The organism is Microbacterium lacusdiani (genome assembly GCF_054779895.1).
The window spans coordinates 1-93039 of the sequence record NZ_BAAGXJ010000027.1; the positions used below are offsets into that span (position 1 = coordinate 1).

Sequence of the window (93039 nt, forward strand, 5' to 3'; positions counted from 1 at the left end):
AGCGGTGAGCGCACTGGCGCGAGATGCCCATCTCCTTCGCGACGTGCGCGACAGGACGGCCGGCGAGGACGCGGCGCACGAGAATCAGACGGCCCGCGACAGTGAGCCGCGCATTACGGTGGACCAAGAGAAGGCCTCCACTTCGGTGACGTTAGACACCACCAATCGTGGAGGCCTTCTCCCTACCCGAGTGTCACCAACGTGCCGACCGGGTACAGCTAGGCGAGGCGCGGTCAGCGACTGAGGAGAAGCAGGCGGACGAGCTCGTCGCCGAGCAGTTCGGCGCCGTCGGCCGCGACCACAGCGAATGTGTCGCGGGCGTCGACGCACAGCCCGAGCTCGAGGGGTCGCGTCTCGATCCCGCCGCCCTTGCGCTGGATCACGAGCGTCGCTCCGGCGACGTCGCCGAGGCTCGTGACGAAGTGCTGCTGGCCCGGCGGCACGTCATCGCACAGGCTCGGCGCCGGCGGCGCGGGGGCCAGGTGCCCGGCGACCGCTGACAGCGTCGTGCGGGCCTCGCCTTGCTGTGCCACGGGGGACGTGTACCGGATGCTCAACGTCGCGTCGGCGGCCCACTGCTGCGGAGCGGGGGTCAGTGCGGCGGACGCGAGGCCGGCGGAGTCGAAGCGCACGGTCTGGGCGGCGCCGTCGAAGACGAGCTGCGCCGAGACATCCGGCTCGCCGCTGAGCGGAACCACGATCTCGCCCGGCTGCGCGCCCCGGTTCGCCTGCGCGAACGCGAGCGCCGAGTCGATCAGGATGTCCTGCCCCGCCAGCAGGTCGCCGAGGCTGCGCGTGACGGTGTCACTCGTCTCGGGGTACGTCACGGCGACCGCCAAGTCGAGCGCGTAGCCGTGGACTTCCGGCCCGAGCGTCACGGAGGCGAGTCCCGTGGAATCGAAGCGCACGTCGGCGACGGGCGCGCCGCCGGCGGTCACCGCGGCGACCTCGTCGACCGCGCCGCGCAGGGCGATCCTCACCTCGCCGGACTCCTTCGAGGCTTCGACGCCCACGACCTCGATCGGTGCGAGGTCCGTCGGCGCAACCGGCTCGCTCGTCGTCGGGGGTGTTTCGGGCTCCTCCGGCGCGAGCGCAGCGAGCAGCGCGTCCCGGATCCCCAGGCCGCTCAGCGAGAGGGAGGCGGGTGCGCCCTCTCCGCTGGTGTAGGCGACCTCGAGCGTCACGTCGGCGAGCGCCTGCTCGTGCGTGAGCGACACCACGAGCGTGGCGGTGCCGTCCGGGCCGAGCGTGCCGACGACCGCCGGCTCGGTGCCGGCCATCGCGACGGCCAGCGGCATGCCGACCGACAGTCCGCCGCCGGCCGTGGTCGCGTCCGACAGCGCGTAGACGGCGACCTCGCGATCGGCGTCGCCGCGAACGTCGAGCTCGACCAGGCCGTCGTCGCGCACCCGGGCTCCGTCGAGCTCGAGGTCGAGCGCCTCGACCTCGTCGACGATCTCGTCCGCGACCTCGGTCGGCGCAGGCGCGACGATCTCGACGGCGGGAGCGGCCGAGCGCGTCACCGGTGCGGTGGCACGCGGGGGCACGGGCGCGAGCGTCGGCTTCGGCGCGGGAGCGGCACGGGGCGGCGCGGGCTCCGCGTCGTCCTCCATGGCGTTCGCCAGCACGTCGATGAGGGCGGGGTCGGCCTCGACAGCCGCCGCGGGCGGCGCGGCCTCGTCGGCCGCGGAGGGCGCGGTGGTCGGCGAGGCGCCGCCGGGGTTCAGGGCCGACGCGACCACGGCGCCCGCGACGGCGACGGCGGCCGCCGCGGCGGCGATCAGGCCGCCGACGGTCCACACCGTGCCCGAAGAGCCGGAAGACCCCGAGGAGCCACCCGAGCCGCCCACACCGGCGAGCACGCCGCCGCCGGCGACCACGGCGCCCTCGACGACGCCCGACGGCATCGCCGCCAAGGCGACCAGCGCCGCGTCGTCGCGCTGCAGCGACGCGAGATAGGTGGCGGTGGCGGACACGCCGATCGTGAGGGGGAGCAGCACCAGCGCGAGCCGGCTGCCGACCTCCTTGGCCTCGCTCGCCACGATCGCGCACCGGGCGCACGAGCCCAGGTGGGTGTCGAGGCGCTCGCGCTGCTTCGCGGTGAGGTTGCCGAGCGTGTGCGCGCCGAGGCGCTCGATCGCCCACTGGCACTCGGAGCCGTCCGCGACCGAGTTCAGGTGCGCCTGGATCCATGCCTCGCGCAGACCCTCGCGCGCGCGGAAGGCGAGCTGCGCGACCGCGACCGGCTTCATCCCGAGCAGGGGAGCGATCTCGGCGGGCTTGAGCTGCTCGATCTCGGTGTACCAGAGCACCTCCTGCCAGCGGGTGGGCAGGCTGCGGAAGGCGGTGTGGGTCAGGCTGCGGTCGAGCGCGGCCAGGGTCGCCTCGTCGGTCGACTCGGGGTCCTCGAGCGTCTCGAGCTCGTCGATCGTCTGCTCGCTCTGCGCGCGTCCCCACGCGGCGGCCGTGTTGCGGATCGATGTGAACAGGTACGCGCGGAACGAGCCCGTCGGGCCGCCGCCGCGCTGGATCGCCTGGAAGATGCGCGCGTACGCCTCCTGCACGAGGTCGTCCGGGTCGATCGAGGACGTCACGGAGCGCGCCACGACGACGCCCGAGCGGTAGTGCCGGCGCCACAGCTCGCCGAACGCCTCGCCGTCGCCTGAGCGCGAGCGCAGCACGAGATCCGCGTCGGGCGCGGTCTCGGTGGCGTCGGGAGTCTCGTGGGTGGTCATGATCCTGCTCAGGCGAGGTGAGGGGCGGGTCGGGTGATCATCCGCCACGGGCGCGTCGGGTGCGCGCACACGGATCCCATTGTGTCCCGGACAGGGGTGTCCGCGCCACCGGAGGGCCGGATTATCGGGCGATTCCGGGCTCCAAAGGGTCCTGGCTGGGAGTTCCGAAAAATCTTCCGGAACCCGCGTAATAGATCCGCCTCGACCGCATCTCTTGGGGTGAGAGCACCGATGTCCGCTCCGCGTTGCCGGGGGGCTCGCGGACGGCAAGCGCCCGGGGATGCCCATTCCCAGCGCAACGGGGCTCGAGAGGTTCTCGGGGGAGGGCTCTCGAGCCCCGTTTCTCACGATGGGCCGGTGCGGCACGACCGAGGTGCCGCGCACCGGCCGGGGCAGTGCGGGCGCGGAGGACCTGGGGAGGAACCTCCGCGCCCCGCCCCGAAGCCGCAGAGCCGGCGATCAGCCGATCGGCATCGGGAGGTCGCCGTCCACCTCGAGCTCGACGCCCGGCTGGACCGCGCCGTCCGATGCGCCCACCGTCGCGTCGAGCGAGGCGTCCACGCCCGCGCCGGTCGCACCCTCGACCGCGTCGAGCGCGTCGACGTCAAGCGAGGCGTCGAGGGAGGCGTCGAGCGACCCATCCGGGCTCGGGTCCACGCCGACGACCGCCCCGACCGAGGCCCCGACCGACGCGTCCACGGGCCCGGGCGCCGAGAGGTCTGCCGACGCATCCACAGCCGCCGAGGTGTCCGTGACCTCGACCCCGGCCTGGACCGAGTCGAGCGCATCGACCGCCGCCGAGACGCCGTCCGCGTCGGCCGCCACGTCGACATCGACGACCTCCGCGACCTCCGCCGCGGCGCCGACCTCGGCGGGCGGCGTGGGCGCCGGGCCGGGCGGCACGGGCGATGATGGCGCAGGACCGGACGGAGCGGCACGCGGCACCGAGGGCGAGGAAGCCGGGGGAGCGCTCGCCGCGGGAGCCGTGACCGCCGGCGCCGGCGTCGTCTCCGGCGCGGCCGAGCGCGTGTCGGTCACGCGCGGCGGAGCGGCGGGCTCCGGTGCGGGCGCCTCCTGCACGGCGGCGGTGCCGGACAGCGGTGCGGGCGAGGCCGGCGCAGCGGCGACGGCGCCGCCGACGAGCGCCCCGGCGAGCGTCAGGGTCGCGACCCCGGTGGACACCAGCGCGCCGACCGCGAGCGTTCCCGGTGCGGCGATGGCGAGGGCGCCGACCGGGGCCAGGGCGGCGGGAACCGGCGTGAGAGCCGAGGACATCGCCATGGCGCGGCCCGCCGGCGCGAGGTAGGCCGCAGCGGCGGCAGCGCCCACGAGCGCCGGCAGCAGCGCGGGCGCGAGCTGGATGCCGACCTGGCGCGCCTCCGCCGCGACGCCCGCGCACGGCGGGCATACGTCGAGGTGCGCCTCGACGCGCGCGCGTCGCGAGGCGGTGAGCCTGCCGCGCGCATGCGCTCCGAGCCGCGCGATGGTCCAGCGGCAGTCGGCGCCGTCGCCGAGCGCCGCCACGTGCGCCTGGATCCAGGCCTCGCGCAGCCCCTCGCGCGCGCGGAAGGCGAGCTGCTTGACGGCTCCGGCGGACATGCCGAGCAGGGGAGCGGCGTCGCTCGGGCCGAGCCCCTCGATCTCGCAGTACCAGAGCACCTCCTGCCAGCGCCTCGGCAGGGTGCGGAACGCACGCAGCACCAGGCCGTGGTCGTCGGCCGCGAGCCGTGCGTCCTCCGTCGTCGCCGGGTCGGGCAGCGCCTCGAGCTCGTCGATCGCGGCCGTGTCGTGTCGCGCCCGCGCCCACGAAACGGCCGTGTTCCGGATGGCCGTGAACAGGTAGGCGCGGAACGGTCCCGTGGGGCCGCCGCCGCGGCGCAGGATGCCGAACACGCGCGCGAAGGCCTCCTGCACGAGATCGTCGGCGTCCGTGCCGGCGCCGATCGACCGCGCGACCGTCAGGGCGGCGCCGTGGTGACGCGTCCACAGTGCCGCGAAGGCGGCCGCGTCGCCCGCGCGCGAGCGGCGCACCAGTTCGGCGTCGGAGGGCGACGGATCGGCGGGGCTGGCGTGCACGGCGGACCTGCTTCGGAATGGCCCGGCGGGTGCCGCCGGGTGCGGACCCCTCGATTGTCCCGCTCGCGCGTGGATCTCCCAACGGTGCCCAGGTAGCGCGCGGGCACCTGCGGAGGATTTCTCGGCGAATCGCGTGACCGATCCGGCATCCGTGCGTCTCTCCTCATGAAGACGTCGCCGGACGCGAATGCGAGGGGGATCCGCGTCCGGCTGCACAGCAGCGATTCGGGTTCGGCTGCCGTGCGGGGCCCGGACTGCTCGGGGGAGGAGCTCCGGGCCCCGACTCTTCCGACCGTCCCCTGGCGGGATCAGGTCGTCGCGGCCGGCCGCCCCGCAGCCGCTACACTGGGCGTGTCGCGACTGGCGTTGAGGTGGTGCACCACCGGGAAGCGACCGAGACGGCATTCGACCGCACGCCTGGGCCGATGCGAGCACTTTCTACCCGCACGTCGTCTGGAGATCGCCATGACCGATCCGCTGTTCAACGCCCCCCTCGCCGAGGTCGACCCCGAGATCGCGCAGGTCCTGCAGCGCGAGCTCGACCGGCAGCGCGGATTCCTCGAGATGATCGCGTCCGAGAACTTCGTGCCCGTGTCGGTGCTCGAGTCGCAGGGCTCGGTGCTCACGAACAAGTACGCCGAGGGCTACCCCGGCCGTCGCTACTACGGCGGCTGCGAGGAGGTCGACGTCGCCGAGGAGCTGGCCATCCAGCGCGCCAAGGACCTGTTCGGCGCCGAGTTCGCCAACGTCCAGCCCCACTCCGGCGCCTCGGCGAACGCCGCCGTGCTGCACGCGATCGCGCGCCCCGGCGACACCATCCTGGGCCTCTCGCTCGACCACGGTGGCCACCTCACGCACGGCATGAAGATCAACTTCTCGGGCCGCCTGTACGACATCGTGGCGTACGGCGTCGACCCCGAGACCTCGATGATCGACATGGACGAGGTGCGTCGCCTCGCCGTCGAGCACAAGCCGAAGGTGATCATCGCCGGCTGGTCGGCGTACCCCCGTCAGCTCGACTTCGCCGCGTTCCGCGCGATCGCCGACGAGGTCGGGGCGCTGCTCTGGGTCGACATGGCGCACTTCGCCGGCCTCGTCGCCGCGGGCCTGCACCCGAGCCCCGTGCCGCACGCGCACGTCGTCTCGTCGACCGTGCACAAGACCATCGGCGGTCCACGCTCGGGCTTCATCCTGTCGAACGACCCCGAGATCGCGAAGAAGATCAACTCCGCCGTGTTCCCGGGCCAGCAGGGCGGCCCGCTCATGCATGTGATCGCCGCGAAGGCGACCGCGTTCAAGCTCGCCGCCACCGACGCGTTCAAGGACCGCCAGGAGCGCACGCTGCGCGGTGCGAAGATCCTCGCCGAGCGCCTGTCGCAGCAGGATGTCGCGGACGCCGGCATCACGATCCGCTCGGGCGGCACCGACGTTCACCTGGTGCTCGTCGACCTGCGTAACGCCGCGATCGACGGCAAGCAGGCCGAGGACCTGCTGCACGAGATCCGCATCACGGTGAACCGCAACTCGGTGCCGAACGACCCGCGCCCGCCCATGACCACGTCGGGCCTGCGCATCGGCACGCCGGCGCTCGCGACCCGCGGGTTCGGCGACGCCGAGTTCACGGAGGTGGCCGACGTGATCGCCCTGGCCCTGCAGCCGGGCGCGGACATCCCGGCCCTGCGCGAGCGGGTGGCCCGCCTGGCGGAAGCCTTCCCGCTGTACCCCGGCCTCTGACGGATAGGCTCCGGATCATGCCCGCACAGAAGCTGGATGGAACCGCCACAGCCAAGGCGATCAAGGACGAGCTGACCGAGCGCGTTGCCGCGCTCAAGGAGAAGGGCGTCACGCCCGGCATCGCGACCGTGCTGGTCGGCGCCGACCCGGCGTCGCAGCTGTATGTCGGCATGAAGCACAAGCAGTCGGAGGCGGTCGGGATGAACTCGATCCAGCGCGAACTGCCCGCCGACGCGACGCAGGAGCAGGTCGAGGCGCTGATCGACGAGCTCAACGCCGACCCCGCGTGCCACGGCTACATCGTGCAGCTGCCGCTGCCCAAGCACCTCGACACCGACGCGATCCTCGAGCGCATCGACCCCGCCAAGGACGCCGACGGCCTGCACCCGACCAACCTCGGGCGGCTCGTGCTGAACGTGAACGAGCCGATCGCGACGCCGCTGCCGTGCACGCCGCGCGGTGTGATCGAGCTGCTCACGCGCAGCGGGTACGACCTGAAGGGCAAGCACGTCGTGGTGGTCGGCCGCGGCGTCACGATCGGTCGTCCCATGGGCCTGCTGCTGACGCGCCGCGACGTGAACGCGACCGTGACCCAGGTGCACACGGGCACGCCCGACATGGGGCCGTACCTGCGGCAGGCGGACGTGATCGTCGCCGGTGCGGGCGTCAAGCACCTGATCAAGGCCGAGGACGTCAAGCCCGGTGCGGCCGTGCTGGACGTCGGCGTGACGCGTGAGGCGGATCCCGAGACCGGCAAGCAGAAGGTGTACGGCGACGTGCATCCGGATGTCGCCGACGTCGCGGGGTACCTGTCGCCGAACCCGGGCGGCGTCGGCCCCATGACCGTCGCGCTGCTCATGACGAACGTGGTCGAGGCGGCCGAGCGCTCGATCGCCTAGGAGCCGCGCAGCGCGCCCTCGAGCCCGGTGATCCGGCCGAGCTGGACTCGGACCAACGGAGGCCGGAGGGGGCCGGTGCCCTGGAGCGGGGCACTCCGTCCGGAAACGTGGACCGTGAACAGCACGAGGAGCGTGCTATCAACGGAGCATGCTGAACCTCATCGGCGCTCGCCGCATCCTGGTCGACGCTCGCACCGAGCGGGACGGGCCCCTCGGGATCGGCGCCGACGGCCTGGTGGCCGACGGTGAGGTTCCGGGAGCGGAGACGCTGGATGTCACGGGCTGCGTGCTGACGCCCGGGCTCGTGAACGCCCACCATCACCTGCTGCAGTCGGGCTTCCGCACCCTCCCCGGCACCCGTGGCGTCCCCATGCGGGATTGGCTGCCGGCCATGGCAGCCGCCTACGGCGCAGCCGGAATCGACGCGTCCCTGGTGCATGCCACCGCGGCCGTCGGGATCGCGGAGTCACTGCTGTGCGGTGTCACGACGATCGCGGACCATCACCTGAACTGGCCCGCACCGGATGGTGCCGATCCCGTCGCTCGCACGGTCGCGATGGCCGAGGGCGTCGCCGCGGCGGCCGGGGAGCTGGGGGCTCGGCTGGTGTTCGTGCGGGGATCGGCGCGCGACGATGCGCACGCCGCCGCCGACAGCGCGGACGCCATCGCCGAGCGCCTGCTCGCCCAGGGGCACGAGGGCGGAGTCACGCGGGACGGCAGGCTGCAGGTGGGCGTCGGGCCGGCGGGGGTGCACTCCGACGGGGAGGAGACGTTCCGGCGCCTCGCCGAGGTGGCGCGGCGGCACGGGCTGCGGCGACGCACGCAGGCGAACGAGCAGGTCGACACCGAGGTCGCGCTGCAGCGTCACGGTCGTCGTCCTCTCGACCTGCTCGACGAATGGGGGTGGCTCGCGCCCGACGTCACGATCGCGCACCTGTGCGACGTCACGGACGACGAGATCGCCCTGCTCGCGGAACGGGGGATCACCGCGACGCACGCGCCCGGCTGCGATGTCCCCATGGGCTGGGGCATCGCGCCCGTGGCCCGCCTGCTCCAGGCCGGCATCCCGGTGGGGCTCGGCACCTCGGGTGGCGGCTCGAACGACGCAGGCCACCTGCTCGCCGACGCGCGGCTCGCGATGCAGATCTCGGGGCTGGTCGGCCCGCAGCTTCCGGCGCGCACGGTGCTCGGAATGGCGACGGAGGGCGGCGCGACGGGCCTCGGTCGTGCGGATCTCGGGCAGCTGCGCCCCGGAGCACGAGGCGACGTGTGCGTCTGGGACGTCTCCGGCGTCGCCGACGCAGGGGTGGCCGACCCGATCGCGGGGCTGCTGTGGGCGGCCCCGGGCCGGCGGCCGCGCCACGTGATCGTCGGCGGACGCGTCGTCGTGCGGGATCACCGACTCGTCGCGGCGGACGAGCGTGACCTCGTGCGTGCCCTGAGCGGACGCGTCGGCCGCTGACGCGGCGAGCGAGGACTCAGAGGTCCAGGACGATCCGCGGGCAGGCCGCCCGGGAGACACACACCATCATGACGGCGCCGTCCGCCTGCTCGACCGGCGTGAGCACGGAGTCGCGGTGCTCGATCTCGCCCTCGAGCACCGCCACCTCGCACGTGCCGCACGTGCCGCGGCGGCAGCTCGAGAGCACCATCGCGTCGGGAGCCTGCTCGCGGATCGCGTCGAGCACCGACTGATCCGGGTTCACCGTCACGACCTCGCCGCTGAGCGCCAGCTCCACCTCGAACGGGTCGGGCCATACCGGCTCGCCGAACTCCTTGGCCTCGAAGCGCTCGACGTGCAGGAGCGCGTCGATCCGTGGCGCTGCGAGACCGACGCTCGTCGCACGCTCCGTCACCGCGCCCTCAAGAGCCTCGAGCAGCCGCGCGGGTCCGCAGGCGTAGACGGCCGTGTCCGCGACGACGGCCTCCGCGAAGGCGCGGACGTCGAGGCGGTCTCCCTCGTCGGAGGCGTGGATCCGCACGTGCCCCGGATAGGCCGCACTGAGCTCTTCCGCGAACGCCATGGTGCGCCGGGAGCGCCCGGAGTAGTCGAGGGTCCACTCGGCGCCGGCTGCCTCCGCGATCGCGACCATGGCGCGCAGGGGCGTGATGCCGATGCCGCCCGCGACGAATCGGTAGCGGGTACCGGGGGACACCTCGAACGCGAAGTGGTTGCGCGGCCCGCGCACTCGCAGCCGCTGGCCGACCACGATGTCCTCGTGCAGGCGCACCGAGCCGCCGCGGCCGGCCTCCTCGCGCAGCACAGCGACGCGCCACGTGGACCGATCATCCGGATCGCCGCACAGCGAGTACTGCCGCTCGAGGGCCTCACCGTCCCGCGCGGGAAGGATCAGGTCGATGTGAGACCCGGGCGTCCAGGCCGGCAGGGCGCGCCCGTTCGGGGTGACGAGGTCCAACGCCACGACGCCATCGGCGAGATCCGTGCGCGCCGCGACCACGAGGTCACGCTCCACGTCGCTGAAATAGCTCACGTTCCTCCTCGCATCCCGCCGGAACAGAGGTCTGAGGCGGGGTCCCGGCACGACACGTTACGAGCCCGCAACACGCGCCGACGTGCCCGGTAACACGCCGCGCGTTGAATGCTCTCACACCCAGTGTTGGTCATGCCAACACTGCCAGACGACCCGATCGACGTGAGAAAGCGAGAGCCGTGCGACGCGTCCACCCCCAGGATCTCCGGCCGGGACAGGCGATCGCGACCCTGCGCGGCGTCACGCTGCCGGACGGTTCGAGCACCACGCTGAGCATCGCCGACGGGCGGATCATCGCCCCGCCGGATGCTCCGCTCGCCCCCGCCGTGGCGGCCATCGCGGAGCGGGAGGTGGAGGCGACCGGCTGGCTCCTGCTGCCGCCGGCGGCCGACCTGCATGCCCACATCGACAAGGCCTACACCTGGAGCGCGGCGGGCGAACCAGAAGGCTCACTGGAGGACGCCGTCGCGTGCTGGCGGGCCTTCGGGTCCGCCGTGACGGAAGAGCGGATCGCGCTGAACGCCCGGCGGCAGCTCGACGCGGCGCTACGCGCGGGAGTGACGGCCGTGCGCACGCACGTCAACTATCACGAGGGCGTCGATCCGCTGCGCGGGATCCGCGCGGTGCTCGAGGCGCGCGAGGACTACCGCGGGCTCGTGGACGTCCAGGTGGTCGCGATGCACGACCAATTCCGCGACACGGGCATGATCCGAGAGGCGATCGCCCTCGGGATCGACCTGATCGGCGCCGCGCCCCACCTGAGCACGGATCCGCACGGGGAGATCGACCGCGCCGTGGGGCTTGCGGAGGAGATGGGAATCGGCGTCGATCTCCACACCGACGAGACGCTCGACCCCGAGTCTCTGGACCTGCTCCACCTCGCCCGGCGCACCGCGGATTGGCCCGAAGAGATGACGCGCTCGGCGGGCCACTGTGTGAGCCTCGCCGTCCAGCCCCCCGATCGTCTAGCCGCGGTGCTCGACGCCGCCGCGGAGGCGCGCGTGAGCATCATCACCAACCCCCTCACGAACCTCTACCTGCAGGGGTGGGAGCATCCGGTCGCCACGCCGCGGGCCGTGCCCCCGCTCGCGGCCATCCTCGACGCGGGGGTCGTGCTCGCCGCCGGGGGCGACAACGTGCAGGATCCGTTCAATCCGCTGGGCAACGGCGACATGGTGCACGTCGCGGCCGCGCTCGTCCTGGCCGGCCATCTCGCACCCCGCCGGGCGTGGAACGTGGTGGCGAGGGGCCGGGAGCTGCTCGGACTGGGCTCGGCCGGCGGCGCCGTCGGCGACGACGCGGACATGATCCTCGTGCGCGCCGCGTCGGTGGCGGAGGCGCTCGCCGAGCGGGCCCCCGATCGGATCGTCGTGCGCCGGGGCCGCGTCGTCGCGACCCGACTGACCGCGTCCGACGTGGTCCCCGTCTCCACCAGGAAGGAGGTAGCGCTATGAGTGCCACCGCCACCATCCCGACGCTCCGTCTGGACGATGTGACCAAGGAGTTCGCGACCGGCACCCGCGCGCTCGCCGGTGTGAGTCTCTCCGTCTCGCGCGGCGAATTCGTGTCGGTCGTCGGGCCGTCCGGCTGCGGCAAGTCCACGCTCCTGCGGCTCGCGTCGGGCCTCGACGACGTCAGCCAGGGAACGCTCGAGGTCGACGCCGCCGTGACGAGCTTCGTGTTCCAGGATGCGACCCTGCTCGAATGGCGATCCGCCCAGAAGAACGTCGAACTCGTCGGCGAACTCGCGGGGGTGCCGGCCGCGGAGCGCGCCCGCCGCGCTCGTGAGGCGCTGGCGCTCGTCGGCCTGGACGGTTTCGAGAAGCAGCACCCGCGCCAGCTCTCCGGCGGCATGCGCATGCGCGTCTCCATCGCGAGGGCCCTCGTCGCCGAGCCGCAGCTCGCGCTCTTCGACGAGCCGTTCGGCGCGCTCGACGAGATCACGCGGCTCAAGATGCAGACCGAGCTGCAGCGGATCTTCCAGCTGAAGTCCTTCGCCGCGATGTTTATCACGCACTCCATCTCGGAGGCGGTGTACCTGTCGAGCCGCGTGCTCGTGATGAGCGGCCGCCCTGGCCGCATCGTGGACGACATCGAACTGCCCTGGTCGTACCCGCGGCCGCCCGAGCTGCGGTACGAGCCAGAGTTCGGCCGCATCGCCGGACACATCTCGAAGGCACTGGAGGAGCACTCGTGAGCGACGAGGCCATCATGACCCGCGAGCCGATGGCGATGGCCCCCGCTCGCGAGAACGCACCGCGCGAGGTCACATCCTTCGCCAAGGTCGCAGGTGCGACAGGATCCCGCGCGCTGCCCATCGCACTGGCCCTCGTCGGCATCGTCGCGATCTGGTACGCGGTCTCGTACGTGCTGCTCAGCGAGGACCGCCGATTCCTCCTCCCGCCGCCGCATCAGGTGTTCGCCGAGACGCTCGGAAACCCCCAGGTCATCGGTCCCATGCTCGAGGCGCTCGGCCAGACCACCGCGGTCGCACTGATCGGGCTCGCCCTCGCCGTGGTGATCGGGATGGGCTGGGCGATCCTGATGTCGCAGTCGACGCTGGCGGAGAAGATCCTCTATCCCTACGCGGTCATCCTGCAGACGATCCCGATCCTCGCGCTCACACCCCTGATCGGGATCTGGATGGGGTACGGGATCCCGGCGCGCATCGTCGTGTGCGTGATCATCGCGGTGTTCCCGATGATCTCGAACACGCTCTTCGGGCTGCATTCGGCCGAGGCGTCCGCGCACGATCTCTTCACGCTCAACAAGGCCACCCGATGGCAGCGGCTGACGAAGCTGCAGCTCCCCGCCGCGATCCCGTCGATCTTCACCGGTCTGCGCAACGCGGCCGGGCTGTCCGTCATCGGCGCGATCGTGGGCGACTTCTTCTTCCAGCAGGGCTCCCAGGGCATCGGCGGGCTGCTGCGCACGTACACGCTGCGGCTCAACATGGAGTCCCTCTTCCTGGCGATCATCTTCACCGCGCTCTTCGGCGTCGTCGTCTTCTCGATCTTCGCGGCCCTCGACCGCGCGGTCGTCGGTCGCCTGTTCGGCTGGAAGAAGCGATGAGCCGACGCCGAACCGCTCGCCGTCCGCGGCGCGCCTGATCCGTCCCACCCCGAGAACACAGCCAACCCCACAGGAGGAACCCGTGCCCACCACTTCCGTCGCCGCGCGGACGCGCCGCGCGCTCGCCGCAGGAGTCGTCCTCTCCACCGCCATAGGCCTCGCGTCGTGCGCGGGCGCCGCCCCCGCCGCCGCGCCCAGCGGCGGCTCCGCGAGCAGCGCCCCGGCCGCCGAGGCCGGAAGCGCGCTCGATCTGTCGGACGTCTGCCCCGCGACCGTCGTGATGCAGCAGGACTGGCAGCCCGAGGCCGAGCACGGCGCCATGTACAACCTCGTCGGCGACGACTACACGGTCGACACCGACACCAAGACCGTGACCGGCTCGCTCGTCGCGCAGGGAGTGGACACGGGCGTCGACATCGAAGTGCGCCCCGGCGGCCCGAACGTCAACTTCCAGCCCGTGCCGGCGCTGATGTACCTCGACCCCGACATCCTGCTGGGCGCGGTCACGACCGATGCCGCGATCGTCGCGGCGGCGGACCAGCCCACCGTCGCGGTCGCGTCGCAGCTCACCTGGAGCCCGCAGATCCTGATGTGGGACCCCGAGAGCCACGACGGCGCGCAGACCATCGAGGAGGCGACGGCCGACGGCGCGATCGTCGTCACGGCGGGCGACGTCATCCCGTCGCTGCTGCGCTCCCAGGGCATGATCGACGATTCGCAGATCGACACGAGCTATGAGGGCACGCCGCAGCGGTTCGTGTCCGACCCGACGATCCTCCAGCAGGGTTTCGCCACCGCCGAACCGTACATCTACGAGAACGAGATCCCGGAATGGGGCAAGCCGGTGGGCTACCAGCTGCTCTCGGAGATCGGCTGGTCGGTGTATCCGGAGCCGCTGGCCGTGCGCCCGGAGGCGATCGAGGAGCACGGCGACTGCCTCGAGAAGCTGATCCCGATCATGCAGCAGTCGCAGCTCGACTTCCTCGAGGAGCCCGACAAGGCCATCGCCCTGATCCTCGACCTGGTGGAGCAGTACGACACCGGATGGACCTACTCCGAGGGCGTCGCAGAGTACTCCGTGCAGCAGCAGCTCGATCTCGGCCTGGTGGAGGACGACCCCGCCTCCGGCGTCTTCGGCGCCTTCGACCCCGAGCGCATGCAGACGATCGTCGACGACTTCGTGCCGTTCCTGGTCGACGCGGGCAGCATCAGCCAGGCCGACGCCGATGCGATCGACGTCGAGTCGCTCTACACGAACGACTTCCTCGACACGTCCATCTCGATGGAGTGACGCGGCCGGTGGCGCGCCCCTCAGCGGCTGTGCTGCTGCTCCTTCACGACGAGGACACGGCAGCTTCCGCCCTCCGGGGTGCGCCACCGGTGGCGGATGCCGCTCTCGTAGTAGGTCGCATCGCCCGCGCGAAGAAGGACCTCGGTGTCGCCGAGCGACACGATGACCTCCCCTTCGAGCACGTAGAGGAACTCCTCCTCGTCGTGCTGCCACCAGGCGCCGTCATCGAACGCGCCCGAGAAGATCATCGGAAGGAAGCGTGCACGATGCTGCGCGAGAACGGCCAGGGGCCCGGTCCCCGCGTCAACCGGCGACCCCGACTCCTGCCGGTAGACGTAGTACGCCCCCTCGGGACGGTCCGGTGGATCCTCCGTGAGCAGATCCTGCTGGGTCGTCCCCAGGGCGCGCGCGATGCGGAACAGGGACGCCATGCTGAGCCGCTCGAGGCCGCGCTCCACCTGACTCAGGAACGAGTGCGACAGCTCCGCCTCCGCGGCCGCCTGCGTCAGCGTCATTCCCCGGCGCTGACGCAGCGCCCGGATCCGCGCGCCCAGCGCGCGCGCCGACTCGTCCACGTCCGTGGCCCGGCCCGGTGCAGCCGAGCCCTCGGTCGCGTCTGTCATGGCTGAAGATTACCGGCCGCCCCATCGCCCAGGAGGACACACATGACCCCGCCCGACTACTCGGCTCTCGAATCCGACCTCGCCCGGCTGCTCGGACCACGCGGCGTCAGCAGTGACCTGCGACAGCGGGAGAAGGCCTCCGTCGACGGCGCACGGATGTCGCCGATCATCGCCGAGCTGCTGCCCCTCGGCGTCGCCGATCTCGTGGCGTTCCCGACGTCGGCCCAGGAGATCGCCGCGGTCGTGAAGCTCGCGGTCGACCACGGAGCCCCGATCACTCCCCGCGGCAAGGGGACCGGGAACTACGGGCAGGGCATCCCGATGCCGGGCGGCCTGGTGATCGACACGTCGCGGGCTCGCGCCATCGTCGAGATCGGGGACAACACGATCACGGCGGAAGCGGGAGCGACCATGTCGGCGCTCGAGCAGGCCGCGCGGGCGGCCGGTCGCCAGCTGTGGATGTACCCCTCCACGGTGCATTCGACGATCGGCGGGTTCCTCGCAGGCGGCTCAGGCGGCACCGGGACGATCGCGCACGGCAGCAACCACATGGGTTTCGTCGTCGCGCTCGACGTCGTCACACCCGCCTCCGGAGGTCGGCTCATCCACGTGGAGGGGGACGAGGCCCTCGGTTACGTGCACAACTACGGGACGGCGGGGATCATCGCGCGCGCGACCGTCCGCATCGAGCCGCTGCAGGACTGGCGTGGACTGTACGCGTCCTTCGAGACGTTCGCGGGCGCGCTGTCGGTGCTGCGCGCGCTCGGGCGGCTCCGTCCGACTCCGCGGCTGGTCTCGGCGGACCCTCCACACATCACGGCGCAGCTGCCGCCGGACCCCGCCTTTCCCGAGGGACGCGCCTCGCTGCGCATGATCGCGGATGCCGAGACCGTCGCCGAGGCGACCGCCGTCATCGAGGGCGCGGGAGGTCGCGTCGAGGACGTGCGTGAGGGGCCCGGAGTGTCGGCCGCACTGTCGGTGCTGAGCTACAACCACCCGATCGAATGGCTGCAGAAGTCGGAGCCCGGCGTGTACTTCCATGTCGAGGTGTCGGGGGATGCGCTGGTCGAGCGCATCGACGAGGTGCAGGCCGTCTACCCCGGCGGCATGCTGCACATCGAGGCGGGGCACACCGTGCCGATCGGAATGCTCGCGGGCATCTACGAGAGCCCCGAGGCGGTCTATGCCGGCATCGACCGGCTGACGTCGCTCGGCGTCGGCGTCCACAGCCCCCACCAATGGAACGTCGATTTCCGCCTGGCGGAGACGGTGGCGCTCGCCGCGGAGACCGATCCCGCGCACCTGCTCAACCCCGGCAAGCTCAACCCCGACTATCGGGGGCCCGTCAAGGGAGCGATCCGATGACCGATGCACACCTTCCCCCGACCCGTCGGTGGGACGACCTCGCCGGCCCGTCGCTCGTCGCCGCGACCTCGGAGCGCTCGGTCGCGGTGGTGCCCATCGGCGCGATCGAGCACCACGGGCCGCACCTTCCCCTGCGCACGGACTCCCTCGTGGCCGAGGCGGTGGCCACCGCCGCGGTCGAGCGCGCCGTCGCGGCAGGGATCGACGCGTGGCTGCTTCCGACCATCACGTACGCGAAGTCGGACGAGCACCACTGGGCCCCCGGCACGCTGTGGATCGAGGGCACCACCCTGCTCGATCAGCTGATCGAGCTCGGCCGGGCGATCGCCATGACCCCCGTGAAGACCATCGCGTTCGTGAACGGCCATGGCGGCAACGTCATGCTGCTCGGCTGGGCGAACCGCGAGCTCCGCCGCCGCTTCGGGCTGCGCTCGTTCTCCATGCCGTCCGGGGCGGGAACCGCGGGCGACGGACGGGACGGCCGGCCCGACGAGCTCGGGCAGGGGATCCACGCGGGGTTCGGGGAGACGTCGCTCATGATGCACCTCGCTCCCCATCTGGTCGCTCCGGTCCTGCCGCCACGGAACGTGCCCGAGAGGATCGCGGCGATGACGCACATCGGCTTCAACCGCAAACCCGTGATGTTCGGCTGGACGAGCGACGACTTCGGCCCGACGGGCGTGATCGGCGATCCCACGGGCGCGAACGCCGCGCACGGAAAGGTGCTGTTCGAACAGGGCGTCGCATTCGTCAGCGAGGCGCTGGCTGAGATCGATCGTTTCGAATTCGCGTAGGGAGACGCATGGAGAGCACTCCGGATCCGACGGCCGGGTGGGAGCGGAACCCGGTGCATGCGGACGCCACGCCGCCGCATCCCGCGGGCCTCGTGCGGTCGTGGCTTCCGGGGGCGGGGGCGGATGCAATGCTCATGACCGTCTCGACCGTGGACGCCGAGGGGTGCCCACGCGCGCGCACGGTGCGCCTCACGGGCTACGACGGCGAACGGTTCCTCTTCCATACGGATGCACGAAGCAGCAAGGTCGCCGAGCTCGCAGCCGAGCCCAGGGTCGCGCTGACCCTCCTCTGGGCGGAGGACGCGCGGCAGCTCGTCGTCCAGGGCACAGTCCGCGCCACCACCGGCTCCGAGCGGGATCGCGCCTACGAGGCCCTGCCGCCGTACCTCAAGCAGCTCGCGTGGCTGAACTCCCCGGAGTACGCGACGCTCTCGCTCGCCGAGCGCGAGCGACGGTGGGCCGACTTCGCGCGGGAACACCCTGACCCGCCCCAGCCGCAGACCTGGACGGGCTTCGCGGTCACCCCGCACCGCCTGATGTTCTGGGCGTCGACCGGACGAGCCGCGAGTCGTCGCCTCGAGTACACGCGCGGCTCGGACGGCTGGGACGTGCGCCACCTGCCCGGCTGAACCCGGTCAGGCGCTCTGGTGGCGGTCGAGGAACTCGTAGACCGCGGTCTCGTCGACGCCGGGGAACTGGCCGCGGGGGAGCGGCGCGAAGATGTGCGTGTGCACGCGCGCGCTCGGCCACGCGCGGCCCTTCCAGCGGGCCGACTGGTCGGCCGGGGCGCGACGGCAGCAGCTCTCCTCGGGGCACGTCGAGATCTCGCGGTTCTGCGTCTCGCGGCCGCGCCACCACTTGGCGTCGTCGAAGCGCACGCCCACCGTGATGGAGAACCCGCCCCGGTCGCTCGTGCCGGTCTGCGTGGAGCACCAGAACGTGCCGGCCGGGGTGTCGGTGTACTGATAATGCTCGGTCGTGCGGTTCTGCTGATCGAACGCGTCGCGCGCCGCGAACTTGCGGCACACGATCTGGCCCTCGACCGATCCGGTCACGTCCTCGGGCAGCGGCAGGCCGTCGTTCTCGTACACGCGCTCGATCTGCCCGGCCTCGCCCACACGCAGGAAGTGCAGCGGCATGCCCAGGTGCTGCGTCATCAGGTTCGTCATGCGCATGGCGGCCGCCTCGTGCGTCACACCGAACGCGTCGCGGAAGTCCTCGACCGCGAGGTTGCGGTCCTTCTTCGCCTGCTGCAGGAACGCGACCGAGTTGGCCTCGGGCATGAGACAGCACGCGGCGTAGTAGTTGATCTCGAGGCGCTGCTGCAGGAAGTCGGCGTACGACGTGGGCGGCTTGTGGCCGAGCAGGCGATGCGCCATCGCCTGCAGCGCCATCGACCGCAGGCCGTGCCCGCCGGGGATCGACGCGGGCGGCAGGTAGATCCGGCCGTTCTCGAGATCCGTGATCGATCGGGTCGACGGCGGCAGGTCGTTCGCGTAGATCAGCTCGAACCCGAGCTGCTCGGCCATGATGCTGACGGTGCGGTGCGTCAGCGCGCCCTGGGTGTGGCCGGCGGCCTTGAGCTGCTTCTCGGCGAGCTGCTCGAGCTCGGGCAGGTAGTTGTTCAGGCCGCGCATGCGCAGCCGCAGCTCGGTGTTCGCGCGGCGGGCCTCCTCCGGCGTCGCGATCGCCTCGCTCTCGCGGCGCTGCAGCTCACGGTGCAGGCCGAGCACCGACTCGATGGTCTCGTCCGACAGCGTCTTCGTGACCTTGATCGGGGGGATGCCGAGACTGCGGAACAGCGAGCTCGACTGCGCCTTCTCGAGCTCGATCTCGAGCGCGGCACGGCGGTTCGGCGGCTCGCCCGAGATGAGGTCGGTCACCGCCGTGTGGGTCGCGGCGGCGATCGACTGCAGCAGCGACAGCTTGGGCTCCCGCTTGCCGTTCTCGATCAGGCTGAGCTGGCTGCCTGCCACGCCCACGGCCGCGCCGAGCTCGTCGAGCGTGAATCCCTGCTGCAGGCGGTAGTGCCGGATCCGGTGGCCGAGCGTCTTCAGCTCGATCCCGCTCTTGTGATCGTCACGAGGGGTCATTCCTTGATCCTATCTAAAGATTACGGATTCTTCTACTCCGATTGGTCGGAAAGGAGCGCCTGAGCGGGGTCATCCTGGAGAAGTCCCCCGCAACCCTCTTGGTTAGGAACTACGGATGGCCATCATCGAGAGCCCCACCGCCCGTGCGACGACGGAGTTCGCATCGTTCGGCGCCCAGCCCGACATCGACGGACCGGGCATGGCCGCCCTCGTTGCGTGGGTCGACGATGTCGCCGCGCTCACGCAGCCGGACCGCATCCATTGGGTCGACGGCTCGGCCGAGGAGAACGCCGCGCTGCTCGAGCAGATGGTGGCGGACGGCACGCTGATCAAGCTGAACGACGAGAAGCGCCCCGGCTCGTACCTGGCGCGCTCGGACGAGGGCGACGTCGCCCGCCTCGAGTCGCGCACCTTCATCTCGTCGGAGCGGGAGGAGGACGCCGGCCCGACCAACAACTGGGTCGCGCCCGCCGAGATGCGCGCCACGCTGCGCCCCCTGTTCGAGGGCTCCATGCGGGGCCGCACGATGTTCGTCGTGCCGTTCTCGATGGGCAAGATCGGCGGCCCGATCTCGCAGCTCGGCGTGCAGCTGACCGACAGCCCCTACGCGGTCGTCTCGATCGAGATCATGACCCGCGTGGGCGACGCCGTCACGGAGCTGATCGCCGAGGGCAAGCCGTGGGTGCGCACCGTGCACTCGGTCGGCGCCCCGCTGCGCGACGGCGAGGAGGACGTCGCCTGGCCCAGCAACGACGAGAAGTACATCGTGCACTTCCCGGACACGCTCGAGGTGTGGTCGTTCGGCTCGGGCTACGGCGGCAACGCCATCCTGGCCAAGAAGTGCTACGCGCTGCGCATCGCCTCGGTGCTCGGCCGCGACCAGGGCTGGATGGCCGAGCACATGCTCCTCATCCGCGTGCTCGACCCGCAGGGCCGCGCCTACCACGTGGCCGCCGCGTTCCCGTCGGCGTGCGGCAAGACCAACCTCGCGATGCTGCGCCCGACCATCCCGGGATGGAAGGTCGAGACGCTCGGCGACGACATCACCTGGATCCGCCCGGGTGAGGACGGCCGCCTGTACGCGATCAACCCCGAGGCCGGATTCTTCGGCGTCGCGCCCGGAACGGGCGAGTCGACCAACGTCACCGCGGTCGAGACGCTGTGGGGCAACGTCCTCTTCACGAACGTCGCGCTCACCGACGACGGCGACGTCTGGTGGGAGGGCCTGACCGACGAGGCGCCCGACCACCTGATCGACTGGCGCGGCGACGACTGGACGCCCGACTCGGGCCGTCCGGCCGCGCACCCGAACTCCCGCTTCACGGTCTCGGCCGCGCAGGCGCCCTCGATCGCGGACGACTGGGAGGAGGCGGTGCCGCTCGACGTCATCCTGTTCGGCGGACGTCGCGCCACCAACGTGCCGCTCGTCGTCGAGTCGTTCAACTGGGAGCACGGCGTGTTCCTCGGATCGACCATCTCGTCGGAGCGCACCGCCGCGGCCGAGGGCAAGCTCGGCGAGCTGCGCCGCGACCCGTTTGCCATGATGCCGTTCTGCGGCTACAACATGGGCGACTACATGGCGCACTGGCTCGAGATGGGCGGCAAGGCCGAGAAGCTCCCGAGGATCTACCAGGTCAACTGGTTCCGCCGCGGCGCGGACGGCCGGTTCCTGTGGCCCGGATTCGGCGACAACTCGCGCGTGATCGACTGGGTCATCCGCCGCCTGCAGGGCGAGGCGGAGGCGGTCGTGACCCCGATCGGCCTCATCCCCGCTCCGGGTTCACTGAACCTCGACGGCATCGAGGTGCCGCAGGAGGACCTGGACGAGCTGTTCTCCATCGACCCCGATGCCTGGCTCGAGGAGGCCGACCTCACCGAGGAGTTCTACTCGCTCTTCGGCGACAAGACCCCGGCGGCCCTGCGTGCGCAGCTCGACGCGCTCCGCACCCGCCTCAAGGCTGCGAAGGACTGACCGCACTCGGTCCTTCGCCGCGGGCTCGCCCGGTGCCGCACACACCGGAGCCCGCGACGTGGAACGGCCCGCCCCTCTTCCGATCCGGGGGCGGGCCGTTCATCGTCTCCGCGATCCATAGGCCCTCCATAACCGAGGCCGATGAGCCGGATGGGGGCGGTTCGTAGCGTCATCCCGACGGCCGGGTCGTCCGGTCGAGAGGAGACTCATGTACTGGACCTATCTGCGGCGCGAACTCGCGGGCCGCAAGAAGCAGACGATCATCGTCGCGGCAGGGCTCGCCATCGCGATCGCCCTCGTGATCGTCGTGAACTCGCTCGCGGCGGGCGTGCGTGACGCACAGGCCGCGGCGCTCGCGTCCGTGTACGGCGTGGGCACAGACCTCACGGTCAGCGGCGCCCAGGCTGAGCCGGGCGAGGGCGGCCGGCCGTCGTTCCAGTTCGGCGAGGACGAGGGCACCGAGAACGAGGACGGCTCGACCACGATCAGCCAGTCGCAGCTCATGACCGACATGCGGCGCGGCACGCTGGTCGCCTCGACGGTCGAGACGGTCGCCGGCGTCGACGGTGTCGCTCAGGCCACCGGTGCGCTGAGCCTGACCAACACCACCTTCGACGGCGAGCTCCCCGACATGTCCGAGGCGCCCGCAGCGGGTGAGGCCCCTGCCGAAGGCGAGGCGCCGGGTGGTGGCCAGGGTGGCGGGTTCCGGGGCGGACAGTTCGGCGTGGACTCGTTCTCCGTGCTGGGCATCGACCCCGCGGTCACGTCGGTCGGCCCGCTCTCGTCGGCCGAGCTCGTCGACGGTCGGCTTCTGGAGGCGGAGGACGCCGGTCATGACGTCGTGGTGCTTGATGAGACTTACGCGACGAGCAGCGATCTGGCGGTCGGCGACTCGATCGACGTCGGTGGCACGGACATGGAGATCGTGGGCGTCGTCGCGTCGGCATCCGCCGACGCCGACACGGCCGCGAACGCCTACCTGCCCCTCGACGTGGCGCAGACGCTGTCCGGCGCGGGTGAGGTCGTCTCGACCGTCTACGTGCAGGCGGCCTCGTCGGATGCGATCGCGGCCGTGCAGTCCGCGCTCGAGGAGGCTGTGCCGGAGGCGACCGTGAGCTCGCAGTCCGAGCTCGCCTCCACCGTCTCCGGATCCCTGTCGAGCGCGTCCTCGCTCATCACGAGCCTCGGCACGTGGCTGTCGGTCATCGTGCTCGCGGTCGCCGTGGCCCTCGCCGTGCTGTTCACGATCTCGGGGGTGTCGCGGCGCACGCGGGAGTTCGGCACGCTCAAGGCGATCGGATGGTCCGACCGTCGCGTGATCCGGCAGGTGGCGGGCGAGTCTGTCGTCCAGGGGCTGATCGGGGGTGCCGTCGGCCTCGCCATCGGGCTCGGCGGCGTGCTCGCGATCAACCTCATCCAGCCCACGATCTCGACCACGGCCGCGGACCAGGGCGCCGGCGGCATGCCTGCGGGCGGGCCGGGCGGCGGCGGTCCGTTCGGGCAGCTCGCGCAGGCGACGAGCGAGATCACCCTGACCGCGCCGGTGTCCCCGACTGTCATCCTCGCGGCCGTCGGGCTCGCGATCGCCGGCGGACTCGTCGCGGGAGCCTTCGGCGGCTGGCGTGCCGCGCGACTGAGCCCGGCCGAGGCACTGCGTTCGGTCGCATGACCGTCACCACACCATCCGACACCATCCGACAGGAGAGCAGGACATGACAATCGTGGCATCCGAGCAGGACGACGTCACCGAGAACGCGGGTGCCCCCGCGTACCGGATCGCCGGCGTCAGCAGGACCTACCAGCAGAAGGGGCGCGTGGTGAAGGCGCTCACGGGCGTCGACATCGAGATCGCCCGGGGTGACTTCGTCACCATCCAGGGCCCGACGGGTGGTGGCAAGTCCACGTTCCTGCAGATCCTCGGCGCGCTCGAGCGGCCCACCGCGGGCGAGGTCTTCCTTGCCGGGAAGAACATCGCCAGGGCGTCGGCGGCCGAGCTCGGTCGGCTCCGAGCGCACCAGATCGGCTTCGTGTTCCAGGGCTTCAATCTCATCCCGACCCTGACGGCGGCCGAGAACGTCGACATGGGTCTCGAACCGCTCGGGCTCGCCCGCGTGGAGCGCACCCGCCGCGTGGCGGACGCGCTGGCGCGGGTCGGGCTGGCCGACCGCGGCGACCACCGGCCGGGCGAGCTGTCGGGCGGTCAGCAGCAGCGGGTCGCGATCGCGCGCGCGATCGCCAAGCGGCCCACCGTGCTGCTCGCGGACGAGCCGACCGGAAATCTCGACGAGAGCATGCGCGACGAGATCCTGCAGGTGCTGGAGCAGCTCAATGCCGAGGGGCTGACGCTCGTCGTCGTGACCCACGACTCGGCGGTCGCGCGTCGCGCGGGCCGACGCCTGCGCCTGGAGAAGGGCGTCGTGCGCGAGCTCACCTGATCGCAGCGGGGCGGGGCCCCTCGGGGATGGGCCTCGCTCCGTCCTGCTGCTCGCCGCTTCGGTCTGACAGGGTGAGTGCGTGGCGAATTCGCGGTCCGGGGAGTCCGTCGCGCAGCGGATCGTGCGCGTGCTCGAGACGTTCGACGTCGACCGCACGGCGCAGACGCCCACGCAGGTCGGGCGGCGCGCCGGACTGCCCTCCTCGACGGCGCACCGGCTGATCACGGAGCTCGTCGACAACGGCATCCTCGATCGAGACGAGGGCGGGCAGGTCCGGCTGGGGATGCACCTGTGGGAGCTGGCCCAGCGCGGCTCGCGGGCCCTCCGCCTGCGGCAGGCCGCGCTGCCATTCATGGAGCGGGTGCAGTCCCGCCTGCGCGAGCACACGCAGCTCGCGGTCCTCGAGCAGGGTGAGACCCTGTTCCTCGAGCGGCTGTCCCATCCGGACGCGGTGTCGAACATCGCTCGGGTGGCCGGGCGCCTGCCCTTGCATGCGTCGTCGGCCGGACTGGTGCTGCTCGCCTTCGCGGATGAGGAACTCCGACGGCGGGTGCTGTCCGGGCCTCTGCCCGCGGTCTCGCCCGAGACGGTCACCGATCCCGGGGCGCTGGAGGCGATCCTTGCCCGGGTGGCCCGGGAGGGGGTGGTCGTCGCCCACGGGTACGTCGAGTCGGTGTCGACCGCGGTCGCCGTGCCCGTGCGCGAGCGCGGCCGCGTCGTCGCGGCCCTGTCGGCCGTGCTGCCGCGGGATGCCCCGACCGCCGGTGCCGCGGACGAGCTGCGACGCGCGTCCGCCGGCATCACGCGTGCGCTGGAGGAGCCGCCCGCCTGATTCCCGTTGAACGGGCAGGCGATCGCGACGGAGGGCGGCGGCATCCGACACTCGGAAGACGGACCCGGCGAGGATGCCGGCCGCTTCGAGGAGGAAGGGCACACCATGACCGAGCGCACCCAGGTGGCCATCGTGGGGGCGGGGCCCGCGGGCCTGCTGCTCTCGCACCTGCTGGACCGGGCGGGCATCGCGTCCATCGTGATCGACGCCCGCACGCGGGAGGAGATCGAGACGACCATCCGGGCCGGCATCCTCGAGCAGGGGACCGTCGAGGTCCTGTCCGGGAGCGGCGCCTCCGACCGCGTTCTGTCCGTCGGCCATCGCCACGAGGGCATCGAGCTGCGATTCGAGGGCGAGGGCCACCGCATCGACTTCGCCGCGACCGTAGGGCGCGCGGTCTGGCTCTACCCGCAGCACGAGGTGCTCAAGGACCTCGTCGCCGTGCGGCTTGCCGCGGGCCAGGACATCCGCTTCGGCGTGACCGCCGATGCCGTCGACGATGTCGAGACCGACCGGCCGCGCGTGCTCGCGACCGGCCCGGGCGGCGAGCGGATCGAGATCGAGGCGGACGTGGTGGTGGGTGCCGACGGGTCGCGCGGCGTGACGCGGCAGGCGGTCACCGGCGCCCACGGCGGCTACTTCCGCGAGTACCCGTTCGCGTGGTTCGGCATCCTGTGCGAGGCGCCGCCCTCGGCCGACGAGCTGATCTACAGCAACTCACCCGCGGGCTTCGCGCTCATCAGCCAGCGCAGCGCGACCGTGCAGCGGATGTACTTCCAGTGCGACCCGGACGAGGATCCGGAGCGGTTCTCGGAGCGCGAGCTGTGGGACATGCTGCAGGAGCGCGTTCCCGGCACGACGCTGCACGAGGGGCCGATCTTCCAGCGCGACGTGCTGCGCTTCCGCAGCTTCGTCGCGCACCGGCTGCTGCGCGGACGGGTCGTGCTGGTCGGCGACGCGGCCCACACGGTGCCGCCCACCGGGGCCAAGGGGATGAACCTCGCCGTCGCGGACGTCGTCATGCTCGTGGATGCGCTCCGAGCCCTCCTCCTCGAGGGCGACGACCGGCCGCTCGAGGCGTTCCCCGAGCGCGCCCTTGAGCGCATCTGGAAGGCCCAGCACTTCTCCTGGTGGATGACGAGCATGCTCCACGTGGCGCCGGACGCCAGCGACTTCGACCGCCGCCGGCAGGTGGGGGAGCTGCGCTCCGTGGTCGAGTCGGAGCACGGCCGCGCCTACCTCGCGGAGGCCTACACGGGGTGGCCGCTCGCGCGCTGAGCGGTCCGGCGCTCCCACGCCCGGCCGAGGGCCGCGGCACCGGCCGCGAGCGCGGTAGCCCCGGCCATGCCGGCGGCGGCGGGGAGGGCCGTGTGGTCGCCCCAGAGGCCGCCGAGCGGCGAGGCCGCGGCCCCGATCGAGAACTGGAACAGGCCCAGCGCGGCCGACCCGGAACCGGCGGCGAACGCGGCCCGGCCCAGCGTCAGCGCGGACGCGTCCGACATCCCCGCGGCGCAGCCCGCGGTGAAGAGGCAGACGAGCGGAACCCACGCCCAGAGCGTGAGCGACCCGAGCGCGGCGAGCGCGGCGAGCGCGGCGGCGGCCGCGAAGGACAGCGCGTGCCCGGCGCGCAGGGCGCCCTGCGCCCCCAGCCGCGGGAGCGCACGGGCATTGAGCCAGGCGCCCGCGACGAAGGCGACGGATCCGGCCGAGAAGGTCAAGGCGTACGCCAGCGCGGATGCCTCGAACACCCGCTGAACGACGAACGACGAGGCGCCGATGTAGACCATGAGCCCCGCGTAGGTGAGCGCATACGCGAGCGCGTGACCCAGGAACGAGCCGTCGCGCGCGAGGCGCGCGAGGTTGGCGAGCAGCGGCCCCAGCCGGGCCGGATGCCGCTGCTCGCGCGGCAGGCTCTCCGGGATCAGCAGCAGCGCGACCGCGAACATCGCGGTCGCGACGACCGAGAGCCCGAGCAGGGCAGCCCGCCATCCGCCCCAGCCCGTGAGCAGGGCGCCGAGCGGACTGCCGAAGACCGGCCCGAGGCCCATCATCGCGATCAGGATGCTCACGCCGCGAGCGGCCCGCTCGCCCGACGCGAGGTCGGCGACCACGGCACGCGCGAGCGCCGCGCCCGCCGATCCCGACAGCCCCTGCACGAACCGCAGGGCCACGATCCACGCGAGCGTGGGGGCGGCCGAGGCGGCGAAGCCCGCGGCCGCGAAGACCGCGAGGCCCACGAGCAGCGTGCGGCGCCGGCCGAGCGCGTCCGAGATCGTGCCGACCAGGAACTGGCCCAGCGCGGCCCCCACGAGGTACGACGTGAGCGTGAGCTGGACGGCCGCCGCGCCGACGCCGAAATGGGCCTGAAGGTCCGGGAACGCCGGCAGGTACAGGTCGGTCGACACCGCACCCGCCATGCCGACGAAGCCGAGCGCGCCGAGAAGCCCGGGGGTCAGCTCGGGGCGGGCCGCGGGGGCGCCGGGCGGGCGGCGCATCCGGTCAGCCGACCCGCGCCTCGTCGGGGTGGAAGCCGCGCTTCGCGAGCTGGATCTGCTCGTACACGTGGTGCCGCAGCTCCGTGAACCGGGGGAGCGCGCGGGTCTCGAGCTGATCGCGCTGATCCGGCAGGTCGATGACCAGGTCCTCCTGGATCACGGTCGGCGAGGACGACAGGATGATCACGCGCGAGCCGAGGTACACCGATTCGTCGATGTCGTGCGTGACGAACAGCACGGTCACGCCGAGTCTCTCCCTGATCGATCGCACCAGATCCTCGAGGTCGGCGCGCGTCTGCGCGTCGACGGCCGCGAAAGGCTCGTCCATCAGGAGCACCTCGGGCTGGTACGCGATCGCGCGGGCGATCGCCACGCGCTGCTGCATCCCGCCCGACAGCTGCCACGGGTAGGACCGCGGCACGTGCGAGAGCCCCACACTGTCGAGCGCCTCGGCGACCAGCTCCGCGCGCTTCGCCTTCGGCACACCCGCATTCTTCAGCGGCAGCTCGACGTTGTCGGCCACGCGCAGCCAGGGGAACAGCGACCGGCCGTACTCCTGGAAGACGACCGCCATCTTCTTGGGCGGGCCCGTGACGCGCCGGCCGTCGAGGACCACCTCGCCGGCGGTCGGCTCGAGCAGGCCGGCGATGCACTTCAGCAGCGTGGTCTTTCCCGATCCGGACGGGCCCACGAGGCAGGTCAGCTCGTTGCGGCCGAGGTCGAAGGTGAGGTCGCGGACGGCCTCGATGGGACCGCCGTCGGTCTCGTACACCTTCTTCAGCCCGCGGACGGACAGCAGGGTCTGCTCGGGCGGGAGGGTGCGGCCGTGTCCCGCGACGACGATGTTCTCAGGAGGCATTCTCGAGGTCCTTCAGTCCGTGGTACCAGCGCAGGATGCGGCGCTCGACGACCTGGAAGAGCATCGAGACCGCGAAGCCGATCAGTCCCAGCACGAGGATGCCCGACCACATCTCGGGCACCGCGAACCGGCGCTGGAACTGGATGATGGAGAACCCCAGACCCGATGACGAGAAGAACATCTCGCTGATGACCATCAGGATGATCCCGATCGGCAGGCTCTGCCGCACGCCCGCCAGGATCTGCGGGGCGGCGGCGGGCAGGATCTGGTAGCGCACCCGGTTGAAGCCGTGGATGCCGTAGGAGCGGCTGGTCTCGGTCTGGACCGAGTCCGTGGCGCGCACGCCCTCGATCGTGTTCAGCAGAACGGGCCAGATCGCCCCCAGTGCGATGACCGTGATCTTCATGCTGTCGTCCACGCCGATGAGCAGGCCCAGCACCGGGATGAGCACGGGCGGAGGCACCGCGCGGAAGAACTCGAACACCGGCTCCGTGAAGGCACGCACGCCGCGGCTCAGACCGACCAGCAGCCCCACCAGCACGCCGAGCGCGATCGCGAGACCTGTGCCGAGCGCGAACCGGCTGAGGCTCGGGACGACGTCGGTGAGGAGCCGGTCGCCGATCCACGTCTCGAAGAACTCGGTCACGAGCGGCACCGGCTTGGGGACGAAGATGCTCGTGGCGCCGAGCGTCGCGACGTACCAGATCGCGATCAGCGCGATCGGCAGCCCGAGCGTGAAGGCGATCGCCTTGAGGGTGCCCCTCATGCGCCCTCTCCTCTCACGGACTGGTGCCACGACAGCAGCCGACGCTCGGCCGCGCGCACGCCGAGGTTGATGACCACGCCCAGCGCGCCCGTCGCGAGCACCAGCGCGTAGGTCGAGGCGTAGAGGCCGGCGTCCCGCGACGCGGCGATCTGCTGTCCGAGGCCGGGCGTCCCGATCACGAGCTCGGCCGTGACCGCGAGGATGAGCGCGACCGCGGCTGCGAGGCGCACGCCGGTGACCAGGTAGGGGAGCATCGTGGGGAAGACCACGTCGCGCACCCGCTGCCACCAGGTGAAGCCGTAGCTGCGGGCGGTGCTCATCGCGACGGTGTCGACGTCGGCGACGCCGTAGAGCACCTGCATGAAGATCTGCCAGAACGCCCCGTAGGTGATGATCAGCAGGCTCTGCTGCAGCGGGACGCCGAGCATCAGCACCGCGAGCGGGATGAGTCCCACCGACGGGATCGGCCGCAGGAACTCGATGGTGGATCGGGTCAGCTTGCGCAGGAACGGCGAGAGCCCGATGACGATCCCCAGAGGCACGGCGAGCGCGAACGCGAGGAGCATGCCGAGGGCCCACGACGTCACCGTCTGCCCGATCGCGATCCAGAACCCGGTCAGCGTCGCGTTGACGCCGAAGCGGGCGAGCACCTCGGTCGCGGGCGGCAGGTACGTCGGGTCGACGGTGCCGGTGCGGGAGACCAGCTCCCAGATCGCGAGGAAGGTGATCACGCCGGCGAGGCCGAGCAGCAGACGTCGGGGGCGGAGCCTCCGACGCCTGCTGCGCTGCTCGGCGATCGCGACGACGCGCGTGATCGTGTCGGGCGGAGCGGTGGACGTCATGGAGCGGCGTTACGGGATGATGACCGTGTCGAGGTCCGGCTCGGTCGACACGAAGCCGTGCTTGGCGGCGAGAGCGCTGAGGTCCACCAGCAGCTGCGGGTCGAGCTCGCCTGACAGGCGCTCGAGGCGCAGGTCCATGGCCGCCGCCTCGGGCATGCCCGTGAGCGAGGCGATGGCCTCGCCGAAGCCCTCGCGATCGGCGTTCACCTGCTCGAGGACGTCGCTGATCGCGCCGCGCCAGGTCTCGACGAGCTCCGGGTCCTCCTCGGCCAGCTGGCCGGACGTGAAGGTCACCATGGTGGGCAGGCCCGGAAGGGCGTTCTGGTTCGGGTAGCCGACGACCGAGTACTTGTCCGGGGCTGCGAGCGCCGCGCCGAGGAACGGCTCGGGGATCCAGACGGCGTCGACGTTGCCGCTGTCGAGCTGGGCGAGCGCATCCGGGAACGCGATCTCGATGAACTCCACGGCGCCGGGATCGCCGCCCTCCATCTCGACGGACTCCTTGATCGTCAGGTCGCCCTGCGTGTTGACGGCGTTCACCGAGACCTTCTTGCCCTCGAGGTCGCTCCAGGACTCGATGCCCTCGCCGGCGCGCGTGACGACGGCGTTGATGTCCTCGCCCTCGGCGAGCGAGAACGAGTAGCCGCTGGCCACGCGCATGTCGACGCCCTGGCTCGCGGCGACGAGCACGGACAGCGGGTTGCCGACGCCGAAGTCGATCTGACCCGTGGAGACGGCCGGGAGCATGGCGGCGCCTCCCTGGGCTTCCTGCAGGGTGACGTCGAGGCCGTGCTCCTCGAAGATGCCGTGGTCGACGCCGTACTGCACGGCGGCCGACGGCGCGATGGTGAGGATGCCGACCGTGATGGGTGTCAGCTCGCCGTCGGCGGGAGCCGACGCGGCGGGGTCGGACTCGGCCGGGGCGCCGCTCGGGGAGCCCGAGCTGCACGCGGCGAGCGAGAGGAGGCCTGCGGCTGCGAAGGCCGTGGCGGAGAGGATTCGGGTGCGGGGGGACATGGTGCTCAGCGACTCCTTCGTGACTGAGTGCGCCGACCGGCGCGGGTTGGCCCCAGTGAACACGCAACCATTGAAGATGTCAATGGTTGTGGTTTTCACGAAGGATCGAGCGCGCCCTCTCGGGGGTCAGTCGGGGAAGGCGAGTCGGTACAGCAGGTCCCGCAGGCGGTCCTGGTCGTCCTGGTCGAGCACGCCCAGTACCTCGCGCTCCGCCGCGTTCGTGGCGCGCTCCGCCTTCGCGTGCAGCGCGCGGCCGGCCGCGGTGGCGACCACCACCTTGGCGCGGCGGTCGTTGGGGTCCGGCTCCCGCGCGACGGCGCCGCGCTGCTGCAGCTCGTCGACGAGGGCCACGACCTGGCTCGGGTCCAGTCGCAGATACTCGGCGATGTGCCGCTGCGACAGCCGCGCCTCCGCCACGGCGAGCGCGAGGACCGAGTAGGAGCGCACGCGCAGGTCGAACTCCGCGAGGGCGGCGTGGGCGACCGCGAGGGATCGGGCGTTCGCGCGCGCGAGCAGGAACGCCGTGTCGCTCGCCAGGGGCTGCTCGGTCACCGGCGCGTCCGCGCGCCCGCCGTCGCTCGTCATGGGGAGACTCTAGCAAAGTGGATCAGGTCAATCATTGACATCATCAAGAATCTGCGCTGGGATGATGCCGATCGAAGGAGATTCCGCATGACACTCACCGGCAAGGTCGCCATCGTCACCGGATCGGGCCGCGGGCTCGGTCTCGCCTACGCCCAGGAGCTCGCGCGCCAGGGCGCATCCGTCGTCGTGAACGACGTGGACCAGGCCACCGCCGACGAGGCCGTCGCCGCGATCGAGGCCCAGGGCGGCCGTGCGACTGCGGTCGCGGCGCCCGTCGGCCCGACCGAGACGGCGAAGCGGCTGGTCGACGCCGCGTTCGACGTCTACGGCCGCCTCGACATCGTGGTGACGAACGCCGGCGTGCTGCGCGACACCGTGCTGTGGAAGATGAGCGACGACGACTTCGACACCGTGATCGGCGTGCATCTGCGCGGAACCTTCACGGTCGTCCGCGAGGCCGTGATCCGGCTGCGGGAGCAGGGCGAGGGCGGCCGCATCATCGCGATCGGATCGCCCACCGGCCAGCGCGGCAACTTCGGACAGACCAACTACGCCGCGGCCAAGGCCGGCATCGTCGGCATGGTCCGCACGTGGGCGCTCGAGCTCAAGAAGGCGGGCATCACGGCGAACGCCGTCATCCCGGTCGCCGCGACGGCGATGACCGCCACGGTGCCCTACTTCGCCGCCGCGGTCGAGGCGGACGAGAAGGGCGAGCCCATGCCGCCGTTCTTCCGGCACGACCTCGGATTCGGCACGGCGGCCGACGTGGCCGGCCTGGTCGCCTACCTCGCGTCGGACGCGGCCGCCGGTGTGACGGGCCAGGCCATCGGCGTGGGCGGCGATCGCCTGCAGCTCTGGTCGCACCCCGAGCCGGTGGCCACGGCCTACCGTCAGGGCGGGTGGACGTACGACGCGCTCGCGGAGTCGTTCGCGACCGAGCTGGGCGAGCTGCAGTCGGTCGGCGAGACGTTCCCGCCGCTGCCCGAGGAACTCCAGCGCCCTCGGGCCTGACCCGGAGCATCATGACCCGCTACGAACCGGCGATCGACGTCGATGCGATCGAGGCCATCGACACGCACGTGCACATCGAGGTGGACGCCCACGGGCACTCGTCGCTGCCTGACGACCTGCAGGAGGCCGCCAGCCGGTACTTCCGCACCGACGGCCCCCGGCCGGACCTCGATGGGGTGGCGGAGTACTACCGCGAGCGCCGGATGGCCGCGGTCGTCTTCACGGTCGACGCGACGACGAACCTCGGGCAGCGGCCGATCTCGAGCGCCGACATCGCCGAGGGCGCCGCGCGCAACAACGACGTGCTGATCCCGTTCGCGTCCGTCGACCCGAATCGCGAGGACGCGCTCGACGAGATGCGCCGCCTGCTCGACGAGCACGGCGTGCGAGGCTTCAAGTTCCATCCCACGGTGCAGGGCTTCTCGCCGGACGATCCCCGATACTTCCCGGTCTACGAGCTCGTGCAGGAGGCGGGTGTGCCGGCGCTGTTCCACACGGGGCAGACCGGGATCGGCGCGGGGATGCCGGGCGGCCGCGGGCTGCGGCTCGCGCTGTCCAATCCGATGCTGCTCGACGCCGTGGCGGCGGAGTTCCCGGAGCTGCAGATCGTGATGGCCCACCCGTCCGTGCCGTGGCAGGACGAGGCTCTGTCGGTCGCGACACACAAGCACTCGACATGGATCGATCTGTCGGGATGGAGCCCGAAGTACTTCCCGGCCGAGCTGGTCCGCTACGCGAACTCGGTGCTGAAGGACCGCATCCTGTTCGGATCGGACTTCCCGCTCCTGACCCCGGACCGCTGGATGCGCGACGCCGAGGCGGCGGGCACGTTCAAGCCCGAGGTGCTGCCCGGGATCATGAAGCACAACGCCGTCCGACTGCTGGGGCTGTCATGACCGATCCCGTGCTGGATCGCTACGGCTTCGCGGAGCGGCACCTCGGCGTCGCCGCGCGCGCGGCGCTCGCCGGGCTGGCGGAGACGCTCGAGCGCGACATCAGACCCCTCATGGACGACGCGTGGGACCGCGCCGTGATGCCCGGCGAGGTGCTCGACGCGCTCATCCCGCTCCGGCTCATGGACCCGCCGGGGGTCGCCGCCGACGAGGCCGACACCAGCATGTTCTCGGGCTTCCGATGCTTCACCCTCGCGCGGTCGGACGTGTCGGTCGCCACCATGTACACGGCGCAGGCCGGCCTGTTCCGCACGGCCGTCCGGCACGGCGGCTCGCCCGAGCAGGCGGAGCGCTGGGACCCCGCGGTCCGCTCGTTCGAGATGCGCGGCGTGTTCTGCCTCACGGAGCCCGACCACGGATCCGACATCGCGGGCGGCCTCGCGACACGGGCCCGCCGCGAGGGCGACACCTGGGTCATCGACGGCGAGAAGCGCTGGATCGGCGGCGCCGACGTCGCCGACGTGCTCGCGGTGTTCGCGCGCGACGAGGCCGACGGACAGGTCAAGGCGTTCCTGGTCGACCGGCACGCCCCTGGCGTGGACATCCGGGTCATCACGGGCAAGGTCTCGCTGCGGCCGATGCAGAACGCGCACATCACCCTCCGCGGGGTCCGCGTCGAGGAGGAGCGCCGGCTGCACGGCGTGAACTCCTGGCGAGACGTCGCCGGGCTCCTGCGGCGGATGCGCTCGGACGTCGCCTGGATCGCGACGGGCCTGCAGGCGGGAGCGCTCGACGCGGCCGTGCGCTACACGACCTCCCGCGAGCAGTTCGGCCGGCAGCTGGGCGGCTTCCAGCTGGTCCAGGAGAAGCTCGCCCGGATGCTCGGCAACGTCACCGCGTCGCTCGCGCTCGTGACCGCCCTCTCCGCGAACCAGGACGCCGGCGTCTGGAGCGACGAGAACTCCGCCCTCGCCAAGATGGTCACGGCCGAGCGGGCCCGGGAGAGCGGGGCGCTGGCGCGGGAGCTGCTGGGAGGCAACGGCCTGCTGCTCGAGAACGACGCCGCACGCTTCTTCGCCGATGCCGAAGCCGTCTACTCGTACGAGGGGACGCACGACATCAACGCCCTCATCGTCGGACGCTCTCTCACGGGCGCGTCCGCTTTCGCCTGACCCCTTCCAGAAGGAGACCTCATGACGACCACCGCCACCTTCGACGAGCTGACCTCCCTGGCCGGCCGCGACCTCGGCTGGACCGAATGGGCCGAGATCGCGCAGGAGCGCGTCAACACGTTCGCCGACGCGGTCGACGACCACCAGTGGATCCACACCGAGCCCGAGCGCGCGAAGGACGGCCCCTTCGGCGGCGCCATCGCGCATGGCTTCCTCACCCTGTCGCTGGCGACCCGGTTCTGGAGCGAGCTGCTCGAGACCGAGGGCGTCAGCACCAAGGTCAACTACGGCCTGGACAAGGTGCGTTTCATCTCGCCGGTCCCCGTGGGATCCCGCATCCGCATGAACGCCGTGATCGCCGAGGTCGAGGAGGTCAAGGGCGGCGGCGTGCAGTTCACGGTGGACCAGACCTTCGAGATCGAGGGGGCCGAGCGCCCGGCCGTGGTCGCGCGCGGGCTCTATCGCTTCTACCGCTGACCCGCGACACCACCATTCCGCCTCGACGAAGAGGAGCGACGACGATGTCCTATCCCGGAATCGGATCCTGGCCGGCCGTGCGCCGCACCCGCACGCCCGACAAGCCCGCGCTGATCTTCGGCGATCGCACGTACACGTATCGCGAGTTCGCCGACGCCGCGGATCGGATCGCGGCGGTGCTCGCCATCAAGGGCATCGGCAAGGGCGACGCCGTGGCGTTCATCGGCGAGAACAGCCCCGCCTTCCTGCAGGCGCTGTTCGGCGCCGCGCAGCTGGGCGCGGTGTTCGTGCCCATCAACACGCGGCTGGCCCCGCCCGAGGTCGCGCACGTGCTGACCGACAGCGGCGCCCGCGCGGTCATCTACGACCCGGAGCTGTACGACAAGATCCTGCCGGGCGTCGAGGCCGGCGGCATCGCTCACGTCATCCCGACGGGAGAGGGAGACGAGGCCGACCCGGGGCTCGACCGGCTCATGCGGGTGCCCAAGGGCGGTCGCGTCGACGTGCCGGTCTCGCCGGACGAGCCGGCGGCCGTCATGTACACCTCGGGGACGACGGGCAAGGCGAAAGGCGCCGTGCTCACGCACGCCAACCTCACCTGGGTCTCGCTGAACTGCGCGCTGGACTATGACCTGCTCTCGTCCGAGGTCGCGCTGCTGATCTCGCCGCTCTTCCACGCGGCGGCGCTCGGCATGGGCGCCCTGCCGATCATCCTCAAGGGCGGCACCATCGTCCTCGAGAAGGGCTTCGATCCCGGGCGCGCGCTCTCCCTCATCCAACGGCACGGCATCACGATGCTCAGCGGCGTCCCGACGACCTACCAGCTCATGGCCGACCACCCCGACTGGGCTTCGACCGACCTGTCCAGCTTGCGCCGCCTGACCTGCGGCGGATCCGCCGTGCCCACCCGGATCCTCGACGTGTACGAGGAGCGGGGCCTGAAGTTCACGCAGGGCTACGGGATGACCGAGACCTCGCCGGGTCACACGGCGCTGCCCGCCGACAAGACCCGCCAGAAGCAGGGGAGCGTGGGACTGCCGCACTTCTTCTCGGCCGTGCGGATCACCGACGAGAACGGGGACGTCGTCCCCAGCGGGACCGTCGGCGAGATCGAGGTGCGCGGGCCGAACGTGTTCCCGGGGTACCTCAACCTGCCCGAGGAGAACGCCAAGGCGTTCACGGAGGACGGGTGGTTCCGCTCCGGCGACATAGGCTTTCTCGACGCCGACGGGTACCTGTTCATCGCCGACCGGCTGAAGGACATGATCATCTCCGGTGGGGAGAACATCTACCCGGCCGAGGTCGAGAACCACCTGTTCGACATCGAGGGCGTCACGGGCGCCGCCGTGATAGGGGTGCCCGACGAGAAGTGGGGCGAGGTGCCCTGGGCGATCCTGACCGTGCAGGGCGGGCGCGACGTCACCACGGAGGAGGTGCGTGCGCACCTGGACGGCCGGATCGCGCGCTTCAAGATCCCGAAGAACGTGATCGTGGTCGACGAGCTGCCGCGCACCGCCTCGGGGAAGGTCCGCAAGGCGGACCTGCGCGCGCGGTTCGGCGCGGGGGCCGAGACGCCGCGACCCACCGGCACCGCGATCCCGTGGCAGACCGAGACCGTGCGCACGGTGCCTCCGAAGAAGCGGCGCCCGCGGCTCGGCCGAATGAGCTAGGGCGCGCCGGGGGAGGAGCGCCGTCCGGACCCGTCCGCAACGATGCGGGCGTGAACCCTCGATGAGGAGGAACCCCCACATGAAGAGAACACCCCCGGCGGTGCTCGCGGCGGCCGCGGCGATCGCCCTGCTGATCGGCGCGCCGGCGCCCGCCACAGCCGCGCCGCCGCCCGACATCCCGCAGGTCGCCCCCGCGACCCCCGGCGAGCTGCTCGAGTGCGAGTCGCTCATCGGCTTCGAGTACGAGGCCACCCGCATCACGGCGGCCGCCTTCGCTCCCGCCGGGGCGCAGCCCGCCCACTGCCGCGTCACCGGACAGACGAACGAGCGGGTCGGCGAGGACGGTCAGCGCTACGCGATCGGCTGGGAGATGCGCCTGCCCGCCGACTGGGCCGGTCGCTACCTCTACCAGGGCAACGGCGGCATCGACGGCTCCGTCGCCCCGGCCCTCGGGAACTTCACGGGCGGCCAGGAGCGGTCGGGCCTGGCGATGGGCTTCGCCATCATCAGCTCCGACGCGGGGCACACGGGCGCGCAGAACGGTTCGTTCGGCAACGACGGCCAGGCACGCCTCGACTTCGGCTACAACACCGCGGTGACGCTGACGCCCCTGGCGAAGGCGCTCATCGAGGCGGCGTACGGCCGCGGGCCGGACACCTCGTACTTCGCGGGCGGATCGAACGGCGGCCGCCACACCATGGTCGCCGCCACGCGCCTGGCCGACGAGTACGACGGCTTCCTGCCGGTCGCACCGGGCTTCAACCTGCCGCAGGCCGCGGTGGCGCAGATCGCCGAGGCGCAGCTGTTCAACACCGTCGCGACGGTGCCGGGCAACCTGAACACCGCGATCACTCCCGCCGAGCGCGCGGTGATCAAGGCGGGCATCCTCGAGCGCTGCGACGGGATCGACCGGCTGCGCGACGGGCTCGTGCAGGACAGCGAGCGATGCGCGAAGTTCTTCGACATCCACCGCGACGTCCCCACGTGCGAGGGCGAGCGCGACGGCACCTGCCTGAGCGTCGCGCAGAAGGACGTGCTCGCCCAGGTCTACGCCGGCGTGACCACCAGCACCGGCGAGGAGATCTACGAGTCGTTCCCCGTCGATGCGGGCATCATGAACGGCGACTGGGCGACCTGGAACCTGTTCATCAGCGTCGCTCTCGATCCGCTGGCCGTGGGCACGGTGTTCATGCCGTATCCGGACTACTCGATCCTCGCGTCGCCGCTGACGGCGGACGTCGACGCCATGGAGGCGGGCATCTACGAGGCCGGCCTGTCTGGCCAGAGCGCGATGGAGTTCATGACGCCGCTCGGGGACGACACGGACTACGACACCCTGCGTGACACGGGGGCGAAGATGATCGTGATCCACGGCGCGTCCGACGCGGTGTTCAGCGCCGACGACACGGCCCGCTGGTTCACGGAGGTCGACAAGGCGTACGGCAACAAGGCGGAGGACTTCATCCGGTACTTCCAGGTGCCGGGCATGGCCCACGTCTCGGGCGGCGCCTCGACCGACAAGGTCGACGCCCTCGGCGCCCTCATCGACTGGGTCGAGAACGGCGTCGCGCCGGATCGACTGATCGCGGAGGCGCGCGCGAACAACGCCGAGGCGATGGCGGCGGGTCTCGCTCCGGGCGCCGAGCGTCCGCTGTGCGTGTACCCGCTGGTCGCGCGCTACGAGGGCGGCGACCCGGATTCCGCCGACAGCTTCGCCTGCAAGGCGAGCTCGGGCGACCCGGCCAGCGCGGACTAGGGGCTCAGACCAGCAGCTGGTGGCGGGCGAGGTCGCGATACAGCGGCACGCTCGCCACCAGCTCGCTGTGGGTGCCCTGGCCGATCACGCGGCCGTGGTCGAGCACGATGATCCGGTCGCTGTCGACGACCGTCGACAGGCGGTGGGCGATCACGAGCAGCGTGCGGCCCTCGGCCACCGCGTCGATCGCGTCGCGCATGAGCTGCTCGTTGAGGCCGTCGAGCGACGAGGTCGACTCGTCGAGCAGCAGGACAGGCGGCGCGGCGAGCAGAGCCCGCGCGATCGCGAGGCGCTGGCGCTCGCCGCCCGACAGCATGACGCCGTCCTCGCCGACGGGGGTGTCGATCCCCAGCGGGCCGCGGTCGATCACCGAGCCGAGGTTCACGGCCCGCAGCACGCGCTCGCAGTCCGCGTCGCTCGCGTCGGGGGAGGCGAGGCGCAGGTTGTCGGCGAGCGTGCCGGCCAGCGTCGGGGCGTCCTGCTCGACGTAGCCGAACCGGGAGCGCAGCTCGGTGCGCGACAGCTCGCGCACGTCCTGGCCGTCCAGCTCGATGCGGCCCGAGGTCGGGTCGTAGAACCGCTCGATCAGGGCGAGGATCGTGGACTTGCCTGCGCCGCTCGGGCCGACCAGCGCGACGCGCGCCCCGCGTGGCACCTCGAAGGTCACGCCCCGGAGCACGTCGCCGTGCCCGGCCTCGGCGCCCGCTTCCGCCTCGTCGACCGCGCTCTCGTCGAGCGGCAGGTGCGCCTCGAGGGCCTCCTTCGCGGCGCGCTCACGCGCCGCGACAGCGGCCTCCGGGTAGCGGAAGCGCACGTCGCGGAACGCCAGTGCCGGCGCGCCCTCGACCGGTGCGGCCGGACGCGGCTCGGGATCGGCCGCGGTCTCGTCGGGCAGGTCGAGGATCTCCTGGATGCGGCCCAGAGCGCCGAGGGCCTGGCCGACGCTCGTGATCGCGCCGAACGCGGAGGCGAGCGGCATCACGAGCAGGAACAGGAACATCACGAACGTCACGAGGCTGGACACCGACACGGCACCGGACGCCACGCGCATGCCGCCCACGCCCAGCACGACGAGCATCGACGCCTGCAGCGCGATCCCGGCGATCGGCACCACGAGCGCCGACGCGCGCGCGACCTCGACGCCCGCCTCGAACGCCTCCGTCGCCTTGGCCGCGACGGCGCGCTCTTCGCGGTCGGAGGCGCCCGCCGCGCGGATCGTCCGCACGGCGCCGATCGCCCGCTCGACGCCGCTGGTGAGCTCGCCGACGCGCGCCTGCTGCGCGGCCGTCGCGCGCCGCATCCGGCCGCTCAGCGACACGACCGCGAGCACGCTCAGCGCGAGCACGCCCACGATGCTGAGCAGCAGGATCGGGTCGATCACGAGCATCGCGATGAGCGCGCCGGCGAACAGCAGGATGCTGCCGACGCTGTCGGCGAGGCCCTGCGTGAGCACCGCGTAGAGCATCGTGGTGTCGGTGCCGACGCGCGAGACCAGGTCGCCCGTGCGGCGCGCGTCGAACTCGCCGATCGGCAGGTGGAGCAGGCGCGCGATCAATCGGCGCCGGCTCGACAGGACGACCGCCGTGCCGGTGCGCTGCAGCAGGTAGTGCTGGTACGCGCTGACCGCCGACGAGACGATCACGAAGGCGATCAGCGCCACGATCAGCAGCCCGAGGGGCTCGCTGTCCTGCACTCGCGCGATCACCTCGCCGATGAGGAGCGGCTGGATGAGGGTCGTCAGCGCCGCGATCACGCTCAGGATCGACACCCACACCAGGACGCGCTTGTGCTCGAACACGAACGGCAGCAGCTGGCGCACGGTGGCGCGGGGGCCGTCGTCCCTCGCGGGACGGGCGAACGGGCTGCGGCGCGGTGAATCGGACATCGTGTCCTATTCTCTCGCGACCGCAGCCCGCTCCGTTCCGCCTCTCAGTGCGCCATGGCCTTCAGCGCCTCCTCGTCGAGCACCGCGATCGAGCGGGTGTCCTGGAAGGCGCGGACACCCTCGATGCCCTGTTCGCGGCCGAAGCCCGACTGCTTCATGCCGCCGAACGGCGCGCGGAGGTCCAGGCGGGTGGCGCCGTGGTCGTTGACCCAGACGTAGCCGCACTGCAGCTGCGCGCCGATCCGCTGCGCGGTCCCCGGATCGGCCGTCCACACCGAGCCGCACAGGCCGCCCCAGGTGTCGTTGGCGGCGGCGATCGCCTCGTCCTCGGTGTCGAACGGGATGAGCGGGATCACGGGGCCGAACTGCTCCATGGTGACCACACGCAGCGACGGATCCGGATCGATCACGAGCGCCGGTCGCAGGAAGTTGCCGCCTGCGAGTTCGCCGCCGGGCAGCTCGCCGTACTCGCGCACCTCGGCCCCCGCGTCCTTCGCCTCCTGGATGATCTCCTCCACGAACGCCTTCTGCGCCGGCTGGTGCAGCGGGCCCATCGTGGTGCCCTCGTCGAGCCCGTAGCCGAGCTGCACCTTCTGCAGCCGCGCCTCGAGGCCGGCGACGAGCTCGTCCAGCCGCGAGCGGTGCACGTAGACGCGCTTGGCGTTCATGCAGATCTGGCCGGTCGTGTCGTAGATGGCCGCGAACAGCCGGTCGAGGTGCGTGTCGTCCAGGATGGCGTCCTCCGCCACGACCGCCGCGTCGTTGCCGCCCAGCTCGAGCGTCACGCGCGTGAGCGTCTTGGACGCCATCTCCATCATCCGCTTGCCGCCGTTGACGCTGCCGGTGAAGCACAGCTTCGCGACATCCGAGTTCTGGATGAGCCCCGCCATGTTCTCGTCCTTGCCGGTCACGATGTTGAGCACGCCCGGCGGCAGCTTCTCGGCCACGCGCTGCACGACGCGCGCCGTGGCGAGCGGGGCGGAGGGCGGCGGCTTCACGATCGCGGTGTTGCCCGCCAGGAGGGCGTGCGGCAGCGAGGCGCCGAGGATCGCGATCGGCCAGTTGAACGGCACGATGATCGTCGTCACGCCCAGCGGCTGGTAGCCGACCTGCGTCGTCACGGGGATGCCTGGTGCAGGCTCGAGCACCTTGCCCTGGTCGACCTCGTCCGCCAGGGCCAGCGCGAGGTTCCAGCGGATCTCGAACACGAGCGCGTCGATCCACGCCTCCATGCGGATCTTGCCGTTCTCCTGCGACAGGATGGCGGCGTCCTCGTCGCGGTCGTCCGCGATGCCGGCGATCGCGTCGGCCATGGCCTTGGCGCGCTCCTGCGCGGAGAGCGCGGACCACGCGGGGAACGCGGCCTTTGCGGCCGCCACCGCGTCGGCGACGTCCTGCGGCGACGCGGCCGCGGCCTCGCCGACCACCGCGCCCGGCTTGCCGGGGTCGGCGATCTTGAGCGTCTCTCCCGTGAACCGCTCCTCGCCGCCGATGTAGAGCCCGGTCCGTACGGCCGACTCGGTCGCCGTGCCGACGTCCGTGTCGTTCGCCGGGCCGGATGCCGCGTCCGTGCTGACCACGGCGTTCTCGGTGTCCGTCATGGGATCACTCACCTCTCTGTGGGATCGCGCTGGGGGGATCACGCCGGCCGTCGAGCGCCGCGGCGTGTATCGCCCAGTCTCATCGGGGTCGCGCGGTACGACAAGGGTTGTCGCCAATATGTGGGACGATCCTGGCGGTTGCGGCGAGAATGAGCGGGAGGGGCATCGTCGCGCCCCGGAGACCGCGCGAGGAGGAAGCGTGCCGACCACCACCGAGCCGCAGACCGCGGGCGTCGAGGGCGCCGCCCGCCCCGCCGCCGCCGAACTGACCGACCGCATCCGCGAGGCCCTGCTGAGCGGCGACTTCGCGCCGCATCAGCGCCTGATCGAGGCCGACCTCAGCGACCGCTTCGAGGCCAGCCGCGCGTCCGTGCGGACCGCCCTGATGAACCTCGCGGGGGAGGGGCTGGTCGAACGGCTGCCCAACCGCGGAGCCCGCGTGCGCGCGATCACGGTCGATGAGGCCATCGAGATCGTCGAGGTGCGCATCGGGCTGGAGGTGCTGTGCGCGCGGAAGGCCGCCGAGAACCTCACCGAGGAGGACGCGTCGGGCCTCGTCGACCTGCGCGAGCGCATCCAGGCCGCCGTCGAGGCGGGCGATCTGGTCGGCTACGCGTCGCTGAACCAGGAGATGGACCGGCGCATCCGCGAGATCAGCGGTCATGCCACCGCGACGCGGCTGCTCGAGCGGCTCCTCGCGCAGTCCGCGCGTCACCAGTTCCGGCTGGCCTATCACCCCGGCCGGATCAACCAGTCCGCGCCGGAGCACATCGCGATCATCGACGCCGTGCTGGCTCGCGACGCCGATGCCGCGGCCGAGGCCACCCGGCGCCACCTCGAGGGCATCATCGCGCTGCTGTCCGACATGCGCTGATTCCCGGCGGCGAGGGGCGCCCGGTGGGGGGTTCCCGCCGGGCGCCCTTCGTCATCCGATCAGTCCTCGAACGTCTCGGCCTCCGCGTAGCCCTGGCCGTTGTAGCGCTGGACCACCACGGTCGACACGGCCGGCTGCCCGTCCTGCGTCGTGTCGATCGACGTGCCCTCGAGCATCAGCGGCGCAGTGAAGCCCGAGATGCCCTGCAGCGCCTCCATGAAGCTCTCGCGCGTGGGCTCCTCCATCGCGGCGAACGCCTCCTGCAGCGTCGCGCCGACCATCCAGCTCCACATGCAGTGCGGGAAGTTGGGCGTCGTGGTGTAGTCGCCCGAGTGCTCCTCGAGCGCCGCGAGGAACGTCTTGACGTCCTCGTCCTCGGCGAACGCGGGGCTCTGGGGCGCCTTGGCGAACGACACCGAGTAGTAGCCGTGCTCGGGGTCGGCACCCGCCGGCCCGAGGATCGCCACGGGGCTCGACGTGTTCGACGGCAGGAACCAGCTCGGCGACCAGTCGAGCTCCCGCGCCTTCTCGATCGACGAGATCACCAGCGGGGTGATCGACATCGCGTTGAAGAACACGTCCGCGTCGGTCGCGGCCAGCTCGGTCAGCTGCGCGTCGACTGAGGTGTCGGTCGCCTCGTACGTGAGCTCCTTCACGATCTCGATGTTGTCGGCGCCCTCGACGGCGGTCTTGAAGCCCTCGACGTAGCCGGCGCCGTAGTCGTCGTTCTGCGACAGGATGGCGACCGTGAGGTCCTCTCCCGACGAGGCCAGCAGGTCACCGAACGCCTCGCCCTCGTTCTGGTAGATCGGCACGAAGCCGAGCTGCCACGGGCTCTCGGTGCGGTCGCTGAAGAGCGGGTCGCCCGTCATGACGAGCACTTGCGGCACCTCCTCCTCGATCGCGGCCTCGCGGTAGGCGCGGTTGGTGGGAGTGCCGAGGCCCGACGTGAACGCGAACACGTCCGCCTGGTTCTGCTGGAAGTTCGACAGCGCCTTCTGGGGGTCGTAGGCGTCGTCGAACGCCTCGATGACGACCTCGCGCGTCTTGCCGTCGCCGAACTCGACCGGCCCGGTCTCGCCGAAGTAGGCGACCAGTCCCGCGACCGTGCAGTTGCCCGGTCCGGCCGTCGCGCCGCTGAGCGGCGTCGTGACGCCCAGCGTGATGGTCTCGTCCGTGATGCCGGGGCTGGCGGCCGCGCCGCCGTCCCCGCCTCCGCCGTCGGCGCCTCGCGCACAGCCGCCGAGGGCGAGCGCGAGGATGGCTCCGCCGGCGACGATGCCGAGGGCTCTGCTGCGCATGTCCATGCTGACCTTCTCTCTTGTGGGGGTGGGGATTACGTGGGGGAGCCGGGTTCCTCCGGTGCCTGCGCGCCGTGCTCGCCGCCGCGCCGGCGCAGCAGCCGGCGGATCACGCGGGGCAGGCTCACCACGCCCCCGGGCAGGACGAACAGCACGACGAGCAGGATCACGCCCTGCAGCAGCGAGGTGAGGGTCGCGTCGATCTCGTTCGTGACGTTGGGCACGAGCACGTAGTAGGCGCCGCCGATGAGCGAGCCGACGATGCTGGCCGCGCCGCCGATCACCATCGACGCGAGCAGGCTGATCGAGTGGTGGAACGCGAGCGTCTCGGGGGACGTGTACTGCACGACCACCATGTAGAGGAATCCGCTGACCCCGCCGATCATGGCGGCGATCGTGAACGCCATCACCTTGTAGCGGTACGGCGAGATGCCCATCGACGACGCGACCGCCTCGTTCTCCTTGACGATCGCGAGCGCCCGCCCGAACTTGCCGCGCACGAGATTGCGGATCAGGAGGAACACGACGGCCGTGATGAGCAGCACGAGGTAGTACTGCCACTGGTCGTTGGCGAGGCCCGACCAGTCGGGCGCGGAGGAGAACCGCGCCGACGTGCCCTGCGATCCGCCGGTCCACTCGGCCAGGCGCTTGGCGAGCGGGACGCCGATGATCGGCAGGGCGATCGTGACCATCGCGATCGCGAGTCCCCCCAGCCGCGCCGCGGCCAGCGCGACGACGTAGCCGGCGAGGCCGGGGAGGAGGACCGCGAGCGCGAACACGAGCAGGATGTTCCAGTCCTGGTTGACCCCGTACGCGGTGACGTAGGCGCCGAGGCCCAGGAAGAAGATCTGGCCCAGGGACACCTGGCCGGTGTAGCCCATGATGACGTTCAGGCCGAGGACGGCGACGGCGAAGACCCCGACCCGGGCGAGGGCCTGGTTGGTGGCGACGTCGAAGTTGAGCGGCGCGAGGATCAGCGCGAGCGCGATCAGCGCGCCGACCGCGATCCGCACCCAGCCCTTGTTCCAGAGCATCCGGAGGCCCCCCATCAGACGCGCACCACGGTCCGGCGCCCGAACAGGCCCTGCGGCCTGATCAGCAGCACGACGAAGAGCAGGATGAACGGCACCGCGATCTTGAGATCGTGGCCGATGAACGGCACGTACACGGCCGCGAGGTTCTCGAGCACGCCGATCAGCCAGGCCGCGACCACGACGCCGATCGGGCTCGAGGCGCCCCCGAGGATGACCGCCGCGAGCGCGTAGACGAGCGCGCCGTCGAGCATGCCCGGCGTGAGGGACAGGCGGGGCGCCACGAGCGCGCCCGCCACGGCGCCGAGCGCCGCGGCCAGGCCCCATCCGATCATGAGCAGACGTCCCACGGGCAGTCCCGAGAAGGATGAGGACCGGGGGTTGTCCGCCACCGCGCGCAGCGCCAGCCCGACCTTGGTGCGCTGGAACAGCAGCTGGAGCAGCACCATGATCGCGGCGATGGTGAGGAACGTCCCCAGCGAGCGCCAGCTGATCGCGGCGCCCAGCAGCGGGAACGAGTCCGGCGGGAAAAGCGACGGGAACTGCAGGTTGTTGTACGACCAGATCCAGCCGCACACGCCCGTGATGAGGGTGAGCAGGCCGATCGTCGCCACGACGGCGGTGTCGGGGTCGCCGCCCTCGAACCGCCGGATCAGGAAGCGCTCGACGACGGCGCCGAGGGCGAACGAGATCGCGACCGCCGCGAGGATGGCCAGTGGCAGGGGGAGGCCCAGGCCGAGGAAGGCGTACGCGAGGTAGCCCGACAGCACGGCCATCCCGCCCTGCGCGAAGTTGATCATGCCCGTGGACTGGTTGACGATGACGATCGCGAGCGCCAGCGCCGCGTAGATCGACCCCATGGCGAGGCCGTCGACGACGAGTTGGATGAAGGTGCCCACGTCAGCCTCCCAGGTACGCCCGGCGGATCTCGTCACGGCCCCTCAGCTCGGCCGACGTGCCGGTGAGCACACTGCGGCCGGTCTCGAGCACCGTGGCGGTGTCGACGATCCCGAAGGCGAGGTTCGCGTTCTGCTCGACCACGAGCATCGCGATGCCCGACTCGAGGCGCAGGCGCCGGATCGCGTCGTACACGTTCTTGGCGGTGCTGGGCGCCAGTCCGAGCGACGGCTCGTCGAGCAGCAGCAGGCGCGGCCTCGCCATGAAGGCGCGGCCCACCGCGAGCATCTGCTGCTCGCCGCCCGACAGCGCCGACGCGTTCGACCCGATGCGCTCGTGAAGATTGGGGAACAGGTCGAGCAGGTAGTCGATGTCGCCCGCGATCGCACGGCGGTCCTTGCGCAGGTATGCGCCGACCAGGAGGTTCTCGCGGACCGTCAGGTTGGGCAGCGTGCCGCGGCCCTCGGGCACGTGCGCGATTCCCCGGGCGGCGACCTGGTCGGGGCGCAGGCCGCGGATGCTCTGTCCGTCGAACACGATGCCTCCGCCCGTGCGCACCACGCCGCTGATCGCTCGCAGGGTCGTGGTCTTCCCGGCGCCGTTCGCGCCCAGGATGCCCACGGCCCCGCCCTCCGGCACGCTCAGCGACACCCCCTCGAGCACCTGCACGGGCCCGTACGAGGCGGTCACGTCGGTCAGCTCAAGCAGCGTCATCCGCCGCCTCCTTGCCGATGTAGGCCTCGATCACGCGCGGATCCGCCTGCGCCTCGGCCGCCGTGCCCTCCATGAGCTTGCGGCCGTGGTCGAGCACGACCACGCGGTCGGTGAGCGCGGAGATCAGGCCCATGTGGTGCTCGACGATCACGATCGTGATGTCCTCGTTCGCGCGCAGGTCCCGGACCGTCTCGATGAAGCGCTGCACCTCGCCGTGCGACAGGCCGGCGGCCGGCTCGTCCAGCAGCAGGAGACTCGGCCGCATCAGCAGCGCCCGGCACAGCTCGACGCCCTTGTGCAGGCCGTGCGAGAGCTCGTCCGCGGTGAGATGCGCGGCCCAGCCGAGGCGGTGCTTCTCGAGGAGCGCGAGTGCCTCCTCGCGCAGCTCCCGCTCACGCCGACCGGTCGGAGGCACGCGCAGGGACCAGGCCAGCGGGCCGGCCGGCAGGCGGGTGTGGCCGCCGAGCAGGACGTTCTCGAGCACGGTGGCGTGCAGCTGCAGCGCCGGGTGCTGGAACGTGCGCGCGAGGCCGTGGCCGGCCAGGCGTGACGGGTGCGATCCGCTGACCTCGGCGCCGTCGATCGCGATCGACCCGGATGAGGGGCGGTAGTGACCGCTGATGCAGTTGAACAGCGAGGTCTTGCCGGCGCCGTTCGGGCCCACGAGACCGAGGATCTCGCCGGGCTCGACCGTGAAGCCCACGTCGTGCAGCACCGTCACGCCGCCGAAGCGGAGGTTCACGTCCTGCAGGGTGAGTCGAGCGGCCATCGCTCCTGTCTCCTGTGCGTCGGGTCAGTCGTCCGGAGCGATCCCGCGGTTGTGCCGCGTCGGGTGGGAGCGTCGGTGCTCCGGTATCGGAAGGCTATGGACATAGGTACCTGGTGTCAACAATCGTGGCGCGAATCGTTACCGGGTCGTACATTGACGCCATGACGCGCATCGCGGTGATGGGGCTGGGCGAGGCGGGAAGCCGATACGCGCGGGGCCTCGCGGCCGCCGGCGCCGAGGTCGCGGGGTACGACCCCCACGTCGTCGTGCCGGGGGCGGGGCAGCGCGATCGGCTGGCGGAGTGCGTCGACGGCGCCGAGATCGTGCTCAGCCTGGTCGGAGCGCGGGCCTCCGTCGAGGCCGCGCGCGACGCGGTCGCGTGGATGGCACCCGGGACCCTGCTCGCCGATCTCAACACGGCGGCGCTCGAGACCAAGCGCGCCGTGGCCGAGGTGGCCGCCGCGGCCAGCATGCGCGTGACCGACGTCGCCGTGCTGGCGCCTGTGCCGCGCGCGGACCACCGGACGCCGCTGCTCGCCAGCGGTGGCGCCGCGGAGGAGTTCGCGGAGCGGATGCGCCCGTTCGGCGTGCCGGTCGACGTCGTGCCGGGCGGCATCGGCGCCGCCGCCCGCCTGAAGCTGCTGCGGGCCACGTTCATGAAGGGCCTCGCCGCGCTCGTGCTCGAGAGCCTCGGCGCCGCGAGGGCCGCCGGCGCCGAGGGCTGGCTGCGCGCGCAGATCGCCGCCGAGCTGGGCCCCGACGGTGACGCCATCGTGGACAGGCTGGTCGCCGGCACCTACACGCACGCCGAGCGTCGCGAGCACGAGATGCGGGACGCCCTGGCGCTGCTCGACGAGGCCGGCGTGCCGGCGGACATGACGCGCTCGACGCATGCCTGGCTCCAGCGCATCCTCGCCGAGCGCGCCTGATCCGCCTCAGAGCGCGCCTGTCGAGCGCCAGCCGCCGTGGTACTCCGTGCGGGCGGTCTCCGCGTAGGGCACCGGGCTGACGACCGCACGCACCTCGATCTGGCGGTGCGGCTCGACCGTGGTCTTGCCGGAGCCGCCGTCCGGCTCTCCCCAGATCACGCGGACCTCGGCGCCCTCCGGCACGTCTCGGTCCACGGTGGCGAGCGACAGGCCCCGCTTCTCGTTCGCCGTGACGCCGGTGAACAGGGAGAGCCCGACGACCTTGCCGTCCGCGTCGATCACGGAGTCGAAGTTGCTGGAGCCGTAGTTGGCGTTCGGCAGGTCGAAGAACTGGTAGCCGTCGCCGTCCCGGTCGAGGACCGTCGTGAGGATCTTGGCGAGGTCCTCGTCGTTCCACGCGAGCGTGACCTTGCGTCGCTGCCGTTCGGGCTCGATCTTCTCGAGGGCGTCGCGGCCGATGAAGTCGTGGTCGAACTTGACGAACGAGCCGTAGCCCAGCTCCCAGGGATTGAGGTAGTAGTCCTCGATGTCGTCCGAGACGAAGGATCCGGCGACCGCGTTGATCGCCTCGTAGCTCGTGACGGGCAGCCACTCGCGGTAGCGGCGCTCGGCCTCGCTCGAGTAGATCGCCGGCAGCGGGGAGGGGATCCATCCGGACTCGAGCGTGTTCGACGAGTAGGCGCGCGATCCGCACGGCTCGATCCCGAACTCGGCGCCCGCCTCGAGGATCGCGTCGCGGATCAGCATGTGGTCCTCGTACGGGCCCCACAGCTCGAGCCCGGGCGCGCCCGCCATGCCGTGGCGCAGGGTGCGGACCTGCCGGCCCGCGATGGGCAGGTGGCCCATGTGGAAGAACTTCACCTGCTCGAGCGCGCCGCCGTTCAGCTTCTCGATGATGTCCCACGCGCGCGGGCCCTGGATCTGGAAGCGGTAGTACTCCCGGTGGACGGCCTGGCCGTACGGGCGCGAGGGGGAGCGGTCGTCGTAGCGGAACTCGACGTCGTACCCGCCCGTCTCGGCGTGGAACTGCAGCCAGTTCGCGACCGGTGCGCGGCCGACGTACACGTAGTCCAGCTCGGCCTCGTGGAACAGGATGCCGTCGCCGATGACGCCGCCGTTCGAGGCGACCGGCACGAACTGCTTGGCCGTGTCGACCGGGAAGTTCGCGAAGCTGTTGATGCCGGTGTCGCTGAGCAGCCTCAGAGCGTCGGGGCCCGACAGGAAGAAGTTCACCATGTGGTGCGTCTGGTCGTAGAGGACCGCGGTCTGACGCCAGGCCTTCTGCTCGCGCCGCCAGTTGCTGAACTCGCTGGGCACCACCGGGTAGATGTAGGTGCCGAGCCGGGAGTTCCGCAGCATCTCGACCGTGTCGCCGTGCTCGTCGAGCAGCTCCTGCAGGTTCTGCGCCATGAGGCTCCTTTGCCCGTCGCGTCTGATGTCACCAGGATTGTAGACATTATCTTGACCACCGCACCAGGGGATGGTTCACTGGGCACGCGGAATGCATAATCCCGGGCCCCGACACGAAACGGATCGCCGCATGGCAGAGACAGAGCCGTCGCTTCTCGTCGTGAGCGCGCACGCCGGAGACTTCGTCTGGCGCGCGGGCGGGGCGATCGCCGCGGCCGCGCTGCGGGGCGAGCGCGCCACGGTCGTCTGCCTGTCCTACGGCGAGCGCGGCGAGTCCGCCAGCCAGTGGCTCGCGGGCAGGGCCCTCGACGAGATCAAGTCGGTCCGCCGCGAGGAGGCCGAGGCGGCCGCCGCGGCGCTGGGCGCCGACATCGAGTTCCTCGACCTGGGCGACTACCCGCTGATCGAGAGCCCCGAGGCCGTGCAGCGGCTGGTGGACGTCATGCGCCGCGTGCAGCCCACCGTCGTCCTCACGCACCCGCTGTCGGACCCGTACAACGGCGACCATCCCGCCGCCGCGCGGATGGCCCTGCAGGCCCGCGTGCTGGCGCAGGCGATCGGCGTGGCGAACTCCGACGGGACGTACCCCGCGAAGGACGAGATCATCGGGGCGCCGCCGGTCTTCTTCTTCGAGCCGCACCAGCCCGAGCAGTCCGACTTCAAGCCGAACGTGCTCCTCGACATCACCGAGGCCTTCCCCCGGAAGAAGGCGGCAATGGAGTGCCTGCCCGCCCAGAAGCACATGTGGGAGTACTACACCGCGCTCGCCGTGCGCCGCGGCGTGCAGGTCAGGCGCAACGCCGGGCCGAACCTGGGTCTGCCCCACGACACCATGGGCGAGGCGTACATGCGGTACTACCCGCAGGTCACCTCGGTCCTCGACTGAGGATCCGCATGAGCGCCCTCGGAGTGGTCGTCACCGACATCGCACGCGCCGACGCGGCGGTCGTCGACGCGCTCGCCGCGCACGGCGTCGCGACCGTGCACGAGGCGATCGGCCGCGTGGGACTGGCGGGCCCGTCGATCCGGCCCATCCAGCAGGGGGCGCGGGTGGCGGGCACGGCCGTGACCGTGCTCAGCTGGCCGGGGGACAACCTCATGATCCACGCCGCGATCGAGCAGTGCCGGGCCGGCGACCTCCTCGTCGTCGCGACCACCTCGCCGTCCACCGATGGCGCGTTCGGCGACCTGTTCGCCACCGCGCTCAAGGCCCGCGGCGTGCGAGGCCTCGTCACCGCGACCGGGGTGCGGGACACGCAGGAGCTGCGCGACATGGGCTTCCCCGCGTGGTCGAACGGCGTGCACTCCCAGGGGACCGTCAAGGCCACGGCCGGGTCGGTGAACGTGCCCGTCGTGATCGACGGGATGCTGGTCCATCCTGGCGACGTGGTGATCGCGGACGACGACGGCGTCGTATGCGTGCCGCGTGCCGGCGCGGAGACGGCGCTCGCCGCGGCCGACGCCCGCGTCGCGAAGGAGGACGCGGACCGTGCGGCCTACGGCAGCGGCGCCGAGCTCAGCCTCGACCGCAAGGGGCTGCGGCCGCTGCTCGCCGACCTCGGGGTCACGTACGTCTCGCAGGCCGAGTACGAGGGCTCGGATGGCCGCTGAACCCGGCATCCGCTGCCTGCTGATGCGCGGCGGCACTTCGAAGGGCGCGTACTTCCTGGCGTCCGATCTGCCGGCCGACGTCGCCGGGCGCGACGACCTGCTGATGCGGATCATGGGCACGCCCGACCCGCGGCAGATCGACGGGCTGGGCGGCGCGCATCCGCTCACCTCGAAGGTCGCCGTGGTCTCGCCGTCGGAGAGCCCGGACGCCCACGTCGACTACCTCTTCCTCCAGGTCGGGGTCGACGATGCCTTCGTGACCGACCGGCAGAACTGCGGCAACATCCTGGCCGGCGTCGGCCCGTTCGCCGTCGAGCGCGGACTCGTGCCGGCGGGCGGCGAGCGGACGAGCGTGCGCATCCGGATGGTCAACACCGGCGGGGTCGCGACCGCGACGTTCGCCACGCCCGGCGGGGCCGTCGACTACGACGGCGACCTCGCGATCGACGGCGTGCCGGGAACCGCGGGCGCGATCGCGCTGGACTTCGAGGGCACAGCCGGGTCGTCGACCGGCGCCCTCTTCCCGACGGGCGCCGTCGCCGACGATGTCGACGGCGTTCGCATCACGTGCGTCGACAACGGCATGCCGACGGTGCTGCTGCGCGCATCCGACCTCGGGCTCGAGGGCGACGAGGAGCCCGCCGCGCTCGAGGCCGACACCGCCCTCAAGGACAGGCTCGAGCGCATCCGCGCGCTCGCGGCCGAGCGGATGGGACTCGGCGACGTCAGCGCGGCGACCGTGCCCAAGATGGTGCTGCTCAGCGCGCCGCGCCACGGTGGCGCGATCGCCACGCGCAGCTTCCTGCCGCACCGCGTGCACACATCGATCGGCGTGCTGGGCGCGCTCACCGTCGCGGCGGGTGTGCTGGCGGAGGGATCCATCGGCCATGCGCTCGGCCGGATCCCCGACCCCGGTCGCCCCTTCGTCGTGGAGCATCCCACGGGGCACTTCGACGTCGACGTGGCGCTGACCCGCGGCCCCGACGGCGCCGCCCACGTGATGCGCTCGGCGGCGCTGCGCACGGCCCGCCGCATCTTCGACGGAACCGTGTACCCCCGGCCCCGCACCTGAGCCCCGGCTGTCAGAGAGGACACCACATGACAGACTCCACCGTCTTCGACGTCGCGCACCTCGCCAACGTCGAGCTGTTCACGCCCGAGTTCGAGAAGAGCCGATGGTTCTTCGAGGAGCTGCTCGCGATGCGCGTAGTCGCCGAGCACGGCGACTCCGTGTACCTGCGCACGTGGGACGACTACGAGCTCTACACGATCAAGCTCACGGCACGGGACCAGGCCGGGGTCGGGCGCACGTCCTTCCGGGCGATCAGCCAGGAGGCGCTCGAGCGCCGGGTCGCGGCGATCGAGGAGATGGGGCTCGGAGACGGTTGGGTCGACGGCGAGGTGGGTACCGGCCCGACCTACCGGTTCCACGACCCCGACGGCCACGAGATGGCGATCTACTACGAGACCGAGCGCTACGTCGCAGGCGACGAGGACCGCCCCGCGCTCAAGAACCAGGCCTCGCGGTTCCCCGGGCGCGGCGTCAACGCCCGCCGCATCGACCACATCAACTACCTCGCCAAGGACGTCGAGGCCAACGGCGAGTTCCTCGCGAAGGCGCTCGGGATGCGGGAGTCCGAGCGCATCCGGCTCGACAACGGCCGCTTCGCGGCGTGGTGGTTCCACTTCTCGCTCAAGTCGTACGATGTCGTCTACAGCGACGACTGGACCAAGCACGGCAACCGCCTGCACCACATCGCGTTCGCGCCCGACACGCGCGAGGACATCCTGAAGGCGGCCGACATCTTCCTCGAGAACGGCATCCACATCGAGTCGGGCCCGCACAAGCACGCCATCAACCAGACGTTCTTCCTGTACGTGTGGGAGCCGGGCGGCAACCGGATCGAGTTCGCCAACGCCGGTGCGCGCCTGCTGCTGGACCCCGACCAGCCGGTCGTGGAATGGTCGGAGGCCGAGCGCCGCAAGGGCCAGGCCTGGGGCATGAAGACCATCGAGACGTTCCACACCCACGGCACGCCTCTTGTTTAGAAGCGGTCGCACGCGTGCGGGCGCCCCTTCGGGGGCCCTTCGCGAGCGAGGAACGTCGCTTCGCTCCGTTCGGCAGCGCTTCGCGCTGCGATTGGTCGCTTCGCTCCACGCTCGCTTCGCTCGCACGGCGGTAAGTGAGCAGGGTGTGTATTGGTCGTTGAGCGGAGGCGCGCCGGCGCCGGAGTCGAAACGGGCTGAGCGAGCGGAGCGAGTCGAAGCCGACGCTCCGGTTCCGTTGGTCGTTGAGCGGAGGCGCGCCGGCACCGGAGTCGAAACGGGCTGAGCGAGCGGAGCGAGTCGAAGCCCGACGACGAAGCGGCCGCCCCATCCGGGAGCGGCCGCTTCGTGCGTCGAGGCGTCACCAGATGACGGCGAGACCCGCGTTCAGCAGCGTGAGGGCGCCGATCAGCCAGAAGAACGCCGGCGGCACAGGGCTGCCCTTCTTGGCCCGGCTGGTGCTGATGCCGATCAGCGCGCCGATGATCACGAGCACGACCAGCTTGATGCCGATCTTCATGTAGTTCAGCTCGCCGTCGCCCAGGCCCCACGGCGCCGACAGCACGAGGCCGGCCAGGAATGCGAGGCCGAGGCCCGCGTTCATGAGGGGCGTCGCCTGGTACCGCTTCGCCGCGGCCTCCACGGCCCACGACCCGAACAGGATCGCGAAGCCGGCCAGGTGCACCAGAACGACGATGTCGCGCAGAGTCTCGAGGAAGTCCATGCCCTCACGCTATCGCGGTCGTCGTGGTCGGTCACCGGCCCATCCGCCCCCGCCCGGGCGTAGCGTCGGAGCATGACGGTGCGCGAGACGGATGTGGTGGTGATCGGGGCCGGGCCGGTCGGCGAGAACGTGGCCGACCGGGCCGTGCGAGGCGGGCTCGAGGCGGTGATCGTCGAACGGGAGCTGGTCGGCGGCGAGTGCTCGTACTGGGCGTGCATGCCCTCCAAGGCGCTGCTGCGCCCTGGCGCAGCCCTGCGGGCGGCGCGAGCGGTGCGGGGCCTCAGCGGCGGGGAGCTCGACCCGGCCGAGGTGCTGCGACGGCGCGACGCGTTCGCGGCCGAGTGGGACGACTCGGGTCAGGTGCGCTGGCTCACGGGCGCAGGCATCGACCTGATCCGCGGGCGGGGCCGCGTCGCGGGGGAGCGGCGGGTCGTGGTCGAGGGTGACGGCGGCGACGTCGAGCTGGTCGCGCGGCATGCCGTCGTGGTCGCGACCGGGAGCGAGCCGCACATCCCCGACATCCCGGGGCTGCGCGACGCGCGCCCGTGGGGCAGCCGCGAGGCGACGTCGGCCCGGGCCGTGCCCGCGCGCCTGGCGGTGATCGGCGGCGGGGTCGTCGCGGTCGAGGTGGCCACCGTGTTCGCGGATCTCGGCAGCGAGGTGACGCTCCTCTCGCGCAGCCCCCTGCTCCACGAGCTCGAGCCGTTCGCGGGGGAGGCCGTGCGCGACGCCCTGCGCGAGCGCGGCGTCCAGGTGCGGGAGGACGCGCAGCCGGCGGAGGTCGCCCGCACGGACGACGGCGCCGTGCGCATCCGGCTCGAGGACGGCGACCTGCTCGCCGACGAGGTCGTCGCCGCGACCGGCCGGCGACCGCGCCTGGACGGCATCGGCCTCGACGAGCTGCTCGACGACCGCGGTCGCCTCGGCGTCGACGACACGATGCGGGTGCGCGGATCCGACTGGCTCTACGCCGTGGGCGACGCGGCCGGGCGGGTCCTCCTCACCCACCAGGGCAAGTACGAGGCGCGCGCGGCTGGGGACGCGATCGCGGCCCGCGCCCGCGGCGAGCGGGTCGACGACGCGCCGTGGGGCCGGCACGTCGCGACGGCCGACCACGCGGCCGTGCCGCAGGTGGTCTTCACCGACCCGGAGGTCGCCTCGGCCGGTCTGACCGCGGCCCAGGCCGAGGAACGGGGCCTGCGCATCCGGGTGGTCGACTACGAGCTCGGCGACGTGGCCGGCGCGGGTCTGATCGCCGACGACTACGTCGGCCGGGCGCGCGCGGTCGTGGACGAGGACCGCGGCGTCCTGGTCGGCGTCACGCTCGTGGGGCCGGGGGTGGGGGAGCTCATCCACGCCGCGACGATCGCGATCACCGGGGAGGTGCCGCTCTCCCGGCTGTGGCACGCGGTGCCGGCGTACCCCACGCTCAGCGAGTTCTGGCTGCGGCTGCTCGAGGGCTACGGCCTCTGACGCCGGAGAAGAGGCGAGGCCCCACGGATGATCCGAGGGGCCTCGCCGATGCGCGGGCGATCAGGGAAGGATCTCGACGGCGTCGTAGTCGACGTCCTTGGTCTCGCGCGACAGGATCAGCGCCACGAGCGTGAGGACGCCCGCGCCCGAGAGGTACAGGCCCACGAGCCACGGGTTGCCGCCGCCGGCCGCCCACAGCACGACCGCGACCATCGGCGCCAGGGCGGCACCCAGGATCGAGGACACGTTGTACGCGACGGCCGAGCCGGTGTAGCGGACATGGGTCGGGAACAGCTCGGGCAGCAGCGCGCCCATGGGGCCGAACGTCGAGCCCATCAGCGCGAAGCCGAGGATCAGGAAGAAGATCACCAGCGGGCCGGTCGCGGCGCCCTGCGGCAGCAGGAACACCGGGAAGAGGGCACCGAACACGATGATCCCGATCGTGACCGCGATGAGCACCTTGCGGCGGCCGAGGCGGTCGGCCAGCGGGCCGGCCACGATCGTGAAGATGCCGAAGAACACGACGCCGACGATCTGCATCAGGACGAACTCGACGTAGGTGAAGCCGAGACCGGGCACCCACGGGCCGCTCGCGGCGGCGTCGTAGCCCTCGGGGGCGGCCTGCGCCTTGGTGCCGTACGACAGCATGAAGCTCGTCAGCAGGTAGAACAGCACGTAGGTCGCCAGCATGATGAACGTGCCGAGGATGAGCTGCTTCCAGTAGCGGCGGAACGTCTCGCCGAGCGGGAAGCGCTTGATCGCGCCCTGCTTCTGCGCCTTCTCGAAGCTGGCCGACTCGACGAGCTTCAGGCGGACCCAGAGGCCCACGATGACCATGACGGCCGAGAACAGGAACGGGATGCGCCAGCCCCACGCGAGGAACGCCTCCGAGGGGGCGCCGTTCTCGCCGGGCATCGAGAAGTTGATGATCAGGAACAGGCCGTTGGCGATGATGAAGCCGATGGGCGCGCCCAGCTGCGGGAACGTGCCGTACAGCGCGCGCTTGCCCGCCGGGGCGTTCTCGGTCGCGACGAGCGCGGCGCCCGACCACTCGCCGCCGAGCGCGAAGCCCTGCGCGAGGCGCATGATCAGCAGCAGGAACGCGGCGAACCAGCCGATGGTCTGGAAGGTCGGCAGCAGGCCGATCAGGAACGTCGCGATACCCATCGTGAGCAGCGACGCGACGAGCGTCGCCTTGCGGCCGAAGCGGTCGCCGAAGTGGCCGAACACGATCGCGCCGATCGGGCGGGCGACCATGGCGGCGCCGAACGTCGCGAACGAGGCGAGCAGCGCCGTCGTCGGGTTCCCGGTGGGGAAGAAGAGCGCGGGGAACACGAGCACGGCGGCCGTGGCGTACGCGTAGAAGTCGTAGAACTCGATCGTGGTGCCGACCAGGCTCGCGGTGATCACGCGCGAGCGCGAGTTCACCGGCTGGGAGGCGGGACCCGAGGGGGTCTGAACAGCGGTGGTCATGGACATGCCTGTCTGAGGTGACGGAACGGACGGGTATCGCGGCCCTCTCAGCCGCAATGCAAACCCAAAGTCTATGCGCGTAGGGATGTCACTTTCGCTCGGTTCAGCGGATCGTCATCCGCTCGCACTGAGCACTTCGCACAACGATGAGTGAAGGCCCCGCAGATCTGTGCGATCTGCGGGGCCTCACTTGCGTCTCGAGGTGTCAGGCGCGGAGCTCGCGCAGCGTGAGCGCCGTGCGCAGGGCCGCGTCCGCCGCCTCCGCGCCCTTGTCCTCCTTGGAGCCGGGCAGGCCCGAGCGCTCGATCCCCTGCTCCTCGTCGTCGAGCGTGAGCACGCCGAAGCCGACCGGCTTGCCCGTGTCGAGCGCGACGCGCGTGAGCCCGTCGGTCGCGGCCGAGGAGACGAACTCGAAGTGCGGCGTGCCGCCTCGGATGATCACGCCCAGCGCGACCACCGCGTCGGCGCCGGCCTCGAGCGCCGCCTTGGCGACGACCGGGAGCTCGAACGATCCCGCCACGCGGATCAGCCGGTGCGTGGCGCCCGCGGCCTCGAGCGTGCGCTGCGCCCCCGCGATGAGCGCCTCCGTGATGGTCTCGTGCCACGTGCCGGCGACGATCACGACCTCCAGGCCGGATCCGTCGAGTCCGGTGCGCTCCGGTGCTCCCTTGCCGCTCATCGTGCTCCCCCTTCGTGCATGCGCGCGATCGCGTCGGCCAGCTCGTCCTCGCCGATGATATGACCCATGCGGTCCCGCTTGGTCTCGAGGTACTGGTGGTTGTTCGGGCCGACGCCCACGATCAGCGGCACCTGCTCGACGACGTCGAGCCCGAAGCCGCGCAGCTGGGCGACCTTGTCGGTGTTGTTCGTGAGCAGCCGGATCCTCTCGATGCCGAGATCCGCGAGGATGCCGGCAGCCGCCGCGTAGTCGCGCGCGTCGGCGGGGAGGCCGAGCGCCGTGTTCGCGTCGACTGTGTCGAGGCCCCGCTCCTGCAGCGCGTAGGCGCGCAGCTTGTTGATGAGCCCGATGCCGCGTCCCTCGTGGCCGCGCATGTAGATCACCACGCCGCCGTCCTGCTCGATCGCGTCGAGCGCGGCCTCCAGCTGCGGACCGCACTCGCACTTGAGCGAGCCGAACGCCTCGCCCGTCAGGCACTCGGAGTGCACGCGCACGAGCGGCGCATCGGCCGAGAGATCGCCCGACACGACGGCGATGTGGTCGGTGCCGGTCTGGCGGTCCTTGTAGGCGAGGAAGCGGAAGGTGCCGTGCGCGGTGGGCACGGTGGCGTCGGCGCGCAGGCTCACCTGGCGACGGGTCGCGGGGCGCTCGGCGCCGCGGGGGTCGATCTCGTCGAGGTGGGCGATCAGCTGCTCGATCGTGATGACCGGGATGCCCTCGCGCCGGCCGAGCTCGATGAGCCCCGGCATCCGCATCATGCTGCCGTCCTCGGCGACGAGCTCGCCGATCACGGCGACCGGCTCCAGGCCGGCCAGGCGCATCAGCTCGACCGAGGCCTCCGTGTGGCCGGCGCGGTCGCGCACGCCGCCGGGGACCGCGCGCAGCGGCAGGATGTGGCCGGGGCGGATCAGGCTCTGCGCGGTCGAGGCCGGGTCCGCGAGCACGTTCAGGGTCCGGGCGCGGTCGGCCGCGCTGATCCCGGTCGTCACGCCCTCGGCGGCGTCCACGCTCACGGTGTAGGCGGTGCCGCGCGCATCCTCGTTGGTCTCCACCATGGGCGGCAGGTCGAGGCGGTCGGCGACCTCGTGCGGCATGGGCGCGCAGAGGAAGCCCGACGACCAGCGCACCGCCCATGCGATCCACTCGGGCGTGGCCAGCTGCGCGGAGAGGACGACGTCGCCCTCGTTCTCGCGGTCCTCGTCGTCGGCCACGATCACGGGGCGGCCCGCGCGGAGCGCGTCGAGCGCTTCCTCGATCGTGGCGAGGCTTCCGGGCGCCAGGCCCTCGGCGGTCTCGGCGGTCACTGGGCGCCTCCTTCACGGCGGGTGCCCGCGGCGGGAACCGGGGCGAGGGACGGGTCGAGCACGGAGTAGTCGGCGGCGGGCACCTCGGTGGTCGCGAAGGACCAGGGCGCCCGCTCGGGGGCCGGGGCCGCGGCGCCGAATGCGAGCAGACGCTGCACGTGGCGCGCCAGGATGTCGGTCTCGAGGTTCACGCGCTCGCCGGCGACGCGGTCGCCGAGGGTGGTGGCCGCGAGCGTCTCGGGGATGAGCGACACCTCGAACCACGCGTCGGCGACGCCGGCCGCGCTGACCGCGCTGACGGTGAGCGAGACGCCGTCGACCGCGATCGAGCCCTTGTCGACGACCAGCGGGGCCAGGTGGCCGGGCAGCGCGATCCGCACGACGCGCCACTGCGCGCCGTCGCGCACCTGGCGCACGATTCCGGTGCCGTCGATGTGGCCCTGCACGATGTGGCCGCCGAGGCGGCCGCCGGCCGCCGTCGCGCGCTCGATGTTGACCGGCGTGCCGGGGATGGCGGCGTCGAGCGTCGACATGTCGAGCGTCTGCCGCATCACGTCGGCCGTGAAGCCGTCCTCGGTCCAGCTGACCACGGTCAGGCACACGCCGCTCACGGCGATCGAGTCGCCGTGCGCCACATCGACCACGGCGCCCGGCGCGTGCACCGTGAGGCGCACGCCGTCGCCCGACGGCTCGACGGCCGTGATGCGGCCGATCTCCTCGACGATCCCGGTGAACATCAGCTCTCTCCTTCGGATGTCGCGGCCGGGTCATCCGGATCCGCGAGGTCTTCGCCCTCGGCGACGAACAGCGTGTCGGGGCCGAGCGGGATCCGCTCGATCACCCGCAGGCGGCGGGCGCGGTCGATGGACGGCACCCCGACGTCGGTCAGCGCGAGGCGCGGGCCGCCCAGCAGCACCGGGGCGACGTACGCGAGCACCCGGTCGGCGAAGCCGGCCGCCACGAAGGCGCTCGCCAGGGTGGGGCCGCCCTCGATGAACACGCGGTGCAGGCCCCGGTCCCACAGGTCGTCCAGCACGAAGGCAAGGTCGTGGGTGTCGTAGAACAGCGGCTCGTGCGGATGGCGCCGCAGCGCGGCGTCCGGGGGAGTCTCGCGGGCGCCGATCACGACCGGCACGGGCTGCTCGGGACGCAGCAGGTCGCCGTCGCGCGCGGTCAGCGCGGGGTCGTCGGCCAGCACGGTGCCGGTGCCGACCACGATCGCGTCCGCCTGCGCCCGGCGCACGTGCACGTCGGCGCGAGCCTCGGGACCGGTGATCCACTGGCTGGACCCGTCGGCGGCCGCGGCGCGGCCGTCCAGGCTCTGCGCCCACTTCACGGTGACGTGCGGGCGGCCCAGGCGGGTCGCGGTCAGCCACGGCTCGATGAGTGCGCGCGCCGCGTCGGCCAGTACGCCGGCCTGCACGTCCACGCCGGCGGCCCGCAGCCGCTCCGCGCCTCCGCCCGAGACCTCGCCCGGGTCGTCCAGCGCGTAGACGACGCGGGCGACGCCGGCGCGCAGAAGTGCCTCGGCGCACGGGCCGGTGCGGCCCGTGTGATTGCAGGGCTCCAGAGTGACCACGGCGGTCGCGCCGCGCGCGCCGCCCTCGGGCAGCCGCGAGAGGGCGTCGACCTCGGCGTGCGGGGTGCCGGCGCCGCGGTGCCAGCCCTCGGCGAGCACCTCGCCCGTGGGCGAGAGGATGACCGCGCCGACCTGCGGGTTGCGGCTGCGGGGTCCGCGCAGGGCGAGCTCGAGCGCCCGGGCCATCGCGCTCTGCTCGGCGTCCGAGACCGGCGCGGTCGGGGACTCGAGGGCAGAGCGGGGCTCGTCGGGGCTGTGCGCCATGCGACCCTCCTTCAGAACACCGGGGTCGCGAACGGCGCCGCGGCTCACCGCGATGCGCGTCGTGCTGCCTCCCATCCGGACTCGTGCGACTCTCGTCGCACATCACCGTCGGTCCCGGAATTCCACCGGATCAGCCTGGCGCGTCTGGCGCTTCGGCTCGCGGACTGTCACCGCCGGTTCGGATTCCCACCGACCCCGGAGCACGTGTGCTGCACTCAGATTAGCCGAACGCCTGTGCGCGGGTTTCATTCCCGTGTCGCGGGATGACGAGGTGATGCGTCAGCTCACTTGAGCAGTCGGGACAGGCGCCGGTCCGCGAGCACCTTGCCGCCCGTCTGGCAGGTGGGGCAGTACTCGAAGCTGCGGTCCGCCAGGAATACGCTGCGCACGGTGTCGCCGCACACGGGGCACGGCTCGCCCGCGCGCGCATGGACGCTCATGCCCCGGCGCTTGGCGTCCTTGAGCTCGGCCAGCGGGCGGCCCCGGGCGGCCTCGACCGCGGCGGTGAGCGTCTCGCGCAGCGCGGCGTAGAGCCGGTCGACGTCCTCGTCGCCCAGATTCGCCGCCAGCGCGTACGGAGACATCCGGGCCGCGTGCAGGATCTCGTCGGAATACGCGTTGCCGATGCCGGCGACGATCTGCTGGTCGCGCAGGACGCCCTTGATCTGGGTGCGACGGCCCGTCAGCAGCCCGGCGAGAGTGTCGCGTGTGAAGCCGTCGTCCAGCGGATCCGGCCCCAGCTTCGCGATGCCGGGCACCTCCGCGGGATCCCGCACGACGTAGACGGCCAGGGACTTCTTGGTGCCCGCCTCGGTCAGGTCGAAGCCGGAGCCGTCGCCGAAGCCGACGCGCAGCGCGATGGGGGAGCGCCCCGGCTTGATCACGGTGGCCGGCAGCGTCTCGTGCCAGCGCAGCCATCCGGCCTTCGCCAGGTGGAACACGAGGTGGAGGTCGCCGGCGGCGATCCGCACGAACTTGCCGTGCCGGCCCACCTCGGTGACCTCGCGCCCGACGAGCTCGTCCAGCCGCGGGTCGAACGTCTTCAGCGCGGCGATCTGCGTCAGCCGCGCCGAGCTCACCGCCAGCCCGGTCACCCTGCCCCGCAGGAACTCGACCAGTCCCTCGACCTCGGGCATCTCCGGCATGCGCCCATCCTGCCCCGGCCCCGCCGCCCGACACAACGCAGGACTCCAGCGGGATCCCGGGCGTGTCCACGCCGGGCGGGTGCCCGACACGCCGATGGTGGCCAGGAGGTCCTGCGTTGTGTCGGGATGGCTGCCTGCGCACCTCGTCCACAAGCCGTGCCTGGCGGCATCTGTCCCCATCGGCAGGGAGTCCGGCTGCCGGCTGCGGTGCGCCTGCGGAGGATCAGGTTCATGCTCAGGTCATCGGCAGCCTTCGCCGCACCGACGCCCACCGCGGCGGTCGGCTATCAGCAGCTCCGTGCGATGGGCTACAGCAGGAAGACGCTCAAGGCGGCCATCGACAGCGGGCACCTGTTTCACGCCCGCCGCGACGTGTATCTCTGGCGCGGTGCCACGCCGCGGCAGCGTTCCGCGGCACGGATCGGCGGCCGGGTCGACTGCATCTCGCGGCTCGCCGAGCTCGGGATCTTCGTCCTGGACGAGACCGAGCTCCATGTTCAGGTGGCGCCGAACGCATCGCGCCTGCGGAGCTCAGCGGATCGGCGGACGCCCCTCGTCCGAGCACCCTCCACCCACCGTGGACGCGTGCACTGGAGGTGCACCGGTGCCGCGCCGGATGACACGGTGACTCCCTTGGTGGAGGCGCTTGCGCAGGCGTTCGGATGTCAGGGGGTACGGGCGACGATCGCATCGATCGACAGCGCCCTGCACACGGGAAAGCTGTCTGAGCGCGATCTGGATCTGCTGTTCCAGCTGGCGCCGGAGCGGTATCGAGTCATCCGCGGTCTCATCGACGGCCGTGCCGAGTCCGGCCCGGAGACGTACGCTCGGCTGATCGCCCGCGAGTTCGGTCTGCCGATCGAGCTCCAGAAGCGGATCGACGGCGTCGGTCGGGTCGACCTCGTGGTGGACGGATGGCTGGTCATCGAGTGCGACAGTCGTGAGTTCCACAGCACGTGGGAGGCGCAGCAGGAGGACCATCGCCGCGACATGGCACTCGCCGCGCGGGGCTACGCCCGGATCCGCGTCACGGCGCACCAGCTGTTCACGGAACCGCACGTGCTTCGCGAGGCCATCCGCGGCCTGCTCGCCACCCGCCCCGTGGCGTGAGCCGCCCGCCCGCCGCACTGGGCCGCTGCCCGACACAACGCAGGAGCCCAGCGGGATCCCGGGCGTGTCCCGTCGGTTTCGCGCCCCGACACGCCGACGCGCGTGCGGAGGTCCTGCGTTGTGTCGGCGACGGGCCGCGACCGGGGCGGATGGACGCCGGTCAGACGGACCAGGCCTGCGGGATGCGGGGGTCGGTGGCGAGGAGGCCGGCGATCCAGCCGTCCATGCGGGCGCCGTGCCCGGCCAGGCCGCTGCGGCGGACGCCCTCGAGCTGGAAGCCCAGGGACTGCGCCACGCGCGCCGATCCCGTGTTGCCGACCACCGCGTGCCACTCGAGCCGCTCCAGGCGCATCGGCCCGAACGCGAAATCGACCACCGCGCGGGTCGCCTCGGCCATGTAGCCGCGGCCGCGCGCCTCGGGCGCCAGCCAGTAGCCCAGCTCGGCCGCGCCGTCCTTGATGCGGTGCAGGCCCACCATGCCCACGAGCCCCTCGGCGTCGCGCAGCGCCCAGACGCACTCCGACCCGGCGTCCCACCACTCCGCCACGAGGCGCACGAACGATTCGGCGTCCTCGCGTCGGTACGGCGACGGCACGGTCGTGTAGCGCTGGATCAGCTCGTCCTGGCAGATCCGGTGGATCGCGTCGACGTCGGCCTCGACGGGGGCGGACAGCCTCAGGCGGCCGGTGCGCAGCTCGACCGGCTCACCCACGACGCAGCAGGCCGACGCGCTCGTACACGGTCGCGAGCGTCGCATCCGCGATCTCCGCGGCGCGGTCGGCGTTCACGGCGAGCAGGCGGTCGAGCTCCGCAGGGTCGTCGAGCAGCTCCAGCGCGCGGGCGCGCACCGGCTCGAACTCCGCCACCACCACGTCGCGCAGGCCCTTCTTGAAGTCGCCGTAGCCGCGACCCGTGTACTCGTCCTCGATCTCGGCGATCGGACGTCCCGAGAGCGCCGAGTAGATCGTCAGCAGGTTCGAGACGCCGGGCTTCTCGGCGCGGTCGTAGCGCACCGACCCCTCGCTGTCGGTGACCGCGCGCATGATCTTCTTCGCGGTCACGCTCGGCTCGTCCAGCAGCCACAGCACGCCGGCGTGCGACTCGGCCGACTTCGACATCTTCGACGTCGGATCCTGCAGGTCGTAGATGCGCGCGGTCTCGGCCTGGATCACCGGCTTCGGCACCACGAACGTGTCGCCGAAGCGCGAGTTGAAGCGCTCGGCCAGGTCGCGCGTCAGCTCGACGTGCTGCTTCTGGTCGTCGCCGACGGGCACCACATCCGTCTGGTACAGCAGGATGTCCGCCGCCATCAGGATGGGGTACGTGAACAGGCCCACGCTGGTCGCGTCCGCGCCTTGCTTCTGCGACTTGTCCTTGAACTGCGTCATCCGGCCGGCCTCGCCGAAGCCCGTGATGGTCGACAGGATCCACGCCAGCTCGGCGTGCGCGCGCACGTGCGACTGCACGTACAGGGTCGAGCGCGACGGCTCGATCCCCGCCGCGATGTACTGCGCCGCCGTGCGACGGGTCTTCTCCCGCAGGTGCTCCGGGTCCTGCGCCACCGTGATGGCGTGCAGGTCGACGACCGAGAAGAATGCGTCGTACTCGTCCTGCATGCCGCGCCACTGCAGGAGAGCCCCGATGTAGTTGCCGATCTGGAGCGAATCGGCGGAGGGCTGCATTCCGGAGTAGAGGCGCTGCTTGGTCACCAGTCAATCCTAGGTCGCCGCGCTGGGGCATCCGCTTCGGCTGCGGGATCGCGATCCGTCGGAGCGTGGGGCCCGAAACCCTCGTCCGTCGAATCGCGATCCCTTCGCCTCCGCTGACCGCGGCGGGAGGGCAGGTGACGGAGGGTGGGCGGGGAGGGTCAGTTCCCGATGGTGTAGTCGGCGACGACGGGGGCGTGGTCGCTCCAGCGGGTGTCGTAGGAGGGGGCGCGGTCCACGCGGTAGTTCGACGCGCGCGAGGCGAGGGCGGGTGAGGCGAGGTGGTAGTCGATCCGCCAGCCCGAGTCGTTGTCGAACGCCTTGCCGCGCATCGACCACCACGTGTACGGCCCGTCGACCTCGCCGGCGGCCGCCCGGCCGACGTCGACCCAGCCGAGGCCCGTGGCGCCCTCGCTGAAGGACCGCGTGTCGCTCAGCTCGGCGACCATGCCGCGACCGAGGCCGGGCTGGCCCTCGACCGGCTCGCCCTCGGCGCCCAGGAAGCGGTCGAAGTAGGCGCGCTCCCGCGCGAGGAAGCCCGCCTTCTTGACGTTGCCCTTCCAGTTCCGGATGTCCAGCGGACGGTGCCCGACGTTCAGGTCCCCGGTCACGAGCGCGAGCGAGCCGTCGGCCGACAGCTCGGGCAGGCGGCGCTCCATGGCGTCGAGGAAGGCCCACTTGGCCTCCTGCTTCGGGGTGTCGGCCTCGCCCGTGAACACGTACGCGCTCACCACGGTCAGCGTCTCGCCGCCGAGCTCGAAGTCGGCCTCGATCCAGCGCCCGTTCGACTCGAGCGCGTCGTCGCCGAGCTCGATGCGCGATAGGGCGCACTCCTCACGGCTCGCGATCGCGACGCCCGCGCGCCCCTTCTGCAGGGACGCGTCGGCGACCACCCGCCATCCGGGGAGCGCGGCCTCGAGGTGCTCGCGCTCGCCGCGGACCTCCTGCAGCGTCACGATGTCCGCGCCGGAGGAATCCAGCCACGCGCCCATGCCGTTGCGGGCCGCCGCCCTGATCCCGTTGACGTTGACAGAGGCGATGCGGATGTTCCGGGGCATACCCATTAACGTAACCGGGGCCGCCGACATCGGATGTCGGCGGCCCCGGTCCACGGGTGCGTCGGCTCAGGCCGGGTGCAGGATCTTCAGCGCCTTCTTCTGCGCGTCCGTGCCGCGGACGAGCGCCTGCTTCACGTCGGCGATCGCCTTCGTGATCTCGATGCCGCGCGGGCACGCCTCGGTGCAGTTGAAGGTCGTGCGGCAGCGCCACACGCCCTCCTTGTCGTTCAGGATGTCCAGGCGCACGTCGCCCGCGTCGTCGCGCGAGTCGAAGATGAAGCGGTGCGCGTTGACGATCGCTGCGGGGCCGAAGTACTGGCCGTCCGTCCAGAACACGGGGCACGACGAGGTGCACGCGGCGCACAGGATGCACTTGGTGGTGTCGTCGAAGATCGCGCGGTCGGACACGGACTGCACGCGCTCCTTGCCCTTCTCGGGCACCGAGTTCGCCTGCAGGAAGGGCTGGACCTCGCGGTAGGCCGCGAAGAACGGGTCCATGTCGACGATGAGGTCCTTCTCGAGCGGCAGGCCCTTGATCGCCTCGACGTAGATCGGCTTCGAGATGTCGAGGTCCTTGATCAGCGTCTTGCAGGCGAGGCGGTTGCGGCCGTTGATGCGCATGGCGTCCGAGCCGCAGATGCCGTGGGCGCACGAGCGGCGGAACGCGAGCGAGCCGTCCTGGTCCCACTTGATGCGGTGCAGGGCGTCGAGCACGCGGTCGGTCGAGTACATCTCGACGTCGTAGTCGACCCAGCGCGGCTCGCTGTCGACCTCGGGGTCGAAGCGGCGGATGATGAACGTGACGAGGTACGACTGGATGCCGGAGTCGTTCGACTCGGCGGGCGCGGGAGCGGCGGTGTCCTCGGTCACGACGGCGGCGGCCATCAGTACTTCCTCTCCAGGGGCGGGTAGTTGAACTCGCCCTTCTCGTTCTTGGTGAATACGACCGGCTTCCAGTCCAGCTTGATGTGGTCCTCGGGGTTCGACGAGTGCGGGTCGCCCGTGAGGTACGCCATCGTGTGCTTCATGTACTGCTCGTCGTCGCGCGCCTGGTAGTCCTCGCGCATGTGGCCGCCGCGGCTCTCGCGGCGGTTGCGGGCCGCGTAGGCGACGATCTCGGCGATGTCGAGCAGGAAGCCCAGCTCCACGGCCTCGAGCAGGTCGGTGTTGTACCGCCTGCCCTTGTCGTCCACGTAGATGTTGCGGTAGCGGTCGCGCAGCTCCGCGATCGTGCCCAGGACGTCCGTCAGGCTCTCCTCGGTGCGGAACACCTGGGCCTTGTCGTCCATCTCCTCCTGCAGCTTCTTGCGGATGTCGGAGATGCGCTCGGTGCCCTTGGCGGAGCGGATGCCCTCGATCATGTCGCGGACGCCCGCGGCGGGGTCCGCGGGCAGCGGCACGAAGTCGGCGCTCTTCACGTACTCGACCGCATTGCGTCCGGCGCGCTTGCCGAACACGTTGATGTCGAGCAGCGAGTTGGTGCCGAGGCGGTTGGCGCCGTGCACCGACACGCAGGCGCACTCGCCGGCGGCGTACAGGCCGGGGACGACGGTCTCGTTGTCGGCCAGCACCTCGGCGTCGTTGTTGGTCGGGATGCCGCCCATCGCGTAGTGCGCGGTCGGCATCACGGGCACCGGCTCGACGACCGGGTCGATGCCGAGGTACGTGCGCGCGAACTCCGTGATGTCCGGGAGCTTGGTCTCGAGCACCTCGGCGCCCAGGTGCGTGCAGTCGAGCAGCACGTAGTCCTTGTTGGGGCCTGCGCCGCGGCCCTCGCGGACCTCCTGCACCATGCAGCGCGCGACGATGTCGCGGGGCGCGAGGTCCTTGATCGTGGGGGCGTAGCGCTCCATGAAGCGCTCACCGGAGGCGTTGCGCAGGATGGCGCCCTCGCCGCGGGCGCCCTCGGTGAGCAGGATGCCCAGGCCCGCCAGGCCGGTCGGGTGGAACTGGAAGAACTCGACGTCCTCGAGCGGCAGGCCCTTGCGCCACACGATGCCGACGCCGTCGCCCGTGAGGGTGTGCGCGTTCGACGTGGTCTTGAAGATCTTGCCGAAGCCGCCGGTCGCGAAGATGACGGCCTTCGAGTGGAAGACGTGCAGGTCGCCCGTGGCCAGCTCGTACGCGACGACGCCCGCGATCTGCGTCTTCCCGTCGGCGTCCTTCACCGTGATGAGGTCGAGCGCGTAGAACTCGTTGAAGAAGTTGATGCCGAGCTTGACGCAGTTCTGGAACAGCGTCTGCAGGATCATGTGCCCCGTGCGGTCGGCGGCGTAGCACGCGCGGCGCACCGGGCTCTTGCCGTGCTCGGCCGTGTGGCCGCCGAAGCGGCGCTGGTCGATCTTGCCGTCGGGCGTGCGGTTGAACGGCAGACCCATGTTCTCGAGGTCGATGACCGCGTCGATGGCCTCCTTGGCGAGGATCTCCGCCGCGTCCTGGTCGACGAGGTAGTCGCCGCCCTTGACCGTGTCGAAGGTGTGCCACTCCCACGAGTCCTCCTCGACGTTCGCGAGCGCCGCGGCCATGCCGCCCTGCGCCGCGCCCGTGTGCGAGCGGGTGGGGTAGAGCTTCGTGATCACGGCGGTCTTCGCGCCGGGGCCGGCCTCGATCGCCGCGCGCATGCCGGCGCCGCCGGCGCCCACGATGACGATGTCGAACTGGTGGTAGTGGACGCCGTCGCGCACGACGGACTCGCTGGTCTGCGTTGCCATATCCCTTATTCGTTCTTCCGTCAGGCCTGCGCCTGGCACATGTCCCACAGCGTGCTGTCCGGCGTGACGCCCAGGCACGGGTCGAACGTGAACACCACGAGCGTGCCGAGCACGATCATCACGGCGGCGGCGATCCAGATGACCCACACCAGCGCGGAGCGGACCTTCGCGTTGTGCACGTAGTCGTTCACGATCGTGCGCATGCCGTTGGCGCCGTGGATGAACGCCAGCCACAGCATCAGGACGTCCCACCACTGCCAGAACGGCGAGGCGAACTTGCCGGCGACGAACGCGAAGTTCAGCGCGTGCACGCCGCCCTCGGGCGCGACGAGGTTCACGAAGAGGTGTCCGAAGATCAGCACGACCAGCAGCACGCCGGAGACGCGCATGTAGATCCAGCCCCACTTCTCGAGGTTCACGCCCTTGTTGCGGGGGGCGCTGTGCGGCGCGCGGGGCGCGGCGAGGGTGTCGGCGGTCATCAGTGGCCCCCTCCGATGTGCGAGAACGTGTTGATCAGCTGGCGGGGTACGAAGCCGGCCATCACGACCACCCAGACGGCGATGACCCCCCAGAACAGCTGGCGCTGGTACTGCGCGCCGCGGGCCCAGAAGTCGACCAGGATGATCCGCAGGCCGTTGAACGCGTGGAACGCGATCGCGCCGACGAGCGCGATCTCGCCGAGGCCCATGATGGGGTGCTTGTAGGTGCCGATGACCGCGTCGTACGCCTCGGGGGAGACCCGGATGAGCGCGGTGTCGAGCACGTGCACGAGCAGGAAGAAGAAGATGGCCACACCGGTGATGCGGTGGAGCACCCAGGACCACATGCCCTCACGGCCGCGGTAGAGGGTGCCCCGGGGGACCCTCGAGGTAGTCTCCGCCACCGACAATGTCAGACGCGTAGGAGCGGACACGTCGTTCCTCCCTGATCGTTGCGAGGTCGTCGCCCGGATGGCGCGCGGGGCGGGCCGTAGGCACCCCAACTCTATTGCGGCGCGCGCGGTTCCGCGATGAAGGCGAACCTAACTCTCTCGACGTCGAGAGAAATGGGAACCGGTAGCGTGGAAGCCATGCCTGCCGAGATCGAGGACTTCTACGCCGTCATCCCCGCAGGGGGAGTCGGCTCGCGCCTGTGGCCCCTCTCGCGCGCCGAGGCGCCCAAGTTCCTGCATGACCTCACCGGGTCGGGAGTGTCGCTGCTGCGGAACACGTGGGACCGTCTGCTGCCGCTGACCGGACCGGACCGCATCGCGGTCGTCACGGGCAGCGCGCACGAGTCCCGCGTGGAGGAGGAGCTCCCGGAGATCCCGCTGGCGAACGTCTTCATCGAGGCGTCGCAGCGCGACTCGGCCGCCGCGATCGGCCTGGCCGCCGCGATCCTCGAGCACCGTGAGCCCGGCGTGATCATCGGCTCGTTCGCCGCCGATCACCACATCACCCGTCAGCGCGCGTTCGAGTTCTCGGTGCAGCAGGCCGTCGCGGCCGCGCGCGCGGGCTACATCTGCACGATCGGAATCGCGCCGAGCGAGGCCTCGGTCGGCTTCGGCTACATCAAGAAGGGCGACGAGATCGACGTCGACGGCGCCCCCATGGCGGCGATCGTCGAGAGCTTCGTCGAGAAGCCAGACCTCGAGACCGCGCGACGCTACTACGCGGACCGCAACTATCTGTGGAACGCGGGCATGTTCATCTCGCGGGCCGACGTGCTGCTCGAGGAGCTGGCGGCGAACGAGCCGGAGCTGCACGCGGGGCTGCTCGAGATCGCGCGGGCGTGGGACACCGATCGCCGCGCCGAGGTGTGCGACCGCGTCTGGCCCGGGCTGAAGAAGATCGCGATCGACTACGCGGTCGCGGAGCCGGCCGCGGCCAAGGGGCGCCTGGCGGTCATCCCCGGCCACTTCGACTGGGACGACGTGGGGGACTTCGCGAGCCTGGCGAAGCTCATCTCCGGCGGCCGGCCGGACACGATGTCGATCCTCGGTCAGAACGACAAGGTGCTGGTCGACGAGTCCACGGGGCTGGTCGTCTCGCAGACCAACCGCGTGATCGCGGTCGTCGGCGTCGAGGGGCTGATCGTGGTGGACACGGACGACGCACTGCTGGTCACGACGAGCGAGCACGCGCAGCGCGTGAAGAGCGTCGTGGGCCGCCTGCACGAGGACGGACGCGACAGCGTCCTCTGACCCGCGGACGCCGGCGTGAGCGCGCCGCGCGAGGCGGTTTTGTAACTATCGCGTTTCGGGGCCCTGGTCTGGGCGGAATGCTCGGTCGCCGTTATGTAGCGTGAGCGTATCGCCCCGCGCCCGTGCGGGGCCGCATGGCGCCCCCGCACATCCGGGGCCGACGTTCTTCATGGAGGACAGTGTGATCAGGACCACCCGGAAGGCCGCGCTCGCCGGCCTCGCGATCGCCGGCACGGCGATCCTGCTCGCCGGCTGCGGCGCGGCGCCCGAGGAGGAGACCCCCGGCGGCTCGGCCGCTCCGGAGCCCGCCGACGACTTCATCCCCTGCCTCATCTCGGACGAGGGTGGCTGGAACGACCGCTCCTTCAACCAGTCGGCCAAGGAGGGCATGGACCGCATCGCGGAGGAGCTCGGCGTCGAGGCCCAGGAGATGGAGTCGACCAGCGCGAACGACTACGCGCCGAACCTCGAGACGCTCGTCTCGAACGGCTGCTCGCTGATCATCTCCGTCGGCTTCAACCTGGCCGCCGCGACCGTGGAGTCGGCGAACGCCAACCCCGAGGTCGACTACGCGATCATCGACGACTACGCGGACACCGACTTCGACGGCACCACCGACGCGCCGAACATCAAGCCGCTCGTCTTCAACACGGCCGAGGCCGCGTACCTGGGCGGCTACGCCGCGGCGGCGTGGTCGGCCGAGAGCGGTGTGAACAAGGTCGGCACCTTCGGCGGCATGCAGATCCCGTCGGTCGCCGTGTTCATGGACGGCTTCCAGCTCGGCGTCGAGAAGTACAACGAGGACAAGGGCGCCGCGGTCGAGGTCGTGGGCTGGGACGCCGAGGCGCAGAGCGGCTCGTTCACGGGCGGCTTCGAGGCCAACGACGTCGCGCGCCAGACCGCGCAGGGCATCCTCGACCAGGGCGTCGACGTGATCCTGCCCGTCGGCGGCCCCATCTACACCAGCGCCGCGGCCGCCATCCGCGACGGCGGCCAGGACGTGCTGCTCATGGGTGTGGACAGCGACCTCGCGGTCAAGGACCCGGACCTCGCGGACATCACGCTCGTGTCGATCATGAAGGCGATCGACCAGGCCGTGTACGACGCCACCAAGGCGGCCGCCGCGGGCGAATTCGACCCGGCCCCCTACATCGGCACGCTGGAGAACGGCGGCGTCGCGCTGTCGAGCTTCCACGACTTCGAGGCCGAGCTGCCCGAGGGCACGCTCGACGAGATCGCCGCCCTGCAGGAGGCGATCATCGCCGGCGAGATCACGGTCGAGTCGGAGAACTCGCCGTAAGCCTCAGCACGCCGCACGCGGGGCGATCGGACCTGGACGGTCCGGTCGCCCCGCGTCATGCGGCCGCTCCTCCACCTCGACAGACGCGCGCGATAGGGTGCCACACATGAAGCTCGAGCTCCGCGGGATCACGAAACGATTCGGCAGTCTCGTCGCCAACGACCACATCGATCTCACGGTCGAGCCCGGCCAGATCCATGCCCTCCTCGGGGAGAACGGCGCGGGCAAGTCGACGCTGATGAACGTGCTCTACGGCCTCTACCAGGCCGACGAGGGCGAGATCCTGCTCGACGACGTGCCGCAGCGATTCCGCGGGCCGGGCGACGCGATGGCCGCCGGCATCGGCATGGTGCACCAGCACTTCATGCTGGTCCCGGTCTTCACCGTCGCCGAGAACGTCGCGCTCGGTCACGAGCGCACCGGCGCGCTCGGCCGCCTCGACCTGGACGCCGCGCGCGAGCAGGTGCGCACGGTCGCCGACCGGTTCGGATTCCACGTCGACCCGGACGCGCTCGTGGAGGACCTGCCCGTGGGCGTCCAGCAGCGGGTCGAGATCATCAAGGCGCTCTCGCGCGACGCGAAGGTGCTCGTGTTCGACGAGCCGACGGCCGTGCTCACGCCGCAGGAGACCGACGAGCTCATGGCCATGATGCGCCAGCTGCGCGACGAGGGCACGGGCATCGTCTTCATCACCCACAAGCTGCGCGAGGTGCGCGAGGTCGCCGACAAGATCACCGTCATCCGCCGCGGCAAGGTCGTGGGGGAGGCGTCGCCGCAGTCGACGAACGCCGAGCTCGCCTCGCTCATGGTGGGTCGCGCGGTCGAGCTGACCGTGCACAAGGAGCCGGCGGCCCCCGCCGCGACCGGCGGGCTCGAGGTCCGCGGCCTTCGCGTCGTCTCGCCCACGGGCGCGGTGCTCGTGGACGACGTCGACTTCGAGGTGCGGCCCGGCGAGATCCTCGCCATCGCGGGCGTGCAGGGCAACGGCCAGACCGAGCTCACCGAGGCGCTCGTGGGGCTGCAGGACCGGGTCGCCGGCTCGATCACGCTCGACGGCCGCGAGCTCGTGGGGCAGAGCGTGCGCTCGATCCTCGAGGCGGGCGTCGGCTTCGTGCCCGAGGACCGCAAGATCGACGGCCTGGTCGGCGGCATGTCGATCGCCGAGAACCTCATCCTCGACCGGTCGAGCGCTCCCGAGTTCGTCAAGGCCGGCACGCTTCAGCGCGGAGCGCTGGATCGCTTCGCGCGCGAGCGGATCGACGAGTTCGACATCCGCGCCCAGGGCCCCCTCACGCCGGCCGGCACCCTGTCCGGCGGCAACCAGCAGAAGGTCGTCGTCGCGCGCGAGATGAGCCGCGAGCTCAGCCTGCTGCTCGCGGCCCAGCCCACGCGCGGCGTGGACGTCGGGTCGATCGAGTTCATCCACGCCCGGATCGTCGCCGCGCGCGACGCGGGCGTGCCCGTGATCGTCGTGTCGACCGAGCTCGACGAGGTCGTCGCGCTCGCCGACCGGATCGCCGTGATGTACCGGGGCAGGATCGTCGGCATCGTCCCCGCCGACACCCCGCGCGACGTGCTGGGCCTCATGATGGCCGGCGCACAGGAGACCGCAGCATGACCGGGACCACGCCCGCGCCCCAGGCGCCGCAGCCGCACACGGCCCCGCCGGCCGGTCCGCCCCGGAGCGGGCAGCTCCTGCGCGAGATCCTGCGCGGGAGCATCGTCACCACCGTGCTCGCGCTCGTCGCCGCCTTCGTCGTCGGCGGCGTGCTCATCGCGCTCACGGACGAGGACGTCATGGCGGCGTCCGGCTACTTCTTCGCCCGCCCCGCCGACACGATCTCGGCCGCGTGGAACGCGGTCGTGGCCGGCTACGACGCGCTGTTCCGCGGCGCGATCTACAACACCCGCGCGGACGACTTCCTCACGGGCATCCGCTCGCTGACCAACACGCTCGGCGCCGCCGCGCCGCTCATCGCGGCCGGCCTCGGCGTCGCCGTGGCGTTCCGCGTCGGGCTGTTCAACATCGGCGCGCAGGGCCAGATCGTCTTCGGCGCCGCCTTCACGGCGCTGCTGACGTTTCAGCTCGACCTGCCGGCGGTCGTCCAGCTGCCGGTGACGCTCGCGGGCGGTCTGATCGGCGGCGCCATCTGGGCCGGCATCGCGGGTCTCCTCAAGGCGCGCACGGGTGCGCACGAGGTGATCCTCACGATCATGCTCAACTACGTCGGCGTGCTGCTGGTCGAGTGGATGGTCAGCACGCAGGGCGTGCTGCAGAAGGCCGGCACGACCCAGCCGATCACGGAGGCGACTCCGGCGGGCGCCGTGTTCCCCGACCTGCTCGGGCCGCGCTTCCCCAACCTCGACCTCGGCTTCCTGATCGTGGTGCTCGCGACGGTCTTCGTGTGGTGGCTGCTCGAGCACTCGGCGCTGGGGCTGCGCATGCGCGCCGTCGGCGAGAATCCGAGCGCCGCTCGCACCGCCGGCATCTCGGTGCCGCGCATCTACGTCTACGCGATGCTGTTCGCGGGCGCGCTCGCGGGCCTCGCCGGCATGAACCAGATCCAGGGCGCGGTCACGACCGGCTTCAACTCCCACATCGACGCCGGCTTCGGCTTCGACGCCATCACGGTGGCCCTCCTGGGCCGCAGCCGCGCGTGGGGCACGTTCGCGGCGGGCCTGCTGTTCGGCGCGCTGAAGGCCGGCGCGTACCAGATGCAGGCGGCGGGCATCCCGATCGACTTCGTGCTGGTCGTGCAGGCGCTCGTCGTGCTGTTCGTCGCGGCCCCGCCGCTCGTGCGCACGATCTTCTTCCTGCCCAAGAGCGAGGCCGAGAAGAGCGCCAGGGCCAGGGCCAAGGCGGCGCGGAAGGCGGTGGCCTGATGACCACGACGACGACCCTCGACCCGGAGGCCCCGGTCGTCCACCCCACGGTGCGGGTGCGTCACCCCAAGCCGGCGATCACGCTCGCGGTGGTGACCGTGCTGCTCGGCGCGCTGTTCCTGCTGGCGGGCCGAGACGGCGTCACGCGCTTCGGCCTGGGCGGGGGAGAGGCGCTCTCGCTCGGCGAGGTCTCGGTGCCCACGGCGCCGGCCGTGCTCACGAGCCTCGTGCTGCTCGCGGCCCTCACCGCGGTCGCGGTGTGGGACGTCTGGGCCTACCGGCGCACGCGCCTGTGGCTCACGCTCGCGTTCGGGCTGATCGCGCTGTTCGCGTTCCTGACCTGGTCCGGCGCCGGCGGCCTCGTGCCCGTCGTCAACCTGTTCGGCGGCGCGCTGTCCATCTCGGTGCCGATCGTGTTCGGCGCGCTGGGCGGCGTCATCGGCGAACGCGTGGGCGTGGTCAACGTGGCGATCGAGGGACAGCTGCTCCTCGGCGCGTTCTCCGCGGCCATCCTGGGCAGCGTCACCGGCAGCCCGTACGTCGGCCTGATCGGCGCCATGATCGGCGGCGTGCTGGTCTCGCTCGTGCTGGCGGCGTTCTCGATCAAGTACCTGGTCGATCAGGTGATCGTCGGCGTCGTGCTCAACGTGCTGGTCACGGGCCTCACGGGCTTCCTCTACGGCATCCTCCTCGTGCCCAACGAGCTCGTGCTCAACCGCCCCGCGACCTTCCCGCGCCTGCCGATCCCGGGCCTCGTGGAGATCCCGGTGCTCGGGCCCGTGCTGTTCAACCAGCCGTTCATCGTCTACCTGATGTACGCGACGGTCGCGCTCGTCGCCTGGGGTCTCTACCGCACCCGCTGGGGCCTGCGCCTGCGCGCGGTCGGCGAGCACCCGCAGGCCGCCGACACGGTCGGCATCAAGGTCAACCCCACGCGCTTCTGGAACGTGTGCCTCGCGGGCGTGATCGCGGGCGCGGGCGGCGCGTACTTCACGCTCGTGTCGGTGCCGCAGTTCGGCGAGGGCATGACGGCCGGCCTCGGCTTCATCGCGCTCGCGGCGGTCATCTTCGGTCGCTGGGACCCGATCCGCGCGGCCCTCGCGGCGCTGCTCTTCGGCTTCGCGACCAACCTCCAGAACCTGCTCACCGTGCTGGGATCGCCGATCCCCGGCCAGTTCATGCAGATGCTGCCCTACGTCGTCACGATCCTCGCGGTCGCGGGCTTCGTCGGGCAGTCGCGCGGGCCGGCCGCCGCGGGCAAGCCGTACATCAAGGGATGAGATGAGCGACGATCAGTTCCCCTCCGGGGACATCGACTGGGACGAGCTGCGCGCCGTCGCCACCGAGGCCATGGAGCACGCGTACGCGCCGTACTCGCGCTACAAGGTCGGGGCCGCGGCCCTCGTGTCGGACGGGCGCATCGTGTCGGGATGCAACGTCGAGAACGCCGCCTACGGCGTGGTGCTGTGCGCCGAGTGCGGTCTCGTGTCCGACCTGCACCGCACCGGCGGCGGCAAGCTCGTCGCGTTCGTGTGCGTGGACGCCCACGGCGCCACGATCATGCCGTGCGGCCGCTGCCGGCAGCTGCTCTCCGAGCATGCCGTCACCGGAATGCTTCTGGAGACGGTGTCCGGCATCCGCACGATCGACGAGGTGCTGCCCGACGCGTTCGGGCCCCGCGACCTCGAGGAGGCGAGCCGATGAGCGCGACCGAGAACGGCGCCGTCGAGCCCTTCGACGCGGTCGACGTCATCCGCGCGAAGCGCGACGGCGGGCGGGTCCCGGAGGACGCGCTGCGCTGGATGATCGACGCCTACACGCGCGACTACGTCGCCGACGCGCAGATGGCGGCCTTCGCGATGGCGGTGCTGCTCAACGGCATGGACCGCGACGAGATCCGCGTGATGACCGACGCGATGATCGCGTCGGGGGAGCGGATGAGCTTCGCGGGCCTCGGCAAGCCCACGGCCGACAAGCACTCGACCGGCGGCGTCGGGGACAAGATCACGCTGCCGCTCGCACCGCTGGTCGCCGCGTTCGGCGTCGCGGTGCCGCAGCTGTCCGGACGCGGCCTCGGTCACACGGGCGGCACGCTCGACAAGCTCGAGTCGATCCCCGGCTGGCGCGCGGCGCTGTCGAACGACGAGATGACCGCGCAGCTGCGCGACGTCGGCGCCGTGATCTGCGCGGCCGGGTCGGGGCTGGCGCCCGCCGACAAGCGCCTCTACGCGCTGCGCGACGTCACCGGCACGGTCGAGGCCATCCCGCTCATCGCCTCGAGCATCATGTCGAAGAAGATCGCCGAGGGCACGGATGCGCTCGTGCTCGACGTCAAGTTCGGCTCGGGCGCCTTCATGAAGGACTTCGACCGGGCGCGCGAGCTCGCGCGGACGATGGTCGAGCTGGGCACGGACTCCGGCGTGCGCACGACCGCGCTGCTCACGGACATGGACACTCCGCTCGGCCTCGCGATCGGCAACGCCAACGAGGTCCGCGAGTCGGTCGAGGTGCTCGCCGGCGGCGGTCCCGCGGACGTCGTGGAGCTCACGGTCGCGCTCGCCCGGGAGATGCTCGCGCTCGCGGGGCAACCCGACGCGGACGTCGAGGCCGCGCTGCGCGACGGCCGGGCCATGGACGCCTGGCGCCGGATGATCGAGGCCCAGGGCGGCGACCCGGACGCGCCCCTTCCCGTCCCGGCCGAGACGCACGTCGTCACGGCCCCGCGCGACGGCTATGTCACCCGCATGGACGCCTACGGCTTCGGCGTGGCCGCCTGGCGTCTCGGCGCCGGCCGCGCCCGCGCGGAGGACCCCGTGCTGCACGAGGCGGGCATCGACCTGCACGCCAAGCCCGGCGACCGCGTCGCCGCGGGCCAGCCGCTCTTCACGATCGGCGGACCCGACGACAGCCGCTTCGCCCGCGCGCTCGAGGTGCTCGAGGGGGCGTGGGAGATCGGCGACGCCGAGCCCGACAGGTCCCCGCTCGTGCGCGAGCGCATCACCGCGTCCTGACCCTCCGTCCGCCACCGGCATCACCGTCCTCGAGGAGCACCCCATGATCGATCCGTTCGGCGACGCCCGCGTGGAGGGTGTGTCGATCCGCAGTCTGCCCAAGGTGTCGCTGCACGACCACCTCGACGGCGGCCTGCGGCCCGACACGATCGTGGAGCTCGCGGACGCCGCCGGCGTCGACCTGCCCGAGACCGACCCGGCCCGCCTGGCATCGTGGTTCGCGCGGCAGAGCGATTCCGGGTCGCTCGAGAAGTACCTCGAGACCTTCGCGGTCACCACGGCCGTCATGCAGACCCGCGACGGCCTCACGCGCGTCGCCCGCGAGTTCGTCGAGGACCTCGCCGAGGACGGCGTGATCTACGGCGAGGTGCGCTGGGCGCCCGAGCAGCACCTCGCGGGCGGCCTCACGCTCGAGGAGGCGGTCGAGGCCGTGCAGGAGGGGATCGAGCAGGGCGAGGACGCCGCGGACGACGCCGGACGCAGCATCCGGGTCGGGCAGCTGCTCACCGCCATGCGGCAGAACGCCCGCTCGGCCGACATCGCCCGGCTCGCGGTGGACTTCCGCGACGAGGGCGTGGTCGGCTTCGACCTGGCCGGACCGGAGGACGGGTTCCCCGCCTCGGGGCACCGCGAGGCGATCGACATCGTCGCCCACGCGTTCCTGCCCACCACGATCCATGCGGGCGAGGGGGCGGGGCTCGACTCGATCCGTTCCGCGCTGATCGACGGGCGCGCGTTGCGGCTCGGGCACGGCGTGCGCCTGGCCGAGGATCTCGAGATCGTCAGCCGCGAGGGCGAGGAGGTGCGCGTGCGCTTCGGCGACCTCGCGCGGTGGGTGCGGGACCGCGAGATCCCCCTCGAGCTGTCTCCCTCGTCGAACCTCCAGACGGGCGCGGTCGCGGCCTGGGGCAAGACGCTCGAGGACCACCCGTTCGACCTGCTCTACCAGCTCGGGTTCGCGGTCACGGTCAACACCGACAACCGCCTGATGAGCCGCACCTCGCTGACCCGGGAGCTGGCCCAGCTCGTCGCCGTGTTCGGCTACGGGCTCGACGACCTCGAGACCTTCCAGCTGAACGCGGCGGCCGGCGCGTTCCTACCCGTCGAGGACCGCGAGGAGCTCATCGAGCTCATCGGCGAGGGCTTCGGGTCCTGATCCTCACGCACCTCCCGCGGGATCGCGTCAAGGGGCGGCTGTCGCCGCGGACTTACTGACCGATCGATCGGTCACATTATGCTGGCCCTCCAGGGCTGTCGTGGTGTAGCGTCGCATCCGGATCGCCCGATTCCGTATGTGAACGTAGCGTTCCATATCCGAACAAGCGTTCCCCCCCCCGACCTCGGCGCGACGATGCGCCGGAGAATCTCGACCGAAGGAGGTCCTGATGTCTGCCCCAGACGCGTCCGGTCCGCTCACGCCGACCGGCACCATCTCCAGCTCCACCGACCGCCGCCGCGTGGCGTTCGCCACGGTCGTCGGCACCACCGTCGAGTGGTACGACTTCTTCATCTACGCGTTCGCCGCCGGTGTCGTGTTCGAGACGCTGTTCTTCGCGCCGTGGAAGGAGCTGTTCCCCGGCAGCGCCGCGATCATCTCGTTCGCCACCGTGGGCATCAGCTTCCTGTTCCGCCCGCTGGGCGCCTTCCTCGCCGGGCACTACGGCGACAAGTTCGGACGCCGTCCGGTCCTGATCGCGACCCTCGTGCTGATGGGTGCCGCCACGACGTTGATCGGCGTGCTTCCGACGTATGCGATGGCGGGCGTCATCGCGCCGATCATCCTCATCCTGCTCCGCATCCTGCAGGGCATCTCGGCGGGAGGCGAGTGGGGCGGCGCTGTCCTGATGGCCGTCGAGCACGCGCCCAAGCACCGCCGCGGCCTGATGGGCGCGATGCCGCAGATCGGCGTGCCCATCGGCCTCCTGCTCGCGAGCGGCATGAACCAGCTGATGACGCTCTTCTTCCCGGGTGACTCGTTCTTCGACTGGGGCTGGCGCATCCCGTTCCTGTTCAGCTTCGTGCTGATCCTCGTGGGCCACTACGTGCGTCGCCGCGTCGAGGAGAGCCCGGTGTTCCAGGAGATCGCCGAGCGCAAGGAGCAGGCGCGCGCCCCGATCAGCCTGCTGTTCCGTCGCTTCGCACCCCTGGTGATCCTGTGCGCGTTCGTGTTCGCGGCGAACAACGCCGTCGGCTACATGACGACGGGCGGCTTCATCCAGCGCTACGCGTCGAACCCCGAGGGTCCCGTCGGGCTGCCGCTGGGCGAGGTGCTCGGCGCCGTGACGCTGTCGTCGGTGACCTGGCTTATCGCGACCTTCATCGGCGGCTGGCTGAGCGACAAGATCGGCCGCAAGGTCACCTACACGATGGGCTGGATCTGGCTTGGCGTCGCGGTGCTGCTGGTGTTCCCGCTCGTGAACTCGGGCAGCGTGGCCCTGCTCGCGCTCGGCCTGATCCTGCTGACGATCGGCCTCGGCTTCTCGTACGGCCCGCAGTCGGCGTGGTACTCAGAGCTGTTCCCGGCCTCTGTCCGCTTCTCGGGCGTGTCGATCTCGTACGCGATCGGCGCCATCATCGGCGGCGCGTTCGCCCCGACCATCGCGCAGGCGATCGTGGCGGGCACCGGCTCGACCGACGGCGTGACGCTGTACCTGTTCCTCATGGTGGCGGCGAGCCTGACCGCGACCCTGCTGCTGCGCGACCGGCGCGGTCTTCCGCTCGGTCCCGAGCACGAGGACGAGCAGGCGCACGGCATGTACGTCTGGCACAAGCGCTGACGCAGCCCCGCGTCGACGTGAAGAGGCCGCCCCGGATCCGTCCGGGGCGGCCTCTCCGTCTCTGTGCTGTCAGGAGTTCACGCGGATGACCTCGTGCTGGTACGGCGCGATCACGTCACCCGAGATGCGCAGGTCGAGCAGCAGGAACGGGCGGGTGGCGACCGGCTCCGCGGCCCAGGTCGCGAGACGCTCGAGGTCGGCGAGGCGCTCCACCACGACCCCCTCGGCGCCGGCCGCGCGGCCGAGCGCCGCGAAGTCGACCTGAGGGATGCGCATCGGGCCCTCGTGCAGGCCCTTCAGGCCATAGAGGTTCACCTCGGCGCTGTAGGCCGCGTCGTTCCAGACCACGGCGATGCCGCGGCCGCGCGCGGCCCGCACCGCGGTCTCGAGGTCGGCCAGCGCCATCAGGCCCCCGCCGTCACCCGTGGTGAGCACCACGGTCGCCTCGGGGTCGGCCTGCACCGCGCCGGCCACGCTGGGCCAGCCCAGGCCGATCGACTGGAACGCCGTGCCGACCATCACCATCCGGCCCGGCGAGGCGACGTCCCAGAACATGTTCGCCCACGCGATGAAGTGACCGCCGTCGCTCACCACGATCCGGTCGGCCGGGAGCAGCTCGCCGATGCGGGCCGCCGCCGCGCGGGGATCGAGCCGGCCGTCGGGTGCGAACTCGCCCTCGACGACCTGGCGCCGCAGCGGAGCGGCGTCGACGGAATCGCGCCACGATCCGCGGGCCGTGCGGAGCCGGGCGACGTCGTCCGCCAGGAGCTCTGCCACGGCCCGGGCGTCGCCCCGGATGTACTCGCCCACGCGCGGGTGCGTCGCGGTCGGCGCGATGTCGACCTGGATGAGCCGGGCCTCGGGCGTGAGCAGCTCGCCGAAGCGCATCGTGAACGGGCTCAGGCTGGCCCCGATCGCCACGACCACGTCGGCGCCGTGGATCAGATCCATCGCGCCAGGCGCGCCGAAGCCGCCGGTGACGCCGAGGTCGTGCTCGCCGTCCGGGAACACGCCGCGGCCAAGGGCGGTGGTCGCGGTCACGGCCCCGGCGGCGGCCGCGAGCCGACCGAGCGCGTCGGTGGCGCCCGCGAGCCAGGCGCCGCGTCCGGCGAGCAGCACCGGGCGCTCGGCGCCCGCGAGGGCCTCGGCGGCGCGGGTGATCGCGGCGCGCGCGTCCGCCGACGGCATCACGGGGCCGGGGAGGCGCGGCTCGGGCAGGGGCGGGATGGGGCCCGCGTCGAGCGTGGGGGTGTCGTAGGGGAGGGCGATCACGACCGGGGTGCGGTTGGCCAGCGCGTGCTCGATGGCGATCACCGTGGTCGCGGCCGCGTCGAGGCGGCCGACGGTATACGTGCGCACGCCGACGGCCGACGCGAGCGCGATCTGGTCGACGTCCCACAGGCGAGGGCCGTGCGTCGGCTGGTCTCCGACCACGAGCACGAGCGGGATGCGCGCCTGCGCCGACTCGGCGAGCGCGGTGAGCGTGTTGGTGAATCCCGCGCCGTACGTGGTCGTGGCGGCGGCGATCCGGCCCGAGACGCGGAAGTGCGCGTCGGCGGCGACGACCGCGCCGACCTCGTGACGCACGGCGGTGAAGGCGGCGCCGGTGTCGCGCAGCAGCGCGTCCAGCAGGTGGGCGTTGCCGTTGCCCATCAGGCCGAAGACCTGATCGAGGTGGCGCGAGAGCGCGGCGGCGACGTGTGCGGAGACGGTGGGCATGGCGAAGGCCTTTCGAGACGACGGTGTCTGAGAGAGACGGGTGGACTGCGGATTCCCGTATGTGTCTCGCCGTCGGCTTCGTGCCCCTTTTTCGAGCACCGGTCCTGGCGTGCGGCCAGTCCGGACGGTCACGATCCTAACCGGTTGCGCGGCACGCGTGTGCTCCGTAGAATCACCGTGATCGATAAGCGAACGCGCCGTTCGATTATCGAACGCCAAAGGCGGCGAGTCCGGCTCCACGACGACGCGGGGCCTCGAGAGGCAGGAGAGTCCGTGCAGTTCCACCACCATGGCTACGTGTCGGGAGACCCGCGGGTGCAGCCCGCCGAGGGCATCGGCCTGGATCGCGCTCCCGAGCTTCCCGACGAGATGGACGTGCTGATCGTCGGCGCCGGCCCGGCCGGCATGATCGCGGCCGCGCAGCTGGCCCAGTTCGGCGGCATCTCGACCCGCCTCATCGATCGCCGTCCAGGGCGGCTCGCGGTGGGTCAGGCCGACGGCATCCAGGCCCGCAGCGTCGAGACCTTCCAGGCGTTCGGCTTCGCCAACCGGATCACGGAGGAGGCCTATCGGATCACGGAGATGTGCTTCTGGAAGCCGGATCCCGAGAACCCGGAGAACATCGTGCGCGCGGCACGCACGCCCGACGACCCGCACGGCATGAGCGAGTTCCCGCACCTGATCGTCAACCAGGCGCGGGTCCTGGACTACTTCGCCGAGTATGCGCGCAATGCGCCGGGGCGCCTCGAGCCGGACTGGGGCTGGGAGTTCGTCGCGCTCCGCGTCGACGAGGACGGCGAGCACCCCGTCGAGGTGACCCTCCGCCGCGCCGAGGGCGCCGGCTCTTCGGCCGGCGTCGCCGAGGGCGAGGAGCGCACGGTGCGTGCGAAGTACGTGGTCGGCGCCGACGGCGCGCGCAGCCGCGTGCGCGAGTCGATCGGGCGCAAGCTGGTCGGCGACCAGGCGTTCCACGCCTGGGGCGTCATGGACGTGCTCGCCGAGACCGACTTCCCCGACATCCGCACCAAGTGCGCGATCCAGTCGCACGACGGCGGCAGCATTCTGCACATCCCGCGCGAGGGGAACCACCTGTTCCGGATGTACGTCGACCTCGGCGAGGTGCCCCACGACGACAACGGGCGCGTCCGCCAGACCTCCCAGGAGGAGGTCGAGGCCCGCGCCAACCGCATCCTGCACCCCTACACGCTCACCGTGAAGAACGTCGCGTGGCGCAGCGTGTACGAGGTCGGCCACCGCGTGACCGACAAGTTCGACGACGTGCCGGTCGGCGAGGACGGCGCCCGCACGCCGCGCGTCTTCATCGCCGGCGACGCGTGCCACACGCACTCCGCCAAGGCCGGCCAGGGCATGAACGTCTCGATGCAGGACGGGTGGAACATCGCCTGGAAGCTGGCGCACGTGCTCGAGGGCCGCGCGCCCGAGTCGCTGCTGGACACCTACTCGGCCGAGCGCCAGCAGGTCGCCGTGAACCTGATCGAGTTCGACAAGAAGTGGTCGACGCTCATGGCGGCCAAGCCCGAGGAGATGGAGGATCCGTCGGCGCTCGAGGACTTCTACATGAAGACCATCGAGTTCCCGGCCGGCTTCATGACCCAGTACGAGCCGTCGATGATCATCGACGGCGCGGCGCGCCAGGAGCTGGCGACCGGGTTCCCCGTCGGCAAGCGCTTCAAGTCGAACCCTGTCGTGCGCGTCTGCGACGCCAACCCCAAGCATCTCGGCCATCATCACCGCGCGGACGGCCGCTGGCGCATCTACGTGTTCGCCGACGCCGCCGCGGCCGGCGAGCCCTCGAAGACGACCGAGCTCGCGGAATGGCTGGCCTCGGCGCCGGATTCCCCCGTCGTCGCCTACACGCCGGAGGGCGCGGACGTCGACGCCTGGTTCGACGTCAAGGTGATCTACCAGCAGGACCACCCGCGGGTCGAGATGGACCGCGTCCCCGCGATCTTCCTGCCGAAGGTGGGGCCGTTCCAGGTCGTCGACTACGAGAAGGTCTACGCGGCCGATCCGGCCGACGACATCTTCGAGGCGCGCGGCATCAGCCGCGACGGCGCGATCGTGGTCGTCCGCCCGGACCACTACGTGGCCGACGTGCTTCCCCTCGACGCCACCGACGCGCTCGCGGCGTTCTTCGCGGGCGTGTTCGTGCCGCAGCGCGCGACCGTCTGATCGCGCCTCCCGGCGCCTCCGCTCCATCGAGGGGAGGCGCCGGGCTCAGGCGCCGAGGGCGCGCGCGATGCCTGCCGCGGCGGCGTGCAGACGTTCGGCGATCTCCGGCTCGGGCCGGGGCAGCGAGACGTGGATCGCCGCGACGGCCGCCAGCGGCTGGCCCGGCAGCACGAGCGGCACGGCGACCGACCACAGCGACGCCACGACCTCGTCGTGGCTGGTGCCGTAGCCGCGCTCGCGGCTGAGCTCGATCTCGGCGCGCAGCTGCGCCGGCGCGTCCGGCGGCCACGCGGTGTCCGCGAGCTCCATCAGCAGCGCCTTGCCTGGCGCCCCGCGCGTGATCGGATGCCGGTGGCCGGGCTGGTACGACACCGCCACCGTGCGGCGCGGGGGAGTGCTCACGACCGTGATGCCCTCGTCCGACTCGAGCAGCACCAGCAGGCAGGTCATGCCGAGGTCGTCGGCCGCCTCGGCGAGCTCGGGGAGCGCGGCCTGCTGCAGATCGCGCGACACGCTGGCGGCGAGCGCCGCGAGGCCGGCGCCCAGCGACACCAGCCCGGAGCCGCCGCGGGACACGAGGCCGTGGTCCTCGAGCGTGCGCAGCAGCCGGTAGGCGACCGATCGATGGACCCCGAGCGACGCCGCGAGCTCGTCGATCGACATGGCCCGATCCGCGGCCGCGAGTACCTCGAGCAGCCGGATGCCCCGGCTCAGGGTCTGGGAGCCGGCCTGCGCGCCCGCGCGCGCAGCGGGACGGGCTGTGTCGACGGCGACGGTCTCGGATGTCTCGCTCACGCGACCGATCCTAGCCGCCGCGTTCGATTATCGAACCCGGAGATTCGACTATTTTCTCGGACCCGCGGAGACGGACGGACCCCGCGGAATCCGGTGTCGCCACCGGTGCCCGCGGGGTCCTGCGCCCCTGATCAGCGCTGCGCCGACTGCGCCTCCGCGACCACGGCCGCGAACCGTGCGAACAGCGGGTGCTCGGGCTCGAGCCCCGTCACGTGCGCGGTGAATGCGTTCGGATCGAGCTCGGTCAGGAGGCGGCGGAGCTCGACCGACTGCTCGTCCTCGGGGTCGTCGAAGACGAGGGCGGCGCCCATGGCGGCCAGCAGGCCGTCCACCGGGAGCCCCCGCTCGACCGCCTCCGCCGCCGGGCCCACGAACCGCTCGTGGCGCGACAGCTTGCGCAGCGGCTGGCGGCCGACACGCCGCACCGTGTCGGGCAGGGCCGGGTTGCGGAAGCGGTCGAGGATCGTGGCGCGGTACTCGGCGAGCTCCGCGGGGTCGAAGCCGTGCTTGGCGACGAGGATCCCCGAGGTCTCCTCGAGCGCCCGGGCCACGCCCGCCGCCACGGTCTCGTCCGCGAGCGCGTCCGAGATCCTCTCGAGCCCCGCGCGCGCTCCCAGGTAGGCGGCGGTCGCGTGGCCCGTGTTGACCGTGAACAGCTTGCGCTCGATGTACGGCGCCAGGTCGTCGACGAAGTGCGCGCCCGGGATGGACGGGGGAGCGTCGCCGAACGGGTGACGCTCGATCGCCCACTCGTAGAACGGCTCGACGGTCACGTCGATGCCCTGTCCCTCGGGCTGGCCCGGGACGATCCGGTCGACGGCCGTGTTCGCGAACACGGCGCGGCCGGCGAGCGCGTCCCATGCCTCGCCCGCGGCCTCCTGCATGTGCGCGCGCAGCGTGTCGGTCGCGCCGATCGCGTTCTCGCACGCCATGACCTGCAGGGGTGCGGCGTCGGGCTCGCGCAGCGCGAGGCCCGCGACGATGTGCGGCGCGATGAAGCGCAGCACGGTCGGCCCGACGGCGGTGGTGACGACGTCCGCCGTCGCCACCTCCGCCGCCACGCCGTCGGGGTCCGCGGCGCTGTCGATCGCGCGGAACCCGGTGACCACGCGATCCCGGCCGCCCTCGCCGACCTCGTGCACGGTGTACTCGTCGGCGGCGTTGATCGCATCGACCAGCGCGGTCGCCACGTCCGAGAACACCACCTCGTACCCGCCCTCGTGGAGCAGGAGCCCCACGAATCCGCGTCCGATGTTGCCCGCGCCGAAGTGAACGGCCTTCGTCATGCGATCAGTCCTCGTTCACCGTCTTGAAGAGCTCGTAGAGCTCCTCGGGGGTCTTCGCCGCCTTGAGCCGGGCGACCTGCTCGTCGTCCGAGAACAGCATCGCGACGTTCTGCAGGAGGCCCAGGTGCTCGTCGCCCTTGCCGGCGATGCCGACCACGAAGCGCACCTCGTCGCCGTCCCAGTCCACGCCGCCGTCGTAGCGGATGACCGTCAGGGCCGAGGACAGGACCGCGTCCTTCGCGTCGTTGGTGCCGTGCGGGATCGCGAGCTCGTTGCCCATGTAGGTCGACACGGTCTGCTCGCGGGCGAGCATCGCGTCGTGGTACGCGCTCGTGACGGCGCCCGTCTGCTGCAGCAGGTCGGCGGCCTCGCGGATCGCCTCCTCACGCGAGACGGAGCCCTCGTGGATGCGCACGTTGCCGAGGCTCAGCACGCCCTCGTCGGGGCGGGCGGGGTCCTCGGGGAGCGGCTCCTCCTCGGCGGCCGCCGCGGCCGCACGGGCCTCGGCGCGCGTGGCGGGGGCGGGCGCGGTGCCGGCGACCCCGTCGGGCGCGGCCGGGACGGTCTCGGCCACCGGGTGCTCGGCCTTGACCTCGGCGGTGGCGCGCTGCGTCAGCAGCAGCTCCACGATCTCGTCGTAGCGCGGCGAGTTCATGAAGTTGTCCACCGAGACGTGCACGGCGCCAGGCTCCCGCTGCTTCGCGCGGTCGGTCAGCTGCGCCTGCGTGACGACGAGATCGGCGTTGCCGTCGAGCGCCGCGATCGCCTTGTTGGTGACGGTGACGTCGTCCAGGCCGGCCGCCTTGAACTTGCTGCGCAGCACGCTGGCGCCCATGGCGGACGAGCCCATGCCGGCGTCGCACGCGAACACGACGCGCTGAACCGCGTGGGCCGACGCGCTGAGTGCACCGGTCGAGGCGCCCGCCAGCCCGCTGAGCGCGGCCGACGACTTGCCCTTGTTGGCCTGCGTCTGCGCCACGGCCGCGGCGAACTTGTCGCCGCCCGCGGCCTCCGCCGCGAGGTCGCGACGGCGGCTGGCCAGCAGGAACGCCGCGGTCACGAGGAACGTGACGGCGGCCGAGAGCACCACGGCCAGGATGACGCCGAGGTGGCTGCCCGGCGCGGTCTGGATCAGGATCGCGAAGATCGAGCCGGGGGACGCCGGGGCGACGAGGCCCGAGCCGAACAGCACGTTCGTCAGCACGCCCGTGGCGCCGCCCGCGATGAGGCCCAGGATCAGGACCGGCTTGGCGAGCACGTAGGGGAAGTAAACCTCGTGGATGCCGCCCAGGAACTGGATGATCCACGCGCCGGGCGCGGTGGCGCGCGCGGCGCCCACGCCGAACACCGTGATCGCGAGCAGCAGGCCCGCACCGGGTCCGGGGTTGGCCTCGACCATGAAGAGCAGGCTGCGGCCGAACTCCTGCGACTGCTCGGTGCCGATCGGAGTGAACACACCGTGGTTGATCGCGTTGTTGAGGAACAGCACCTTGGCGGGCTCGACGATGATGCTCGCGAGGGGGATGAGCCCGGTGTCGACGAGCCATCCGACCGCGTTTCCGAGGATCTCCGTGAGCCACTTCATGACCGGCGCAAGCCAGAAGAACGAGGCGAGTGCGGCGAAGAAGCCGACGAAGCCGGCAGAGAAGTTGTTGACCAGCATCTCGAAGCCGGCCCGGATCTTGCCGTCCCACAGCTTCTCGATCTGCTTCAGGATCTCGGCCGTGAGCGGTCCCGCGATCATCGCGCCGAGGAACATGATCGTCCCCTGGGCCCCGATGATGACGCCCATCGCCGCCACGGCGCCGACCACGCCGCCGCGGTGGCCGTACACGACGTTGCCGCCCGTGAAGGCGATCAGCAGCGGCAGCAGGTAGGTGATGATCGGGCCGACGAGACCGAGGTACTCGGTGCCGTCGGACGCCGTGCCGCCGCCGAGGATGGCGGAGTCGGCCCAGCGCCAGGCCTCGACGGGTCCCTCGCTGCCCATCCATCCGCTCGGGATGAACAGGGCCGTGATGAGACCCCAGGCGATGAACGCGGCGATGTTCGGCATGATCATGCCGGAGAGGAACGTGCCGAACTTCTGCACGCCCACACGGAGTGCGCCCGGCGACGTCGCCGCGGCTGCTGTGTCGGTCATGGTGACTCGTCTTTCTTCGGGTGTGTGATGGGGGAAGGGGTCAGGATGCGGCGGGCTGCTCGGCCGCGGACCTCGCGGCCGCCCGGGCGCCCGCCGCGTCGTCGGCTTCGAGTGCCGCCTGCGCGATGCGGCGCGCGTCGTCGAGCGTGTACCTGCCGAGCGAGTAGCGCACGTCGGCCAGGGCGGCCGGCGCCATCGACAGCGTCGTGGCGCCGAGGCCCACGAGCACGACCGCGAGCAGCGGATCGGCCGCGGCCTCGCCGCAGATGCCGACGGGCTTGCCGTGCTTCGCGCCGGCGTCGCCGACCTGCGCGATGAGCCGCAGCACCGCGGGGTGCCACGGATCCTGCAGCGTCGCGACCGAGCCGAGCAGGCGGTCCGCCGCCATCGTGTACTGGGTCAGGTCGTTGGTGCCGATCGACGCGAAGTCGGTGTGGCCGAGGGCGCGGTCGGCCATGAGCGCGATCGAGGGCACCTCGACCATCACGCCGGCGGTCTTCAGCCCCAGCTCGCGTGCGAGCCCGGTGAAGTACACGGCCTCCTCGACCGTGCCCACCATGGGGGCCATGACCCACAGGTCGGCGTCGGTCTCGGCGTCGGCCTGCGCGAGCGCGGTGAGCTGATCGCGCAGGATCTGCTCGTTCGCGCGCAGGGCGCGGATGCCGCGCAGGCCCAGGGCCGGGTTGTCCTCCTCGGCGTCGTTGAGGAACGGCAGCGGCTTGTCCGCGCCGGCGTCCAGAACGCGCACGACGACCTTCCTGCCCGCGAACGCGGTCAGCAGCGCGGCGTACTCGGCGCGCTGCGCCTCGACGCTCGGCGCCTCCTTCGAGCTCAGGAACAGGAACTCCGTGCGGAACAGGCCCACGCCCTCCGCGCCGAGCTCGAGCGCCTCGGCCGCGCCCTTGGGCGATCCGAGGTTGGCGAGCAGCGGCACCGCGGTGCCGTCGGCCAGCGCGCCGGGCGTGCACGGAGCGGCCTCCACCGCGGCGCGCTCGTCGACCCGGCGCTGCGCGTCGGCCAGCTGCTCCGCGGTCGGCGACGTGACGACGGCGCCGGCGGCGGCGTCGACGATCACGGTGTCGCCGTCCGCGAGCGACGCGGCGCCGGCGGCGCCCACGACCGCGACGATGCCCTTCTCACGCGCGAGGATCGCGGTGTGCGAGGTGGGGCCGCCTTCGGTCGTGACGAGCGCGAGCACGCGGTTCGGCGAGGCGGGGTCGAGGTCGAGCAGCGCCGTGTCGGCGGGGGCGAGGTCCTGCGCCACCAGCACGAACGGGTGCCCGGGCGCGGGGACGCCGGGGGCCGGCTCGCCGCGCAGGTGGGCGATCGCGCGGGCCGCGACGTCGTCGAGGTCGGCCGCGCGCTCGCCGAGGTAACCGCCGACCGCCTCGAGCGTGGCGCGGAACTCCGCGAACGCGTCGTGCACGGCCCACTCCGCGGTCTTGCCGGCCGCGATGCGGGCGTCGACGGCCTCCTCCAGTGTGGGGTCCTCGGCCATCATCGCCTGCGCCTCGAGCACGTCGCGGGCGATGCCCTCCGTCGTCTCGGCGCGGCGTGACAGCTCGGCCGCGACGGCGGCGACGGCCTCGCGAACGCGGGCGGTCTCCTCCTCGGGAGTGCGGTCGCTCGCGGCGTCCTTCGGCGCGGGGGCGCGCTCGGCCATGCGGGCCACGGGGCCCTGCGCGACGCCGAGCCCGATGCCGACGCCGGTGATCGTCTCGGCCATGACGCTCACTGCGCGTCGTGGTCGGTGGTGAGCAGCTCGGCCAGGCTGTCCAGGACGCCCTCGTCGCCCTCGCCCTCGGCCGTCAGGGTGACCTCGTCGCCCTGCTCGACGCCGAGCGCGATCACGCCCAGGATGCTGGCGGCGTTGACCGGCTTGCCGTCGCCCTTGGCGATCGTGACCGGGATCCCGGCGTCCTTCGCCGCCTGCGCGAACAGCTTCGCGGGGCGAGCGTGAAGCCCGTGCGACGATCCGATGCGAACGGTGCGAGTGGCCATGGTGATCCCTTCGTCAGGCGGTCTCCGCGGATGCGGAGTCGTGTCGGGGACCCCGCGCCGCGGGGTCCTGTTCGGCGACGGCACGCGCCAGCGCGAGCGCGCGGCTGCCGTCGAGGTCGGAGAAGATGTCGTCGGGGAGCAGCGCGACCGCCACGCCCCGGGGCGCGGCCAGCGCGCGGATGTCGTCGAGGGAGCGCTCGAGGTGCGGGCCGACGAGCACGACGTCGGCCGAGTCCAGGTCGATCGCGAGGGAGGGCTCTGCGCCCGCCAGGGCGGTGACGGGCAGCCCGGCATCGGCCGCGGCCTTGCGCAGCCGGAGGGCGACGAAGGTGCTGGAGGCACCGGCACCGCACACCACGAGGATCCTCATCGATCTGTCACTTTCCCTTCCGATCGATCCTGGCCCGGCGCCGAGGGGGCGGCAAGGAGGGTTCTTTCCGCCCGGGCGGAAGAAAGGCTCCGCCCCGACGTCGTCTGATTGACTTGCCGTGTGACGAGACGGCGGCAGGATCGGGTGCTCGGCATCCTGATGCGCCGCGGCGACTGGGTGACCGCGGCGACGCTCGCGGACCAGCTGGGCGTCACGCCGCGCAGCGTGCGCACGTATGTGACGGCCCTGAACGCGCGCGTCCCGGGCGGGGATGCGATCGAGTCGGGGCCCGCGGGGTACCGCGCCACGGCCTCGGCGGCCGCCGCGCTGCGCGCGGCTTCGGAGCCGGACGCCGGGACGCCGCGCGAGCGCCTGCACGCCCTGGTGCGCGCCCTGCTCGACGCGGGCGACGGCATCGACGTCTACGAGACGGCCGAGCGGATGCACGTGAGCGCCGCGACGCTCGAGGCCGACCTGGGGCGCGTCCGGGCGATGCTCGGCGGCGGCGACGCGAGCGGGCTGTCGCTCGAGCGCTCGGGCCCGCGCGTGCGGCTCGCGGGCACCGAGCTCGCGCAGCGCCGCTTCGTGAGCAGACTGGCGCACGACGAGATGGAGGCCGGCGCGTTCGACCTCGACGCGCTGCGCCGCGCGGCCGACACCATGGCGATCCCGTCGGAGGCGCTCGGCGCGTTCAAGTCCGACCTCGTGGCGCGGCTGGGGGAGCAGGGCTTCTTCGTCAACGAGTTCTCGGCCGCCGACGTGGTGCTGCACGTCGCGATCGCGGCGGATCGCGTCGCGCAGGGCCGTGCGCTCGAGGCCGTCCACGGGGAGCCGGAGGAGGTGCGGGTCCGCATCGCAGACGCGATCGGCGCGCTCGCGCGCGAGCACTTCGGCGTCGACCTCGGCGAGGGCGATCGGCTGCACCTGGCGGCGCTGGTGCTCACCCGGATCGTGGTGCCGGGCTCGCGGGACGAGCCGGCCGTGGCGCCGGACCCGGCGATCGCGGCGGTCGTGCGCCGGGCGGTCGAGCACGCGGCTGACCGCTACCTGGTCGACATCGCGCACGACGACTTCGTGGAGCGGCTCTCGCTCCACGTGCAGAACCTCGTGCACCGTGCACGCGAGCAGGCGTGGTCGCGCAACCCGCTGACCCGCACGCTCAAGTCGGCGTACCCGATGATCTTCGACGTCGCCGTGTCGATCGCGAGCGAGCTGTCGGACGCTCTCGGCGTGCCGATCCGGGACGACGAGATCGCGTACATCGCCATGCACGTCGGCGGCCGCCTGGAGCGCAGCCGCCGGGCCGAGACGACGCTCACCGCCACGATCGTGTGCCCCGGGTACTACGAGCTGCACGAGCTGCTGCGCTCGAGCGTGGACCGCTCGCTCGGCCGCTCGATCGAGGTCACGGGGGTGGAGACGCGCGTCGACCCCGACTGGGATGCGATCGACACCGACCTCGTGCTCACGACGATCGAGCCGCCGCTCGCGGAGGGGCGCGCCCCGGCGGACCGGATCGTGCGCATCCAGCCCTTCCTCACCGACGCCGACGTGGAGCGCGTCGCGGCGGCGGCGAGCCGGGTCCGCCGCGCCCGCCGGCTGGGGCGGCTGCGGGCCGAGCTCGCGCGGTACTTCGCGCCGGGCGCCTTCCTCCGCGGCCTGGACGCCTCGCGCGGCGAGGAGGGCATGATCCGGGATCTCGGCGCGCTGCTCGTGGCGCAGGGCGTGATCGGCGAGGACTACGTCGAGAGCACGATCGAGCGGGAGCGGCTGTCGTCCACCGCGTTCGCCGAGACGCTCGCGGTGCCGCACGCGCTGAAGATGACGGCCTCGCGGACGGCGATCGCGATCGGCGTGAGCGAGCAGCCGGTGCCGTGGGGCGACGCGCGCGTGCACGTGGTCGCGCTGGTCGCGTTCAGCGAGGGCGACCGCGAGGCGTTCCAGACAGTGTTCGAGCAGTTCGTGGAGGTGTTCGGCGAGCCCGACAGCGCGCAGCGCATCGTGCGCCGCGGCGTCGACCTGTCGTCGTTCCTCGACGAGCTCGCCGCCGTGATCGACGGCTAGGTGTACTCGGTCATGAGGTTGGTGACACCCGGCTGATCGGGGGTCGGCCGCCGCAGGCGGTGTGT

80 protein-coding genes, 1 pseudogene and 2 riboswitches are annotated in these 93039 nt (G+C 71.8%); of the genes and pseudogenes, 40 read left to right on the forward strand and 41 right to left on the reverse strand.

What is annotated here, in order from left to right; translation table 11 throughout:
* The 3 genes and pseudogenes from ACYVGN_RS11685 to ACYVGN_RS11695 form a co-directional block, all read right to left on the reverse strand.
* Positions 1 to 127, reverse strand: a pseudogene (locus tag ACYVGN_RS11685) (IS481 family transposase); the annotation flags it as partial.
* Between the two features lie 106 nt (positions 128 to 233).
* Positions 234 to 2735 carry a sigma-70 family RNA polymerase sigma factor gene (locus ACYVGN_RS11690; RefSeq protein WP_460790945.1) on the reverse strand — a complete coding sequence of 834 codons (2502 nt, stop codon included), beginning with the start codon at positions 2733 to 2735 and terminating at the stop codon, positions 234 to 236.
* 459 nt (positions 2736 to 3194) lie between these two features.
* On the reverse strand, positions 3195 to 4811 hold the full coding sequence (locus tag ACYVGN_RS11695) for a sigma-70 family RNA polymerase sigma factor (protein WP_460790947.1): 1617 nt from the start codon (positions 4809 to 4811) through the stop codon (positions 3195 to 3197).
* Positions 4812 to 5157: 346 nt separating this feature from the next.
* Positions 5158 to 5241: riboswitch (ZMP/ZTP riboswitch) on the forward strand.
* Positions 5242 to 5276: 35 nt separating this feature from the next.
* On the opposite strand from ACYVGN_RS11695, the gene glyA reads away from it, so the two are divergent.
* The 3 genes from glyA (at position 5277) to ACYVGN_RS11710 (ending at position 8906) form a co-directional block, all read left to right on the forward strand.
* Entirely contained in the window at positions 5277 to 6545 is a 1269-nt protein-coding gene (gene glyA, locus ACYVGN_RS11700; protein WP_460790949.1) for a serine hydroxymethyltransferase, read from the forward strand.
* Between the two features lie 17 nt (positions 6546 to 6562).
* Positions 6563 to 7444: a bifunctional methylenetetrahydrofolate dehydrogenase/methenyltetrahydrofolate cyclohydrolase gene (locus tag ACYVGN_RS11705; protein ID WP_460790951.1), complete on the forward strand. Its 882-nt coding sequence runs from the start codon at positions 6563 to 6565 to the stop codon at positions 7442 to 7444.
* 148 nt (positions 7445 to 7592) lie between these two features.
* A complete protein-coding gene (locus ACYVGN_RS11710) occupies positions 7593 to 8906 on the forward strand; it encodes an amidohydrolase family protein (protein WP_460790953.1) in 1314 nt (437 codons plus the stop codon).
* Between the two features lie 16 nt (positions 8907 to 8922).
* On the opposite strand, the gene ACYVGN_RS11715 is transcribed toward ACYVGN_RS11710, so the two are convergent.
* Complete coding sequence (locus ACYVGN_RS11715) at positions 8923 to 9936, reverse strand: PDR/VanB family oxidoreductase (protein ID WP_460790954.1); 1014 nt, start codon at positions 9934 to 9936, stop codon at positions 8923 to 8925.
* A 179-nt stretch (positions 9937 to 10115) separates the two neighbouring features.
* On the opposite strand from ACYVGN_RS11715, the gene ACYVGN_RS11720 reads away from it, so the two are divergent.
* The 4 genes from ACYVGN_RS11720 to ACYVGN_RS11735 all read left to right on the forward strand — a co-directional run bounded on the left by ACYVGN_RS11720 (position 10116) and on the right by ACYVGN_RS11735 (position 14299).
* Positions 10116 to 11390, forward strand: a complete 1275-nt coding sequence (locus tag ACYVGN_RS11720; protein WP_460790956.1) for an amidohydrolase family protein — start codon at positions 10116 to 10118, stop codon at positions 11388 to 11390.
* Positions 11387 to 12133 carry an ABC transporter ATP-binding protein gene (locus ACYVGN_RS11725; protein ID WP_460790958.1) on the forward strand — a complete coding sequence of 249 codons (747 nt, stop codon included), beginning with the start codon at positions 11387 to 11389 and terminating at the stop codon, positions 12131 to 12133. The genes ACYVGN_RS11720 and ACYVGN_RS11725 overlap by 4 nt, the downstream gene beginning before the upstream one ends.
* The gene (locus tag ACYVGN_RS11730) at positions 12130 to 13008 is read left to right on the forward strand and encodes an ABC transporter permease (protein WP_343999456.1); all 879 of its coding nucleotides are present in this window, start codon (positions 12130 to 12132) and stop codon (positions 13006 to 13008) included. Before ACYVGN_RS11725 ends, ACYVGN_RS11730 begins: the two co-directional genes overlap by 4 nt.
* Positions 13009 to 13090: 82 nt before the next feature.
* The gene (locus ACYVGN_RS11735) at positions 13091 to 14299 is read left to right on the forward strand and encodes a substrate-binding domain-containing protein (protein ID WP_460790960.1); all 1209 of its coding nucleotides are present in this window, start codon (positions 13091 to 13093) and stop codon (positions 14297 to 14299) included.
* A 20-nt stretch (positions 14300 to 14319) separates the two neighbouring features.
* On the opposite strand, the gene ACYVGN_RS11740 is transcribed toward ACYVGN_RS11735, so the two are convergent.
* The gene (locus ACYVGN_RS11740) at positions 14320 to 14922 is read right to left on the reverse strand and encodes a helix-turn-helix domain-containing protein (protein WP_460790962.1); all 603 of its coding nucleotides are present in this window, start codon (positions 14920 to 14922) and stop codon (positions 14320 to 14322) included.
* Positions 14923 to 14964: 42 nt separating this feature from the next.
* Here ACYVGN_RS11740 and ACYVGN_RS11745 point away from each other — a divergent pair, with 42 nt between their 5' ends.
* Genes ACYVGN_RS11745 through ACYVGN_RS11755 form a run of 3 tightly spaced genes read left to right on the forward strand, consistent with a single transcriptional unit; the run spans position 14965 to position 17710 of the window.
* Positions 14965 to 16287, forward strand: coding sequence for an FAD-binding oxidoreductase (locus tag ACYVGN_RS11745; RefSeq protein WP_460790964.1), 1323 nt, complete (start codon positions 14965 to 14967; stop codon positions 16285 to 16287).
* Positions 16284 to 17081 (forward strand): creatininase family protein, encoded by a 798-nt coding sequence (locus ACYVGN_RS11750; protein ID WP_460790966.1) that lies wholly within the window; start codon positions 16284 to 16286, stop codon positions 17079 to 17081. Before ACYVGN_RS11745 ends, ACYVGN_RS11750 begins: the two co-directional genes overlap by 4 nt.
* An 8-nt stretch (positions 17082 to 17089) precedes the next feature.
* Positions 17090 to 17710 (forward strand): pyridoxamine 5'-phosphate oxidase family protein, encoded by a 621-nt coding sequence (locus ACYVGN_RS11755; protein WP_460790967.1) that lies wholly within the window; start codon positions 17090 to 17092, stop codon positions 17708 to 17710.
* Between the two features lie 6 nt (positions 17711 to 17716).
* On the opposite strand, the gene ACYVGN_RS11760 is transcribed toward ACYVGN_RS11755, so the two are convergent.
* The gene (locus tag ACYVGN_RS11760) at positions 17717 to 19174 is read right to left on the reverse strand and encodes a helix-turn-helix domain-containing protein (protein ID WP_460790969.1); all 1458 of its coding nucleotides are present in this window, start codon (positions 19172 to 19174) and stop codon (positions 17717 to 17719) included.
* Between the two features lie 115 nt (positions 19175 to 19289).
* Here ACYVGN_RS11760 and ACYVGN_RS11765 point away from each other — a divergent pair, with 115 nt between their 5' ends.
* The 5 genes from ACYVGN_RS11765 to ACYVGN_RS11785 all read left to right on the forward strand — a co-directional run bounded on the left by ACYVGN_RS11765 (position 19290) and on the right by ACYVGN_RS11785 (position 25691).
* The gene (locus tag ACYVGN_RS11765) at positions 19290 to 21146 is read left to right on the forward strand and encodes a phosphoenolpyruvate carboxykinase (GTP) (protein WP_460790971.1); all 1857 of its coding nucleotides are present in this window, start codon (positions 19290 to 19292) and stop codon (positions 21144 to 21146) included.
* Positions 21147 to 21354: 208 nt separating this feature from the next.
* Positions 21355 to 22815, forward strand: a complete 1461-nt coding sequence (locus tag ACYVGN_RS11770) for an ABC transporter permease (protein ID WP_460790973.1) — start codon at positions 21355 to 21357, stop codon at positions 22813 to 22815.
* A gap of 43 nt (positions 22816 to 22858) precedes the next feature.
* Complete coding sequence (locus ACYVGN_RS11775) at positions 22859 to 23581, forward strand: ABC transporter ATP-binding protein (protein WP_460790975.1); 723 nt, start codon at positions 22859 to 22861, stop codon at positions 23579 to 23581.
* A 79-nt stretch (positions 23582 to 23660) separates the two neighbouring features.
* Positions 23661 to 24413 (forward strand): IclR family transcriptional regulator, encoded by a 753-nt coding sequence (locus ACYVGN_RS11780; RefSeq protein ID WP_460790977.1) that lies wholly within the window; start codon positions 23661 to 23663, stop codon positions 24411 to 24413.
* A 105-nt stretch (positions 24414 to 24518) separates the two neighbouring features.
* Positions 24519 to 25691, forward strand: coding sequence for a 4-hydroxybenzoate 3-monooxygenase (locus tag ACYVGN_RS11785; RefSeq protein ID WP_460790979.1), 1173 nt, complete (start codon positions 24519 to 24521; stop codon positions 25689 to 25691).
* Here ACYVGN_RS11785 and ACYVGN_RS11790 read toward each other — a convergent pair.
* The 6 genes from ACYVGN_RS11790 to ACYVGN_RS11815 form a co-directional block, all read right to left on the reverse strand.
* A complete protein-coding gene (locus ACYVGN_RS11790; protein ID WP_460790981.1) occupies positions 25664 to 26908 on the reverse strand; it encodes a Bcr/CflA family efflux MFS transporter in 1245 nt (414 codons plus the stop codon). The genes ACYVGN_RS11785 and ACYVGN_RS11790 overlap by 28 nt on opposite strands.
* A gap of 4 nt (positions 26909 to 26912) precedes the next feature.
* Positions 26913 to 27767, reverse strand: a complete 855-nt coding sequence (locus ACYVGN_RS11795; protein ID WP_460790982.1) for an ABC transporter ATP-binding protein — start codon at positions 27765 to 27767, stop codon at positions 26913 to 26915.
* Positions 27757 to 28533: an ABC transporter permease gene (locus tag ACYVGN_RS11800; RefSeq protein WP_460790984.1), complete on the reverse strand. Its 777-nt coding sequence runs from the start codon at positions 28531 to 28533 to the stop codon at positions 27757 to 27759. Before ACYVGN_RS11800 ends, ACYVGN_RS11795 begins: the two co-directional genes overlap by 11 nt.
* Positions 28530 to 29375, reverse strand: a complete 846-nt coding sequence (locus ACYVGN_RS11805) for an ABC transporter permease (protein WP_460790985.1) — start codon at positions 29373 to 29375, stop codon at positions 28530 to 28532. Before ACYVGN_RS11805 ends, ACYVGN_RS11800 begins: the two co-directional genes overlap by 4 nt.
* A gap of 9 nt (positions 29376 to 29384) precedes the next feature.
* A complete protein-coding gene (locus tag ACYVGN_RS11810) occupies positions 29385 to 30392 on the reverse strand; it encodes an ABC transporter substrate-binding protein (protein WP_460790986.1) in 1008 nt (335 codons plus the stop codon).
* Positions 30393 to 30518: 126 nt separating this feature from the next.
* Entirely contained in the window at positions 30519 to 30977 is a 459-nt protein-coding gene (locus ACYVGN_RS11815; RefSeq protein WP_460790988.1) for a MarR family winged helix-turn-helix transcriptional regulator, read from the reverse strand.
* 87 nt (positions 30978 to 31064) lie between these two features.
* On the opposite strand from ACYVGN_RS11815, the gene ACYVGN_RS11820 reads away from it, so the two are divergent.
* The 6 genes from ACYVGN_RS11820 to ACYVGN_RS11845 all read left to right on the forward strand — a co-directional run bounded on the left by ACYVGN_RS11820 (position 31065) and on the right by ACYVGN_RS11845 (position 37956).
* Complete coding sequence (locus tag ACYVGN_RS11820; RefSeq protein WP_460790989.1) at positions 31065 to 31988, forward strand: SDR family oxidoreductase; 924 nt, start codon at positions 31065 to 31067, stop codon at positions 31986 to 31988.
* An 11-nt stretch (positions 31989 to 31999) separates the two neighbouring features.
* Complete coding sequence (locus ACYVGN_RS11825) at positions 32000 to 32884, forward strand: amidohydrolase family protein (RefSeq protein ID WP_460790991.1); 885 nt, start codon at positions 32000 to 32002, stop codon at positions 32882 to 32884.
* Positions 32881 to 34053 (forward strand): acyl-CoA dehydrogenase family protein, encoded by a 1173-nt coding sequence (locus tag ACYVGN_RS11830; protein WP_460790992.1) that lies wholly within the window; start codon positions 32881 to 32883, stop codon positions 34051 to 34053. Before ACYVGN_RS11825 ends, ACYVGN_RS11830 begins: the two co-directional genes overlap by 4 nt.
* A gap of 21 nt (positions 34054 to 34074) precedes the next feature.
* Entirely contained in the window at positions 34075 to 34530 is a 456-nt protein-coding gene (locus ACYVGN_RS11835; RefSeq protein ID WP_055992833.1) for a MaoC family dehydratase, read from the forward strand.
* 44 nt (positions 34531 to 34574) lie between these two features.
* Positions 34575 to 36200 carry an acyl-CoA synthetase gene (locus tag ACYVGN_RS11840; RefSeq protein WP_460790994.1) on the forward strand — a complete coding sequence of 542 codons (1626 nt, stop codon included), beginning with the start codon at positions 34575 to 34577 and terminating at the stop codon, positions 36198 to 36200.
* 79 nt (positions 36201 to 36279) lie between these two features.
* Positions 36280 to 37956, forward strand: a complete 1677-nt coding sequence (locus ACYVGN_RS11845) for a tannase/feruloyl esterase family alpha/beta hydrolase (protein ID WP_460790995.1) — start codon at positions 36280 to 36282, stop codon at positions 37954 to 37956.
* Between the two features lie 4 nt (positions 37957 to 37960).
* Here ACYVGN_RS11845 and ACYVGN_RS11850 read toward each other — a convergent pair whose 3' ends face one another.
* Together ACYVGN_RS11850 and ACYVGN_RS11855 are read right to left on the reverse strand one after the other, a co-directional pair.
* Positions 37961 to 39841, reverse strand: coding sequence for an ABC transporter ATP-binding protein (locus tag ACYVGN_RS11850; RefSeq protein ID WP_460790997.1), 1881 nt, complete (start codon positions 39839 to 39841; stop codon positions 37961 to 37963).
* Positions 39842 to 39885: 44 nt separating this feature from the next.
* Positions 39886 to 41442 carry an aldehyde dehydrogenase family protein gene (locus tag ACYVGN_RS11855; RefSeq protein ID WP_460790999.1) on the reverse strand — a complete coding sequence of 519 codons (1557 nt, stop codon included), beginning with the start codon at positions 41440 to 41442 and terminating at the stop codon, positions 39886 to 39888.
* 199 nt (positions 41443 to 41641) lie between these two features.
* On the opposite strand from ACYVGN_RS11855, the gene ACYVGN_RS11860 reads away from it, so the two are divergent.
* Entirely contained in the window at positions 41642 to 42316 is a 675-nt protein-coding gene (locus ACYVGN_RS11860; RefSeq protein ID WP_460791001.1) for a GntR family transcriptional regulator, read from the forward strand.
* Between the two features lie 59 nt (positions 42317 to 42375).
* Here the strand turns inward: ACYVGN_RS11860 and ACYVGN_RS11865 are convergent, their stop codons facing one another.
* From ACYVGN_RS11865 to ACYVGN_RS11885, 5 genes are read right to left on the reverse strand one after another with little or no spacing between them, the layout of a single operon-like run.
* Complete coding sequence (locus ACYVGN_RS11865) at positions 42376 to 43617, reverse strand: ABC transporter substrate-binding protein (protein WP_460791003.1); 1242 nt, start codon at positions 43615 to 43617, stop codon at positions 42376 to 42378.
* A 35-nt stretch (positions 43618 to 43652) separates the two neighbouring features.
* Positions 43653 to 44651, reverse strand: coding sequence for a branched-chain amino acid ABC transporter permease (locus tag ACYVGN_RS11870; protein WP_460791005.1), 999 nt, complete (start codon positions 44649 to 44651; stop codon positions 43653 to 43655).
* Positions 44652 to 44665: 14 nt separating this feature from the next.
* Positions 44666 to 45547, reverse strand: coding sequence for a branched-chain amino acid ABC transporter permease (locus ACYVGN_RS11875; protein WP_460791006.1), 882 nt, complete (start codon positions 45545 to 45547; stop codon positions 44666 to 44668).
* Position 45548: 1 nt separating this feature from the next.
* Positions 45549 to 46259 (reverse strand): ABC transporter ATP-binding protein, encoded by a 711-nt coding sequence (locus ACYVGN_RS11880; protein WP_460791007.1) that lies wholly within the window; start codon positions 46257 to 46259, stop codon positions 45549 to 45551.
* Positions 46246 to 47028: an ABC transporter ATP-binding protein gene (locus ACYVGN_RS11885; protein WP_055990499.1), complete on the reverse strand. Its 783-nt coding sequence runs from the start codon at positions 47026 to 47028 to the stop codon at positions 46246 to 46248. The genes ACYVGN_RS11880 and ACYVGN_RS11885 overlap by 14 nt, the downstream gene beginning before the upstream one ends.
* Positions 47029 to 47189: 161 nt before the next feature.
* Here ACYVGN_RS11885 and ACYVGN_RS11890 point away from each other — a divergent pair, with 161 nt between their 5' ends.
* Positions 47190 to 47957, forward strand: coding sequence for a DUF1932 domain-containing protein (locus ACYVGN_RS11890; protein ID WP_460791009.1), 768 nt, complete (start codon positions 47190 to 47192; stop codon positions 47955 to 47957).
* 6 nt (positions 47958 to 47963) lie between these two features.
* Here the strand turns inward: ACYVGN_RS11890 and ligM are convergent, their stop codons facing one another.
* Positions 47964 to 49367, reverse strand: coding sequence for a vanillate/3-O-methylgallate O-demethylase (gene ligM / locus ACYVGN_RS11895; protein WP_460791010.1), 1404 nt, complete (start codon positions 49365 to 49367; stop codon positions 47964 to 47966).
* Between the two features lie 130 nt (positions 49368 to 49497).
* On the opposite strand from ligM, the gene ACYVGN_RS11900 reads away from it, so the two are divergent.
* From ACYVGN_RS11900 to ACYVGN_RS11915, 4 genes are read left to right on the forward strand one after another with little or no spacing between them, the layout of a single operon-like run.
* Positions 49498 to 50253 (forward strand): PIG-L deacetylase family protein, encoded by a 756-nt coding sequence (locus ACYVGN_RS11900; RefSeq protein ID WP_460791012.1) that lies wholly within the window; start codon positions 49498 to 49500, stop codon positions 50251 to 50253.
* A gap of 8 nt (positions 50254 to 50261) precedes the next feature.
* Positions 50262 to 50978, forward strand: coding sequence for a 4-carboxy-4-hydroxy-2-oxoadipate aldolase/oxaloacetate decarboxylase (locus ACYVGN_RS11905; RefSeq protein ID WP_055990491.1), 717 nt, complete (start codon positions 50262 to 50264; stop codon positions 50976 to 50978).
* Positions 50968 to 52050 carry a 4-oxalomesaconate tautomerase gene (locus ACYVGN_RS11910; RefSeq protein WP_460791013.1) on the forward strand — a complete coding sequence of 361 codons (1083 nt, stop codon included), beginning with the start codon at positions 50968 to 50970 and terminating at the stop codon, positions 52048 to 52050. Before ACYVGN_RS11905 ends, ACYVGN_RS11910 begins: the two co-directional genes overlap by 11 nt.
* A gap of 26 nt (positions 52051 to 52076) precedes the next feature.
* Complete coding sequence (locus ACYVGN_RS11915) at positions 52077 to 53027, forward strand: VOC family protein (RefSeq protein ID WP_460791015.1); 951 nt, start codon at positions 52077 to 52079, stop codon at positions 53025 to 53027.
* Between the two features lie 358 nt (positions 53028 to 53385).
* Here the strand turns inward: ACYVGN_RS11915 and ACYVGN_RS11920 are convergent, their stop codons facing one another.
* Complete coding sequence (locus ACYVGN_RS11920; RefSeq protein ID WP_055990483.1) at positions 53386 to 53748, reverse strand: hypothetical protein; 363 nt, start codon at positions 53746 to 53748, stop codon at positions 53386 to 53388.
* A 72-nt stretch (positions 53749 to 53820) separates the two neighbouring features.
* Here ACYVGN_RS11920 and ACYVGN_RS11925 point away from each other — a divergent pair, with 72 nt between their 5' ends.
* Complete coding sequence (locus tag ACYVGN_RS11925) at positions 53821 to 55221, forward strand: dihydrolipoyl dehydrogenase family protein (protein WP_460791017.1); 1401 nt, start codon at positions 53821 to 53823, stop codon at positions 55219 to 55221.
* A gap of 60 nt (positions 55222 to 55281) precedes the next feature.
* Here ACYVGN_RS11925 and ACYVGN_RS11930 read toward each other — a convergent pair whose 3' ends face one another.
* The 6 genes from ACYVGN_RS11930 to ACYVGN_RS11955 form a co-directional block, all read right to left on the reverse strand.
* Entirely contained in the window at positions 55282 to 56694 is a 1413-nt protein-coding gene (locus ACYVGN_RS11930; RefSeq protein WP_055990477.1) for an MFS transporter, read from the reverse strand.
* Between the two features lie 205 nt (positions 56695 to 56899).
* The gene (ribH, locus tag ACYVGN_RS11935; protein WP_055990474.1) at positions 56900 to 57373 is read right to left on the reverse strand and encodes a 6,7-dimethyl-8-ribityllumazine synthase; all 474 of its coding nucleotides are present in this window, start codon (positions 57371 to 57373) and stop codon (positions 56900 to 56902) included.
* Complete coding sequence (ribA, locus tag ACYVGN_RS11940) at positions 57370 to 58677, reverse strand: GTP cyclohydrolase II (protein ID WP_460791019.1); 1308 nt, start codon at positions 58675 to 58677, stop codon at positions 57370 to 57372. Before ribA ends, ribH begins: the two co-directional genes overlap by 4 nt.
* Positions 58674 to 59414 carry a riboflavin synthase gene (locus ACYVGN_RS11945; protein WP_082543045.1) on the reverse strand — a complete coding sequence of 247 codons (741 nt, stop codon included), beginning with the start codon at positions 59412 to 59414 and terminating at the stop codon, positions 58674 to 58676. The genes ribA and ACYVGN_RS11945 overlap by 4 nt, the downstream gene beginning before the upstream one ends.
* The gene (gene ribD, locus ACYVGN_RS11950; protein ID WP_460791021.1) at positions 59414 to 60520 is read right to left on the reverse strand and encodes a bifunctional diaminohydroxyphosphoribosylaminopyrimidine deaminase/5-amino-6-(5-phosphoribosylamino)uracil reductase RibD; all 1107 of its coding nucleotides are present in this window, start codon (positions 60518 to 60520) and stop codon (positions 59414 to 59416) included. The genes ACYVGN_RS11945 and ribD overlap by 1 nt, the downstream gene beginning before the upstream one ends.
* Before the next feature lie 59 nt (positions 60521 to 60579).
* A riboswitch (FMN riboswitch) is annotated at positions 60580 to 60726 on the reverse strand.
* Positions 60727 to 60804: 78 nt separating this feature from the next.
* Positions 60805 to 61665 carry an Fpg/Nei family DNA glycosylase gene (locus ACYVGN_RS11955; protein WP_460791023.1) on the reverse strand — a complete coding sequence of 287 codons (861 nt, stop codon included), beginning with the start codon at positions 61663 to 61665 and terminating at the stop codon, positions 60805 to 60807.
* A gap of 156 nt (positions 61666 to 61821) precedes the next feature.
* Here ACYVGN_RS11955 and ACYVGN_RS11960 point away from each other — a divergent pair, with 156 nt between their 5' ends.
* Positions 61822 to 62775, forward strand: coding sequence for an endonuclease domain-containing protein (locus ACYVGN_RS11960; protein WP_460791025.1), 954 nt, complete (start codon positions 61822 to 61824; stop codon positions 62773 to 62775).
* 160 nt (positions 62776 to 62935) lie between these two features.
* Here the strand turns inward: ACYVGN_RS11960 and ACYVGN_RS11965 are convergent, their stop codons facing one another.
* The 7 genes from ACYVGN_RS11965 to sdhC all read right to left on the reverse strand — a co-directional run bounded on the left by ACYVGN_RS11965 (position 62936) and on the right by sdhC (position 69163).
* Positions 62936 to 63487 carry a GNAT family N-acetyltransferase gene (locus ACYVGN_RS11965; RefSeq protein WP_460791027.1) on the reverse strand — a complete coding sequence of 184 codons (552 nt, stop codon included), beginning with the start codon at positions 63485 to 63487 and terminating at the stop codon, positions 62936 to 62938.
* Positions 63480 to 64484 (reverse strand): tryptophan--tRNA ligase, encoded by a 1005-nt coding sequence (gene trpS / locus ACYVGN_RS11970; RefSeq protein WP_460791029.1) that lies wholly within the window; start codon positions 64482 to 64484, stop codon positions 63480 to 63482. Before trpS ends, ACYVGN_RS11965 begins: the two co-directional genes overlap by 8 nt.
* Positions 64485 to 64642: 158 nt before the next feature.
* The gene (locus ACYVGN_RS11975; RefSeq protein WP_460791030.1) at positions 64643 to 65539 is read right to left on the reverse strand and encodes an exodeoxyribonuclease III; all 897 of its coding nucleotides are present in this window, start codon (positions 65537 to 65539) and stop codon (positions 64643 to 64645) included.
* A 66-nt stretch (positions 65540 to 65605) separates the two neighbouring features.
* Positions 65606 to 66424, reverse strand: coding sequence for a succinate dehydrogenase iron-sulfur subunit (locus ACYVGN_RS11980; protein ID WP_460791032.1), 819 nt, complete (start codon positions 66422 to 66424; stop codon positions 65606 to 65608).
* Positions 66424 to 68250 carry a succinate dehydrogenase flavoprotein subunit gene (gene sdhA / locus ACYVGN_RS11985; protein ID WP_460791034.1) on the reverse strand — a complete coding sequence of 609 codons (1827 nt, stop codon included), beginning with the start codon at positions 68248 to 68250 and terminating at the stop codon, positions 66424 to 66426. The genes ACYVGN_RS11980 and sdhA overlap by 1 nt, the downstream gene beginning before the upstream one ends.
* 20 nt (positions 68251 to 68270) lie before the next feature.
* Positions 68271 to 68729 carry a succinate dehydrogenase, hydrophobic membrane anchor protein gene (gene sdhD, locus ACYVGN_RS11990; protein WP_055990428.1) on the reverse strand — a complete coding sequence of 153 codons (459 nt, stop codon included), beginning with the start codon at positions 68727 to 68729 and terminating at the stop codon, positions 68271 to 68273.
* Entirely contained in the window at positions 68729 to 69163 is a 435-nt protein-coding gene (sdhC, locus tag ACYVGN_RS11995; RefSeq protein WP_082543041.1) for a succinate dehydrogenase, cytochrome b556 subunit, read from the reverse strand. Before sdhC ends, sdhD begins: the two co-directional genes overlap by 1 nt.
* 156 nt (positions 69164 to 69319) lie before the next feature.
* On the opposite strand from sdhC, the gene ACYVGN_RS12000 reads away from it, so the two are divergent.
* From ACYVGN_RS12000 to ACYVGN_RS12040, 9 genes are all read left to right on the forward strand, one after another.
* On the forward strand, positions 69320 to 70432 hold the full coding sequence (locus tag ACYVGN_RS12000) for a mannose-1-phosphate guanylyltransferase (protein ID WP_460791036.1): 1113 nt from the start codon (positions 69320 to 69322) through the stop codon (positions 70430 to 70432).
* A 184-nt stretch (positions 70433 to 70616) separates the two neighbouring features.
* Entirely contained in the window at positions 70617 to 71732 is a 1116-nt protein-coding gene (locus tag ACYVGN_RS12005) for a BMP family lipoprotein (RefSeq protein ID WP_374198156.1), read from the forward strand.
* A gap of 106 nt (positions 71733 to 71838) precedes the next feature.
* Complete coding sequence (locus tag ACYVGN_RS12010) at positions 71839 to 73350, forward strand: ABC transporter ATP-binding protein (protein ID WP_460791038.1); 1512 nt, start codon at positions 71839 to 71841, stop codon at positions 73348 to 73350.
* Complete coding sequence (locus tag ACYVGN_RS12015; protein ID WP_460791039.1) at positions 73347 to 74615, forward strand: ABC transporter permease; 1269 nt, start codon at positions 73347 to 73349, stop codon at positions 74613 to 74615. Before ACYVGN_RS12010 ends, ACYVGN_RS12015 begins: the two co-directional genes overlap by 4 nt.
* The gene (locus tag ACYVGN_RS12020; protein WP_460791040.1) at positions 74615 to 75895 is read left to right on the forward strand and encodes an ABC transporter permease; all 1281 of its coding nucleotides are present in this window, start codon (positions 74615 to 74617) and stop codon (positions 75893 to 75895) included. Before ACYVGN_RS12015 ends, ACYVGN_RS12020 begins: the two co-directional genes overlap by 1 nt.
* Position 75896: 1 nt before the next feature.
* A complete protein-coding gene (locus ACYVGN_RS12025) occupies positions 75897 to 76319 on the forward strand; it encodes a cytidine deaminase (RefSeq protein WP_055990416.1) in 423 nt (140 codons plus the stop codon).
* A complete protein-coding gene (locus ACYVGN_RS12030; RefSeq protein ID WP_055990413.1) occupies positions 76316 to 77626 on the forward strand; it encodes a thymidine phosphorylase in 1311 nt (436 codons plus the stop codon). The genes ACYVGN_RS12025 and ACYVGN_RS12030 overlap by 4 nt, the downstream gene beginning before the upstream one ends.
* Positions 77627 to 77669: 43 nt before the next feature.
* Entirely contained in the window at positions 77670 to 78782 is a 1113-nt protein-coding gene (locus ACYVGN_RS12035) for an adenosine deaminase (RefSeq protein WP_460791042.1), read from the forward strand.
* 229 nt (positions 78783 to 79011) lie between these two features.
* A complete protein-coding gene (locus ACYVGN_RS12040; RefSeq protein WP_055990407.1) occupies positions 79012 to 80403 on the forward strand; it encodes an MFS transporter in 1392 nt (463 codons plus the stop codon).
* A gap of 69 nt (positions 80404 to 80472) precedes the next feature.
* On the opposite strand, the gene ACYVGN_RS12045 is transcribed toward ACYVGN_RS12040, so the two are convergent.
* Positions 80473 to 82122: a thiamine pyrophosphate-binding protein gene (locus ACYVGN_RS12045; RefSeq protein ID WP_460791043.1), complete on the reverse strand. Its 1650-nt coding sequence runs from the start codon at positions 82120 to 82122 to the stop codon at positions 80473 to 80475.
* Positions 82123 to 82395: 273 nt separating this feature from the next.
* Here ACYVGN_RS12045 and ACYVGN_RS12050 point away from each other — a divergent pair, with 273 nt between their 5' ends.
* Complete coding sequence (locus ACYVGN_RS12050; protein WP_460791045.1) at positions 82396 to 84315, forward strand: FAD-binding monooxygenase; 1920 nt, start codon at positions 82396 to 82398, stop codon at positions 84313 to 84315.
* Positions 84316 to 84360: 45 nt separating this feature from the next.
* Here the strand turns inward: ACYVGN_RS12050 and ACYVGN_RS12055 are convergent, their stop codons facing one another.
* The 6 genes from ACYVGN_RS12055 to ACYVGN_RS12080 all read right to left on the reverse strand — a co-directional run bounded on the left by ACYVGN_RS12055 (position 84361) and on the right by ACYVGN_RS12080 (position 90910).
* Positions 84361 to 85110, reverse strand: a complete 750-nt coding sequence (locus ACYVGN_RS12055; RefSeq protein WP_460791046.1) for an IclR family transcriptional regulator — start codon at positions 85108 to 85110, stop codon at positions 84361 to 84363.
* Positions 85111 to 85241: 131 nt separating this feature from the next.
* Positions 85242 to 86396, reverse strand: coding sequence for a mannitol-1-phosphate 5-dehydrogenase (locus ACYVGN_RS12060; protein WP_460791047.1), 1155 nt, complete (start codon positions 86394 to 86396; stop codon positions 85242 to 85244).
* 4 nt (positions 86397 to 86400) lie between these two features.
* Positions 86401 to 88539 carry a PTS sugar transporter subunit IIA gene (locus ACYVGN_RS12065; RefSeq protein ID WP_460791049.1) on the reverse strand — a complete coding sequence of 713 codons (2139 nt, stop codon included), beginning with the start codon at positions 88537 to 88539 and terminating at the stop codon, positions 86401 to 86403.
* Between the two features lie 40 nt (positions 88540 to 88579).
* On the reverse strand, positions 88580 to 90265 hold the full coding sequence (ptsP, locus tag ACYVGN_RS12070) for a phosphoenolpyruvate--protein phosphotransferase (RefSeq protein ID WP_460791050.1): 1686 nt from the start codon (positions 90263 to 90265) through the stop codon (positions 88580 to 88582).
* 5 nt (positions 90266 to 90270) lie between these two features.
* Positions 90271 to 90540 carry an HPr family phosphocarrier protein gene (locus tag ACYVGN_RS12075; RefSeq protein ID WP_460791051.1) on the reverse strand — a complete coding sequence of 90 codons (270 nt, stop codon included), beginning with the start codon at positions 90538 to 90540 and terminating at the stop codon, positions 90271 to 90273.
* Positions 90541 to 90553: 13 nt separating this feature from the next.
* On the reverse strand, positions 90554 to 90910 hold the full coding sequence (locus ACYVGN_RS12080; RefSeq protein WP_055990388.1) for a PTS sugar transporter subunit IIB: 357 nt from the start codon (positions 90908 to 90910) through the stop codon (positions 90554 to 90556).
* A 159-nt stretch (positions 90911 to 91069) separates the two neighbouring features.
* On the opposite strand from ACYVGN_RS12080, the gene ACYVGN_RS12085 reads away from it, so the two are divergent.
* Positions 91070 to 92974 carry a BglG family transcription antiterminator gene (locus tag ACYVGN_RS12085; RefSeq protein WP_460791053.1) on the forward strand — a complete coding sequence of 635 codons (1905 nt, stop codon included), beginning with the start codon at positions 91070 to 91072 and terminating at the stop codon, positions 92972 to 92974.
* The last annotated feature ends 65 nt before the right edge of the window (positions 92975 to 93039 follow it).

What these genes read in the sequence shown, in the direction of transcription:
- ACYVGN_RS11690 (WP_460790945.1), bottom strand. Translation starts at nt 2,735, where the DNA reads ATGACCACCCACGAGACTCCCGACGCCACCGAGACCGCGCCCGACGCG.
- glyA (WP_460790949.1), top strand. Translation starts at nt 5,277, where the DNA reads ATGACCGATCCGCTGTTCAACGCCCCCCTCGCCGAGGTCGACCCCGAG.
- ACYVGN_RS11705 (WP_460790951.1), top strand. Translation starts at nt 6,563, where the DNA reads ATGCCCGCACAGAAGCTGGATGGAACCGCCACAGCCAAGGCGATCAAG.
- ACYVGN_RS11710 (WP_460790953.1), top strand. Translation starts at nt 7,593, where the DNA reads ATGCTGAACCTCATCGGCGCTCGCCGCATCCTGGTCGACGCTCGCACC.
- ACYVGN_RS11725 (WP_460790958.1), top strand. Translation starts at nt 11,387, where the DNA reads ATGAGTGCCACCGCCACCATCCCGACGCTCCGTCTGGACGATGTGACC.
- ACYVGN_RS11740 (WP_460790962.1), bottom strand. Translation starts at nt 14,922, where the DNA reads ATGACAGACGCGACCGAGGGCTCGGCTGCACCGGGCCGGGCCACGGAC.
- ACYVGN_RS11745 (WP_460790964.1), top strand. Translation starts at nt 14,965, where the DNA reads ATGACCCCGCCCGACTACTCGGCTCTCGAATCCGACCTCGCCCGGCTG.
- ACYVGN_RS11750 (WP_460790966.1), top strand. Translation starts at nt 16,284, where the DNA reads ATGACCGATGCACACCTTCCCCCGACCCGTCGGTGGGACGACCTCGCC.
- ACYVGN_RS11755 (WP_460790967.1), top strand. Translation starts at nt 17,090, where the DNA reads ATGGAGAGCACTCCGGATCCGACGGCCGGGTGGGAGCGGAACCCGGTG.
- ACYVGN_RS11760 (WP_460790969.1), bottom strand. Translation starts at nt 19,174, where the DNA reads ATGACCCCTCGTGACGATCACAAGAGCGGGATCGAGCTGAAGACGCTC.
- ACYVGN_RS11765 (WP_460790971.1), top strand. Translation starts at nt 19,290, where the DNA reads ATGGCCATCATCGAGAGCCCCACCGCCCGTGCGACGACGGAGTTCGCA.
- ACYVGN_RS11770 (WP_460790973.1), top strand. Translation starts at nt 21,355, where the DNA reads ATGTACTGGACCTATCTGCGGCGCGAACTCGCGGGCCGCAAGAAGCAG.
- ACYVGN_RS11775 (WP_460790975.1), top strand. Translation starts at nt 22,859, where the DNA reads ATGACAATCGTGGCATCCGAGCAGGACGACGTCACCGAGAACGCGGGT.
- ACYVGN_RS11785 (WP_460790979.1), top strand. Translation starts at nt 24,519, where the DNA reads ATGACCGAGCGCACCCAGGTGGCCATCGTGGGGGCGGGGCCCGCGGGC.
- ACYVGN_RS11790 (WP_460790981.1), bottom strand. Translation starts at nt 26,908, where the DNA reads ATGCGCCGCCCGCCCGGCGCCCCCGCGGCCCGCCCCGAGCTGACCCCC.
- ACYVGN_RS11795 (WP_460790982.1), bottom strand. Translation starts at nt 27,767, where the DNA reads ATGCCTCCTGAGAACATCGTCGTCGCGGGACACGGCCGCACCCTCCCG.
- ACYVGN_RS11800 (WP_460790984.1), bottom strand. Translation starts at nt 28,533, where the DNA reads ATGAGGGGCACCCTCAAGGCGATCGCCTTCACGCTCGGGCTGCCGATC.
- ACYVGN_RS11805 (WP_460790985.1), bottom strand. Translation starts at nt 29,375, where the DNA reads ATGACGTCCACCGCTCCGCCCGACACGATCACGCGCGTCGTCGCGATC.
- ACYVGN_RS11810 (WP_460790986.1), bottom strand. Translation starts at nt 30,392, where the DNA reads ATGTCCCCCCGCACCCGAATCCTCTCCGCCACGGCCTTCGCAGCCGCA.
- ACYVGN_RS11815 (WP_460790988.1), bottom strand. Translation starts at nt 30,977, where the DNA reads ATGACGAGCGACGGCGGGCGCGCGGACGCGCCGGTGACCGAGCAGCCC.
- ACYVGN_RS11820 (WP_460790989.1), top strand. Translation starts at nt 31,065, where the DNA reads ATGACACTCACCGGCAAGGTCGCCATCGTCACCGGATCGGGCCGCGGG.
- ACYVGN_RS11825 (WP_460790991.1), top strand. Translation starts at nt 32,000, where the DNA reads ATGACCCGCTACGAACCGGCGATCGACGTCGATGCGATCGAGGCCATC.
- ACYVGN_RS11830 (WP_460790992.1), top strand. Translation starts at nt 32,881, where the DNA reads ATGACCGATCCCGTGCTGGATCGCTACGGCTTCGCGGAGCGGCACCTC.
- ACYVGN_RS11835 (WP_055992833.1), top strand. Translation starts at nt 34,075, where the DNA reads ATGACGACCACCGCCACCTTCGACGAGCTGACCTCCCTGGCCGGCCGC.
- ACYVGN_RS11840 (WP_460790994.1), top strand. Translation starts at nt 34,575, where the DNA reads ATGTCCTATCCCGGAATCGGATCCTGGCCGGCCGTGCGCCGCACCCGC.
- ACYVGN_RS11845 (WP_460790995.1), top strand. Translation starts at nt 36,280, where the DNA reads ATGAAGAGAACACCCCCGGCGGTGCTCGCGGCGGCCGCGGCGATCGCC.
- ACYVGN_RS11850 (WP_460790997.1), bottom strand. Translation starts at nt 39,841, where the DNA reads ATGTCCGATTCACCGCGCCGCAGCCCGTTCGCCCGTCCCGCGAGGGAC.
- ACYVGN_RS11855 (WP_460790999.1), bottom strand. Translation starts at nt 41,442, where the DNA reads ATGACGGACACCGAGAACGCCGTGGTCAGCACGGACGCGGCATCCGGC.
- ACYVGN_RS11865 (WP_460791003.1), bottom strand. Translation starts at nt 43,617, where the DNA reads ATGCGCAGCAGAGCCCTCGGCATCGTCGCCGGCGGAGCCATCCTCGCG.
- ACYVGN_RS11870 (WP_460791005.1), bottom strand. Translation starts at nt 44,651, where the DNA reads ATGCTCTGGAACAAGGGCTGGGTGCGGATCGCGGTCGGCGCGCTGATC.
- ACYVGN_RS11880 (WP_460791007.1), bottom strand. Translation starts at nt 46,259, where the DNA reads ATGACGCTGCTTGAGCTGACCGACGTGACCGCCTCGTACGGGCCCGTG.
- ACYVGN_RS11885 (WP_055990499.1), bottom strand. Translation starts at nt 47,028, where the DNA reads ATGGCCGCTCGACTCACCCTGCAGGACGTGAACCTCCGCTTCGGCGGC.
- ACYVGN_RS11890 (WP_460791009.1), top strand. Translation starts at nt 47,190, where the DNA reads ATGACGCGCATCGCGGTGATGGGGCTGGGCGAGGCGGGAAGCCGATAC.
- ligM (WP_460791010.1), bottom strand. Translation starts at nt 49,367, where the DNA reads ATGGCGCAGAACCTGCAGGAGCTGCTCGACGAGCACGGCGACACGGTC.
- ACYVGN_RS11900 (WP_460791012.1), top strand. Translation starts at nt 49,498, where the DNA reads ATGGCAGAGACAGAGCCGTCGCTTCTCGTCGTGAGCGCGCACGCCGGA.
- ACYVGN_RS11905 (WP_055990491.1), top strand. Translation starts at nt 50,262, where the DNA reads ATGAGCGCCCTCGGAGTGGTCGTCACCGACATCGCACGCGCCGACGCG.
- ACYVGN_RS11910 (WP_460791013.1), top strand. Translation starts at nt 50,968, where the DNA reads ATGGCCGCTGAACCCGGCATCCGCTGCCTGCTGATGCGCGGCGGCACT.
- ACYVGN_RS11915 (WP_460791015.1), top strand. Translation starts at nt 52,077, where the DNA reads ATGACAGACTCCACCGTCTTCGACGTCGCGCACCTCGCCAACGTCGAG.
- ACYVGN_RS11920 (WP_055990483.1), bottom strand. Translation starts at nt 53,748, where the DNA reads ATGGACTTCCTCGAGACTCTGCGCGACATCGTCGTTCTGGTGCACCTG.
- ACYVGN_RS11925 (WP_460791017.1), top strand. Translation starts at nt 53,821, where the DNA reads ATGACGGTGCGCGAGACGGATGTGGTGGTGATCGGGGCCGGGCCGGTC.
- ACYVGN_RS11930 (WP_055990477.1), bottom strand. Translation starts at nt 56,694, where the DNA reads ATGACCACCGCTGTTCAGACCCCCTCGGGTCCCGCCTCCCAGCCGGTG.
- ribH (WP_055990474.1), bottom strand. Translation starts at nt 57,373, where the DNA reads ATGAGCGGCAAGGGAGCACCGGAGCGCACCGGACTCGACGGATCCGGC.
- ACYVGN_RS11945 (WP_082543045.1), bottom strand. Translation starts at nt 59,414, where the DNA reads ATGTTCACCGGGATCGTCGAGGAGATCGGCCGCATCACGGCCGTCGAG.
- ribD (WP_460791021.1), bottom strand. Translation starts at nt 60,520, where the DNA reads ATGGCGCACAGCCCCGACGAGCCCCGCTCTGCCCTCGAGTCCCCGACC.
- ACYVGN_RS11955 (WP_460791023.1), bottom strand. Translation starts at nt 61,665, where the DNA reads ATGCCGGAGATGCCCGAGGTCGAGGGACTGGTCGAGTTCCTGCGGGGC.
- ACYVGN_RS11975 (WP_460791030.1), bottom strand. Translation starts at nt 65,539, where the DNA reads ATGCCCCGGAACATCCGCATCGCCTCTGTCAACGTCAACGGGATCAGG.
- ACYVGN_RS11980 (WP_460791032.1), bottom strand. Translation starts at nt 66,424, where the DNA reads ATGGCCGCCGCCGTCGTGACCGAGGACACCGCCGCTCCCGCGCCCGCC.
- sdhA (WP_460791034.1), bottom strand. Translation starts at nt 68,250, where the DNA reads ATGGCAACGCAGACCAGCGAGTCCGTCGTGCGCGACGGCGTCCACTAC.
- sdhD (WP_055990428.1), bottom strand. Translation starts at nt 68,729, where the DNA reads ATGACCGCCGACACCCTCGCCGCGCCCCGCGCGCCGCACAGCGCCCCC.
- ACYVGN_RS12000 (WP_460791036.1), top strand. Translation starts at nt 69,320, where the DNA reads ATGCCTGCCGAGATCGAGGACTTCTACGCCGTCATCCCCGCAGGGGGA.
- ACYVGN_RS12010 (WP_460791038.1), top strand. Translation starts at nt 71,839, where the DNA reads ATGAAGCTCGAGCTCCGCGGGATCACGAAACGATTCGGCAGTCTCGTC.
- ACYVGN_RS12015 (WP_460791039.1), top strand. Translation starts at nt 73,347, where the DNA reads ATGACCGGGACCACGCCCGCGCCCCAGGCGCCGCAGCCGCACACGGCC.
- ACYVGN_RS12020 (WP_460791040.1), top strand. Translation starts at nt 74,615, where the DNA reads ATGACCACGACGACGACCCTCGACCCGGAGGCCCCGGTCGTCCACCCC.
- ACYVGN_RS12025 (WP_055990416.1), top strand. Translation starts at nt 75,897, where the DNA reads ATGAGCGACGATCAGTTCCCCTCCGGGGACATCGACTGGGACGAGCTG.
- ACYVGN_RS12030 (WP_055990413.1), top strand. Translation starts at nt 76,316, where the DNA reads ATGAGCGCGACCGAGAACGGCGCCGTCGAGCCCTTCGACGCGGTCGAC.
- ACYVGN_RS12035 (WP_460791042.1), top strand. Translation starts at nt 77,670, where the DNA reads ATGATCGATCCGTTCGGCGACGCCCGCGTGGAGGGTGTGTCGATCCGC.
- ACYVGN_RS12040 (WP_055990407.1), top strand. Translation starts at nt 79,012, where the DNA reads ATGTCTGCCCCAGACGCGTCCGGTCCGCTCACGCCGACCGGCACCATC.
- ACYVGN_RS12045 (WP_460791043.1), bottom strand. Translation starts at nt 82,122, where the DNA reads ATGCCCACCGTCTCCGCACACGTCGCCGCCGCGCTCTCGCGCCACCTC.
- ACYVGN_RS12060 (WP_460791047.1), bottom strand. Translation starts at nt 86,396, where the DNA reads ATGACGAAGGCCGTTCACTTCGGCGCGGGCAACATCGGACGCGGATTC.
- ACYVGN_RS12065 (WP_460791049.1), bottom strand. Translation starts at nt 88,539, where the DNA reads ATGACCGACACAGCAGCCGCGGCGACGTCGCCGGGCGCACTCCGTGTG.
- ptsP (WP_460791050.1), bottom strand. Translation starts at nt 90,265, where the DNA reads ATGGCCGAGACGATCACCGGCGTCGGCATCGGGCTCGGCGTCGCGCAG.
- ACYVGN_RS12075 (WP_460791051.1), bottom strand. Translation starts at nt 90,540, where the DNA reads ATGGCCACTCGCACCGTTCGCATCGGATCGTCGCACGGGCTTCACGCT.
- ACYVGN_RS12080 (WP_055990388.1), bottom strand. Translation starts at nt 90,910, where the DNA reads ATGAGGATCCTCGTGGTGTGCGGTGCCGGTGCCTCCAGCACCTTCGTC.
- ACYVGN_RS12085 (WP_460791053.1), top strand. Translation starts at nt 91,070, where the DNA reads ATGCGCCGCGGCGACTGGGTGACCGCGGCGACGCTCGCGGACCAGCTG.